At 67.2% G+C, this 111,990-nt stretch carries 110 protein-coding genes and 2 tRNA genes (2 of these 112 only partly in view); 74 read left to right on the forward strand and 38 right to left on the reverse strand.

All coding sequences use genetic code 11. From position 1 onward, the window contains the following. The 3 genes from XAN126_RS0110630 to XAN126_RS0110640 all read left to right on the forward strand — a co-directional run. Positions 1-899: the 3' portion of a ribonuclease J gene (locus XAN126_RS0110630; protein ID WP_024278580.1), read on the forward strand. Its footprint begins 772 nt before the window's first position; only the last 899 of its 1,671 coding nucleotides appear in the window; its start codon lies off the left edge, out of view; the stop codon is at positions 897-899. Positions 900-984: 85 nt separating this feature from the next. After that, a complete protein-coding gene (gene mce, locus XAN126_RS0110635; protein WP_024278581.1) occupies positions 985-1,389 on the forward strand; it encodes a methylmalonyl-CoA epimerase in 405 nt (134 codons plus the stop codon). 151 nt (positions 1,390-1,540) lie between these two features. Further along, positions 1,541-1,810, forward strand: a complete 270-nt coding sequence (locus XAN126_RS0110640) for a DUF1467 family protein (protein WP_024278582.1) — start codon at positions 1,541-1,543, stop codon at positions 1,808-1,810. Positions 1,811-1,825: 15 nt separating this feature from the next. On the opposite strand, the gene XAN126_RS27090 is transcribed toward XAN126_RS0110640, so the two are convergent. Further along, positions 1,826-5,608, reverse strand: a complete 3,783-nt coding sequence (locus tag XAN126_RS27090; protein WP_024278583.1) for a bifunctional diguanylate cyclase/phosphodiesterase — start codon at positions 5,606-5,608, stop codon at positions 1,826-1,828. A gap of 280 nt (positions 5,609-5,888) precedes the next feature. On the opposite strand from XAN126_RS27090, the gene XAN126_RS0110650 reads away from it, so the two are divergent. The 7 genes from XAN126_RS0110650 (at position 5,889) to XAN126_RS26225 (ending at position 10,134) form a co-directional block, all read left to right on the forward strand. Then, positions 5,889-6,287 carry an iron-sulfur cluster assembly accessory protein gene (locus tag XAN126_RS0110650; protein WP_024278584.1) on the forward strand — a complete coding sequence of 133 codons (399 nt, stop codon included), beginning with the start codon at positions 5,889-5,891 and terminating at the stop codon, positions 6,285-6,287. A 134-nt stretch (positions 6,288-6,421) separates the two neighbouring features. Further along, positions 6,422-6,847, forward strand: coding sequence for a DoxX family protein (locus XAN126_RS0110655; protein ID WP_024278585.1), 426 nt, complete (start codon positions 6,422-6,424; stop codon positions 6,845-6,847). A 173-nt stretch (positions 6,848-7,020) separates the two neighbouring features. Next, positions 7,021-7,105: transfer RNA gene (locus XAN126_RS0110660), tRNA-Leu, on the forward strand. A gap of 161 nt (positions 7,106-7,266) precedes the next feature. Then, positions 7,267-8,004: an AzlC family ABC transporter permease gene (locus XAN126_RS0110665; protein ID WP_245272239.1), complete on the forward strand. Its 738-nt coding sequence runs from the start codon at positions 7,267-7,269 to the stop codon at positions 8,002-8,004. Then, the gene (locus tag XAN126_RS0110670; protein ID WP_024278587.1) at positions 8,001-8,348 is read left to right on the forward strand and encodes an AzlD domain-containing protein; all 348 of its coding nucleotides are present in this window, start codon (positions 8,001-8,003) and stop codon (positions 8,346-8,348) included. Before XAN126_RS0110665 ends, XAN126_RS0110670 begins: the two co-directional genes overlap by 4 nt. Positions 8,349-8,541: 193 nt before the next feature. After that, a tRNA-Met gene (locus tag XAN126_RS0110675) sits at positions 8,542-8,618 on the forward strand. A 1,204-nt stretch (positions 8,619-9,822) separates the two neighbouring features. Continuing rightward, a complete protein-coding gene (locus XAN126_RS26225; RefSeq protein WP_024278589.1) occupies positions 9,823-10,134 on the forward strand; it encodes a hypothetical protein in 312 nt (103 codons plus the stop codon). Between the two features lie 35 nt (positions 10,135-10,169). Here XAN126_RS26225 and XAN126_RS28275 read toward each other — a convergent pair whose 3' ends face one another. From XAN126_RS28275 to XAN126_RS27100, 18 genes are all read right to left on the reverse strand, one after another. Then, positions 10,170-10,316 (reverse strand): hypothetical protein, encoded by a 147-nt coding sequence (locus tag XAN126_RS28275; protein WP_155982277.1) that lies wholly within the window; start codon positions 10,314-10,316, stop codon positions 10,170-10,172. After that, positions 10,316-10,525: a hypothetical protein gene (locus XAN126_RS0110690; RefSeq protein WP_024278590.1), complete on the reverse strand. Its 210-nt coding sequence runs from the start codon at positions 10,523-10,525 to the stop codon at positions 10,316-10,318. The genes XAN126_RS28275 and XAN126_RS0110690 overlap by 1 nt, the downstream gene beginning before the upstream one ends. Then, the gene (locus tag XAN126_RS0110695) at positions 10,522-11,103 is read right to left on the reverse strand and encodes a J domain-containing protein (RefSeq protein WP_024278591.1); all 582 of its coding nucleotides are present in this window, start codon (positions 11,101-11,103) and stop codon (positions 10,522-10,524) included. The genes XAN126_RS0110690 and XAN126_RS0110695 overlap by 4 nt, the downstream gene beginning before the upstream one ends. Beyond that, complete coding sequence (locus XAN126_RS0110700; RefSeq protein ID WP_197024023.1) at positions 11,100-11,519, reverse strand: DUF968 domain-containing protein; 420 nt, start codon at positions 11,517-11,519, stop codon at positions 11,100-11,102. Before XAN126_RS0110700 ends, XAN126_RS0110695 begins: the two co-directional genes overlap by 4 nt. Next, positions 11,516-12,115 carry a hypothetical protein gene (locus XAN126_RS0110705; RefSeq protein ID WP_024278593.1) on the reverse strand — a complete coding sequence of 200 codons (600 nt, stop codon included), beginning with the start codon at positions 12,113-12,115 and terminating at the stop codon, positions 11,516-11,518. Before XAN126_RS0110705 ends, XAN126_RS0110700 begins: the two co-directional genes overlap by 4 nt. Beyond that, a complete protein-coding gene (locus tag XAN126_RS27095) occupies positions 12,112-13,290 on the reverse strand; it encodes a recombinase RecT (RefSeq protein ID WP_024278594.1) in 1,179 nt (392 codons plus the stop codon). Before XAN126_RS27095 ends, XAN126_RS0110705 begins: the two co-directional genes overlap by 4 nt. Continuing rightward, positions 13,287-14,213 (reverse strand): PD-(D/E)XK nuclease-like domain-containing protein, encoded by a 927-nt coding sequence (locus XAN126_RS0110715; RefSeq protein WP_024278595.1) that lies wholly within the window; start codon positions 14,211-14,213, stop codon positions 13,287-13,289. Before XAN126_RS0110715 ends, XAN126_RS27095 begins: the two co-directional genes overlap by 4 nt. Position 14,214: 1 nt before the next feature. Continuing rightward, positions 14,215-14,418 (reverse strand): hypothetical protein, encoded by a 204-nt coding sequence (locus XAN126_RS0110720; protein WP_024278596.1) that lies wholly within the window; start codon positions 14,416-14,418, stop codon positions 14,215-14,217. 8 nt (positions 14,419-14,426) lie between these two features. Continuing rightward, positions 14,427-15,521, reverse strand: a complete 1,095-nt coding sequence (locus tag XAN126_RS0110725; protein ID WP_051460579.1) for a hypothetical protein — start codon at positions 15,519-15,521, stop codon at positions 14,427-14,429. 12 nt (positions 15,522-15,533) lie between these two features. After that, positions 15,534-15,953, reverse strand: a complete 420-nt coding sequence (locus XAN126_RS0110730) for a hypothetical protein (RefSeq protein WP_024278598.1) — start codon at positions 15,951-15,953, stop codon at positions 15,534-15,536. Positions 15,954-16,125: 172 nt separating this feature from the next. Continuing rightward, positions 16,126-16,377, reverse strand: coding sequence for a hypothetical protein (locus tag XAN126_RS0110740; RefSeq protein WP_029877026.1), 252 nt, complete (start codon positions 16,375-16,377; stop codon positions 16,126-16,128). 2 nt (positions 16,378-16,379) lie between these two features. Beyond that, positions 16,380-16,691 carry a hypothetical protein gene (locus tag XAN126_RS0110745; protein ID WP_024278600.1) on the reverse strand — a complete coding sequence of 104 codons (312 nt, stop codon included), beginning with the start codon at positions 16,689-16,691 and terminating at the stop codon, positions 16,380-16,382. Between the two features lie 10 nt (positions 16,692-16,701). Beyond that, positions 16,702-16,941 carry a hypothetical protein gene (locus tag XAN126_RS0110750; protein WP_024278601.1) on the reverse strand — a complete coding sequence of 80 codons (240 nt, stop codon included), beginning with the start codon at positions 16,939-16,941 and terminating at the stop codon, positions 16,702-16,704. Between the two features lie 671 nt (positions 16,942-17,612). After that, entirely contained in the window at positions 17,613-17,801 is a 189-nt protein-coding gene (locus XAN126_RS0110755; protein ID WP_024278602.1) for a hypothetical protein, read from the reverse strand. Positions 17,802-17,861: 60 nt separating this feature from the next. Then, positions 17,862-18,338: a hypothetical protein gene (locus XAN126_RS0110760; protein WP_155982278.1), complete on the reverse strand. Its 477-nt coding sequence runs from the start codon at positions 18,336-18,338 to the stop codon at positions 17,862-17,864. Beyond that, positions 18,305-18,745, reverse strand: a complete 441-nt coding sequence (locus XAN126_RS0110765) for a hypothetical protein (RefSeq protein WP_024278604.1) — start codon at positions 18,743-18,745, stop codon at positions 18,305-18,307. Before XAN126_RS0110765 ends, XAN126_RS0110760 begins: the two co-directional genes overlap by 34 nt. Positions 18,746-18,768: 23 nt before the next feature. Beyond that, positions 18,769-19,998: a serine protease gene (locus tag XAN126_RS27725; RefSeq protein WP_081762600.1), complete on the reverse strand. Its 1,230-nt coding sequence runs from the start codon at positions 19,996-19,998 to the stop codon at positions 18,769-18,771. A 3-nt stretch (positions 19,999-20,001) separates the two neighbouring features. After that, complete coding sequence (locus tag XAN126_RS27100) at positions 20,002-20,778, reverse strand: S24 family peptidase (RefSeq protein WP_024278606.1); 777 nt, start codon at positions 20,776-20,778, stop codon at positions 20,002-20,004. An 83-nt stretch (positions 20,779-20,861) separates the two neighbouring features. Here XAN126_RS27100 and XAN126_RS28705 point away from each other — a divergent pair, with 83 nt between their 5' ends. Both XAN126_RS28705 and XAN126_RS0110785 read left to right on the forward strand, forming a co-directional pair. Further along, positions 20,862-21,107 carry a hypothetical protein gene (locus XAN126_RS28705; RefSeq protein WP_024278607.1) on the forward strand — a complete coding sequence of 82 codons (246 nt, stop codon included), beginning with the start codon at positions 20,862-20,864 and terminating at the stop codon, positions 21,105-21,107. Beyond that, positions 21,107-21,478, forward strand: a complete 372-nt coding sequence (locus XAN126_RS0110785; RefSeq protein WP_024278608.1) for a hypothetical protein — start codon at positions 21,107-21,109, stop codon at positions 21,476-21,478. The genes XAN126_RS28705 and XAN126_RS0110785 overlap by 1 nt, the downstream gene beginning before the upstream one ends. 7 nt (positions 21,479-21,485) lie before the next feature. On the opposite strand, the gene XAN126_RS0110790 is transcribed toward XAN126_RS0110785, so the two are convergent. Further along, positions 21,486-21,782, reverse strand: coding sequence for a hypothetical protein (locus tag XAN126_RS0110790; protein WP_024278609.1), 297 nt, complete (start codon positions 21,780-21,782; stop codon positions 21,486-21,488). 144 nt (positions 21,783-21,926) lie between these two features. Between XAN126_RS0110790 and XAN126_RS26235 the strand changes: the two genes are divergently transcribed. The 9 genes from XAN126_RS26235 to XAN126_RS27110 are packed head-to-tail and all read left to right on the forward strand — an operon-like array spanning position 21,927 to position 26,512. Beyond that, positions 21,927-22,313, forward strand: coding sequence for a hypothetical protein (locus XAN126_RS26235; protein WP_155982280.1), 387 nt, complete (start codon positions 21,927-21,929; stop codon positions 22,311-22,313). Continuing rightward, a complete protein-coding gene (locus tag XAN126_RS0110800) occupies positions 22,313-22,504 on the forward strand; it encodes a hypothetical protein (RefSeq protein WP_024278611.1) in 192 nt (63 codons plus the stop codon). The genes XAN126_RS26235 and XAN126_RS0110800 overlap by 1 nt, the downstream gene beginning before the upstream one ends. Beyond that, the gene (locus XAN126_RS27105; protein ID WP_024278612.1) at positions 22,485-23,036 is read left to right on the forward strand and encodes a GcrA family cell cycle regulator; all 552 of its coding nucleotides are present in this window, start codon (positions 22,485-22,487) and stop codon (positions 23,034-23,036) included. The genes XAN126_RS0110800 and XAN126_RS27105 overlap by 20 nt, the downstream gene beginning before the upstream one ends. Continuing rightward, complete coding sequence (locus XAN126_RS0110810; RefSeq protein WP_024278613.1) at positions 23,033-23,236, forward strand: hypothetical protein; 204 nt, start codon at positions 23,033-23,035, stop codon at positions 23,234-23,236. The genes XAN126_RS27105 and XAN126_RS0110810 overlap by 4 nt, the downstream gene beginning before the upstream one ends. After that, positions 23,233-23,799, forward strand: a complete 567-nt coding sequence (locus XAN126_RS0110815; protein WP_024278614.1) for an MT-A70 family methyltransferase — start codon at positions 23,233-23,235, stop codon at positions 23,797-23,799. The genes XAN126_RS0110810 and XAN126_RS0110815 overlap by 4 nt, the downstream gene beginning before the upstream one ends. Before the next feature lie 9 nt (positions 23,800-23,808). Further along, positions 23,809-24,435, forward strand: a complete 627-nt coding sequence (locus XAN126_RS26240) for a hypothetical protein (RefSeq protein ID WP_024278615.1) — start codon at positions 23,809-23,811, stop codon at positions 24,433-24,435. A gap of 1 nt (position 24,436) precedes the next feature. Beyond that, a complete protein-coding gene (locus XAN126_RS0110825) occupies positions 24,437-25,060 on the forward strand; it encodes a hypothetical protein (protein WP_024278616.1) in 624 nt (207 codons plus the stop codon). Positions 25,061-25,067: 7 nt separating this feature from the next. Continuing rightward, the gene (locus XAN126_RS0110830; protein ID WP_024278617.1) at positions 25,068-25,421 is read left to right on the forward strand and encodes a helix-turn-helix domain-containing protein; all 354 of its coding nucleotides are present in this window, start codon (positions 25,068-25,070) and stop codon (positions 25,419-25,421) included. After that, positions 25,418-26,512 carry a toprim domain-containing protein gene (locus XAN126_RS27110; protein WP_024278618.1) on the forward strand — a complete coding sequence of 365 codons (1,095 nt, stop codon included), beginning with the start codon at positions 25,418-25,420 and terminating at the stop codon, positions 26,510-26,512. The genes XAN126_RS0110830 and XAN126_RS27110 overlap by 4 nt, the downstream gene beginning before the upstream one ends. 5 nt (positions 26,513-26,517) lie before the next feature. Here XAN126_RS27110 and XAN126_RS28285 read toward each other — a convergent pair whose 3' ends face one another. Further along, positions 26,518-27,033 (reverse strand): hypothetical protein, encoded by a 516-nt coding sequence (locus tag XAN126_RS28285; RefSeq protein ID WP_155982281.1) that lies wholly within the window; start codon positions 27,031-27,033, stop codon positions 26,518-26,520. A gap of 134 nt (positions 27,034-27,167) precedes the next feature. Here XAN126_RS28285 and XAN126_RS0110840 point away from each other — a divergent pair, with 134 nt between their 5' ends. Both XAN126_RS0110840 and XAN126_RS0110845 read left to right on the forward strand, forming a co-directional pair. Next, positions 27,168-28,520, forward strand: coding sequence for a DnaB-like helicase C-terminal domain-containing protein (locus XAN126_RS0110840; RefSeq protein WP_155982282.1), 1,353 nt, complete (start codon positions 27,168-27,170; stop codon positions 28,518-28,520). Beyond that, the gene (locus tag XAN126_RS0110845; RefSeq protein ID WP_024278620.1) at positions 28,517-29,284 is read left to right on the forward strand and encodes a hypothetical protein; all 768 of its coding nucleotides are present in this window, start codon (positions 28,517-28,519) and stop codon (positions 29,282-29,284) included. Before XAN126_RS0110840 ends, XAN126_RS0110845 begins: the two co-directional genes overlap by 4 nt. Positions 29,285-29,736: 452 nt before the next feature. Here the strand turns inward: XAN126_RS0110845 and XAN126_RS0110850 are convergent, their stop codons facing one another. Then, a complete protein-coding gene (locus XAN126_RS0110850) occupies positions 29,737-29,961 on the reverse strand; it encodes a hypothetical protein (protein ID WP_024278621.1) in 225 nt (74 codons plus the stop codon). 59 nt (positions 29,962-30,020) lie between these two features. Between XAN126_RS0110850 and XAN126_RS0110855 the strand changes: the two genes are divergently transcribed. The 34 genes from XAN126_RS0110855 (at position 30,021) to XAN126_RS0111025 (ending at position 67,344) form a co-directional block, all read left to right on the forward strand. Further along, positions 30,021-30,347: a hypothetical protein gene (locus tag XAN126_RS0110855; RefSeq protein WP_024278622.1), complete on the forward strand. Its 327-nt coding sequence runs from the start codon at positions 30,021-30,023 to the stop codon at positions 30,345-30,347. 82 nt (positions 30,348-30,429) lie between these two features. Then, entirely contained in the window at positions 30,430-30,708 is a 279-nt protein-coding gene (locus XAN126_RS0110860) for a hypothetical protein (protein ID WP_024278623.1), read from the forward strand. Between the two features lie 2 nt (positions 30,709-30,710). After that, positions 30,711-31,160 carry a hypothetical protein gene (locus XAN126_RS0110865; RefSeq protein WP_024278624.1) on the forward strand — a complete coding sequence of 150 codons (450 nt, stop codon included), beginning with the start codon at positions 30,711-30,713 and terminating at the stop codon, positions 31,158-31,160. Next, the gene (locus XAN126_RS0110870) at positions 31,153-32,772 is read left to right on the forward strand and encodes a hypothetical protein (RefSeq protein WP_024278625.1); all 1,620 of its coding nucleotides are present in this window, start codon (positions 31,153-31,155) and stop codon (positions 32,770-32,772) included. Before XAN126_RS0110865 ends, XAN126_RS0110870 begins: the two co-directional genes overlap by 8 nt. Continuing rightward, positions 32,772-32,990, forward strand: a complete 219-nt coding sequence (locus tag XAN126_RS0110875) for a hypothetical protein (RefSeq protein WP_024278626.1) — start codon at positions 32,772-32,774, stop codon at positions 32,988-32,990. Before XAN126_RS0110870 ends, XAN126_RS0110875 begins: the two co-directional genes overlap by 1 nt. Continuing rightward, a complete protein-coding gene (locus XAN126_RS27115) occupies positions 32,990-36,202 on the forward strand; it encodes a sialate O-acetylesterase (RefSeq protein ID WP_024278627.1) in 3,213 nt (1,070 codons plus the stop codon). The genes XAN126_RS0110875 and XAN126_RS27115 overlap by 1 nt, the downstream gene beginning before the upstream one ends. Further along, positions 36,199-37,935, forward strand: a complete 1,737-nt coding sequence (locus tag XAN126_RS0110885; RefSeq protein ID WP_024278628.1) for a portal protein — start codon at positions 36,199-36,201, stop codon at positions 37,933-37,935. The genes XAN126_RS27115 and XAN126_RS0110885 overlap by 4 nt, the downstream gene beginning before the upstream one ends. Next, positions 37,932-38,288: a hypothetical protein gene (locus tag XAN126_RS0110890; protein WP_024278629.1), complete on the forward strand. Its 357-nt coding sequence runs from the start codon at positions 37,932-37,934 to the stop codon at positions 38,286-38,288. The genes XAN126_RS0110885 and XAN126_RS0110890 overlap by 4 nt, the downstream gene beginning before the upstream one ends. Beyond that, positions 38,285-39,247 (forward strand): hypothetical protein, encoded by a 963-nt coding sequence (locus tag XAN126_RS0110895; RefSeq protein WP_024278630.1) that lies wholly within the window; start codon positions 38,285-38,287, stop codon positions 39,245-39,247. Before XAN126_RS0110890 ends, XAN126_RS0110895 begins: the two co-directional genes overlap by 4 nt. Before the next feature lie 181 nt (positions 39,248-39,428). Beyond that, positions 39,429-40,277: a phage capsid protein gene (locus tag XAN126_RS0110900; RefSeq protein ID WP_024278631.1), complete on the forward strand. Its 849-nt coding sequence runs from the start codon at positions 39,429-39,431 to the stop codon at positions 40,275-40,277. 4 nt (positions 40,278-40,281) lie between these two features. Next, on the forward strand, positions 40,282-40,542 hold the full coding sequence (locus XAN126_RS0110905) for a hypothetical protein (RefSeq protein ID WP_024278632.1): 261 nt from the start codon (positions 40,282-40,284) through the stop codon (positions 40,540-40,542). A 69-nt stretch (positions 40,543-40,611) separates the two neighbouring features. Continuing rightward, positions 40,612-41,085: a hypothetical protein gene (locus tag XAN126_RS0110910; protein WP_024278633.1), complete on the forward strand. Its 474-nt coding sequence runs from the start codon at positions 40,612-40,614 to the stop codon at positions 41,083-41,085. A gap of 1 nt (position 41,086) precedes the next feature. Next, the gene (locus XAN126_RS0110915) at positions 41,087-41,719 is read left to right on the forward strand and encodes a hypothetical protein (protein WP_024278634.1); all 633 of its coding nucleotides are present in this window, start codon (positions 41,087-41,089) and stop codon (positions 41,717-41,719) included. Further along, positions 41,719-44,706 carry a hypothetical protein gene (locus XAN126_RS0110920; RefSeq protein WP_024278635.1) on the forward strand — a complete coding sequence of 996 codons (2,988 nt, stop codon included), beginning with the start codon at positions 41,719-41,721 and terminating at the stop codon, positions 44,704-44,706. The genes XAN126_RS0110915 and XAN126_RS0110920 overlap by 1 nt, the downstream gene beginning before the upstream one ends. After that, positions 44,696-45,064: a hypothetical protein gene (locus XAN126_RS0110925; protein ID WP_024278636.1), complete on the forward strand. Its 369-nt coding sequence runs from the start codon at positions 44,696-44,698 to the stop codon at positions 45,062-45,064. Before XAN126_RS0110920 ends, XAN126_RS0110925 begins: the two co-directional genes overlap by 11 nt. Positions 45,065-45,066: 2 nt before the next feature. Beyond that, positions 45,067-45,525 (forward strand): hypothetical protein, encoded by a 459-nt coding sequence (locus XAN126_RS0110930; RefSeq protein WP_024278637.1) that lies wholly within the window; start codon positions 45,067-45,069, stop codon positions 45,523-45,525. 4 nt (positions 45,526-45,529) lie between these two features. Continuing rightward, positions 45,530-48,370, forward strand: a complete 2,841-nt coding sequence (locus XAN126_RS0110935) for a transglycosylase SLT domain-containing protein (protein WP_024278638.1) — start codon at positions 45,530-45,532, stop codon at positions 48,368-48,370. Between the two features lie 6 nt (positions 48,371-48,376). Then, positions 48,377-55,009, forward strand: coding sequence for an LPD23 domain-containing protein (locus XAN126_RS0110940; RefSeq protein WP_024278639.1), 6,633 nt, complete (start codon positions 48,377-48,379; stop codon positions 55,007-55,009). A 246-nt stretch (positions 55,010-55,255) separates the two neighbouring features. Continuing rightward, entirely contained in the window at positions 55,256-56,437 is a 1,182-nt protein-coding gene (locus tag XAN126_RS27120; RefSeq protein WP_155982283.1) for a hypothetical protein, read from the forward strand. A gap of 9 nt (positions 56,438-56,446) precedes the next feature. Further along, complete coding sequence (locus XAN126_RS0110955; RefSeq protein WP_024278640.1) at positions 56,447-56,890, forward strand: hypothetical protein; 444 nt, start codon at positions 56,447-56,449, stop codon at positions 56,888-56,890. A gap of 10 nt (positions 56,891-56,900) precedes the next feature. After that, complete coding sequence (locus tag XAN126_RS0110960; RefSeq protein ID WP_024278641.1) at positions 56,901-57,269, forward strand: hypothetical protein; 369 nt, start codon at positions 56,901-56,903, stop codon at positions 57,267-57,269. A gap of 3 nt (positions 57,270-57,272) precedes the next feature. Then, entirely contained in the window at positions 57,273-59,669 is a 2,397-nt protein-coding gene (locus tag XAN126_RS0110965; protein WP_024278642.1) for a glycoside hydrolase family 18 protein, read from the forward strand. A gap of 18 nt (positions 59,670-59,687) precedes the next feature. Beyond that, entirely contained in the window at positions 59,688-59,951 is a 264-nt protein-coding gene (locus tag XAN126_RS26255; RefSeq protein ID WP_024278643.1) for a hypothetical protein, read from the forward strand. Between the two features lie 31 nt (positions 59,952-59,982). Next, positions 59,983-60,402 carry a hypothetical protein gene (locus tag XAN126_RS0110975; protein WP_155982284.1) on the forward strand — a complete coding sequence of 140 codons (420 nt, stop codon included), beginning with the start codon at positions 59,983-59,985 and terminating at the stop codon, positions 60,400-60,402. Positions 60,403-60,546: 144 nt separating this feature from the next. Further along, on the forward strand, positions 60,547-61,335 hold the full coding sequence (locus XAN126_RS0110980; RefSeq protein ID WP_024278645.1) for a hypothetical protein: 789 nt from the start codon (positions 60,547-60,549) through the stop codon (positions 61,333-61,335). Continuing rightward, on the forward strand, positions 61,335-61,607 hold the full coding sequence (locus tag XAN126_RS0110985; protein WP_024278646.1) for a hypothetical protein: 273 nt from the start codon (positions 61,335-61,337) through the stop codon (positions 61,605-61,607). The genes XAN126_RS0110980 and XAN126_RS0110985 overlap by 1 nt, the downstream gene beginning before the upstream one ends. Positions 61,608-61,610: 3 nt before the next feature. Next, positions 61,611-62,021: a 3TM-type holin gene (locus tag XAN126_RS0110990; protein WP_024278647.1), complete on the forward strand. Its 411-nt coding sequence runs from the start codon at positions 61,611-61,613 to the stop codon at positions 62,019-62,021. A 3-nt stretch (positions 62,022-62,024) separates the two neighbouring features. Further along, positions 62,025-62,378 (forward strand): hypothetical protein, encoded by a 354-nt coding sequence (locus XAN126_RS0110995; RefSeq protein ID WP_024278648.1) that lies wholly within the window; start codon positions 62,025-62,027, stop codon positions 62,376-62,378. A gap of 228 nt (positions 62,379-62,606) precedes the next feature. Beyond that, a complete protein-coding gene (locus XAN126_RS28290) occupies positions 62,607-63,842 on the forward strand; it encodes a hypothetical protein (protein WP_155982285.1) in 1,236 nt (411 codons plus the stop codon). Further along, complete coding sequence (locus tag XAN126_RS0111005; RefSeq protein WP_024278650.1) at positions 63,842-64,948, forward strand: hypothetical protein; 1,107 nt, start codon at positions 63,842-63,844, stop codon at positions 64,946-64,948. The genes XAN126_RS28290 and XAN126_RS0111005 overlap by 1 nt, the downstream gene beginning before the upstream one ends. A 231-nt stretch (positions 64,949-65,179) precedes the next feature. After that, complete coding sequence (locus XAN126_RS28295) at positions 65,180-65,968, forward strand: hypothetical protein (RefSeq protein WP_155982286.1); 789 nt, start codon at positions 65,180-65,182, stop codon at positions 65,966-65,968. A 361-nt stretch (positions 65,969-66,329) separates the two neighbouring features. Further along, positions 66,330-66,554, forward strand: a complete 225-nt coding sequence (locus XAN126_RS0111015) for a hypothetical protein (RefSeq protein WP_024278652.1) — start codon at positions 66,330-66,332, stop codon at positions 66,552-66,554. Further along, entirely contained in the window at positions 66,551-67,027 is a 477-nt protein-coding gene (locus XAN126_RS0111020) for a thermonuclease family protein (RefSeq protein ID WP_024278653.1), read from the forward strand. Before XAN126_RS0111015 ends, XAN126_RS0111020 begins: the two co-directional genes overlap by 4 nt. Before the next feature lie 74 nt (positions 67,028-67,101). Further along, the gene (locus tag XAN126_RS0111025) at positions 67,102-67,344 is read left to right on the forward strand and encodes a hypothetical protein (RefSeq protein ID WP_024278654.1); all 243 of its coding nucleotides are present in this window, start codon (positions 67,102-67,104) and stop codon (positions 67,342-67,344) included. 14 nt (positions 67,345-67,358) lie between these two features. Here the strand turns inward: XAN126_RS0111025 and XAN126_RS0111030 are convergent, their stop codons facing one another. The 8 genes from XAN126_RS0111030 to XAN126_RS0111065 form a co-directional block, all read right to left on the reverse strand. After that, positions 67,359-67,844, reverse strand: a complete 486-nt coding sequence (locus XAN126_RS0111030) for a PEGA domain-containing protein (protein ID WP_024278655.1) — start codon at positions 67,842-67,844, stop codon at positions 67,359-67,361. A 736-nt stretch (positions 67,845-68,580) separates the two neighbouring features. Next, complete coding sequence (locus tag XAN126_RS0111035; RefSeq protein WP_024278656.1) at positions 68,581-69,369, reverse strand: ATP-binding cassette domain-containing protein; 789 nt, start codon at positions 69,367-69,369, stop codon at positions 68,581-68,583. Then, the gene (locus XAN126_RS0111040) at positions 69,366-71,048 is read right to left on the reverse strand and encodes a cyclic peptide export ABC transporter (protein ID WP_024278657.1); all 1,683 of its coding nucleotides are present in this window, start codon (positions 71,046-71,048) and stop codon (positions 69,366-69,368) included. The genes XAN126_RS0111035 and XAN126_RS0111040 overlap by 4 nt, the downstream gene beginning before the upstream one ends. Then, the gene (fhuB, locus tag XAN126_RS0111045; protein WP_024278658.1) at positions 71,045-73,072 is read right to left on the reverse strand and encodes a Fe(3+)-hydroxamate ABC transporter permease FhuB; all 2,028 of its coding nucleotides are present in this window, start codon (positions 73,070-73,072) and stop codon (positions 71,045-71,047) included. Before fhuB ends, XAN126_RS0111040 begins: the two co-directional genes overlap by 4 nt. Further along, positions 73,069-73,944 (reverse strand): ABC transporter substrate-binding protein, encoded by an 876-nt coding sequence (locus XAN126_RS0111050; RefSeq protein WP_024278659.1) that lies wholly within the window; start codon positions 73,942-73,944, stop codon positions 73,069-73,071. Before XAN126_RS0111050 ends, fhuB begins: the two co-directional genes overlap by 4 nt. A 48-nt stretch (positions 73,945-73,992) precedes the next feature. Beyond that, positions 73,993-76,419: a TonB-dependent siderophore receptor gene (locus XAN126_RS0111055; RefSeq protein ID WP_081762605.1), complete on the reverse strand. Its 2,427-nt coding sequence runs from the start codon at positions 76,417-76,419 to the stop codon at positions 73,993-73,995. Between the two features lie 107 nt (positions 76,420-76,526). After that, positions 76,527-77,426 (reverse strand): FecR domain-containing protein, encoded by a 900-nt coding sequence (locus XAN126_RS0111060; protein ID WP_155982287.1) that lies wholly within the window; start codon positions 77,424-77,426, stop codon positions 76,527-76,529. 153 nt (positions 77,427-77,579) lie between these two features. Continuing rightward, positions 77,580-78,134, reverse strand: coding sequence for a sigma-70 family RNA polymerase sigma factor (locus XAN126_RS0111065; protein ID WP_081762606.1), 555 nt, complete (start codon positions 78,132-78,134; stop codon positions 77,580-77,582). Positions 78,135-78,563: 429 nt separating this feature from the next. On the opposite strand from XAN126_RS0111065, the gene entS reads away from it, so the two are divergent. From entS to XAN126_RS0111115, 10 genes are all read left to right on the forward strand, one after another. Continuing rightward, positions 78,564-79,811, forward strand: a complete 1,248-nt coding sequence (gene entS, locus XAN126_RS0111070) for an enterobactin transporter EntS (protein ID WP_024278663.1) — start codon at positions 78,564-78,566, stop codon at positions 79,809-79,811. A 3-nt stretch (positions 79,812-79,814) separates the two neighbouring features. After that, entirely contained in the window at positions 79,815-81,014 is a 1,200-nt protein-coding gene (locus XAN126_RS0111075) for an efflux RND transporter periplasmic adaptor subunit (protein ID WP_024278664.1), read from the forward strand. Next, positions 81,011-82,948, forward strand: a complete 1,938-nt coding sequence (locus tag XAN126_RS0111080) for a MacB family efflux pump subunit (protein ID WP_024278665.1) — start codon at positions 81,011-81,013, stop codon at positions 82,946-82,948. Before XAN126_RS0111075 ends, XAN126_RS0111080 begins: the two co-directional genes overlap by 4 nt. A gap of 153 nt (positions 82,949-83,101) precedes the next feature. Beyond that, positions 83,102-83,371 (forward strand): phosphopantetheine-binding protein, encoded by a 270-nt coding sequence (locus tag XAN126_RS0111085; RefSeq protein WP_024278666.1) that lies wholly within the window; start codon positions 83,102-83,104, stop codon positions 83,369-83,371. 10 nt (positions 83,372-83,381) lie between these two features. Beyond that, on the forward strand, positions 83,382-83,585 hold the full coding sequence (locus tag XAN126_RS0111090) for an MbtH family protein (protein ID WP_024278667.1): 204 nt from the start codon (positions 83,382-83,384) through the stop codon (positions 83,583-83,585). A gap of 16 nt (positions 83,586-83,601) precedes the next feature. Next, positions 83,602-90,810, forward strand: a complete 7,209-nt coding sequence (locus XAN126_RS0111095; protein WP_024278668.1) for a non-ribosomal peptide synthetase — start codon at positions 83,602-83,604, stop codon at positions 90,808-90,810. A gap of 33 nt (positions 90,811-90,843) precedes the next feature. Continuing rightward, positions 90,844-92,082, forward strand: a complete 1,239-nt coding sequence (locus XAN126_RS0111100) for an isochorismate synthase (RefSeq protein ID WP_024278669.1) — start codon at positions 90,844-90,846, stop codon at positions 92,080-92,082. Continuing rightward, the gene (locus XAN126_RS0111105; protein WP_024278670.1) at positions 92,079-93,719 is read left to right on the forward strand and encodes an AMP-binding protein; all 1,641 of its coding nucleotides are present in this window, start codon (positions 92,079-92,081) and stop codon (positions 93,717-93,719) included. The genes XAN126_RS0111100 and XAN126_RS0111105 overlap by 4 nt, the downstream gene beginning before the upstream one ends. Beyond that, a complete protein-coding gene (locus tag XAN126_RS0111110) occupies positions 93,719-94,396 on the forward strand; it encodes an isochorismatase family protein (protein ID WP_051460585.1) in 678 nt (225 codons plus the stop codon). The genes XAN126_RS0111105 and XAN126_RS0111110 overlap by 1 nt, the downstream gene beginning before the upstream one ends. Next, positions 94,386-95,177 carry a 2,3-dihydro-2,3-dihydroxybenzoate dehydrogenase gene (locus XAN126_RS0111115; protein ID WP_245272240.1) on the forward strand — a complete coding sequence of 264 codons (792 nt, stop codon included), beginning with the start codon at positions 94,386-94,388 and terminating at the stop codon, positions 95,175-95,177. Before XAN126_RS0111110 ends, XAN126_RS0111115 begins: the two co-directional genes overlap by 11 nt. Positions 95,178-95,200: 23 nt before the next feature. Here the strand turns inward: XAN126_RS0111115 and XAN126_RS0111120 are convergent, their stop codons facing one another. Next, complete coding sequence (locus XAN126_RS0111120) at positions 95,201-95,959, reverse strand: AraC family transcriptional regulator (protein WP_245272241.1); 759 nt, start codon at positions 95,957-95,959, stop codon at positions 95,201-95,203. 429 nt (positions 95,960-96,388) lie between these two features. Here XAN126_RS0111120 and XAN126_RS0111125 point away from each other — a divergent pair, with 429 nt between their 5' ends. After that, the gene (locus tag XAN126_RS0111125; RefSeq protein WP_024278673.1) at positions 96,389-98,467 is read left to right on the forward strand and encodes a TonB-dependent siderophore receptor; all 2,079 of its coding nucleotides are present in this window, start codon (positions 96,389-96,391) and stop codon (positions 98,465-98,467) included. Between the two features lie 224 nt (positions 98,468-98,691). Further along, positions 98,692-100,155 carry an enterochelin esterase gene (gene fes, locus XAN126_RS0111130; RefSeq protein WP_024278674.1) on the forward strand — a complete coding sequence of 488 codons (1,464 nt, stop codon included), beginning with the start codon at positions 98,692-98,694 and terminating at the stop codon, positions 100,153-100,155. Between the two features lie 21 nt (positions 100,156-100,176). Here the strand turns inward: fes and XAN126_RS0111135 are convergent, their stop codons facing one another. From XAN126_RS0111135 to XAN126_RS0111150, 4 genes are all read right to left on the reverse strand, one after another. Next, positions 100,177-100,935: an ATP-binding cassette domain-containing protein gene (locus XAN126_RS0111135; RefSeq protein WP_024278675.1), complete on the reverse strand. Its 759-nt coding sequence runs from the start codon at positions 100,933-100,935 to the stop codon at positions 100,177-100,179. Continuing rightward, positions 100,932-101,825, reverse strand: a complete 894-nt coding sequence (locus XAN126_RS0111140; RefSeq protein WP_245272369.1) for an iron chelate uptake ABC transporter family permease subunit — start codon at positions 101,823-101,825, stop codon at positions 100,932-100,934. The genes XAN126_RS0111135 and XAN126_RS0111140 overlap by 4 nt, the downstream gene beginning before the upstream one ends. A gap of 61 nt (positions 101,826-101,886) precedes the next feature. Further along, positions 101,887-102,885, reverse strand: coding sequence for an iron chelate uptake ABC transporter family permease subunit (locus XAN126_RS0111145; protein WP_024278677.1), 999 nt, complete (start codon positions 102,883-102,885; stop codon positions 101,887-101,889). A 2-nt stretch (positions 102,886-102,887) separates the two neighbouring features. Continuing rightward, positions 102,888-103,787, reverse strand: a complete 900-nt coding sequence (locus XAN126_RS0111150; RefSeq protein ID WP_024278678.1) for a siderophore ABC transporter substrate-binding protein — start codon at positions 103,785-103,787, stop codon at positions 102,888-102,890. 55 nt (positions 103,788-103,842) lie between these two features. Between XAN126_RS0111150 and XAN126_RS28710 the strand changes: the two genes are divergently transcribed. Next, positions 103,843-103,986, forward strand: coding sequence for a hypothetical protein (locus XAN126_RS28710; RefSeq protein ID WP_197024137.1), 144 nt, complete (start codon positions 103,843-103,845; stop codon positions 103,984-103,986). 16 nt (positions 103,987-104,002) lie between these two features. On the opposite strand, the gene XAN126_RS0111155 is transcribed toward XAN126_RS28710, so the two are convergent. Continuing rightward, positions 104,003-104,923, reverse strand: coding sequence for an AraC family transcriptional regulator (locus tag XAN126_RS0111155; protein WP_197024024.1), 921 nt, complete (start codon positions 104,921-104,923; stop codon positions 104,003-104,005). A gap of 325 nt (positions 104,924-105,248) precedes the next feature. Here XAN126_RS0111155 and XAN126_RS0111160 point away from each other — a divergent pair, with 325 nt between their 5' ends. The 3 genes from XAN126_RS0111160 to XAN126_RS0111170 are packed head-to-tail and all read left to right on the forward strand — an operon-like array spanning position 105,249 to position 109,260. After that, a complete protein-coding gene (locus XAN126_RS0111160; protein WP_081762611.1) occupies positions 105,249-107,486 on the forward strand; it encodes a TonB-dependent siderophore receptor in 2,238 nt (745 codons plus the stop codon). 2 nt (positions 107,487-107,488) lie between these two features. Then, the gene (locus XAN126_RS0111165; protein WP_051460587.1) at positions 107,489-108,430 is read left to right on the forward strand and encodes an alpha/beta hydrolase-fold protein; all 942 of its coding nucleotides are present in this window, start codon (positions 107,489-107,491) and stop codon (positions 108,428-108,430) included. Then, positions 108,427-109,260, forward strand: coding sequence for a siderophore-interacting protein (locus tag XAN126_RS0111170; RefSeq protein ID WP_024278681.1), 834 nt, complete (start codon positions 108,427-108,429; stop codon positions 109,258-109,260). Before XAN126_RS0111165 ends, XAN126_RS0111170 begins: the two co-directional genes overlap by 4 nt. Before the next feature lie 456 nt (positions 109,261-109,716). Here the strand turns inward: XAN126_RS0111170 and XAN126_RS28715 are convergent, their stop codons facing one another. Next, positions 109,717-110,439 (reverse strand): hypothetical protein, encoded by a 723-nt coding sequence (locus XAN126_RS28715; protein ID WP_197024138.1) that lies wholly within the window; start codon positions 110,437-110,439, stop codon positions 109,717-109,719. Between XAN126_RS28715 and XAN126_RS28305 the strand changes: the two genes are divergently transcribed. Continuing rightward, positions 110,411-111,634, forward strand: coding sequence for a bifunctional diguanylate cyclase/phosphodiesterase (locus XAN126_RS28305; protein WP_051460589.1), 1,224 nt, complete (start codon positions 110,411-110,413; stop codon positions 111,632-111,634). The genes XAN126_RS28715 and XAN126_RS28305 overlap by 29 nt on opposite strands. 7 nt (positions 111,635-111,641) lie before the next feature. On the opposite strand, the gene XAN126_RS28720 is transcribed toward XAN126_RS28305, so the two are convergent. Continuing rightward, a protein-coding gene (locus tag XAN126_RS28720; protein ID WP_024278683.1) for an ABATE domain-containing protein crosses the window boundary here: on the reverse strand, positions 111,642-111,990 show its 3' portion. 227 nt of this gene lie beyond the right edge of the window; 349 of the gene's 576 nt are visible here — the last part of the coding sequence; the start codon falls outside the window, past its right edge; it ends in the stop codon at positions 111,642-111,644.

The raw sequence follows: 111,990 nt of genomic DNA on the forward strand, positions 1-111,990 counted from the left end.
TGGTCGGCCGGGCGCTCGAGCGCGTCATCGGCGTCGCCCGCGAGCAGGGGCTTCTGGACGGCATTCCCGCCTTCCGCGGTGCGGACGCCTATGGATATCTGCCCCGCGAGCGGGTGGTGGCCATCCTCACCGGCAGCCAGGGCGAGCCGCGCGCCGCGCTGCGCCGCATCGCCGATGACGACCATCCCGAGATCGCCCTCTCGCCGGGCGATCAGGTGGTGTTCTCCTCGCGCACCATTCCCGGAAACGAGAAGGTGGTGAACCACATCGTCAACGCGCTCATCAAGCGCGGGGTGGAGGTCATCACCGATCGCACCGCCCTCGTCCACGTCTCCGGCCATCCCCGGCGCGGCGAGCTGGAGGAGATGTACCGCATGATCCGCCCGCAGGTGGCGATCCCGGTGCATGGCGAGGCGCTGCACCTGCACGAGCACGCTCTGCTCGCCCGCCGCCTCGGCGTGCCGGAGGTGCTGAACTGCTATGACGGCAACGTCATCCGCCTCGCGCCCGGCCCGGCCGAGCGGGTGGACGACGTGCCCTTCGGCCGCCTCTACAAGGACGGCCGCCTGCTGCTGGCCGAAGGCGCGCGCGCCATTCCTGAGCGGCGCAAGCTGAGCTTCGTGGGCGCCATCTCCATCGCCGTCGCGGTGAACAAGCAGGGCGGCCTTGCCGGCGATCCCTCCGTCGAGATCACCGGCGTGCCGGAGCGCGGGGAAGGGGGCGTGGACATGCTCGACCACGTGCTCGACACGGTGGTTGCCACACTCGACAATCTGCCCAAGGCCCGCCGCCGCGACCCGGAAGCGCTGGCGGAGAGCCTGGAGCGGGCCGTGCGCTCGGCGGTCAATGCGGTGTGGGGCAAGAAGCCGGTCTGCCACGTCCACGTGCTGGAGGTGTGAGTTCTCTCCACCTTCTCTCCTGCGGAGGTCGTGTTTCTCGGCCCGCCCCGTTGCGCTATGGATCGGTGACGAACCGGAGGGAAACATGATCGGACGGCTCAACCACGTGGCCATTGCGGTGCGCGACATCGCGGCCGCCTCGGCGCTCTATCGCGACACGCTCGGCGCGGAGGTCTCCGCCGCCGTGCCTCAGGTGGAGCACGGCGTGACCACGGTGTTCGTGAACCTGCCCAACACCAAGATCGAGTTCCTGGAGCCGCTCGGGGTGGATTCGCCCATCGCCAAGTTCCTGGAGCGCAATCCGGACGGCGGCATCCACCATCTGTGCTACGAGGTGGACGACATCATCGTCGCCCGCGACCAGCTCAAGGCCAAGGGCGCGCGCGTGCTCGGCTCCGGTGAGCCGAAGATCGGCGCCCACGGCAAGCCGGTGCTGTTCCTTCACCCGAAGGACTTCAACGGCACGCTGGTGGAGCTGGAGCAGGCCTGAGGCAAAGGCCCGCGAGCTTGTCTCACGGGCCGTGCCCAGCCCGCGCGGCGCCTGAGCGAGCCCATTTGGCGCCGGTCGAAGACCGGTGCTGATGGCAGGAAATTCCATTCGCGGCGCCGGGACCCCGGCGCCGCCAGTCAAGGAAGACGCCGTGTCGATCGGTGCCGTCGTCGCCATCTATTTCATCGTGTGGTGGACCAGCCTGTTCGCCGTGCTGCCATGGGGCGTGCGCTCCCAGGCCGAGAGCGCGGACGTCACGCCGGGCACCGATCCCGGCGCGCCGGTGCGGCCGTTGATGCTCTACAAGGTGATCGCCACCAGCCTCATCGCGCTCGTGGTCACCGCCGGCATCGTCTACGTCATGACCAGCGGCATCATCGCACTGGAAGACATTCCGTTGCCCTTCAAGACCGCGGAATAGGCCCACCTTCCGGCATCAGTGCAGGGACGTGCTGCTGATCGGGCCCGCGCCGCGCGGCGCGCCCGGGGCCGGCCCCGGCGCCAGAGGGCCGCTGAGCGCAAGGCGCAGCAGGCGGTCGCCCGTGACCGCGCGGCTGAACAGGTGGCCCTGGCCGAAGTCGCAGCCCCGCGCCTTCAGGAAGTCGTGCTGCCGCGGGTCCTCGATCCCCTCCGCCACCACCGAGAAGCCCAGCGCGCGGGCGATGGAGATGATCGCGGTGGCGATCTCCGCGTCGGCGGCGCGGGGCAGGTCGCGCACGAAGCTGCGGTCGATCTTCAGCTTGGAGATGGGGAAGCGCTTGAGATAGGCGAGCGAGGAATAGCCGGTGCCGAAATCGTCCAGGGCGATGCGCACGCCGGTGTCCTTCAGCTGGCGCAGCTTGCGCTCGGCTGCCGCGCGGGCGTCGAACAGCAGGCTCTCGGTGATCTCCACCTCCAGCTTGTGCGCCGGCAGGCCGGTGCGGCGCAGAACGTCGTCCACGAACTCGCACAGGGCGCCGCGCTGGAACTGGCGCGGGGACAGGTTCACCGCGATGAAGTCGAGGTCGGCGCCCTTGTCGAGCCATTCGGCCATCTGCCGGCAGGCGGCCTCCATCACCCAATTGCCCAAAGGCTCGATGAGACCGGTCTCCTCGGCCAGCGGGATGAAGCGGTTGGGGGTCACGAGGCCGTGGGTCGGGCTCTGCCAGCGCACCAGCGCCTCGGTGCCGGTGATGCGGCCGGTGGCGAGGTTCACCACCGGCTGGAAGTTCAGGATGAACTCGTCGCGGGCGAGGGCGCGCCGCAGGTCCGCTTCCATCTCCATCCGCACGCGGGCGCCGCGGGTGAGCGCCTGGGTATAGAAGGCGTAGCCGCCGCGGCCGTGGGACTTCGCCTCCGCCAGCGCTGAATCCGCGTGCTGGAGCAGGCTCGCCGGCGTCTCGGCATCCTCCGGGAACAGGCTGATGCCGACGCTCGCGCCGAGATAGATTTCGCCGCCTCCGGGCATGGAGAAGGGGCGCCCCATCTCCTGGATGACGTGGTTGGCGAGGGTGGCGGCATCCTCCGGCCCGGAGATGCCCTCGAGGATGATGACGAACTCGTCGCCGCCATGGCGCCCGAGCGTGGCGCCGGCTTCCAGTTCGTCCTGAATGCGGCGGGCGGCCATCTGGAGCACGGCGTCGCCGGCCATGTGGCCGAGGCTGTCATTGACGGTCTTGAAGCGGTCGAGGTCCACGAACAGCACCGCGCAGCGCGATCCGGGCCGGCTCAGCGCGAGGTCGAGCAGCGAGGCGAGGAGCGTGCGGTTCGGCAGATCGGTGAGCGGGTCGTAGTGGGCGATACGGTCCAGCTCGAACTCGGAATGCTTGGCCTGGGTGATGTCCTGGAAGGCGCCGACGAAATTCTGGGCCGCGCCGCTGTCGTCATACACCGTGGTGATGTTGAGCTGCTGGAGGAAGATCTCGCCGTTCTTGCGGCGGTTCCAGATCTCGCCCTGCCAGGAGCCGGCGGTGGTCAGCTCGCTCCACAGGCTGCGGTAGAAGTCGCGGTCGTGCCGGCCGGAATGAAGGAGGCGCATGTTCTGGCCGAGGATTTCCTCCTCGCTGTAGCCGGTGATGCGCGAGAAGGCTGGATTGACGGCGGACACCTCGGACTTGAGATTCGTCACCACCAGCCCGTCATAGGAATTGGCGAACACGGCCGCGGCGAGCTTGAGGTGGCGCTCGGTGTGCTTCGATCTGGTGATGTCGGCGAGGAGGCCGACGGCGCGGCTGAGGGCACCGGCGGCGTCGCGGGCGGCGAGGCCGTGCCAGCGGAAGTCGTGATAGCTGCCGTCCGGCCGGCGCAGGCGGATGTCCAGCTCCAGCGTGGGCGCCCCTCCGCTCAGGAAGGCCTTCCACGCCGCCGCCACCTTGCGGCGGTCGTCCGGGTGCAGCAATTCGTGCCACGGCCGCTTGATGTCCACGGCCTCGTCGGCGCCCACGCCGAGCATCTCCCGCGCCCGCTGCGAGAGATAGAGGCTGCCGGTGCGGATGTTGAGATCCCAGACGCCCTGGTCCGAGCCCTTCACCGCGAGGCCGAAGCGCTCCTCGCTCTCGCGCAGGGCTGCCTCGGCGGCGCGACGGGCGGAGATGTCCTGCGCCACCAGCAGGAGGTGGTCTGCCGCGCCATCCGCGTTGCGCACCAGCGAGAAGGTGAAGGCCAGCCAGACGGCCGAGCCGTCCGGGCGCACGAGGCTTTCCTCCGTCTCGATCTCGGCCGACCGGCCGTCGAGGAGCGGGCCGATCACATCGGCGCCGCCGGAGGCGGGGTCCGGCTCCCGCAAGTGCCACATGCGCTCGCCGATCAGCGCGCTCGCCGGCCGGCCGAGCATGCGGCAGGCCTTGCCGTTGGCCCGCAGGATGGTACCGTCGAGGTCGAGGTGGAGGATGCCGGTGGCGGCCTGGTCGAAGGCGGCGCGGAAGCGCGCTTCGGCCTCGCCCACCGCGCGGGCGGCCGAAAGCTCGCGCGCCGCCTCGCGCATCCGCGATTTCTGCAGCAGGCCACGCCCCACCGCCACCGCGAGCAGCAGCAGCACGCAGGCAAGCGCCGCCGAGAAGAAGGCGGAGGTGCGGGCGCCGCCCAGGATCTCGTCGCGGTCCACCTTCAGCACGAGGGAGGACTGGTCCCCGGGGATGGGTGTCCGCACCGCCAGCACGGCACGCCCGGAGGGATCGCTGCCCGCGCCGCTCTGGCCCGGGCGGTCGCTGGCGGCGGCAAAGGGGTAGGGGTCGGCCACGAAGGTGCGCGGCAGCGGCGCGGCCTGGTCGCGCGAGACGGCGGAGGTGACGCGCACGCCGCCGCGCGGGTCGGGTCCCACCAGCAGCGCCTCGGCGCTGCGGGCGGTGCGGAACACGGCCGAGAGCATGGGATGGGCTTCCGGCCGCACCGCCGACTGCAGGAACAGCACGCAGCAGGGGTCATGCTCGGCGTCGCGCACCGGCACGTTGACCAGGAAGGCGAAGCCCCCGGCCCGTGTGGAATCGCGTGGCGGCGGGGCTTCCGCCATCTGGCCGGTGGCCGCCACCTGCCGCACCATCTCCGCCATATCAGGCCGGCCGGGCTCCGCGCCGGAGGCCATGATGAAGGCGCCGTTGTTGGCCCACAGCTCGGCTCCGGTGAAGCCGAAGGCGCGCGCGCTCTCGCCGAGCAGCAGGCGCAGGCGCTCCCGCCGCTCGGAGGAGGGTTCGCCGTGCCAGCCGGCCACGTCGTCGGCGAGGAATCGGCTCGATCCTAGCGCCAGCGCGCCCGTCTCCAGGCGCTGGCGCTCCTGGGCAAGGTTGCGCACCTGCACCTCCGCCAGGGTGCCGAGCAGCTTGCGTGTTTCGGAGAGCGCCGACTGCACGCTCGCCTGATAGACGAGCACCGTCACCACGAGAAGGATGGCGCCGAGGCCCAGCAGCAGGAGCACGGCGCGCATGGCGCCGATGGAGTTCGGCACACCGGGGGCAACACCGACCGTGCCGGTCCTGCGCGGCGCGGGAGCCACGTCGGTGGTGGTCCGGGCCATCGTTGCGGCCGCCGCCCGGCGCCGGGCGACGAGGAGCGTCGCCATGAACGCTGCGGTGCCGATCACGGCTGCGGCGACGAGGGCGATGAGGGTGGTCTTGAGCGTCGGCGCGCCGCCGAAGCCGCCGGTGGCGAGGGAGGGCTGCGCTTCGGCCGCACGGCTCCACAGCGCCGCCACCGCCGTGAGCACGGTCGCCGCGCGGAACCGCCCTTTGGCCGGTTGCGCCCTCATGATGCCTCGTCCTGCTGCCCTCGATCCGGCAGTCAAGCCGCCGCCGCTTCGAGACCTATATCTTGGCCGTTGGTGGGAAAAAGCGAAATCGCGGAATTTCCCTTCGATAAGGTTGTAGAATACCTGCCAAATGCCGGCAAAGCCACTACCCGGCGGCCAGAGCCTTCCGCCGATACCTTATCGCAAGACTCGATCCTGAGACTTGCTCCTGCCGCGATCATCCACCATTTGTAGGGAGCTGGCCCGCCGACCTTGAATCGGCCGGGTCTGGAGGTCTGCCATGAGTGTCGCTGAAACACCCCCCGTGCGCCCCGCCCGGCGCAGCCCGCCGCCGGTCATCCGCATCACCGACATCGCCGCCGAGCGCCTGCGCGAGATTCTCGCCGATGCCGAGCCGGGCACCGCGGTTCGGGTGGGCATCGAGAACGGCGGTTGCGCCGGCATGTCCTACAAGCTCGATTTCACCACCGATGTGGCCCCGCTCGACTCCGTGGTCGAAGACAAGGGCGTGAAGGTCGTGGTGGATTCCAAGGCGGTGCTCTTCCTCATCGGCACCGAGATGGATTTCAAGACGGACAAGGTCTCGTCCCAGTTCGTCTTCAACAATCCCAATCAGACATCCTCCTGCGGCTGCGGCGAATCCGTCGCCATCACGCCGGCGGCTGCCGACGCGTCCTGAGGGGCGCTTCTGCGCCGAACGGGGCAGGGCGGTTCAGCCTCCGTTCAGTTTGGCCGCGGCAAGAGTGGCATATCGCGCGGATGCCGGCTTCGGCCGGCGGTTGCGCGCCGCCATAACTGCCCACAGGTGCCATCTTGACCCCTCGTCCCATCGCCGCCTTCCTGTCGAGCCCCGCATTCGGCATCGTCGCCCGTGCCCTGCTCACCTTCATCTTCTGGGGCGCGGGCCTGGACAAGCTGTTCAACTTCGGTGGGGCGCTGGCGCTGTTCGAGTTCTTCGGCGTGAAACCGGCCCTGTTCTTCGTGCCGCTCGCCATCGTCGTGCTGCTCGGCGGCTCGGCCATGGTCATCGCCAACCGCATGGCCTGGCTCGGCTTCGGGATGCTGGCGGTGTTCACCGCGCTGACCATTCCCATCGCCCATCCCTTCTGGACCATGCAGGGCGAGCAGCGCCTGTTCGAGTTCCACGTGGTGGTGGAGCACATCAGCCTGATCGGTGGCCTGATGATCGGTGCCATCCTGTGCTGGCGCCTGGAGCGCGAAGCGCGACCCCGCGCCTGAGACGGCGCGAAGCGCGACCCCGCGCCTGAGACGGCGCGAAGCGCGACCCCGCGCCTGACGGCACGAGCCCATCGGCACCTGCCGGGTCACGGTGGAAGCCGGCGCGGCAGGAGGTACACTCCCGCCGCGAAACATGCTCTAAGACACGTCAGCCGGGCCCCGCGCCTGGTATAGCGGACGTGGCGAAACCGGTAGACGCACGAGACTTAAAATCTTGCGCCGCAAGGCGTGCGGGTTCGAGTCCCGCCGTCCGCACCAGCCGTAGATTCCCGTACCAGACGTTCCGTTCCCGCATGGCCGGCGCTAGCGCCCTGCGGCGGGATCACTCCCCGGCTTCGGGCGAAGCTGCTATTTGGAGGCATTCGCCCTGCTATGGGCGACCCGTGCGCCCATCTGCCCCTCGCCCCGGATCCTCCCTCGTGAACGCCCCGCCTTCCCTTCACCATGCGCATCATGCGCCGCCGGTGTATTTCCTCCAGGGCATGCGCAAGGCCGTGTCGGTGCCTGCGCTGGTGCTGTTCGCGAGCTATCTGGGCTTCGGCGCGGTGCTGCATGGGGTGGGATTTCCCCTCGGGGCCGGTATCGCCTCGACCTTGCTCGTGTGGGCCCTGCCGGCACAATTGATCCTCATCGGCGGCCTTGCGGCGGGCACGGCGCTGCCGGCCATCGCGCTCGCCGTCGGGCTCTCCTCCATGCGCCTCCTGCCCATGGTGGTCTCGGTGGCACCCTACATGCGCGGGCCGCGCCGCAGTCTGTTCTGGGAGCTGGTCTGCGCCCATTTCGTCGCGATGACGGTCTGGCTAGAAGGGCTCCGCATGCTGCCGCACCTGCCCGGTGAGGCGCGCGTGCCCTTCACGCTGGGGCTCGGCCTCTCGCTGATCGGCGTGAGCTGCCTCGGCACGGTGACGGGCTACACCATGGCCGGCGAGGTGCCGGGCTGGATCGCTGCCGGGCTGCTGCTGCTCACGCCCCTGTCCTTCACCGTGCTGATGGTGCGCAACGCCGTTTCCGCCACCGATTGGCTGGCGCTTGCCGCCGGCCTCATCCTGATGCCGCTGACGCTGAACCTTGGGGGCGGGCTTGATCTGATGATCTCCGGCATCGGCGGCGGCACGCTCGCCTTCATCGCCGGCCGCCTGCTGGAGCGGCGTCGATGATCGCCCCGATGAGCGAGGGCACCGCCCTGCTGCTGGTGATTCTCCTCGGCTTCCTGCCGACGGAGGTGTGGCGCACCCTCGCGGTCATTGCCGGTCGCCGCGTGGAGGAGGGCAGCACCGTCTTTCACTGGGTGCGGGCGGTGGCCACCGCCCTCCTGGCTGCGGTGATCGCGCGGCTCCTGTTCGCGCCGGCCGGCGTCCTCGCCGAGGTTCCGCTGGCGCTGCGCCTCGGGGCCGTGCTCGCAGGGGTGGCGGGCTTCCTTGTGGTGCGCCGCTCGGTGTTCGCCGGGGTGGTGGTGGGCGAGATCGTGCTCATGGGCGGCGCTTATTTTCTCCACGGCTGAAACGCGGCGATCTCCGCACTGCAGCTTGCGGGGCAAGGCTTTGACGCGGGGCGAGTGGTATCGCGAGGCGTGCGTCGTCCACAGGGCAGGGGGGCGAGACCACAAATTATCGCCCGTGCCCTTTCCATCGGGGGCGGGGGTTGCTACATACGCCTCGCCGAACACCGGTTCGCCGGCAAACTCTCGGTTCTGACGCGGGGTGGAGCAGCCCGGTAGCTCGTCAGGCTCATAACCTGAAGGTCGCAGGTTCAAATCCTGCCCCCGCAACCATTCGACCCATACTATCTCGGTTTCCCTCTGTCGCGCCTAACAGCGCGGCGAGGGTGCCGTGTAGTTCCAGGTCCCTTTCCCCCACATTATCGTTCGGAAAGATCACGACGCGCTCGATGAGCCGGCGTGCCATCTCCATGACGGGCGCACGCTCCTCGGCCGGCCGGCTCTCGATCTCGGCCCGAAGCTTGCGCACGATCTCCGAATAGCGGCTGACGATGGCCGGGTGGAACTCGATCACGTCCGGCTCCGTCCCCTCCGCCTTCACCTGCAGCGTCTTCGCCTCTGCCGTGAGGGTGTTGAGGCGCGCCACCAGCGCGGTGGGGTCCGGAAGGTCGGTCTTCGCGATGGTGTCCACGATTCGCGTGGTTTCGCGCTCGATTTCCCCCAGCCGCTTCAGGCGCTGCGCTTCCGCTCTCGTTGAGTCGGCGCGGAGCCGGCGGCGCTCGGCGAGATAGGCCGCGGTCACCCGCTCCAGTACGTCAGGGTGGAGGAGGTGCTCCTCCAGGGCACCGAGGATCCGCTGCTCCAGCATCTTGAGCGAGATGAGCCGGCGGTTGTCGCAGGTGCCCTTCTCCCGCCGGGTGGAGCAGCCGAGCTTGTTCGGGGCGGCCACGATGAAGGAGCCCCCACAGGTACCGCACCGGCAGAGCCCGGAGAGCAGGTGCCGAGGCTTGCGCTGCATAGGTGCGTTGGGACCCCGCCCGGTGAGTCGGCGCTGCACCTGGTCCCACAGCTCGGGCGGGACGATACGCAGCTCCGGCACCTCGACCACATGCCGCGCGCCGGCGGCGTTCGGGCGCGACACCCGCTTGCCGGTGTCCGGATCCTTCACGAAGCGCTGGCGATTCCAGACCAGCCGGCCGGCGTAGAGCTCGTTGCGGATGATGCCGTTCGCGCGCTCCCGGGAGCCGTTGATGGTGGAGGCATTCCACTGCCCGCCTCGTGGCCCGGTCACGCCCTCCGCATTGAGGCGGGCAACGATTTCGCGCGGTGAACTGCCGTCGGCGAACTCGGTGAAGATGCGGCGGACCACCTCGGCTTCGCCCTCGTGGATTTCGCGCAGGCCCGTTCCAGCCACCCTATAGCCGAAGCAGAGGCCGCCGGCGCTCTTGCCTTCGCGGATCCGCCCCTGGAGCCCGCGGTGGGTCTTTAAGGCAAGGTTCCGCAGGAAGAGGGCCGACATGGTGCCCTTGAGCCCCACGTGCATCTCCGACACCCGGCCGTCGGCGACGGTCCAGATCTCCACGCCGGCAAAGGTCATGCGCTCGTAGAGGGCGGCGATGTCCGCCTGATTGCGGGAAAGGCGATCAAGGTCCTCGGTGAGGATGACGTCGAAGGCTCCCCGCCGCGCATCCTGCACCAGCCGCTCAAAGGCGAACCGGCCGTGGACGCTGGCGCCGGACACCGCGAAGTCCGAATAGACCTCGGCCACGGTCCAGCCCTGCCGCTCGGCATAGGCTGCGCACAGGGCGGCCTGGTCTTCGATGGAGCGCCCGTCCTGCTTGTCGGATGAGAAGCGGGCATAGACGCCCGCGCGTCGCTGCTGGTTCACTTTTCGTTCCCCGCGCCATTTTCCCGCTCATGATCCCGCTGGGCCATCATCCGGGCAATGGCCTCGGCGAGCGCGATCACGTCCGGATGGGGCGGCCGAGCTGGGGATAGCGGGGGCAGCAGCACTTGCCTGCGGCGCGCCATCAGCTCCTGGTCTCCTCGACGGCGGGGAGCATGGACCGTGCAGGAGCCCCGCGCGTCTGAGACAGCAGGATGATGAAGACGAGGAAGACGCCGACGACGATCAGCACCGCGACGATCAGCGCGTCCCGGGCCCGTTCGTAATCGGAAGGAGGCTTCATCGTCGATCCCACGTCGTGGTTCATCATAGCCTCGGCCCGGGCCCAGCTCATCGCGAAATCTCCTTGAGGGCGGCCGCTCGGGCAGCGGTGAGCTCGGCCATGGCGTCGTCCGATCCCCCGTGGTCGGGGTGGCGCTCCTTCGCGAGGCCGCGATAGGCCGTCTCGATCATCTCGGCGGTGATCGGCTCGCCGCCCACGTTGAAGCCGAGCACCTCCCGCCACGGTCGACGGCCCGGTGCCGGCAGTGCGGGAATGAACCCCTTGAAGGTCGCCCGCACCAGCGAGAGCGTCCCGTGGCGCAGCTCGGTACGCCGCGCCTCCAGCACATGGTGGATCGCCTGCAGGTTCGCGGCCGGCGTGTCGTAGCGGTCCACAGGGATGCAGCGCTGCTCGCTGTCCCAAGTGAACCACACGGCGACGCCTGGGTCCGCCGGCCGGCTTTCGCCGAGCGACACGTTGGAGGACAGGACGATTCCCGCCACCGGGCTCCCGCTGTCGCGTCCGAAGGCCATGAGGGAGCTGCGCACGTTCTCCAGCGCGCCCGCGAGAGTGGTGCGGAACTGGCCCTTCTCCCGAGTTCTCGCGCGCGGGAAGCCTTCGGGCCAGGAGAGGGGATACGCCGCGGTCATCGCGCTGCCCTCGCCCTGGTCTCGGCGATGACCGCCTCGGCCCGGTCCTCATCCCCGGTGGCGCACCACAGGGCGAGCGCCAGCAGGAAGGGGTCGATTCCGTGCAGCTCCCAGAAGGCCTCTTCGCCAATCCGGTGCTGCGCCTGCGGATCGTCCTGGTGGTGACGCCGGCAGAGGGGCACGGTCCATTCGTCGCTCGGCCGCTCGGCGCCGCCTGTCTCGCGCTTCCCATGGATCGCGGACGCCATGCGGACGTGCGCCGCCTCCACCTGCTTCCGGGAGCCGCAGACGCAGCAGGGCAGGGAGCGGATGAACTTGAGGTGCTGCTGGTGCAGCCGGCGGGGCCGGCGCTTGCCCTTCGGCGGCGCGACGGCGAAGGCGGTGGCCGGGCGCACGATGCGCATGGGGCGGCTCATGCTGCCACCTCGAACGCGCCACGGTCGGCGAGCCATGCGTGGAGGCGCCGGCAGCGCTGGAGATCGTCCCACGCTCCATGCTCGCCGGCGCGCGGCGCCTCCCCCAGCAGGATGGAGTAGGCTTCATCGAGGCTCGGCCATTTGAAGGAGCCATCTTCCCGGTCGGCCTTGATCCGGCAGAAGGGCGTGGCCGCCTTCATGGTGTCCACGAATTCCAGCCCCGGCCGCGTCCAGAGGCGCGTTTCCTTCCCGCGCCGGAGGAGGCACCCCTCGATCACCTGCCGGTCAAAGTCGATGCCGTGGCCCACCACCATCTCGGCCTGGGCCGCGAAGCCACAGAGCATTCCGAGCGCGACCACCTCCGAGACGCCGCGCTTCGCCGCGGACCGGGTGGAGATGCCGTGCACCGCCTCGGCGCCGGCGCGCACCTGCCGTCCCTCCGCCTTCACGTGGACCTGGAAGTGGTCGGAGTCGGCACCGTCGATCACGAGCTGGGCGGCGATGCTTACCGCCCAGGGCTGGGATGGATCGTCGAGAGGGCGATCCCGTTTCAGTAGGTCGGACGTTTCCGCGTCCACGAACAGCAGCGCGCTCATGCTCCTGCGATCTCCCTGACCTGGTGGGTCACGTCCTCGGCCGACAGCTCGCCGCGGGTGCGCCGCTCATGGAGCCCGTAGATTTCCTGGAGGATCTCGATGTCCTCGCGCGTGGGGACTGACGGGAGCTTCTTGCTCGCCGCCGTGTCGTAGGAGGCGAGGGACTTCTCGTTCGTTGCGCGGGCGAGCGCCTGCGAATAGGCGTGGAAGGAATCGGAGGACAGGCCGGGTTGGGGCTGGGGGGCGGATAGGCCCGGCCTGTCCTCCTGCTCGCCCGGCGACACGGGCGAGGTCTCGGTGGGGGTGTCGAGCACCTGCTCGACACCCCCCTGTTCTTCATGCGGCGGCTCGGCGGCGGTCTCGCGTTCGACATGATCGAGGGAGAAGCCGGGCTTCGGCGTGCTGGCCTTCAGCCGGGAGGCGAGCGTCGGGTACTCCGGCGTCACGTCGCGGATGTCGCGATAGTCGGCCTCGTCCTCGATGCGCAGCGCGTCGGCGAGCTCGGGGGAGGCGGGCATCCGCTTCATGAGCCGGCGGATGACGGTCTTCTTCGCCATCTCGCCTTCGTCGGTGGCCCACGGTGTGGACTTGATCTTCTTTTCCTGAAAGGCCTTCCATCCATCGGATCGGTCGCGGATGCGGTGGACATCGCGCAGCGACATCACCTCGAAGTCCATCTCGCCGCTCGTGAGCTTCACCACGGCGTAGTAGGCGTAGGCTTCGCCACGGTCCTGCGCGAGGTTCGGCTTGTGGTGCAGGCGCTTGTTGTCGCCCAGCACGCACTCGAACTCGTCGCGCTCGCAGACCTCGTGGGCATAGGAAGCAGCAATCTCGCCGGACTGGCGGCCGAGCTTGATGAGGCCGCGGTAGCCCACGCGCAGCTGCGGCGCGAGGCGGCGCTCTTGGCTGTTCCAGCCGGTGATGAGGTAGGCCTCGCCGAGCTGGGGATCCAGCAGCAGGCCCAGCGCCGCCGCCTTCGACACTTCGTTGAACACCGCCTCTGGATCGCATTTTAGGAGGTTCGGGTGCTGGCGGAGTGCAATGGACAGGTTGCGCTCGAAGCGCTCGGGCTTCACGTGGGCGGGCAGGGATGCGAACAGCCCGCCCGCCCGCTCCGGCGGCAGCACCTGCGCCTTGAAGGCGTCGAAGGGCCCGATGGTGGCGACCTGGTTCACGCCGCGTCCTCCTGAGGGAGGAGGCCCACATCGGTCTCGGCGTCGAGGCGCTTGCGCAGCCACTCGGGAATGAAGAGCTTGGCCTCGCCCTCGAAGGCCGGCCACTCGCCGCTTTCGATGCAGCGCGCGAAGGTTTCGATGGCGCGTCGCACCCGGCGGCGGGCATAGCCGATCCAGCTCGCATCCACCTCCACGATGCTCACGGCATAGGGCGGCACCTTCTCGACGCACACCAAGACGAAGGCGGTCATGTCGATGTTGCAGACGGCCTTGAGCCCCATGCCGGTGAGCGCGCCGGCCATGTCATAGCCGCGATCCAGAATCGCGCGTTCCATGGCGCGCGGCGCGGCGTCGGCGGCCGTCTTGAGGTCCACCACCACCCCGTCGCTCACCGGCAGCACGTCGGGCCGGATCTTCAACCAGATGCCGGTGACGGGGTCGCGGTAGATGATGGAGCGTTCGACTTCGCCCTGAAGGAGGCCCTGGCGCACCAGCGGGTGGCGCGCCAGCGAGGCGGCGATCCCCTTGATATGCTGAACCTGATCGGGCGTCAGAACCGTTCTCCCAGCCTCCCGCTGGAAGTCGCGCCATTCCCGCGCAGCCTTGGTGCGATAGTCCGGGTACTCGTCCGGCCGCACCACGAAGCGCTGGCGGAAGCCGGCCTCGCCCAGCAGCAGGGTGTGCGCCGCCTGCCCGAAGTCGAGCGCGTCGGATTGCTCCTGCTCGATCTTCTGCGGGTTCAGATAGCTGGTCGCCCAGTAGTGGGCGGGGCTGCGCAGCTCGATGGTGCGCAACCCAGAAGAGGACACGCCCGGGCCCTGGGTGCAGTCGCCGTGGTAGCGCTCGATGTCGAGGGCATAGACGCCCGGCTCCTTAACGCGCTCGGACGGAAGAAGGTGGAGGAGGGGGAAAGCGGCCGTCATGTCACACCAGCTCCTTCTCGATCGCAAGCCATTCGGGGATATCGAGCACCCAGCCCTCTTCGCCTTCGTCGGCGCGGGTGAGTTCGATCTGGGACAGCGGGAGCCACACGGTCTTCCCGGTGTTGTGGTCGCGGACCTGGACGGCGCGGTCGGTGCGCGCCATGAGGTCCACGTTGAGCTCGAGGAGGTGCGAGGTCCCGGCCATGGCGCGCCTCAGTAGGTGATCGCGACGTGCGGGACTTGCCCCGTCGCAATGAGGTCCACCACGCGCGCAGCCAGCTCAGAGGGAATGCCGACGCCCTCGATGGCGCGCGCCGCGTCGCGGTGGACCTTCTCCCGGTGCCGCTTGTTCGCCTCTCGCCTAGCCGCTGCAGCAGCCTCCGCGGCCTTGGCCTGCTCCGCCTCGCGCTTCACGCGCGCCTCGGTCTCACGGGCCCGCTGCTCTGCCGCCTCGGCCTGGCGCTTCAGCTCCTGCTCGCGCGCCTCGGCCGCTTCCCGCTCCCGCCGGGCGGCCTCCTCGGCGCGCCGGGCGTCGGCGGCGGCCTTCTCCTCGGCGTCGCGCTTGGCCTTCTCCGCCGCCTCGCGGGCGATCCGCTCCTCGCGGTCTCTCCTCTGCCGCTCTTCCATCTGGCGGCGCAGCTCCGCGAGCTCGGCCTGCTCGGCCTCATAGCGCTCGCGCGCCTCGATGCCGGCATCGAGCTGGAAGACGGCGATCTCCTTGGCCCGGCCATAGGCGGCCTCGTATTCCTCGCAGTCCGGGCCGATCACGATGGAGTTCAGCTCGTCCAGGGCGGCGCGCATCTCGGCCGCGGGAATCTGCAGCTGGCTCTTGGCTCCGAGCTGCTCGATCCGGGCGATGGCGGCCTTGTGCGCGGCGACGCGCTGCTCCTCCGTCTCTTCCCAGTCGGTGAGGGGCTTGCGCACCTCCTCGGCCCAGGCGTCGAGCGTGTCCCGGGCGTGCTTGCGGGCCGCGTCGATCTTCTTCGGGATCTCCTTCTGGGCGTCGTTCAGCGCCTTGCCGGTGCCGTCCAGATAGGTCTTCACCTTGGTGATCTTGAAGGCGAAGGACTTGACGTCGGCCCGGCCCTTGGCGGTGGAGATGTCCGGCTCGAAGGCGTCGATCTCCTTGCGCACCATGTTGAGGTAGGGATCGAGCGCGTTTGGGGTGGTGAAGACGGCGAGCGCGTTCTGCTGCTCGATCCTGATCAGTTCGACGTCCATGGGAGGGGCCTTCTTGATGTTGGCGATGACGCCGGCCGCGGCGTCGCCGATGGTTTTGAAGGTCGGGGGCAGCGGCCGGCGGCTCATCGGGCGATGGCCTCAGGCGGCCGCGGGCTCGGGAGCCGCAGCGGGGGGCTGTTCCGGGGCTACATAGGGCTCGAACTGCCAGCTCTCGCCCCACCAGGCGCACACCGTGCCGTCTTCCGCGATGCCTGCCGTGCGGAGGTCGAGCCGGGCGCCGAAGCTCGGGTTGCCGTAATCGGACGGCTTCGTGGATCCGGCGACCGGAGCGTCCAAGGGATCGTCGATGACCTCGAGGACGACCTGCGGCAGGCCGGCGCCCTTGATGTTGTGCTGCGCGCGGGGCGTCACGAGGTCGCCCGGCTTGAACGGGCAACCGGCGGCGTAGCGCTGCGCGACATCCTTCAGGGTCGCCGCCTGTTCTTCCGGCAAGGTTAGTCGGAACGGCCGGGTACCGCCTTCGGCGAGCACGGCAACGAGTGCTTCAGCAAGTCCCATCTTTCACTCCATGGTGGCCCGCGGGCCGTTGTGCGACCGGCACAGCGCCGGGCGCAGATTGGTCAAAGCCGGTTCCGGCGCCGGCCCCTGATCCACATCGACGCGTCCGCCAGCAGCACGCCGAACGCGACGGCGAGCGCGAGCACGACAGCGCAGGTGGCGAGGACCGCGATCATCGGGCGCTCCAGGCGGAGGCGGCCGCGACGAAGAACTGGCCGGGCATCAGGGAGAGGGTGAGCCCCGCCGCCACCGCCTGGGTGGCGATGACCGCGCCGGCCAGCACGGCTTCGGCGAAGGGGGAAAGGGTTGGAGCCGCCGCGCCCAGATCAGGGCATGGGGGGAGGCGCGGCGGCTCAGGCGCGGCCACGATGGCTGCGCTTGTCTTGGACCTGCGACGGCGCAGGAAGGGGAGGGAGAGGCGCATGGTCACTGCGCCTCCAGCTCGTCGCGGCGGTCGCGGATGCTCGCCCGCACCGTTCCGAGTGCATCCTCGAAGGCCGCTTCGACGGACTCTCGGAAGGCTCTGAGGTCCTGTCCCGGGCCGTTGCCCCCGAAGTCGGCGCCGGCATAGTGGGCATCCCAGATGAGCCGCTGACCGTCCGAGATGGCGCGATCCATCAGCTCATTCATCCGGTCGAGGACGGCCTGGAGGTGCTCGATCTGCTCCCGGACGCGCGTCCGCCCATGGGGGTCGGCGAAAGCCTCGCGGTCGTCTGCGCTGTAGCGGAGAAGGGCCATTCCCACCTCCTCAGAACTCGCGGCCGGCGACAGCGCCGACGCGGAGGGCGGAGAAGCCGGAGACCTTGCGGCGGCGGACCGGCAGGGCGGAGGCGGGGCGGATGTGGCCGAAGCGCTGCAGCATTGCGAAGCGCGTCGCGTCGAAATCGAACTCACCGAGGCCCTGGACGGCCAATCCGCGCATCCCGACGGCGGAGGGAATCTCTTGGGCGATCAGGTTCTCCCGCCCCTGGAAGTCGATGATGAACATGGTGTCCGCTCCCCTTTCGATGGGGAGAATGGGTATCAGTCGTACCCATTGCAGTCAAGTATGTTTCGTACCCAATCGCTAGAAATCGTACCCAGTCCTTGCTATGGTCGCTCGCGGCCGCCGCATTCCACACTCCGGTGGAGCTGGCTAAAGCGTGCAGCGGCAACGATTCCCTGAGAAGGGTCCCGGCTGAGTAGGCGGGGAATCGTCTGGCGGATTACCGAGGCGCCGGGTGAAAGAGGGAGCGGGTCACAGTCCACGCCGAACCAAAGCGGCGGACCCCGACGCAGGGTGCTGCGGACGAATACGGCGGCAGGCTGCGGCGAAGCGCCCGATAGGGCCGCAGCTCGCATGCGAGACGTGGGGGTGTCCAAAGCCTCCCCTCGGCCAGCATGCAGCGGAACCTGGTTCGTGCGACGACCGGCCGGCCCCCGATGGTCCGCCGGCGGAAGGCCGCAGCGCCGTGCACGCGCCGGGAGACGCTGCATGTTCTTTCGGGGTGGTATGGCTGGGAGGTTGAAATCTGCGGGATAGAAATAAAATCGGGATTATAGATAAAATATATCTCTCAGAATCCAATTTTTATAATGTTCACAGGCACCTAAGGTGAGAGATGCGCGGGCGGGCAAACGAGCGCGATCTATCGCTCGTTGCAAAAGCAAAGTTTGCGTTCAGATCCAGTGAAAGCCCTTCGCCATCATGTAGGCGAGGCCCAAGGCAACGGCGACGATGGCACCGAAGAGGATGCGGAAATCCCTTTCGGCGCCACACTTCGCTTCACGCACATCGATCCGAAGCCCGTCAACGCTGCGGACCAGATGATCTGACGATGCCTCCAGCTTGGCAACGCGTGCTTCCATGCCGTCAAATGTGCCCCCACCGCCTGTTGGCGGCAAGGGGAGGCGAGGCCGAGAGGCAGGTCATGCGGCTTTGAGCGCCTGCACCTTGCGCTCGAAGCGCCTGAATCGATGATCCAGAGATGGCTTGGCTACGCTCGGCGCGCGGAATTGGTATACCCAATCCCGGAAAATAGTATAAGGACCAAGGTGCATTGGCCCGAGTTCTATCATCTTCCCGGTGCCGCTCTCTTCTATTCTTATGGTGTAAATAGAGTAAAAGGAATCAACAAAATCCTGCTGGGGACTGTGCATCTCCACGATAAATGGAGATATGTCCTTGGGCGTGGCCGAGGCGTTGTAGGCGCGAAACAGCAATTCTGAAAGCTTCAGGGGCCCGGCGATGTCAAATAGGCTTGTAATGAGCAGCAGCACCTTCTGGCCCGACACAGTGTCAACAGCCCACATCAGTCCCTCGGGGTCGAGCTCCAGGCGGCGCAATGCCTCCAGATACTCGCTCCCGGCGGTCAGATAGTGATCTGTAATTGCTGAGCGATCCATGTCACCAATCCATTTGCGCCTACCGCCGCGTCGATCAACTGCCTTGCCTGTCTCCTGGGCATCCGACCAGGATTATAGCTCTGGAGCCGGTTCCAAGACAACGCCAGGTGAAGTGCCGGCGCGAGCGGGCTCTGCGCGTCCAGGGGAATGGCTGCCAGGCTGATCAGCGCTCGCATATCGTGGACATAGAGTTCGGGCCGCGCGTCCCTTGACGGCCAAGTATTGAGCCTCTCGTGGGCCATGATCTTTGCCTTGACGGCGCATTCCATGGCGAAGCCGGCGTGGTTCCATGCCTGCATGGCTTGCGCCTTGTGCCCGGCAAGGATCTGTGCGGCTTCGATTTCCCTCTTGGCCAGTCGTATCCACGCCTCGGGAGTCGCCGGTTGGTCGCTAAGGCTAAAGCTCACGGGGTGTCATCCTCACCCATCGCTCACTCCACGGAGCATCGAATTTGGAACGTGTATCCCCGGCCAGCAGTGGCGATGTCCGTCGGCTCCAGCTTCGCGGCGGACTCGCTTTCGCTCGGATCGATGCCGTTCGCTCGCAGGAAACTGGCCGCAATGTCCGAGCGGATCGCGTAGTTCACGTTCTGGGGCAGGGAGCCGCTCGCCTCCAGGGTTGCCACGTCGTCTAGGCGGGCGCGGGTCACGCCGACCAACTGGCCGGACGTGTTCACCACTGGCCCGCCGGAGTTGCCCGGCTGGATGGGTGCTGAAAGCTGGAAGTGCCGCGTGTCGCCGCCTAGGCCGGAGAGGGAGGACACCTGGCCGCCGGTGAAGTTCAGGCCGTTGTCGATGATGCCGGGCAGGGGGAAGCCGAGGGCATAGACGAACTCGCCCAGCTTGAGCGAGCGTCGCGCGAACTGCACGGCCTCCGTCTTCTTGGGCTCAGCGAGCTGGACCAGAGCGAGGTCGTTGGTTTTGTCCCGTGCGGTGATGCGGGCGCGGCCATAACCCTCAATTGAAGCTGTTGCGCATCCTTCGACGACGTGGGCATTCGTAACGCCGGTCCCCTCCGACCTAACGAAAAAGCCCGTTCCGAATGCGCTTCGTTTGCGTGCTGCGTTCGGAGAGGGGGCAGGCTGAGTTTGCGCTCCCGGAGGTGTGGCTGGCAATGTCTGCGGGGCGCTAGCCGTTCGGGCTATCGTGTCTGGAGCATACTTTACACATCCGCCCAGAGAAGTAAGGGCTGCAGCGGAACCAATCAGAGGAAATGATATTGTTCTGCCGTCTATTTCGAAGTGGAGATTAAGTCCATCTGCAATTAGCTTTATAAGAGATGCGTTATCTATTTCCTCGGTTACAATAACAGAGCTAGATTTATTGAAACCATTGTATTCATACTCATAACTTCTATCAACATGGATAAATACGCGAGATTGTTTTCCTGGGTGGAGGCGTAGTGAGCTGTCTATTAATTTAATGATAAAATTATAATTTCTATCAACTTGAAAAAGGACTGTCGCGCCGTTGGGGGCGGTGAGGTCGGCATTGCAATGACTGAAGCGGCCCGCTTTGTCGTCAAAAGCCGCTGATATTTTCCACAATCCATTTGATGAAAGGTCGATTACTTCGGCCTTGGCTTGGAAGATTGCGATGAGGATCGCGCCAAGAACAGCGGTCAAATTCACCGCAAGCTTTTGCCCCCCAACAAGATGCATCGCTTAAAGCCTCGATATTCGGCAGATCACTCGCCCGATAATATGGATTTCATCCAGCGAAAGCTCGGGGCTGCGGTGCAATGCGTTGTCCGAAATGACCATCACTTTAACGGGGTCCTTCGTGCCCTGGACATATTGCAGCCGCTTCACCTGGATGCCGGTGGGGCCGCTGATGGCATAGAGGCCGTCCTGTGACAGCATGTTCTGTCGGCGGTTCACCAGCACCCGGTCGCCGGCAGTGAGGGTAGGGATCATGGAATCGCCCTCAACGGGGAAAATCTCCACATCAATCTCGCGGGCGCGCAGCTCGCTGTGGAGAAAGTCCTGGGGGACGCGCCATGTGGCCCGCATATTATCGACCACCTGGCCGTCGATGACGATCTCTGGTGCGAATCCGCCGGGGCCGAGGCCGCCGATGACGTCCACTTCGACCAGTTCGCCTGGCTCCAGCTGACGTCGCGCCTTCTTGCGCGCTGCCTTCGCCTGGTCCGGGTCTGGGGGGAAGTCAGCCTCAATTTTGTATTGGCCGTTGGCCACATCGTCACTCTCGATGTGGCTCGTCTCTCCGGTCATTAGCCAAGCGAAGCTGACGTCGAAGGCAGCCGCGTAGGCGCGGCCTGCATCGTTGTCGAAGCCGTTCCGGCCCGTCTCATGAGCCTTGTAGGTTTCTTCGTTCCAGCCGAATTCGCGCGCCGCCGCGCGCGGGCTGCTGATGCCAGCCTTCTCGCGTGCCTGTTTTAGGCGGGAGGCCCGCGCCAGTTTCTCGCCATGCTTGTCCATGGTGCAATTCGTACCCGTGAATGTGGGTACGAGTAATGCCTGCCGCTTGACGTTGGGTGGGTGTTTATCGTACCCAATAGGGTATGAGTCATGCCCGCATCTTCGATCTATGGCCCAGCCTCCGTGCATTCTCGGATGATGCGGGCACGTCCTACGGCACCGCGAAGGCGATGAAGCGTCGCGGGCAGATCCCGCCTCAGTATTGGCAACGGCTGATCGACGGGGCGGCAGCGCGCGATATCGCCGATATCACCTATGAGCGCCTTGCCGCGCTCTACACCGACAATCGCGTCACCCGGACGCCCGCTCCCACCTCCGAGGTGGCGTGATGCGCGTCGATCTCAATGTGATCTTCGCCAGCGCACTGGCGGCGCGGCCGGTTCAGCGCCACACGCCGAGCTCCGGCACCCTACGTTGGCGCGACGACCTGCACTTCTGCGCGCGCCGGCATTTCACACGCACGAACCCCGGCGCTTCGTTGCTCTGGTATCAGCGCAGCCGGTTTCTGATCGGCGGGATTCCACCCTGCGATCCCCGGTGGGCGGTTTGGGCCACCGAATTCCGGGTCCACTTGGCCCAGGCACTCCGCGTCTATCGGAACGCAACACCGGTCCATCGGCGTCCGAGCCGGGCTGAAGCTTTCGCTATCGAGGGCATCTGCGGGTTCGAGCGGAACCGGATTTTCTGGGCGGAGCGCTGACCATGCATCATCGCACCGGACGGAAGATCCGCAGTCGCTCCTTCTCCTCGAATTCGAGATCTCCGGCGATATCGGCCATCGAACGCGGCCCCTTCGGCGCTTCCCCAAGGAGTTTCGCGAACCTGTTGTCCTGCAGCCAGAGGGCGAAGCGGATGGCGTCGTTATCGCCGTCCCGCTTCGTCATCTCCAGGGCCTGTCCGATGTCCTTGGCTGGAAGCATCTCAGCTTCCACCAGGGCTGCGGACAGGGTGAGGGCGAGCCGCTCCAACACGAGCAGCCGCGCCTCCATCTCCTGCTTCGTCATCCCGTTCTCCGTCCTGTGCGGTCACGACTCGCGCCTGCCAGCCCTCGATCGTGCCGCGATGAACCCCACCCGTCGATCTCCCCAGCTTGGCCCATCCAAGCACGGAGAAATTGGGAGATGTCCCAAAAGTCTTGGGAGCAGCGCATGAGTGCCCTCGCCGAGGAAATGCAGGACGGCCTTCGCGCCGTCGCTGGGCCGGGCGGCAGCGTGAAGGAGCGCATTTCCCGCGCCGCGCGTCGCACCGGCTTCGCCTACTGGCGGGTGTTCGACCTTTGGTACGGCAAGGCCCGCCGTATCGACCCCCACGAAATCGAGACCGTCCGGTCGAAGCAAGAGCAAGAGGAGGCCCTGCGTGCCGACACTGACGAGCTACTCGCCCAGGTTCTTGCGCGCGTGGCTGCTCTTGAGGCGGCTCTTGCCGATCGGCGCGCGGGAGAAGCTGCGAGACCGAGCGCTGCGGCAGTCGGACCGGGCGGCTTGGTGGATCGCTTTCTGGGGCGGCCTTCGGGACCGCTGATCGGCGGGCGCTGATGCTGACCGCCGCCGAGCTACGCCGCTACGCCGCCGCGGTCGATGTTCTCCTGCGTGAGTGCATCGGCCGACACAGGTCCCTGAAGCCGAAGGAAGCGCTCTTCCTGAAGCCGGACGTCGAAAAGCTGAAGGCGATGCTCCTGGAGGCCGCCGAGAAGAGGGAGAACGCTGGTGCAAACCCGCTGGACTGACGGCGAGCTGGAGGTGATCCGCCGCATGTGGGCGGAGGGCCACTCGGGCGCGCACATTGCGAACACCCTGGGCGATGCCGGCTTCAACCGGTCGCGCAGCGCGGTCCTCGGGATCGTGCACCGCCTGGGCTTCGTGCGGGATCGCGTTCCGGCGCCAGAGCCGAAGCCTGTTGCGCCGGTCCCCGAGCGCAAGGTGAAGGAGCCGAAGGCGGCGAAGGAGGCCCCTCGGAAGCGCGCGCCGAAGGAAGCCAGTCCGCCGAGGAAGCCGCCGCCGGCCGAGCCGGAGCCCGAGGTTGTTTCCGCGCCGGCGCCGCGCCCCCTGTCGCCGGCCGGTGGCGTCGCCCTGGTTGATCTGGAGCACTGGCACTGCCGGCGCATCGTCGCCGAGCAACCCTATCGCTTCTGTGGGCAGGAGAAGGCGTTCGGCACTTCGTGGTGCTCGGCCTGCTGCGAGCGCGTGTTCACGCCCGAGGGCATGGAGCGGATGCGCGTGGGGCGGAAGCCGCCGCAGCGCGTGAAGGCGGCAGCATGAGCCGGTTCGACCGCGAGCCCGGCCTCGCCACCCCGGAGGATTTCCGGCGCGCGGCGCATGAGGCGCAATCCGAGTTGCTGCGCGCCGATGTCTTCGACGCCGAGAAGCGCGAGCGCATCGAGCGGCGCATCGCGCGGTTCAACTCGATGGCCCGCCGCCTGGAGTGGTTGGCAGCCCAGCCGGGGAGGGCGGTGGCATGAGCTGGCCCTTCGGCGACCTGCGGCCTCTGTCCTACGGGCTCATCATGGTCGATTTCCCTTGGCGCTTCGCCAATTGGTCGGCGAAGGGCGAGGTGAAGAACCCTGTCGCCCATTACGACTGCATGTCTCTAGCCGACATGAAGGCCCTGCCGGTTGCCGCGCTCGCCGCGCCCGACTGCCTCCTGTGGATGTGGGCAACCAATCCCATGCTGCCGCAGGCCTTCGAGGTCATGGCGGCGCTGGGCTTCACCTTCAAGACCGCCGGCCACTGGGTGAAGCGCACCGCCACCGGAAAGCTCGCCTTCGGGACAGGCTACGTGCTGCGCAGCGCCGGCGAGCCCTTCCTGATCGGGACCATAGGTAAGCCGGCCACCTCGCGATCGGTGCGCTCGGTGATCGAGGCGCCGGTCCGCGAGCACTCACGCAAGCCGGACGCGGCCTATGCCGCCGCCGAGGCGCTCGCGCCCGCCGCTGTCCGGCGCGCGGACCTGTTTTCGAGAGAAGTGCGGGAAGGCTGGGACGCCTGGGGGCGGGAAGCCGGGAAGTTCAACACCGCCGCATAGGAGCACACCATGGCACGAGGTCGCCCCAAGGGATCGAGGAACAAGCCGAAGGTCATTCCTGCGAACACCAATGCGTCGCCGCCGGCGCCTGCGAACCACAACCAGCTCACGGACGAGCAGCAGCAGGCGCTCTTCGAGCAGCACAAGAAGAAATACGAGCACTTCCTCGCGCTGAAGAAGAAGGCCGACGCGGACCTCAGGAACGCCTGCAAGCTCGCGAAATCCGAGCTGGGCGACGGCGCGGTGGATTCCATCAAGGACGCCATCGAGCTGGAGACGGAGGAGGGCGAGGCCCGCTTCAAGGCGCGGGTTGAACGCCAGATCCGTGTCGCCCGCTGGCTGGGGCTCGATGTGGGGACCCAGGGCGAGCTTTTCGGCGCGGACCGCACGCCGGGCGATGACCGCGCCTTCGGCGAGGGGAAGCGCGCCGGCATGGCCGGCAAGGAGCGCCGGGCGCCCTATGACGCCGCGACCTCTCAGTTCCGCAAGTGGCTGGAGGGCTACGACGCTGGGCAAGAGGTGAACCGCTCCCTGCTGCAGGACAGCCTCAAGCCGCTGAGCCCGAAGACGGCGCCGGACGACGCCGATCCGTTCGACGACGCCCTGGAGGGCGCTGAAGTCGCCGGGAGCGTCTGACATGCGCATCGCCGGCCTTGATATCGCGACCAACACCGGCGTGGGTCTCATCCTCGGAGAGGAGGTCCGCGCCCTGAGCTTTCGCCCGAGGGAGAAGCGGCCGTTCGGCCTCGGCCCCGGAGAGGTGGACTTCGCCTATGAGGGCCGGCTGGCGCGCGAGTTCCGGGACTGGCTGCGGCCGCTGCTGGTTGCCGAGGCCATTGAGGCGGTGGGGATCGAGAAACCGCTCCCCCCGAACGTCACCTATCGCAAGCCCATCGTGGATCGGAACACCGAGTGGGCCGGCACCGCGATCCGCTACGAGGAGAAGGGCGGCACCACCATGGCCACCATCTTCCGCATCTACAGCTTCGTGGCAGAGGCGTGCGAGCTGTGCGCCCGCCTCAACATCCCCGTGCACGTCTTCTCGCAGGACGCCTGGCGCAAGAGCTTCCTCGGCTTCTCCAAGGCGCCGAAGGGCACCACGGACGGCTCCGCGTGGCTCAAGGCCCAGGCGAAGGCCCAGTGCGGCCGGATCGGGGTGGCGGTGAAGAACGCCGATGCCGCCGACGCGGTGGGTGTCGTTTGGCACCTGCGTGGCATCGTGGAGCCGATGAAGCACGGGCTCTTCGCGGCGGCTGAATGATCGGGCCATGGCCACAGAGCTGGAGCGGCTGCGGGAGGAGAACGATCTCCTCCGGCTGAGGGTCGAGGAGCTGGAAGGCATCCTGCTGCGGCCTGTGCTGCCCCGATCCCTGAAGCTGACCAAACGAGAGGGCGAAATTCTAGCTGTGCTGCTTGCGCGACCGCTTTCCAGCCGGAGCGACCTGATGACGGCGCTGTACAGCCTTGAGGCGGGCGATCCGCCGGATGACCAGATCATCGCGATTTTCATCGTGAAGCTTCGGAAGAAGCTCGGCCGGTTCGGCATCACGATCCAGACGCAGTGGGGACAGGGCTGGTTCCTGACCAACGAGGACAAGGCAAAGGTGAGGGCGTTGTCATGAGGGAAGACGACTCCGACCACATCGCCGGCGAGCTGACGAAGCGCATCGAGCAGGTGCTCGACACCTATGCGCCCGGCTGGGTCGAGCACCGCGGCAAGGCCTACCTGACCTCGAAGGGGCCGAAGAACCTGGGCAGCTTCCAGGTGAACCTCCAGGGCCAGCACCGGGGGCAGTTCTACCGCTTCTCCCAGCAGATCGGCGGCGGGCCGATCAAGCTGCTCGCCTACCTAATGAACGGGACCGTCGGCGAGCCCGGCCGGGAGGACTTCCGCCGCGCCTTCGAGGAGGCGCGCGCTTTCCTCGGCATCCGGGGGCAGGTGAACCACGAGGCGGTGGCCCGTGCTCGCCAGCAGAGCGAGGAGCGCCGGGCGGAGGCGGTTCGCAAGGAAGAGCAGCGCCGCGCCCGCCGCGCCGACACCGCCGGCGAGATGTGGACCCAGTGCGTGCCCATCGCCGGCACGCTGGCGGAGCGCTACCTGCACGGCCGCGGCATCCCCACGCCGCCAGTGGGCTGGCCGGACGTGCTCGGCTTCCATGCCGGGCTCCAGTACGAGCTCGAGGCGCAGTGGCAGGACGGGCGTAAGGTCCGGGACGGTCGCGTGTTCCCGTGTCTCGTGGCCCGGGTGCAGGACATGGCGGGCGACACCATCGCGGTGTGGCGCATCTTCCTCAACCCTGAGACCGCAGGGAAGGCGCCCGTCGAGAATCCGAAGGTGGGCTTCGGCCCGGCGCGGGGCGGCGCGGTGCGCATCGGCGGGCTCGCCGAGATGATCGGGGGCGGGGAGGGGCTGGAAACCGCCCTGGCCGCCTGGAGCCTGGAAGGCTACCGGCACCCCGTGTGGGCGATGCTCTCCACCTCCGGGATGATGACGTTCGAGCCGCCGATCGAGGTGCAGCGCCTGCGGCTCTATCCCGATGGCGACCTTCCGCGCCGGCTGGATGATGGCTCCATCGGCGCGGCGCCCGGCATCGCCGCGGCGTGGAAGCTACGGGACCGGCTCGCGCCGGCGGGGATCCCGACGGTGATCAACACGCCGCCGTTCAATAGCGACTTCCTGGACGTGTGGAACGCGGTGCGGGGGGTGATGTGAAAAGCTTAGATGTCACCTCGAATTATTGTGTCAATTCGCTTCTCAATTTCAGTGAGGAGGCGTTGATCTTCAATATTTCTTTTTCTCATAAACTGGAAAAATTCCTCCATGGCAGCCTCTGGGTCGGTCTCGACTATTCTATATGTGAGATCATACATGCAGTTGATCAGCTTTTTACACACTTCTCCATCGCAGTCTGGGACCACCTGTTCGATGATGCGTTCGATGAGCGGGGCTCCAGGCTCCACTTTGAAACGCTTTGCAATTTCCGCTGGAATGTCTCCTGGGCTTTCAAAGTCCTGCAGCAGCCCGTGTGTCATTCCCGCGAGCGTAAGCGCTCTGTCGTCTGCTGGTATTCTTGCCCGTATGTGATCTCGTTCCTTAATAAGGTGGGGAAGCGCGGTTACATTGAGCTGCTTAAGCGCCATTCGCCAAGCAAGAAGTGCGGCGAGCGCAGCGATTGCTGCGCCGATAACGGTTGCTGCCGGCCCGGCGAAGTCTTTCAAGGTGGAATAATCCATAGCAAATATTATCCTACGCGGGCCGTAGCGATTGTCGAGGGCGGTTGCAGCGTTGCGCCGCGAGCCTGGGGAAATGTCCCAGAAAATGGCAGCCCAGAACCGTCAATCAGTGGCCATGGCGAGTGGACAGCGGCGTGAAACGTGAGCTTCCACACAACCTCGCAGCCGAACGCGCGGTCCTGGGCGCCTGCCTCAAGAGCGACACGGCCTTCTGGGGCGTCGCGGATCGGCTGCGCGCCGACCAGTTCTTCCACCCTCTGCACCAGCAGGTGTTCTCCGTGATCCGGGACATCTGCACCGAGGGCCGGCTGTCCCTGTCTCTCGTCGCCTCCCGCCTGCCTGCGGAGGACGAGGAGGGCCGGTCCATGATGAGCTACCTCGCGGTGCTCCTGAAGGACGCGGAGGACGTGGGCTCGGTCGAAGACTTCGTGCCCGACATCGCCGAGGCGGCGGCGCGCCGGCAGCTCATCCACCTCGCCGAGAGCGTGCTCAAGGGGGTGAAGGCCGGCGAGAAGGGGGCGATGGACCTCGCGTCCGAGGCGAGCGCGGCCATCCTCGATGTGATGCAGGTGGCGAGCCCGAAGCGCCCCCAGCGGATCGGCGACCTCGCCCAGAGCGTCGCCGGCGCCTCCCGCATGGCCAACGAGCGCGACGTGATGCCCGGCTTCGGCACGGGCATTCCGAGCCTGGACGAAATCGTAGGCCGCCTGCTCGCCGGCGACCTGATCTTCCTCGTGGGCTCGCAGGGCGACGGCAAGTCGGCTCTCGCCATGCAGGTGGGGATGCACGTCGCCATGTCCCGCCCGGTCCTCCTCTGCCAGATGGAGATGACCGCGGAGCAGGTGGCCGCCCGGGAGCTTGCCGCCGCGTCCGGTATCACGGTGGGCGATATTCAGGAGGGGGCGTTCGATTTCGCCCAGCGCGACGCCATGCTCCAGGCGCAGCAGTGGCTCGCCGGCCCGGACATGATGGTGCTGGACGATTCCCGCATGACCATCCGCCAGATCCGGGCCCACTGCATCGCCCTCAGGCGGACCCGCGGGCTTGGCATGCTCATTATTGACCAGCTCGACAAGATCAAGTCGGAGGGCCGGCACAAGGACCGCTTCGAGCGCCTGGCGGAGATCACCGGCGACCTGAAGGTCCTGGCGAAGGATCTCATGGTGCCCGTCCTGGTGCTCGCCCAGCGCACCCGAGGCGCCCAGCGGCGGGACGATCCCACGCCGCAGATCAACGATGCCGACGCCCCTTCCATCGAGCGGGACGGAGACATCGTGCTCGCCGTCTGGCGCAAGGAGAGCTGGCTGCGCCAGAACCGCCCGCACAAGGACGCTGGCGCCGAGAAGCACGGCAACTGGGAGACCCAGCTCGCCCTCTGCGCCGGCAAGGCCCAGGTGATCTCGCTCAAGCACAGACGCCGCAAGCCGTTTGAGGAGCGAACGCTGAAATGGATCGGCAAGCTCACCCGCTTCGAGGAGCTGACATGACCCGCGCAGAGAAGCTCATTGCTGCCGCCCGCCTCGCCCGCGCCCGCAAGGGCTATGAACGCTCGCTCGCCCATGACCGGGAGCGGGAGCACGCGCGCGCCATGATGTACGGCGCCCAGGACTGGGACGCTGGCCGGGATACCGAGTGGGCGCGGGCCTTCGTCGCCCAGCGCGCCAAAGTGGAGGGCGCCGAGACCGCCAAGCGGAAGGCCGGCGACCCCCTCAACCTCACGGGACACACCAAGACGGCCAAGCCGAGCAAGGTGGAGCGGAAGGCCCGGGCGAAGGCCGCACCGAAGCAGGAGATGGTGGTGGATGGTGACGGCATCCTGCGGAAGGTTGAAGTGCGCGGTATGCCTTTGCGCTCCGGCCTAGAGGAGCAGCAGCGCCGAGCAGTGGAGGACTTCTCGCGCGATTGGGAGATGGCCCTTCGGTCTATGCGCTGCCGCGGCTTCGAGCCGGTCGTTGCGGGTAAACCCGTCTTCGAGCACCTGCATCGCGTGCAGGCCCAGGACCGGCTCCGAAACCTTGAGGAGCAGCTCGGGTCCCGTGACTGGACGGTCCTGGTGGCGATGGTGGTCTACGGCGTCGGGACGGCGGAAGCCCACCGGAGAGGTGCTCCCCAGCACGTCATCGTCTCCGCCGAGATCAAGCGCATACTCAACCGCGTGGCGGCCTTCTACAGCCCTGGTGTGCGCCACCGGGATGCGCTCCTCGAAGCCTGCTCGGCTGTGATCTCGGAAATGGAACGCCAGTTGAATTGACGCCAGATTACTTCGCCGGACTATTTTTCGGAGCTTCTTCCCTCTTCCGTTCCGTCGCTTCGGCAACGCCTTCATCGTAGCCGTGCTGGTATTCCGTCTTACCAGCCGGAATTGCGTGTGAAGGGATGCCAGGATTTATTCCCGGAGAAATTGTGTGAAAGCCATCAAGAAAGCCATCGGTGAAACTCTTCTTCGGGTTTGCAGGAACTCGTTTTTTTGCCATGGGGGAATCACGAGCCTCTCGGTTGTGCCTGGGGCTTGCCTCATATGGGACTTCGATGCTGCTAAGGCAAAGTGGTGGAGCTGCCCGCCCGCAAATAATTGACTGAGGACTCGGTTCGTGATTCGTTCTCTTTATCGACCACGAATCGCTCTTGCGTCGACCTCCGGGACGGACCAGACGCATAGCCCCGCCGCCGAGTTTGCTCCCTCTTTCGCGGCGGCGGGGCTCCTCAGAACACGAGGGAGATGATCGCTCCAGCTCCCGCGAAGAGCGCAGCTAGCGCGGCAAAGCGCGACTGCATCCTGATCGCTTTGATGACGGCCGGCACACCGGCATTGCCCACCCCCATGAACATCTTCGTCGGAACGTCGGGGATGTGCCAAAACGCGCCAAGCAGGCCGCAAACTGCGGCGGTAACGGAGCATAGGCCAGAAGCGATTTGCGCGATGGTCACGGTTCCCTCCAGCACGGCGTGAGCTACGCGAAGAAATCAAACGGATTTCAAATAATCAAATGGCTGCTCCCCGCGGAGGTAAGCGCCCCGGTGCGGGTCGGCCGAAAGGCTGCAAAACCAAGCGCCGGCGGGAAGTCGCGCAGCGCGCGGTCGCAGAGGGCATCACGCCCATCGAGGTCATGCTGCTGGCCATGCGGGAGGCGGCAGAGCGGAATGAAATGGCCGAAGCCGCGAAGTTCGCGCAGATGGCCGCGCCCTACATCCATCCCCGGCTCCAGGCGATCCAGCACACCGGCCGCGAGGGCGGCCCCATCGAGGTGGCGGACATGAGCCGCAACGACCTCGCCCGGCGCATCCTGCACATGCTGAGGCCTGAGAAGACCTGAGCTTCCGAGCATCCAACGCGTTCCCGCCCGCCTTGTGCGGGCTTTTTTGTGCCCACAGCAACCAGCACCAAGCGAGGGTCAAATGGCCTACGACGATTATCTCTCCCAGCACGGGCGCAAGTTCGGCATCACCCGCTCCAACCCCACGCGGGTGGTGCTCGATGGTGCCGTCCAGCCGCTCGCCGGCACCGATCCGGTGGCCTTGCCCACCTTCACCGTCGCCACGGCGCCGGCGGCCGCCAGCTTCGCGGCCTCCCTGATCTACGTCAGCGACGGCGCCGCCGGCTCTCCCATCGTCGCCTACTCGGACGGGGCGAACTGGAAGCGGGTGGACACCGGCGCCACCATCGCGGCGGCCTGACCATGACGGTGATCGCCTATCGAGCTGGCGTGATGGCGGCCGACCGCGCCATCACCTCCACCCAAGGCATGCTGGCCGGCGGGGTCGCCAAGATCACGCGCACCTCCGCCGGCTGGCTCGTCGGGGCGTGCGGGCACCTCTCGGCCATGGCGGGCGTCCGCGAGTGGGCGGAGGCCATGCTGCACATGGGCGACGCGTTCGTGCCGCCGCAGGGCAACCTCACCGACATGGACGCGATCTTCGTCTCGCCAACGGGCCGGGTGCACTATTTCGACGGCCACGGCTTCCCGGTTGAGGTGACCGGAGAATATTTCGCCATCGGCGGGGGCGAGCCCTACGCCATGGGCGCCATGGCCGTCGGCGCCGATGCCATCCAGGCGGTGCAGGCAGCGTGCATGCTTGGTGCGGGGCTCGGCGGCGGCATCGACGTGGTGAGGCTCACGGGTGGCTGACCTCGCCGAGGTGAGGCAGATGCTCGACGGGCTCCCGCCCCAGGAGCTCGCCCGCCTCCAGGCACAGGTGCGCGCCGCGGTGCCGGACCTGTGGGTGCCGAACTTCGGGCCGCAGCTCGCCGCCCAGAACAGCCCGGCGGACGAGCTGTTCTATGGCGGCGCCGCAGGCGGGGGGAAGAGCGACCTCCTGCTGGGCCTCGCCCTGACCCAGCACGAGCGATCCATCATCTATCGCCGCCAGTACACGGACCTGGGCGCACTCGTGGACCGCTCCGGCCAGATAGTCGGCCACACCAACGGGCTCAACCGCTCACCGCCGCCCATCTTCCGCCTGCCCGAGCGCATCGTGCAGTTCGCGGCCATGGCGCGCGAAGAGGACAAGCAGGCGTTCAAAGGCCGGCCCTTCGACCTGATCGGCTTCGACGAACTGCCCGACTTCACGGAGAGCCAGTACACCTTTGTGACCGGCTGGAACCGCACCTCCAAGGTGGGCCAGCGCTGCCGCGTCGTCTCCGCGGGCAATCCGCCCACCACGGTGGAGGGCTACTGGATCATCCGCCGGTGGGGGCCGTGGCTCGATCCGCGCCACCCGCGCCCCGCCAGGCCCGGCGAGCTGCGCTGGTACGCCATCATCGACGGCGAGGACACGGAGGTCTGGGGGCCGGGCCCGGTCTACCACCCGAAGACGGGACAGCCTGTCATCAACCCTGCGACGGGCGAGCCGGTGCTGGCGCGGTCCCGCACCTTCATCCGCTCCGGGGTGGCCGACAACCCGGACATGATCGACGCGGGCTATCAGAACACGCTCGCCGCCATGCCGGAGCCCTACCGCTCCGCCTATCTCGAAGGCCGTTTCGACGTCTCCCTGAAGGACGACGAGAACCAGGTGATCCCCACGCGCTGGGTCATGGAGGCGCAGCAGCGGTGGACGCCGGACACCCCGTTCGGGCTGATCCCCATGACGGTGATCGCCTGCGATCCCAACGGCGGCGGGCGGGACCGCTGCATCCTCGCGCCCCGGTATGGCGGCTACTACCAGCCGCTGGTGGAGGTGAAGGGCATCCGGGTGGATGACGCATCGGCGGTGGTGCGCGAGGTGGCGGCCGTGATGCGCGACCGCTGCCCCGTCGTGATGGACATGGGCGGCGGCTACGGCGGCCTGCCCACCAACATGCTCAAGAGCAACGGCTTCACCGTCGTGGGTTTCAACGGCTCGGCCCCGAGCACTGCTCGCACCAAGGACGCCGCGAACCTCGCCTTCTTCAACAAGCGCGCCGAAGCCATCTGGCGGCTGCGCGAGGCGCTCGATCCAGCCCAGCCCGGCGGCTCCCATGTGGTGCTCCCGCCGGACGATGAGCTTCGGGCCGACCTCTGCGCCGCGCGGTTCGAGCTGACGCGCTCCGGCATCAAGGTGGAGCCGAAGGAGGACATCAAGGAGCGCATCGGCCGCTCGCCGGACAAGGGCGACGCCGTCGTCATGGCCTGGTCCGAGGGCGAGCGTGCCAGCGCCGAGGCCGTCGCCGCCCGCAACCGGGAATGGGGCATCACGCCCCGCGGGCAGGAGACCACCGCCAACCGGGGCTATGCCCACATCAAGAGGAAACACGGCTGATGGCCCGCTATTGCTTCGACACCAAGGTGCCTGATCCGCCGCCGCCCCAGCGCATGCCGGACAGCGAGGATCCCTCCATCGTCGAGGCGCGCCGGCGCCGGGTGCAGGACACCCTCGCCACCTCGTCCAGCAAGCGCTCGAAGACGCTGTCGGAGGGCACCATCGCCACGCCCGGCACCGGCCCCTACACCGCCACCAAGGCGTCGGGCACCTCCTGATGAGCCTGCTCGCCAAAGCACCGGGACCGCAGGACGGCAGCATCCTGCGCTTTGACCCGGCCTATTGGCAGATCGACTTCAACATCCAGTGCGCCGCCTCGCTGGTGACCGCCGGCGACCGGGCGCTGGAGCTCTCCTGCACCTTCAGGACTGATAAGGACCTGGTCGGCCTGATCTGGCACAGCGTGGACGCGGAGAGCCATCAGCTCTATCGCTACGCTACGGACACCGACTATCGCGGCTGCGTCCTCAGGTTCGATTTCCGGCTCACCAACCTCCTGCCGCTCGATCACGACCGTGGGCTGGTGCTCACCGCCATCGAGAACAACGAGGCGGAGACGCCCTATTACGTCCGCCTGGAGAACTATCGGATCGCCGGCACGCCCATGAATGGGCGCGTGCTTCTCGACTTCTCGGCCGTGCAGGGTGGCTTCAACCTTCCCGCGGAGGCGGTGACGATCCCCTGGCACAACATCAAGCGGTTCTTCATCGGCGTGATTCCATCGGCCTATGTGCCGTTGGAGGACAGCGCGGCGCGGCTCCCCATCGAGGAGGTGGAGGCGACGCTGGAGCTCTACAACATCTTCTGCACCGGCTCCCGGACCAGCCTCAGCGTGTGCACCGCGCCCCAGCCGGCCCATGGCCTGCGCATCGCCGACGGTCTCGACGACGCCTATCACCTGACCCCGCAGCGGATCGTGGATGGCGTCCGGCGGCTCGGCTACCGCGGCTGGTATGTCCTCTACCTCGGCATCACCCACATGCATCAGGTGAGCTGGGACGCGGGAGAGGGGCGGTTCATCGTCGATCCGCGCAAGCCCGTGCTCAACGCGCCCACCCGGGCGTGGCTCACCGACCTGTTCATGCGGCTCGCTGGCACCGGCTTCCGCATCGTGGTCTCGCTCTCCTACGAGGTTCTGAAGAGCGTGTGCCCCTCGGCCTGGATGCAGCGGGCGTGGAACGATGCGCCGGCCCAGACCGGCTGGGAGCCGCCCTCGACGCTGATCGCGCCCACGAACACCGCGGGCCTCGACTATCTCACCGCCATCTTCGGCTGGTGCATGGACACGCTGAAGGCCATGGGCGCGCCCCTGTTCTTCCAGGTGGGCGAGCCCTGGTGGTGGGACGGGACCTATACCGACGGCTCGCCCTGCATTTACGACGCCGGCACGCGGGCGCTCTTCACCACCGAGACCGGGTTCGCGGTGCCGACGCCCTTCCTCCAGTCCTCCTTCGATCCCGTCGGGCCGCACGGTCCCTATCTTTCGTGGCTCCGGGACAAGCTCGGCGCCTCGACGCTTTACCTAAGGGACCACGTGAAGGCGGCGCACCCCGACGCCACGAGCCTGATCCTGATCTTCACCCCGCAGGTGCTGAACCCGGCCGCGCCCATCCTCGAGGTGCTGAACTTCCCCTATCGCGCGTGGCGCTCGCCGGCCTGGGACATCGTCCAGCTCGAGGATTACGACTGGGTCATCCCCGGCGAGTGGACGCTCCATTCCGGCACGCTCGCCGCGGGAATGGGCAAGCTCGGCTATGACCTCGACCGGCTCCACTTCTTCGGCGGCTTCAACCTCCTGGCCGACACCGCCGACACCATCTGGCCTCGCATTGACCAGGCGCTGAACGACGGATTCCAGTGGGGCGTGGCCGAGACCTATGTGTGGGCTCGGCCGCAGGTGTGGCGGGATGGCTTCCTGTGGCAGGCGTCCGCCGAGACCGAGGCCTGCACCTGCGGCTGCGCGGACTATGAGGGCGGACCCATCCGCTCCGGCGGCTTCTCCTTCATTCCGGCGCCGGGCACCGGCGGCAATCCCGTCCCGCCCTATGAGGACCCCGGCGACTTCGACGATATCCGCAAGCCGCCGTCCGACCTCCAGATGGTGGGCAACAGCTTCGGCGACGTGCGCTTCTCCTGGAGCCCGAACGGCGAGGATCCCGGCGAGGTGAGCTACACGCTCACGATCTATGATCCCTCCACCGGCGCGGCCGTGCGCACAGTGGAGATCGCCACGCCGACCGTGGTCGAGGGGCGGGTGCGGTTCGATTACCCCGTTGAGCTGTCCGCCGACGACTTCGGCTTCGCCCCCACATTCCTTGTCTGGCGGGTCGCCACCAACGGCGAGGCGGCCGCCGGCCTTTCGGGGGCGGTGCCCATCGACAACGCGGCCATCGTGAAGCGCGCGGTGATGTTCTGCGGGCAATCGAACGCCCTCGGCCACTTCACCACGCTCTCGGGCGCCACGCTGGCGCAGGGCTCGGCAGCGGCGTTCCGGCGGGCGCTGGCCGAAGCGTTGGGCCTGAGCCATGTGGAGGTGATCCCGGTGCAGGCGGCGTGGGGCTCCTCCGCGGCGGATCGCTGGGCGGACGACAATCCCTCCTCCGGGACGAACTATTGGTGGGACCTCGACGCCGGCATCAGCGGCCCGCGCCTGTCGCAGGCCATCGCCATCGGCGCGGGGCTCGGCGTGCCCGTCTCCGCGATCATCTGGGCGCAGGGCGAGAACGACGCCTCCGCCACCTCAGAGTTCGAGACCACGCGCCATTCGGACGCAACGCGCTTCCGCACCGCCATGGAGCGGATTTTCTCGGACCTCAGGGCGGGCCTCGGCAACGCAGCGCTGCCGATCTGGATCCAGACGCTGGGCCGCGCCTTCTATGGGGCCGGCGAGCCGCCGCCGGAGCCCATCGGCGCCACCTATAAGGCCTATCGCGACGTCCAGCTTGCCGTCGCCGCCGCGGACGCGAACATCCGGATCGGCTCCTGGGTGCCCGGAGCCGAGGACTGGGAGAACTATGTGGTGGAGATGCCCGGCCCCGGCCGCATCCACTATCTCGCGCCGGTCTACCAGACGACGGCAGCCGAACTGGCGGAGGCAGTGGCGGAAATGCTGGATCGCGCCGGCGCGCCGCCCGCCTGGACGCTGATGGAGCCGCCGACGGGCATCGGCGCCGCGCGCGAGGCGAACGACGACATCACGGTGAGCTGGGACGGAGACCCGGGGGAGGGCTTCGCCGTCATCAACATCTCCGTCACCACCGGGGCGCGCCTTTCCTACACCGAGGTCACCGGGCCCGCCCTCACCTTCTCGCAGGCCGACCAGCAGGCGGCCTATGGCCAGCTGGCCGGCTATGTCGCGGTCTACGTGATGCGCCGCTCCGGCGGCGTGGTGGGCCCCTCCACATATTCCGTGATCGAGGTGCCGGCATGAGGCAGCGCTGGAAAGACGAACGCACCCCTTCAGACAAGGCGAAGGTGGTGATCGAGCTTGGCGACCGCCTGTTCTCCAACCGCGCCACCATGGAAAGCCTGTGGCAGCAGATCGCGGACCAGTTCTATCCGGAGCGGGCGGAGTTCACGCTCCAGCGCACGCCGGGCGCCGAGTTCGCCGACCACCTCATGACCTCCTATCCGGTGAAGCTGCGGGAGGAGCTGGCGTCCTCGATCCAGGCGATGCTCCGCCCGCCGGGCCAGAAGTGGTTCGGCATGTCCTCCGGCCGGGAAGAGATCGATCAGGACGATTCCGCCGCCCCCTGGCTGGAGCGCAACAGCCTGCGGCTGTGGCGGGCGCTGGAAGACCCCAAGGCGCTGTTCATGCGCGCCACCACGGCGGCGGACCACGACTTCGTGGCGTTCGGGAACGCGGTTCTCACCGTGGAGCGCCATCCCACGGGCGTCGGGTTCCTGCTCCAGAACTGGCACCTGAGGGATGTGGCCTGGGCGGAGAACGCCCTGCGCGAGGTGGACACGGTGGCGCGCCGCTTCAAGGGCACGGCGCGCGGCCTCTTGCAGGAGTTCGGCCGGCAGAACGTCTGCGACAAGGTCGCGGAGATGATGGAGAAGAACCCCTACGGCGACGTGCCGTGCTTCTCCGTCGTGGTGCCGGTGGAGGTGTGGGACTACGCCTATACCGGGGAGAGCGAGAACGCGAAGGCGCGTCGCCGCGAGGCGTTCCCCTTCATGCAGATCGTGGTGGACAAGGCCCACGAGCACGTCATGCGGGAGACCCCGCTGCGCATCAATCCCTATGTGATCGTGCGGTGGCGGCTTTCGACCCTGTCCCCGTATGCCTTCGCGCCGCCGACCATCATCGGCCTGCCGGACGCTCGGCTTCTCCAGCGCATGACGCTTTCCATGCTGGAATCGGCGGAGAAGGGCGTGGACCCGCCGCTGATCGCCCGCGGGGAGAAGCTGAGGGGCGGGGTCAACGTCTATGCCGGCGGCGTCACCTATGTGGACCCGGACTACGACGACCGGACCGGCAAGGTGGTGGAGGCGCTGTTCGAGACCCAGGCGTTCGAGCCGGCCAAGGAATTCTACGACCGCCACATGGCGATGATGAAGGACCTCTTCTACCTCAACAAGCTGACGCTGCCCGAGTTCAAGGACATGACGGCGTTCGAGGTGCAGAAGCGGATGGAGGAGTTCGCTCGCGCCGCGACGCCGCTCTTCGGCCCGCTGGAGGCCGAGTACAACGGGCGGGTGCTGGAGAAGTCCATCGCCATCGGCTTCCAGACCGATCTCTTCGGGCCGCGCGAGGAAATCCCGGCGGTCCTGCGCGGGCGGGAGCTGGCCTTCACCTACAAGTCCCCCCTGCGGCAGGCGGCGGAAGAGGTGAAGGCGCAGCAGCTCGGCACTGGCCTCCAGCTCATGCAGGGCGCGGCGGCGTTCGACCCGACCGTTCCGCAGAACGTGGATCTCAACAAAGCCACCCGCGAATCACTGCGCGGCCTCGGCTGGCCGTCCGGCTGGATCAAGCCGGAGGATCAGGTGCAGCAGGAGCGCGAGGCGCAGGCCAAGCAGCAGCAGGCCGAAGCGGCCATGCAGCAGGTGCAGCAGGGCGGCGAGGCCGCCGGCGCGGTGGCCGGCGCCGCGAAGGACGCCGCCGCCGCCGGCATCAACATCCCGAGCCTGCTTCAGGGCCTCGGCGGAGCCGCAGCATGAAGAAGCCGACCCCTGATCCCGCCGGCGAGCGCGTCGTTGCGCCGAAGGCCAAGCGCTTCACCCTGCGCGCCGATGCCCCGCACCTGCCTGCGGCGTTCTCCGTCGCCGAGCACGCCGCCGTCCAGGCGCTGGCCGCCGGCATGGCGAGCGCGGATCAGCAGCAGCTCGCCCTCGACTGGATCATCCACAAGGCCTGCCGGACCTATGACCTGTCCTTCCGCTGGCCTGACGATCCAACGGGCCTCGGCATGGCCTTCGCCCAGGGGCGGACCTTCGCCGGCCAGCAAATCGTCCGAATGCTCAACACCCGCCTCGTGCTGAAGACGAGGCCCGCCACAGAGGAACCGAAATGAGCGATCAGCAGCAGGCCCCGGCACAGCAGCAGGGCAACGACGCGCCGGCCGCCGCCGCGCAGCAGCAGGCCGCGGCCCAGCAGCAGGACGGCGCCAAGCCCGCCGGGAAGACCATCGGCGAGGGCGGCGCGCCCCCGGCGCAGCAGGATGCCGGCAAGGGCGCCCCCGCCGCCGACTGGGCCACCCTGCGCTCGAACTGGGCCAGCGGCGACGAGGCCACCTCCAAGGTCCTGGACCGCTATTCCGACGGCAAGGCCTTCGTGAAGGCGCACAAGGAGCTGGTGGACAAGCTCGCCTCCGGGGAGCTGAAGGCCTCCAGGAAGCTGCCGGAGAACCCCACGCCGGAGCAGGTCGCCGAATATCGCAAGGCCAACGGGGTGCCCGATAAGGCCGACGGCTACGATATCCAGTTCCCGGTCGGCTTCACGCCGGACGAATCCACCAAGGCGACGCTGGAGGCCTACCGGGCCTTTGCCCACGAGCACAACATCCCGGCCAACCTCGTGAAGGGCCAGGTGAACTGGTATCTCGCCGCCCAGCAGGAGGCCGTGGAGAAGCGGGCAGAACAGGACGGCAAGGACCAGAGCGACGGCGCCGAGCTGCTGCGCAAGGACTGGGGCCACGAGTTCAACCGCAACATCCAGACGGTGCAGGCCCTGTTCGAGGGCAACGAGGAGCTGTTCGGCGCCATCATGGGCGCGCGCGGCGCGGACGGGAAGAAGCTCGGCAACAACCCGGATGTCCTGCGCTTCCTGGTGAACATCGGCGTCAATGCGAACCCCTCGATCCGCGAATATGCCGGTGACGGCTCCGTCACGCCGGCGAGCGCCGCGGAGCGCATCCGGGAAATCGAAAATCTGCGGACCTCGGACTGGTCGAAGTACCGGTCTCCCGCCATTCAGGACGAGTATTCGCGCCTGTTGTCCTACATGGAGGCGCGGGGCGAGAAGGTTGCGTGATGATTCTTGAGTGAATCATCAATATCCGTTAGACAGAGTTCGCACTTCGTTCCCGATCGGGGCCACCCCGGCACTGCCGGCCGCCTGAGACGGAACACCCGCACAAGAGCGGCAGCGGCGCCAGCCGGCCACCCCGCGTCGAGCGGCTGAACCCCGACATCGTCAGATCTGGAGAACAGTCATGGCCGATACGGCTCCCATGACCGTTTACCGCCGCGAGTGGACGAAGGTGTTCGAGCAGCGCAATGCGCTGCTGCGCGACACCTGCATCACCGAAGGCATGATCGCCGGCAACCAGGTGGTGTTCCCCCTGGGCGGCTCCGGCGGCGCCTCGGCGACCACGCGCGGCATGAACGGTCGCATTCCGGCCCGCAAGAATAACGTCCAGCAGATCACCGCTCCGCTGGTCGAGGCCCACGACAAGGTGGAGCAGACCCGCTTCAACTTCTTCATCGCCCAGGCCGACATGCGCCAGCTCCAGCAGGTGGAGTCGGTGGGCGTCATCAACCGCGAGATCGACGACATCATCATCGCCGAGCTCCAGCAGGGCACCCAGGACACCGGGGCTGCCAAGAAGGCGAACCTCAGCAACACGCTGCGGGCGCGCACCATCCTGCTGAACAACAAGATCGATCTGGATGGCAACATCCACTTCGTCATCTCGCCGGCCTATGAGGCCTACATGCTCCAGGTGCCGGAGTTCGCGTCGTCGCTCTACCGCGGCGCCACCCCGCTCACCGCCGGCGGGGCCTCACCGCAGGAGGGCAACCGCTACATGTACGCGGGCCTGAAGTGGATCGTGCACAACCGCCTTCCGGGCGTCGGCACGGCCAACGAGACCTGCTTCATGTACCACAAGAACGCCCTCGGCCATGCCATCGACACGGCCGGGATGAGCACGGCCGCCGGCTACAACGAGGAAGACGACTTCTACTTCTTCCGAGCCTCCGTGTTCCACGGTGCGAAGCTGCTGCAGAACAGCGCTCTCGTGCTGGTGGCCCACGACGGCTCCGAATACGTGGCGGAGTGAGCTCATGGCCTACAACCGGGACAATCTCGTCACCGTCTCCTTCGAGCCCCTCGGCGGCGACTTCAAGATGTGGCGCTACGCCAGCACGGACGCGACCGCGACCGTCGCCGGCGCCGGCTACATCTCGGATGCGCTGAAGATGGGCATGAAGGTGGGCGACATCGTCATCGTGTCGAAGACCGACACCAACGCCATCACCTTCCATCGCGTGACCGCGGTGGCGGGCTCGGGCGCCACCCTCTCGGCCGGCCTGTCGATCACCTGACGGCCTGACCATCGCTGAAACACACGCCCCGCCGGGCCCTCTCGGCGGGGCTTTTCTTTGGAGCCCAGCATGTACAAGCCGTTCGTGAACGACCTGAAGGAGACGCCCTTCGCCTGCGTCTCCTACACCATCAAGGTGCCGGCGGGCGTCCATATCGACGATCTGTCGAACCCCTCCTGGTGGAGCCACATCCGCGCGCTGCTGAAGCCCGGCGACCTGGTGAACGTGTTCGCGCTGGACCAGTCGCTGGACGTGGAGCTGCGGGTGCTCGCCGTGGAGGTCGCCGGCCCCAAGCTGCGGGTGCTGCGCGCCTATGCCGATGCTGTCGCCATGGAGCGGCTGGTGGAGCAGCGTGAGGCCTCCGCCGAGGCGCTCGCCCAGCGGCCGGCCTTCTTCGCCAAGTGGCAGGGTCCGACCGCCAAGTGGTGCGTGATCCGCACCGAGACGCTGGAGGTGGTCATGCGCGAGCTGGCCGGCCGCGAGGATGCCGAGGCCGAGGTGGCGCGCCTCAGCGCCGCCCAGACCATGGCGGTGGTGGCCTGACATGGGCTCCGTGCTGTCGATCTACAACAGCGCGCTGACCGAGCTGGGCCAGCGCACGCTCGCCGACATGCAGGACACCGGCGGCGGGGAGGCAAAGCGCCTCCTCGACCGGAACTGGTGCGACGTGCGGGACCGGTGCCTTGAGGCCGGCTCCTGGTCCTTCGCCCTGCGCGCCGTGATGATCGACCCGGAAGAGGGGTTCACCCCCGCTTTCGGCTATGACCATGCCTTCTCCAAGCCCTGCGACTGGAAGCGCACGCACGTGATCGCCGCCAGTGAGCAAATGCGCGCCGGCCTCGTGCCCTTCCTCGACCAGGGCGGGCACTGGTACGCGAACATCAGCCCGCTCTATGTGCGCTATGTCTCCTGCCACGATCAGTTCGGCGGGGACGTGGGGCAGTGGTCCGCCCACTTCGCGCACGCCATGAGCCTGATGCTCGCCGCCAAGATCGCCCCCAAGGCCATCGGCAGCAAGGAAGCGGCGGTCACGCTGGAGAAGGCGGCCGACAAGGCCCTGGTGGAGGCGCTGGCGCTCGATGCCGGCAACCTCGGCTCCCAGCCGCTCCCCACGTCCTCCTGGGTGAACAGCCGGCGTGGACGCTGGCCCAATGCGTACGGCTCCGCGAGGTCCTGATGGCGACGCTGCGTCCCGAAGTGGTCACCTTCAACAGGGGCGAGGTGGCGAAGACGGCGCTCGCCCGCGTCGATCTCGCCCAGATGCGCCTCGCCGCCGAACTCCAGCGCAACTTCGTGCCCAAGACCTATGGGCCGATGCTCATGCGTCCGGCGCTGGAATATCTGGAGCCCATCGCCGAGCATGGTGCGCGCTCCAAAATGGTCCCCTTCGTGTTCAGCATGGAGGACATGGCGCTGGTGGAGTTCTGCCGGCTGGGCATGCGCTTCTGGCGGCAGCGTGACGGCGTGACGGTGGGCGAGCACCCAGGCAACCTCATCGAGCGCCTGGAACCGATCCAGCGGGGTGACGCCGGCGCCGCCTTCGTCAACGGCAACTGGCTCAACGGCCTCACCGGCTGGTCCACGTGGGTGTCGGGAAACCCTGCGGACGCGCCGGCACCGGAGGAGGATAACGGCGCCTCCTTCGATATCGGCGACCTCTCCGACTGGCTGAACAACCTGCTGAATGGGCTGGGCGCGGCGCAGACGGGCGGCGGTTCCTCGGGCAGCACCATCACGCCTATCTATCCCACGGCGGTGGCCGACGGCCGCGGCCTCGTCCTGAATGTGATCCCCCGGGGCGGATCGGTGCGGGTGTGGCAGACCATCCCCATCGGCGCCGGCCGCGCCGCGGTGGGCGTGCGCATCGACGTGACCCGGGGGCCGGTCATCTTCCGGGTGAACACGCCGTCCGGGCCTGCCGTCTTCGATACCGAACTCGACACCGGCTACCACTCCATCGTGCTCCCGCCGGACCTCGGGGACTACACGTTCGAGTTCGAGAGCCGGCTCCAGCGGGAGATCATCGTCAAGTCCATCGCCTTCGAGCCGGCCGGGCCGCTGCTTCTGCCCTACTATGCCGATGGCGGGTACAACGCGGACTATTACGCGGGCGACTTCGCCAACCTGAAGCGGCTGCGCTGGTACCAGTCGGGCGACCAGATGTTCATGGCGCGGGAGAAGCGCGCGCCGAGCATCCTGGAGCGCCGCTCACCGGTCTCCTTCTCCCATGTGATCTACCGGCCGGAGGACGGGCCGTTCTCGGCCGACGTGACAGTGAAGCAGGTGAAGCTCCGGGTCGATGTGACCGAGGGCAACGGCCACATCTTCGCGGACCGCCCCTTCTTCCGGGCCGGGCACCTCAACGCCCTCTTCGAGGTGTTCAACCAGAACTACAACCAGACCTTCACCCTCGGGGCCTCGAACGCCTACACGGACCCCATGCGCGTGACGGGGACGTGCTTCATCCAGAACGATCAGCTCTTCTCCGAGCGCTGGATCGTGACGAACTACCAAGGGTTCTACGACGGTTCCGCCTACCACATGGTGTCCCGGGACGATCCGGACGGGGGCTACAAGATCAAGGGCGACCCCTACGCTGCGAATATGGGGCGCAACACCTTCACGAAGAACAACGCCTCGATCAACAAGAGCGAGAAGACCACCGACTTCATCACCGACAACAACGCTATCAATTTCCACAAGTTCGGCTTCCGGGACGGCACCTATCGGTCGGGTTCCCTCACCGTGAACCAGCAATACCCCTGGGGCGGCGGCAAGGGCCGGTGCCGGATCACGCGGGTGATCTCCTCCACGGAGTGCGAGATCGAGGTGCTCAAGCCCTTCTACAACTCCACCTTCTCGGACTACTGGAAGGAGGGGGAATGGTCGGATTACCGCGGCTGGCCGACGGCGGTGGGCATCACGGAAAGCCGGCTGTTCTGGGCCAAGAGTGACCAGATGTACGGCTCGGTGTCGGACAATTATGTCTCCCACGACATCGAGGCGAACGACAGCGGCGACGCGGCGGCCATCTCGCGCTCGGTCTCCACCACCGGCACCGTCGATAATATCCGCTTCATCCTGCCCATGTCCCGCCTGGTGGTGGGCACCGAGGGGAGCGTCTCGTCCATCCGCTCGTCCTCCTTCGATGAGCCCCTCACCGGCGCCGCCTTCACGCCGCGGCCGGCGACCACGCACGGCACGTCGCCGGATGTGCAGCCCTGCCGCCTCGACGCGCGGGCGATCTACGTGCACCGCTCCGAGACCAGGCTGATGGAGTTCAGCTACAGCCCGCAGGTGCAGGATTATCAGGCCCGCGACCTGAACCTGCTCAACGACGAAATCCTGGAGGGCGTGGACGCCATCGCCATCCAGCGCCAGCCCGACACGCGGGTGCACGCCATCCGTCCGGACGGGACGGTGGCCATGTTCATGACCGACTTCCTCGAGGAGGTGGACTGCTGGTCCACCGTGGAGACGGATGGGGTCATCGAGGACGTGGCGGTGCTCCCCGCCAAGGGCGAGGACGCGGTCTATTACATCGTCCGGCGCACCACGGCCGACGGCACGCGCCGCTATCTGGAGAAGTGGGCGCGGGAGAAGGAGGGCAGGGGCGGCCTTGTCGGCGGCGACTGCTTTGTCCGCAGCCCGTCCACGCCCGACGCCTTCGGCCACCTTGAAGGCCGGCAGGTGGTGGCGCTGCGCGGGGACGAGGTGCTCGCCGACGGCAGCGAGTACAAGCCCTATGGGACCATCAGCAACGGCCGCCTCGTGCTGGACGGCGCGGCGGTGGTGGTTTCGGCGGACCTGAAGGTCGGGCTTCCCTACCGCGCCCGGTACAAGTCGCCGAAGCTCGCCTATGGCGGGAGGATCGGAACGGCGCTGCTCCAGAAGAAGGCGGTGAAGTCGTTCGGCTTCGCGCTCGCCCATGCGCATCGCAAGGCTTTGCGTTACGGGCCGGACTTCGGCCTCATGGACCCCATGCCCACCATCGAGGGCGATGAGGTCCAGGCGGAGGATGCCGTCTACACCGTCTACGACGCGCCCATGGGCATGTGGGGAGGTGGCTTCGACACGGATTCCCGCATCTGCCTCGAATGCGCCGCGCCCTATTCGGCCGCGGTGCTGGGCACCATCTTCGGGATCACCACCAATGAATCCTGAAATCCGCTCCCTGCTGCCGGAGGACCTTCCCCGGCACTGCGGCCGCGCCGCCGGCGATCGCACCGTGGGCCTGATCGGTTTCGTGGACGGGCGCTTTGTCGCCGCCGGCGGCCTCGATTACTGCGAAAGCGGCGAGGTCATTGCATGGTGCAAGGTCACGCGCGAGGCGCGCCACCATCGCGTCGCCTTCTGGCGGGAGTGCCGCCGGGTGCTTGAGGTGGCGCGGGCCGCCGGGCACGAGCGCGTCCTCGCCGTCGCCTCGCCGATCATCCCGACCGCGCCTGCCTTCCTCGCCCGCCTGGGGTTCCGGGAGGTGGGGACCCGCTTCGGCATGCGCCTCTTCGCCTGGGAGCCCTGACGATGTTCGCGCCCTTGATCGGCCTCCTCGGATCGGCGGTCTCTGCCGTCGGCACCATCGCCGCCGGCAATGCCCAGGCGGGGGCGGCCGAGTACCAGAAGAAGCAGGACCTCATCAACGCGAGCCAGGAGCAGGCTGCGGCCCAGCGCAAGGCCGAGGGCGAGCGGATCAAGACGAACCGCTTCATCTCCTCGCAGAAGGCGGCGGCCGGGCTCTCCGGCGGGACCACGGCCGATCCCTCTACGCTGAACCAGATCGGCGCCGCGCAGCAGGAGGGCTCGCTGCGGGACCAGTTCACCCTTTACGAAGGCCAGGAGAAGAAGCGCCAATGGCTGACGCAGGCGCAGGCGGAAGACATCCAGGCCAAGAACGCGAAGCAGGCCGGGATGCTCGGCGCCGCAGGAACGATCATCGGCGGGCTCGGGGGCGCCGCCAAGTCCTGGTCCACGGCCTACGGGTGACGCCATGGTGAAGATTCCCGATATCGAGGATTTCAGCTCCCGCCGGGATTTCGGCGTGGACCGGGATGTGCGTCCGGCGATGACGCAGGCCAACATCTCCAACGCGGGCGCGCCCGGCGCGGCGCTTGCCGGGGTGGGGCGGGCCGTCTCCGGGCTGGGCGGCGACCTTCAGGCTGTGGCGGAGAAGCAGAAGGCGGAGCAGGATCAGCTCGCCGGCTTCAAGGCCCAGACCGGCTATTACGAGATGCTGGGGAACATCGACCGCGAGTCGGCAGAGGCCAGGAAGAGCGCGGCCCCCGACGGCACCGGCTGGGACCAGACCTCGGCCGGCATCCGCCAGCGCAACACCACCTCGTTCCTGAACGGTCTGACGGACCCGAAGCTGCGCGCCCGCTTCGAGCCGCATATCGCCGCGGTGAACCGGACCTATGAGACGAATGACCGCTCCTTCGTGGAGCAGCGGCGCAACGGCTTCTACAAGGCGGAGATCGACAAGTACGGCGGCGCCACGGCCGTCGCATTGGAGAAGAACCCGGATAGCTGGAACGATGTGGTGGGCGGCTTCGCCCAGCTCCTCGCGAAATCGGCTCTCCCGGACAAGGACCGCGAGGCGGTGCTGGACAAGGGCACGCGTCAGTTTGCTCAGGCCCGCATCCGTGGCTTGGTCGCCCAGGGCAGGGGCGAGGAGGCGAAGGCCTTCGCCGATCAGGAGGACGCGCGGGAGGCGGCGCGGGTTGGAGTGACGTCGGCTTCTCCCGTCGATCCAGTTCCGTCTCGTCCCGGTGCTGGCGGCGTTCCCGAGCGATATGCCAAAAACCCCATTGCGCAGAAGGTCGCAGCCGCGGCGCAGGCGGCCGGCCTCCCGCTCGACATCGTCATGCCGGTGGTGGCTCAGGAGAGCGGCTTTAATCCGTCGCTCCGCCCGGTCAAGGATGGCAGACAGCTCTCCTCGGCGCTCGGTGTCTTCCAGCTTCTCAAGGCTGAGCGGGAGGCCGCAGGAATCGGAGACAGCACCGACCCGGACGCGCAAATCCCGGTTGGCGTCCGCAAGATGCAATCGGTCTATGGCACCGCCAAGAACGCGCTGGGGCGCGATCCGACGCCCGGCGAGTTCTACGTGGTCTATTACCAGGGCGAGGGCGCCGGGCCGAAGATCCTGCGCAACCCGGAGGGCGATTTCCGCGCCACGGTCGGCCAAAAGGTGATCGACGCCAACCCCTGGCTCGCCAATATCAAGACGAATGCCGATTTCGTGCAGTGGACGACGCGGCGGATGGAGGAGCGCGGCGCGGGGAATGCGGCGGGCGTCCCGGTCCAGGGCTCCCTTACCCTCGGGGCCTACGCCACCTCCCTGCAGAACCAGCAACAGCATGCGCAGCTCCAGCAGCAGAATGCCGAGCGCGCGGCGCAGAAGCAGCAGCACGAGGCTTGGGTCAACCAGTTCGAGTTCGGCGTGATCGACGGAAAGGTGGGGATGGCGGACCTCCAGCTCGCGCGGGACAACGGCTTGGTCACCGACGCGGGCGAGTACCAGAAGCTCGAGAAGCTGATCGAGGATCGGCAGGGCGAGACGAATATCCTCGCCGACGCCATCGACAAGATCGACGGCCAGAACAAGGCCTATGCGTTCGACCCCCTCGATAAGGACGACAAGAAGGCGGTGGAGGCCTACTCGCAGGCCTACAAGCTGGGGGTGGGGATCGGGAAGCAGGATTCCTCCGTCATCAACCGGGCGGTGAATGTGGTGGATCGCACCGGCATGATCCCACGGGACGTGGTGGGCCCGTTGCAGGCCAAGTTTCGGTCCACGGACGTCGGCGCTTTCACCTTCGGCATGCAGGCCATGCAGGCGCTGTATCAGCGCAGCCCCGACGTGTTCGCCAAGACCTTTGGGGAGAAGGTGGCCCAGACCGTCTCCAACTGGGGCGAGCTGGCCTCTTATAATTCGGCCCAAAAATCGTTCGACATGATCAAGAGGAATAGCGATCCGGCATTTGCGGCAGAGCGAGAGCGCCTGCTGAAGGCTGCGGACAAAGCGATGAAGGATGCGCCGATCACGGCTGCCGACCTGCCCGCCATCTTCTACGGCAGCATTGACTACGAAGGGCCGGAATCGAAGGACCTCGGCCCGTGGGATCGGGACCGCTGGGCCGGCGGACCGCCGCTGGCTCCGGCCCAGTCCGCCCAGCTGCAGTTCGACTATGCCAAGCTCTATCGGGAGAACTATGCAGAACTCGGCGGCGATGCCGATGCCGCGAAGAGGACCACCATCCAGCAGATGCAGCGCATGTGGGGCGAGACCCGGGTGCATGGCGCCGGCGGCTCCTCGGCCTGGGGCGTGTTCGGCCTGCGCGACCGGGTGGTGAAGTACCCGCCGGAGCGGTTCTATCCGCCGGTGGACGGCTCCTACGACTGGATCAAGGGCGCCGTGGAGGACGCGGTGAAGGGCAACGCGGGGACGGTGGCCGACTGGGAGCTGCTGCCGGTGCCCGAGACCGCTGCCGACGTGAAGGCCGGCTCCGCGCCGCGCTACGGCATCATGGTGAAGAACGAAGCCGGCGTCTGGTCGGAGCTGCGGGACCAGACCAACCAGCCGCTGCACATCGACTTCGACGCCAAGCCCGGTCGCCGCGCCAGCCAGGACAAGGCCCAGCAGGATGCCGCGGCAGCGGCGGGGCGGCAGGCGGCGGCGGGGGATGCGAACCACGACCTCTTCCAGCCCGGCGGCAACCCCTTTGCGCTGATGCCGCAGGAACAGGTGGCGCCCGGTCCCGAGGTGAACCCCGCCATGCAGCGCCGGTTCGGCCCCAAGGGCGGCGTCGGAAGCGCCAAGATCCCGGAGTGATCCTTCATGGTCGATGAAACCACCTTGCCGGTGTCTCCTGGCGAGGCGAGCCCGGCTGCGCCCGCTCCTGAGGAGCAGGGGCCGATTGCTCCAACGAAGAGCTATCGCCTCACCCCGCGCGCGCCGGGCGGCACCTTTCTCATCCAGCCGGCCGAGCCGCTGCGGGAGGAGGAGGGGCCGCCCATCCCGCCGCGCGGCATCGGCGGCGGCATTGCGGACTGGATCGAGAACCAGAGGCAGGTGGCGAGCACCGTCGGCTACGAGAATCCGGTGGTGACCACGGCGCGCTCGGTGGCGGACCACTGGGGCCTCAAGCGGGACGACAGCTATGACCCGTGGCCGGACATCGAGGGCACGGAGTTTGCCGGCAACCGGAACTTCATGCGCGAGGCGATGTTCGTCGGCTCACGCGCCGAGCTGGACCTGCTGAAGCGGCGTCACCTTGAAGAGCAGCAGAACGACGAAATCCGCTCGCAGAACCCGGTTTCCACCTTCGTGTGGGGTCTTCTCGGCGCTCCTTACGATCCGACCAACCTCCTGCCCGGAGGCGCGGTCTACCGGTCGGGGCGCCTCGGCCTGGGCATTGCCCGCAGCGCGGCAGAGGGCGCGGTGGCCGGCGCGGCCGGTGGCCTAGTCTCGGAGATGATCGCCCAGAACAACCTCCACACCCGCACCCCGCAGGATCTTCTCACCAGCACCGCTATGGGCGCGGGCTTCGGCGGCCTGATCGGCATCGGAGGTTCTGTGCTCGGCGAGGTGCTCGGCCGCTCGGCGTCCCAGCTCTCCAAGACGGAGTTCGACCGCCTGGCCCAGAACATCGAGGTTGGCCCGCGCCCGGTCTTCGACGATGTGCGCCGCCAGCTTGTGGACGCAGGACTGCCGGAGGAGGAAGCCGCAGCGAATGCAGCCATCTGGCAGGCGCGCTATGCGGCCCGTGCCGAGCGGCGCGGCCTCGGCGAGAGCGCCTTTGACCTCTATCGGACGGAGCGGGTCGATGTGCAGGCGGGCGAGGCCCCGGAGGCGATGGGCGGGGAACAACTCGGCCAGTTCGCAGGTCCCAGCGCCCGAACCGCAGATGCCGGCAAGTTGGCGACGGCCGAGGACATGGAGAAGCTCGGCTGGGACAAGGATGCCGTGTGGATGGCCACCGGCTGGGGCAGGGGGGCGGACGGCAAGTGGCGGTTTGAGATTCCCGACGATCTGAAGGGCATCGGGGCCGACGTGCCGGACAAGCTGCGCGCGGTCCCTGCCGGCCATGGCATTCGCCTCAGGGAGCTCTACCGCAACCCGAATCTGGAGAAGGCCTATCCTCAGGTCTTCGATCTGCCGGTGGCGACGACTTCGCGCGGGGATGGGGCCTTCGATGAGAAGGCCGGGGTCATCTGGCTGAATCCTGAGGCGCCGGTTGAGCAGGTGCGCCTCGCGCTGATCCACGAAATTCAGCACGCCATCCAGGCGGAAGAAGGCTTCGCGCGCGGCTCGAACTCGCGGATTGCAGGAGCCTCCGCCGAGGCAGCATCTGGCCGGATGGCCGGTGCCGCGGAGAAAGTGCAGGCCCGGGTGGCTCTGCTGGGGGAAAGCCCGGAGAGCGCTGCCGCGTTCGTTGCGAAGCACGAGCGGCTCGACGCCGATGAACTGGCCCGGTGGGCAGGGAAAACGCCCGAGGAACTGCGCGCGATCCACGACGAAAACAGGCCGGCGGAGGTGTATCGCCGCAACGCCGGCGAGGTGGAGGCGCGGAACACTGAGGCCCGATCTGCGATGAGCGGCGAGGAGCGACTTTCCTCCCCGCCTTGGGACACCGAGGATGTCCCGCGCGAGCGCCAGATCGGGCGTGAGGGCGATGACCGGTTCTACCAGTCCGTGCCGGAACAGGGGTTCCTCGGCGAGGCTCAAGGCAAGGTCATCGACGACACTCTATCGGGGGTGTCCAAGGACAAGCCCGCGCTGTTCCCTTCGACGCCGAAGGTGTTCACGGCGCTGGGGGTCAAGGACACCCCCGTCGTCCTGCCGCCGAGCGTCATCTGGAAGGCAGTGGACAAGCACCACATGACCCCTGCGGAGATCAAGGGCGCCGTCGATGCGCTGTCCAATCCGGTCATGGTGTTCGATAGCGCCACCTCGGCGCACAGTCTCGTAGCACTGGTGGATGTGCCGGGATCGACGAAGTCAATCGTGGTCGCTCTGCACCACAACGAGAAGGTCGGGCGCACGGAGATCGCGCGCATCGCCTCGATCCACGAGCGAGCGTCTCCTGGCCACATCCTGAACTGGATGGCTCAAGGGCTGACGCGCTACTTCAATAAATGGAAAGCCGGCGCCTGGGTACGATCCAGAGGGCTACAATTGCCCAAGGATGGTTCACCCAGGAACCGGCAAGGGCTACGTGTACTCCAACATCGCGATATTTTCAATTCGGAGCTGAAGCAGTCCGGCGAGGGCGCGCCGCGCGGCGCGATCACGATGGAGAGCAACCGCGCGCTCATTGAGCTGTTCCGCGGGCGCGATCAGTCCACCTTCATGCACGAGTCCTCGCACCTCTGGCTCACAGAGCTGATCCGGGACGCCGAGGTGAGCCCCGCCGTGAAGGAGGACCTGGATCAGGTGCTCGCCTGGTTCGGGGTGGACGATGCGTCCAAGATCGGCCGGGCCGAGCACGAGAAGTGGGCGCAGGGCTTCGAGCAATACCTGCGAGACGGCAAGGCTCCGTCCTCCGCGCTCCAGCGGGCCTTCGACCAGTTCAAGGCGTGGCTCACCGCCATCTACAAGAGCCTGACCGACCTCGGCGAGCCGATCCCGGATGAAATCCGCGGCGTCATGGACCGGATGCTGGCCGCCGAAGAGCGTCCGGACAGCGCCGGCGGGCTCGGTGCCTCCGGCGGCGCCGCTTACCGATGGGAGGAGGGCAACCGGCTGAAGTCCTCCCTTGGCGCCGCGGAGGTGGCGGGGAAGACGCCCATCTACGGCTCGCCCATCGCCTTCGTGCAGACGTCGCCCATCGCCGCCACTCGGCGGGCCGCGGAATGGATCGGCGACGGGCGCCTCTCCTACGCGAAGAACGCCGAGGGCGTGCCGACGGCGGCGGACGAGGCCATCGGGCTGCGCGGGAACCTTGATGACGTGAGGCGCCTCGCCCGGGCGAAATACGCCGCCTACACCCGCACGCTGGAGGACCTCTACAGCCAGTACCGCTTCGGGCGGCACAAGAGGTTCGGGGACAACGTGCTCAAGATGTTCCCGGACCAGCAGCACCTCGACTTCGCCGACTTCAAATCGGAGGTGTTCCACGCCGCCAACATGGGCGACAAGCACGCGATCCCCGAGGTGGCGAAGGCGGCCGGCGAGTTCCGGAAGATCGCCGATGCCCTGGCCGACAAGGCGGTGGAGATCGGCATTTGGAACGAGAAGCCCAGTCCGGCGGGCACGCTCTCCTATGCCACGCATATGTTCAACACCCGCCTGGTGGGGAAGCGGAAGCAGGCGTTCGTCGCCGACACCCAGGCCTTCTATGCGGCGGACCAGCAGGCGAAGGCCCGTCTCCAGTCCCGCATGCAGGAGCTTGCCCAGCAGCGCGACGAAATGGACGTGCGCCAGCGCAAGCTCCAGGGCCGCATGGACACGGTGGACCGGCAGGAGCAGGAGCTTGCCGCCCGGACCAAAGAGCGCGGCATGGAGACCGCGCGTGCCGGCAAGCGCGCGGATCAGCTTGAGGGGCAGGCGACCGGCGCCGCGGAGAAGGCCACCTCGCTCGATGAGTTCGTGGGGGCGGTAAAGGCGGACCTCACCAGCCCGCAGGCGCTGGCGGAGATCGATGACCTCAGGGCGCAGGCCCGGGAGATGAGCCGCCTCGCCAAGCCCCGGACGCAGGCGGACATCACCCGCGCGGCGCGCTTCGAGCGGGATGCGGTGCTCTCCGGCGTCCGGCTCGCGGCGGAAATCGTGATCGGCCGCAAGCGGTCCTACGAGCCGCCCTTCTTCCTGCGCTGGATCGCCCGGCAAGGCGGGGTGAGCGATCCCAACGGCACGCTGAAGGGGAGCGACATAGGCCTGCGGGGCGTCGTCTCGGAGAAGGGGCGCAGCTTCGATCAGCTCGGCGAGCGCATCGCCGAGGAGGCCGGCGGGCTCCTGCCGGGTCGGCCGGGTGCGAACGAGGTCGAGGACTGGATCGTGAACGCGGCTCGGGGTGAAGAGCCTAGCTGGTGGACAGCGCGCCACCTCGATGCCGAGCACGCGGGCCAGTCGCGGGTCGCCCAGGAGATCCAGCAGATGGCGGCCGAGCGCGGCGTCACGCTGCGCACCCTCGACGACGTGGCCACCTTCCTGCGCGGCGAGGAAGGCAGGCCGCAGACCCTTGAGGACCTGGAGCGCCGCGTCGCCGGCGAGGAGCACATGCGCTCGGAGGGCATGACCGGCGGCGCGATGGCGGAAGAGGCGCGGCAGGCGCTGGAAGGGGCTCTGGGGGAACGCGCATCGGCGCGGGCCGCTGTGCGCGACGCCATGGTGGCGCTGGCCGGCGTGCGGCGCCGCATGGGCCGCGCCGAGACGAAGGCAGAGGAGGCGCTGCGCGCGCTCACCGCGAACACCGACCGGATGGACACGCTTTCGGACCGGGCCATCGATCTTTCCGTGCGCCGGCAGATGCTCGAAGCCGCCATGGCGAACCACGAGGCGGAGGCGGCCGCCCTGCGCGGCAAGATGGAAGAGGTGGTGGGCGCCTGGAACGGCAACAGCTCGAAGGGCGCCAAGCGCGCGCTGGAGAAGAGGCAGGCGGCCGGCGAGGGTATGCCGGGCGACGCGCCGCGGCTCCGGACCGCCGACGGCTCGGTGGACGATGCGGTGGAGGCCATCCTGAAGGCGCGCACCGACCTAACGCCGGATGAACTGCGGGGCCGCGCCAACGAGACGTGGCAACGCGTAGTGGGCACGCCGGCCGGCCGCTTTCCCTATGACGATCAGGCCGCCACCGGCGCGGCGATCCGCACCGGACGGGAAGAGCTGGGCCGGACCTTCCAGGGGCGCACCTTCGCCATGCCGTTCGAGACCAAGGCGAAGTGGCTGGAGACGGACATCGAACACGTCGCCCGCGTGATGATCGAGCAGATGGAGATGGACATGGCCATCGTCCAGCGCTTCGGCTCCGTCACGGACATGGGCGGCGCGAAGCAGATCAGCTCCGATGGAACCATGGTGTTCAGGGAGATCGCGGACGAGGCCCAGCGGCAGATGGATCAGTTCGCCGCCGATTACCGGGCCAAGAATGGGAAGGAGCCGACGGCCAAGGAGATCGAGGCGTCGAACGAGCGCACCCGCAAGCGGGCCGACGACGACATCAGGACCCTCATGAAGCTGCTGGAGCGTCAGCGCGGGTTCTTCGGCATGCCCAACAATCCGCAGGGCATCGAACACCAAGCGGCCCGTGTCGCCCGCGGCTTCAACATCCTGACGTCGCTGGGCTCGGTCCTCATCTCCTCCATGTCCGACCTCGCCACCCCACTGGTGCGTCACGGAATGATCGAGCTGCTGGGCAACGGCTGGGCGCCCTTCGTCTCCTCCATCGGCCGGGAGGTGGGCGGCCGGGCCAAGGAGGAACTGCGGCTGATGGGTGTGGGCCTCGACCTCGAGCTCAACGCCCGGATGGCCGCCTTCTCGGACGTCCTGGACGACTACGGCCGGGGCTCGCCGCTGGAGCGCGCGGTGGGCGCGAGCGTGAACAAATTCATGGCCATGACCATGCTGCCGCAGTGGACCGACATGGGGGAGCGCGTCGTCGGCTACACGGTGATGAGCAAGACGCTGAAGGCGGCGCAGGCGGCAACCGAGGGCCGGCTGAAGCCGCGGCAGCGGGAGATGCTCGCCGACCTCGGCATTTCCGAGCCCATGGCGGCGCGCATCTGGGCGGCCTTCAGCGCGGACAACGGCGGCGAGCGTTTCAACGGGCTGTGGCTCACGAACACCAGCGCCTGGCAGGACTTGAGCGCGGCTGAGGCCATGAGCATCGCAGTGGGCCGTGGGGTCGAACGCTCCATCGTTCGGCCCGGCATGGAACGGCCCTTCTGGTCGCAGGGCAACGAGGCGGGCCGGCTGGTCTTTCAGTTCCAATCGTTCATGACCGCCACCGCCCAGACGGTGACGCTGGCCGGGATCCAGCAGCGCGACGCCCGCGCCATCATGGGATTCGCTGCCATGATCGGGCTCGGGGCGATGAGCTTTGCGGCGCGTCAGGCCATCCAGGGGCGCGAGGTCCCCACCGATCCGGTGAAACTGGTGGTGGAGGGCCTGAGCACGTCGGGCCTGCTCGGCTGGCTCGATCAGGTGAACACGGTGGCGGAGAAGGCGAGCGGCGGTCACGTCGGCCTTTCACGCCTGACCGGCGAGATGACCTCGAAACACCGCAACTATGGCTTCTGGGGCACGGTTGGGGGACCAATCGCCGGCAAAACGGAAGACGTCTATGACGTGAGCCAGAACCTTTGGAAGGGCACGGCCAGCGGCTATGACGTCAACAAGCTCCGCCGCTCCTTCCTGCCCGGCCAGAACTTCTGGCTCCTGCGTGGCGCCATCGACAACCTCGAAGACGGCCTCACCAAGTCGCTCGGCCTGAAGCCTCGCAAACGGTCGCTCAAGGTCGGGGCGCAATAAGCGCCCCGGTCCCTGCGGTCACTTGCCACCCGGTCGCTCGCTGGAGGCACGGCCGCCGCAGCGAGAGCCGTCGGAAGCTCGATCGCTGGGGTTATCGCAAGGCCCGGCCGTCGCCACGGACGGGACAATGGTTGCAGCGAGAAGAGTTGCGAGAACGAGTTTCTTGAGCATTCAGCCCTCCCAATTTTGGCGCACAACCCAAGCATGTGCCGATGGTGGAGTCGAGTCAGCACAAGGATCACCACCATGGGAATGACTGACCTTGCCGCCGGCTTCATCACGGCCGCGGCGATCAAGGGGCCGTGCCGCGTGGCCACCCCTGGCGTGAACATCACGCTGAACGGGCTCGCCGTGCTCGATGCCATCACGCTGATCGATGGCGACCGGGTGCTGGTGAAGGACCAGACCGCGAAGCACGAGAACGGCATCTGGATCGCCCGGGCGGGCAACTGGGAGCGGGCGGCGGACTTCGATAGCAACAAGGAGGTGACGCGGGGCACGCGGGTCTTCGTCACTGATGGATTCGCCGGCGCGAACACCGAGTGGTGGTGCACCACCTTGAACCCGGTTCCGGTGGGCACCGGCGCCGTCACGTTCGCTCAAGCCTCCACGACGGGCGCGGCCGTGCCGCCGGTGCGGAAGGTGGAGGCGGGGGAGGGGCTCTCCGGTGGCGGCGACCTGACGCAGAACCGGTCCCTTAAGCTCAACATCGCTGGTCTCGACACGGTCGGAGAGGTGGATCCGGCGGCCGACTATGTGGCGGTGGTGGACGCCAGCGACTCCGGCAAGCAGAAAAAGGTGCTCGCCGGCCTGATCGCCGCGGCCGGCAGCGTTCCCTCGTCTCGGGAGATCATCGCCGGCACAGGCCTCTCCGGCGGCGGAGCGCTGGCCGATGATGTTGATCTCGCCCTCGACCTGTCCGGGGTGACGGCGAAGGCGAACATCAACTTCGCCACGGACCAGATCGCGCTCCATGATCCCGCCGCGCCCGGTCCCGCTCGATCCCTCGTTTCCACCTTCGTCTCCGACATGGCGAAGCGGCGCGCCGCGGGCACCGATCCCGCATTCCTGTCGGCGAGCGGCGCGAAGGTGGACCTGATCGTCGCGGAGGAGGTGGTCGCGCTCGCCGGGGCCACTACTGACACCGCCATGCAGATCCCGGCCAGCGCCATCCTGCTGGCCGTCTCCACTCGGGTCACCACCGCCGTGACGGGGGCCGCCTCCTTCAATGTGGGGACGGCAGGCGCTCCGGATGCCTTCGCGGCTGCGCTCGCCACCGGGGCGGGCTCGGCCAACCAGGGGGCGGTCGGCGCCGGCGTGATCGCTGCAGCAACCGCGATCCGCCTGTCTGCGGTCGGGAGCAACTTCACCGGCGGCGTGGTGCGCGTCGCCGCGATCTACCTGCGCATCACCGCGCCCACCTCCTGAGGCAGCACCATGGCCATCCCGAACTATGTCCCCCTGTTCGGCAACAGGGTGGGGATTTCCTCCGGCAAGCCTACCCGGCTGGTGCTGGACGGCGTGGAGCAGCCCGGCCTCGATCTCGCCGGCGGCTGGGAGGTGGACGCGAGGGCAGGGGTCTCCGGGGCGGTGGCCCTGAACATCGACCTCACGCGCGCCTTCTCGCTCACGCTCACCGGCGACGCGGCGCTCTCCTTCACATCCTCGCTGGCCGGCCAGCCGGTGTGCCTGTCGGTGGTGCTCCAGATCGTCCAGGGCGTCGGTGGCAACCATCTCGTGACCTGGCCCGAGGCGGTGAAGTGGTCGGGCAACTATGCGCCCTCGCTTCTCACGGTCGCCGGTGGGAAGGATGCCTTCCAGCTTCTCTCCTTCGACGGCGGCCTGACGTTCGGCGCCGGCCGCATCTTCCAGATCGGATAGGGAGGCCCCCTTGGCCCTTTCTCTCGACAACGCCTCGGCGGATTCGCTGTCGGCGCTCCTCGCCGCGCGCCTGACGGATGGCTTCCTCGAGCTGTACAGCGCCGCCGACGCGCTCTTGCTGCGCACACGTCTGCCGCTCGCCGCCTTCGAGGCCGACGAGGTGAACGGCGGCCAGAAGCTTGCCGGCGAGTGGTTCGGGACCTGCACCACCGGCGGCACCGCGACGAAGTTCAAGCTGAAATCGTCCGACGCCAGCATCTCGGTGAACGGCACCGTGTCGGGGCCGGGCGGAGGGGGCGACGTGGTCGTCTCCAACCCGGTCATGACCTTCGGCCAGCTCATCGAGGTTCTCTCCTGCCTCCTGACGTACAGGGTCTGAGCCATGGCGGTCGCGACCACCTATTCCGGCGTCTGGGATGCCGGGGACGTCACGCACGCCGGCCCGTTTTCGCAGGCCGTGGACCTTTCAGGCGCAGGCCTCCTCGTGGTGGTGGTGACCTGGAATAACGTCAGCGAGGACTTCCCGCTCGTGACCTATGGCGGGGCAACCGTCCTGCCGGTGGGCGCGCCGCGCGTGGTGGACACGGATCTCGGATCCACGACGGCGGTCTTCGCCCTTAAGGCGCCGGCGGCCGGCAGCAACACGCTCCACGTGGGCGTCAGCTTCTCTTTGGGCAACACGGTGGTGGCGGCGGTGGGCATCTCCGGCGACGCGGGGCTGCTCGGCGCGCGCTGGTCGGAGGACGCGAGCGCCGAAGCCTTTCCCCCGGTAGGGGCCGATCCCGACAAGGCAACCTCGCTGCTGCTGGTGGCGGTGGCGGAATGGTTCTGGAACGCCACCATCACACCCTCGGCGGGCTGGACGGGCCTCGCCACCGGCGGCGTCGCGGGGCGACACCTCCACCTTTACACGGCGCCGGGCAGCGCCGATCCGCTCGAGCTGACCGCGGACAGCTCCACCAACCTCATGATCCTCGGTGTGGAGATCTACGAGGCGGGCGAGACCCTGCCCGCTGGCCCGGTGACCGTGGAAGCCTATGGGGTGCTGGACTACGGCATTCTGGGCGACACCAGCGTCACCCACACCATCGCCGTCGCCGCCTGCGACCTGCTCGTCCTGGTGCTGGGGAGCACGGGCAAGACGCTGCCCAAGGTGACGGTGAACGATGTGCCCCGCAGCTTCGTGGACCAGCTTGTCTTCGACGCCGGGGACGGCATGGTCGCAATCCTCCCGGTGCCGCACCCCGGGGCCGGGACGATCAGCATCAACCTCTCGGGTTATTCAGGCTACAGGGGCGCGAACATCCTTGGGGCTCTGGCGCTCTCGGGGGTGACGGGACAGGTGCCGGCGCGGGCCTTCCACTATGAATCGGCCCCCTTCGTGCGCACCGATCTCACCGGCACCGAGCCGAACAGCGGTCTCTTCGGCTTCGTGACCACGCTCTGGCAGGGTGCAGGCACACCGGGGATGACCTGGGGATGGAGCCCGCTGGCCAACACCCAGGGCGAGAGCATCTCCATGGCGGTCTTCTCCGGCCCGCCGCCGGCGGATGGGACCGTAGAGGTGATCTCCGTCTCGGAAGCCGCATATCCCGCCCAATGCGTCCTGCTGATGGACTTCGCGGCGCGCCCCGAGGCAGCGGCGGATCTCACGGCCTCGGCGACCCTGCGAATGCTCGCCCCCAGCGTGGACATGACCGCGACCAACGTCGGCAAGCTGGAGCCCGACGGCCAAGTGTTCGACGTCTATTGTGAATCCTGGCTGGAGAAGAACCTGCCGGCGAGCCCCGACCTCCTCTACCTCACCCACGTCCCGAAATATGTGCGGTACTTCATCCTGTCGTTTGCCGAGCCGCTCATCACCTATACGGGGCTTGAGGACAACGTTGCCGCCACCACCTCCGTGCGCTTCAACGGGACGGGGCACCAGTTCAAGGCGGCGCTCGATCTGCTGCGGGCGCGCAACCCGGGCATCAAGATCATGCTCTCGGTCCAGCAGAGCACGGTCGATGCGTGGAAGCCGGAGCCTTATGACCCGACCGGCTGGGGCGGGCTCACCGAGGCGCACATGCTCGCGACCCGTAAGTTCTGCGAGGACATGGGCATCCAAGCTATCGATATCGATTACGAGACCTTCAGCCAGAACCTCGACCCGACCTATCACTGCTGGACCGCCGAGGATGGCGAGCGCCACTGCTACCACGATGCGGAGCTGGTGAGCGTCATCAAGCTGTACCGGGAGTATTTCCCCCGGCCGGACTACTATATCACCGCCGCCCCGCCGCACGTCGGAGCCTATTTCGGCGAGTTCGCCAACGAGACGCCCGTGGGTTGGAACAGCGGCTACATGGCGTGCGTGAAGCGGGACGCCGAGGCGCTCGCGGCGCTGGATGGTCTCCACATCCAGACCTATGACGCCGGAGCGACCTTCAATCCCCTGCGGGCCTTCGCCGCCTACCAGTTCCACTTCCCGTCACTCGACCTCTACATGGGCCTGCGCACGGGATCCCCGGAATGGGAGGGGGTGCACCGCTCCTATGGCGAAATGGCCGAGATGCTGAACTTCGTCATCAAGAAGGGCGGCAAGGGGGCCTTCATGTACTCGCTTCTGGGCGGGGTCCTCGAACACCCGGGCAACGTCACGCGCGCCTGGCCCGACGGGAACATGGCCGCCCAGCTCACCGCGTGGCTCTACGACCTGCCGGAGGCGACCAAGCCGCTCGCCTCGGACGGCGGCCTGGGCGCGGGCGGCGCCATCCTCATCCCGCGGCTCACCTGATCCATCCGGAGGTTCCCCATGGCCGAATCCTACCAGATCCAGCGCACCATCGGCACGGCCACGGACGCCGTCGCCGTCGTGAAGTCCGACGCCACCGTCTATGACCCGCCGCTCGCGGCGCTCTGGGTCGGCGGCGGCGGCGACGTGGCGGTGCGCACCCGCAAGGGGTCCACCGTAACCTTCGTCGGCGTGCCGGCCGGGACGATGTTGCCGCAGCAGGTGGACAAGGTGCTCGCCGCCACCACGGCAACCGATATCGTCGGGCTGCGGATCGATGCTTGAGCTCGGTCCTTCCCTGTGGTCGGCGGCGCCGATGGGGGTGAGGTCCGGCCTCGGCCCGGAGCTGGTGACCAACGGCACCTTCGACGCCGGCTTGACGGGCTGGTCCCACATCAATGCGGATGCCAGCGTCGCCGACGGCGTCGTCACCGTGCTGGCCACCGGCGCGAACGGGCGCATGGAACAGGCCGTCACCCTAGAGGCGGGTGCCACCTATCGCGTCTTCGCCGACGTTAGCCTGCTCGTCGGCGCCGGCTTCGATGTCCAGATGATCCGCGGCGCGGCGGGCGATTATGCCTGGATCGGCACCGCATGGACCGGCGACGCGGGCCCGGGCGTCGTCGAATACACCTTCGTGGCACCTGGCGCAGACGCCATCATCCAGATGGTGGCCGGCGCTTCCGGCGTGTCCTTCACCGCGGACAACGTCTCGATCCGCAAGGTGGTCGGCTGAGGTCTCACCTGGTGAGCCGGGCGACCTATGGGGGCAGACCGCCCGGCTTCCATCCGCCCCGGTCAGGGCCAGGGGCAGACAACCCAATCTGACACGGCCGCCTCCGGGCGGCCTTTTCATTTTCCAGCACCCAGAGGATCAAACATGTCCATGACCTTCAGCGAGCTGAGGGGCGATTACGCGCGCCTGCTCGCCACCATGACCATCCGCCCTGAAAAGCTCGCTGCCGCTGACGCAGTCGCGCGCAAGATCGTGGCGAACCGGCCCCGATATGAAGCGGTCTCCAAGGCGACCGGCGTTCCATGGGCCATCATCGGCGTCATCCACGCGATGGAGTGCGGCCTCAGCTTCAAGCAGCACCTGCACAATGGCGACCCTCTGACGGCGCGCACGCGGCAGGTGCCGGCGGGGCGTCCGAAGGCGGGGTCTCCTCCCTTCACCTGGGACGAGAGCGCCATCGATGCGCTGCGCTACGACGGCCTCGACAAGGTGACGGACTGGTCCGAGGAGCGCGAGTGCTTCGTGCTGGAGGACTACAACGGTTGGGGCTACCGGAAGTACCACCCCGAGGTGCTCTCGCCTTACCTGTGGAGCTATTCGAACCACTACCTCCATGGGAAGTATGTGGCCGATGGCGAATGGGACCCCAGCGCGGTCTCCGGCCAGTGCGGCGCCATCGTGCTGCTGAAGCGCGTCCGTGCCCTGGCCGCGGCGGCCGACACTCCGCCTTTGCCCGATCACGTGCCCATTGAGGTGGCGCCTGCGCCGCCCTCCACCACCGCACAGAAGGCCGGGTCCGCTGCGGCCGGCGCTGTGACCGGTGCCGTGGTGGCGACCTCCGCCGGCATGCAGTGGTGGGAAATCGGCCTTATCGGCGCCGGCTGCGGCCTGATCGGCCTCGCCATCGTCCTCATCCTGAAGGGGAGGAAGTGATGACCGTCGCACACTTCATCTTCGGCCTGGGCCTTGTCGCCTTGGCCATGGCGCTTGCCTACCTGTTCGCTCCCAAGGGTTGGCGTACCTTCGTGTTCAACGGGCTCACCATCGGCCTGGAGGGCGTGCCCTACGTCCTCGATCAGTTCGGAGCGGTGGACTGGGTGAGCCTGCTGGGCGAGCGCAACGGCGCCTTCGTCGCGGCGGCCATCGGCCTCGGCAACGTGGTCCTGCGCATGACCACCAGCACGCCTCCCATGCGGAAGGAATAGCCCATGCTGACCGCCATTCTCGGGTTCGTGCTGAAGCTCCTCTCCGGTGGGGTGGTGGACAAGGTCCTGGGCCACATGGAGGCCCAGGCGAACACCGAGACGGAGCGCGAGCGCATCCGGACGCAGGCCACCATCGAGGCCATCCGGGCAGAGACAGCGGCGCAGACGGAGGCCCGCGCCATCATCGTGGCGGAGCAGGGCCGCTGGTACACCGCCGCGGTGCGCCCTGCCTTCGCGCTCATCTTCATCATCTTCCTGGCGAAGGTGGTGATCTGGGACAAGGTGCTGGGCTGGGGCACTACCGACGATCTGTCCCCGCAGCTCTGGAACGTCTGCATGACCGTCGTCGGAGCCTACTTCTTCGGGCGCAGCGCCGAGAAGATTTCCTCCATCGTCACCTCACGCCGAAAGTGACCCATGGCTGACCTGCCCCCTGAGCCGACGATCCTCGGCATCAAGCTGGCCCATCTCATCGCCGGCGCCGCCGGCGGCCTCGCCCGATCGCTCACGAATCCAGGAGGATCGATCATGCGCCACATCACGACGGCCGTTGTCGGCACCATCGTGGCGGGCTACGGGACGCCTGCCGCTGCGGCTGTGACCGCCCGATATCTGGGGGTGCCGGATATCCCTGTCGCCTCCATGGAGGGCATGGTCGGGTTCGTCCTCGGCCTCATCGGAATGTCGCTGTGCGAGGCGCTGATGCGTTGGGCGCGGATTTGGCGGGACGGGCCTCCGCCAAGCCTCCCACCCGCTCCGCCGCGCGCCTGACTGATCTCATTGGAGCGTCGGCGGGAAATTAGCCTCTCGAAGCTACCTGATAGACCCTATTGCCGACCACTAATCCTACTGGGGAGTTACGTCATTGACGGTGCGGCTTATGCGGCGAATGCCGGAGCTTTCTGGCTCGCCGAATCCGGCAAACTCTCTTAGGTTGATCTGCGGCCCCATAGGGAGTCTGGATTGTAGGGTGGCGAAATGTCAGTCGGGAAAGGAAAGTTGGCAAAGGGTGTCGTGGGCGGGTGGCTTTTGCACCACGACCAGAAGCTCTTAAACAGCAAGACTGTCGCATTCGATAACATTGCAATCGCGGGCCGATCGGCCCGCTTGCTATCGGCCATCGCAAGGGAAGATGAATGGACCGTGACTCACGAGAGAGTCGTGGAGCTCGGGCGCCAGCTTGGTATTCGGAAGCACGAGCTCCCTGGTCTGCTCGACGTGCTGGGATCAGAGGGACTGGTTCACAGCGAGGATAATGGCGTTTCGGTATTGGGCGTAACACAAGCTAGGCTTTTAGAGCACGCGGCGAACATTTTCGATGCTCACGATCCAGCAGGGATCGAGTATGCAGCGATCGAGCTTGCGGAGCTTGGAAGCACAAGTCCCGTAAGGAAGGCTGACTGCGCAGAAGAAATAGCAGATACATATAATCTTTCGCGCGTCGAGATTCAGGATTTATTTTCACAATCCGAGCACATTGGGTTCGTAGACTATGAAGGTAGGGGTGAAGATCGCCTATATTTCAATGGATCATTGTTTAAGCGGGAGCACGCCGAGAAAGCCAGAAAGATTCTGGAGAGTCTCACAGCAGTAGAGCAGAATAACCTTATGGAAGCTGACGAGCGGCTGCGGTTGAGCGGTTGTTTGCCTGCTGCAAGTGTTCGTAAAATCATAGGTGACGTGCTTTGGAGTAAGCTTCACCAAATTGGCTATTTCGAGGTCAGCATTGTTTCGAACGAATTCGGGAGTACGGAATTTGTCACGAAGCCGGAAGCTCTAACAAAATTCGTGCCTTCGGGGCTCGCCGATATGCTTGATGACGCGAAGGCTCTGTCCAGCAGCCTAACTTTCGGCATTTTGGCGAGCCCTCCCGAGCGGGGTAGGATACGGTCACCGCAGGTACTGATGGACGCTTTCATCGGTCGAGGGTACGTCGAAGGGTGGGCAAACGCGATCACGCGAGACTATATCCCACTTGAGCGAAAAGGGGTTGTCCATGTGAGTTCGTCGTCAAGCGGGCATAGGCTGACGCTTCTCAAGCCTGAGGTCGGCAAAATGGCCCGCGAACTGGTTCTCAAGGGCAACGCTGCCAACATCGCGGCCGAGCTTGTGATTGGCAATCGCGCGGCAGACTTTGTGGGGCCGGAAGCCGTGAGAACCGAAGAGCGTCGGAAGGAGATACCGGAGGCAAAGGCTGCGGCTGCCCGGTCGCTGAACATATTGAGGAAGCGGTGATGGCGAAAAATCCCGATGGCATCGATAAAGGCGGCGCGGCCGAGGAGGCCCTTCGCGAGTATTTCAGGGGGCTTGGGTCGTTTGTCCTTCGAGGCATTCCGGTTAAGGAGGGCTCCGAGACGGTGACCGACATCGATCTGTGGGTCTACACGCGCTCTAGCCCGCTCTCCCGTCATGTCAGCATCGTTGATATCAAGAACAAGAAGCGGGGAAAAGCCTTCGAACGAGCCATTTGGCTGAAAGGTCTCCAGGCTGCCGTAGGTGCGGATGATGCGGTTATTGCTACACATGGCGCGCGAGACAGCGCGTTTAAGTTTGCTAATCGGCTCAAAATAAAGGTCCTTTCGGTCGGCGTCTTCGATGCGATCGTCAAACGGTACTCGAAGGACAGCGAGCGTCTATTTTTGGAAGATCTGGAAGGGCAGTGGAGGCAGGTCGCTCTCGGGACGTCAAACGTAGCAACGTTGATGGAGAGTGCTAAGCTTGAGGTTTCGAAGGGTATAGACTTCGCAGCTCTAAATCACTGGGTGGATGACGCGGTCCGACTTTTAATGGAAGCGCGAGATCGGGAACGTCCTATGACTGGTCCGATTGCTAGGGCATTTTACTATTGTTGCGCCCTTGTGGCGATTGGCGCAGACTATCTTGGTCGCGATCATGTTTTTTCGGACCACGATACCAGGAAGGATCATTTCCGCTCAGGTATGATTTTCGGCCAGAATGACGACGCCGTAGCGAAGAAGTACCTCGATTTTGCCGAGAGTGTAGCTACTGAATTTCTTGACCAGAGCGGCGCAGCCGCAGCGCAAATTAGGAGCGGCTTTGAACGTGCGACCTCAGAGCTGCCGGTCGAGGGGCTTGTAGAATTCTTTTCAAAGGCGAACTCAGGCCATGAGCTATTTAAGGCCGCCCAAGACTTGGAAGAGGCCGCTTTCGCTAAAGTCTGCATACGTCCTTCGGAGCTGAAGAGCATAGAGGCCAAGGTCGTCATAGGCCTGCTCTGCGATTATGGTGGTGTTCGCCGCTCGGAGGTCCTCGGGAATTTTGAGCTCCCTAGAAAGCAGAAGGCCGGCGATAGCGCCCCTCAAGGGTCATTACCAATTTAGCGTACTTCATGTGCGCTGCGATCTCATGGTGGCTAAACCCCGGGGCGGTGTCGTCATGGGTCCAGCTTCTGCGGTTGCCTCGATGTCTGTCAAGCGTGCATATGAGTGGCGGTGTAAGCCACCACGCTAACTAAAAAAGAGTTTACGAGACTGGTCTGCTACGTCTCCGGTATTGTGTTGGCGGGCTAATACCTTAACCTAGTAAGGGCATATGCTTCCCGGGTTTGCGACATGGACGTATCTTCCTCTGAAAGCGCCAAACGCCCCTCTCGGCCATTGTCCAATTGGGCGCAGATCTTCTCAGCAGGAACCTCGCTAGTGACTGTCGCGCTGGCGGTCTACGCGTTGTTCTTTTCCTCGACGTCGCAGGCACTTGTTCAGTATCTTCAATCAGAATTGGCTTATCGTAATCGCGTAATCCTCAATCTTCAGGATACGAAAGAAAATCTTGAGAAAAATATCTCTTCCAAGGAGGGGGAGCTCCGCAAGCTAGATGAGGAATCGACTAAATTGAAATCGGAAATTGCTTCCCTTGGCGAACTCCGATCGAGTGCGGAAGCGCAGATTGCAGCTCTAAAGCAGGAGCAATCGGATCTATCAAAGGCTGTTGTTGAAGCTGCGTCCCAGTCCAAACAGAATGAGTTTTCTTATATTAAGGAGCGGTTGGCTGGTCGGTCGGAGGCAGTGATTGTTGCTCCATGGGTTCTTACAATCCTTTGGGATGAAAATAGGACCCGCATTAGGAGAGAGGTGATCTGGCCGCATTATCTCAAGTTCTATCAGGAGTCTGCCGATAAAATACCCGAACCCCAGCGGCAAACAGCTCAGAAAATTGTTCGACTATTTCAAAATCAATGCAGTCGGTTTAGTAAAATCACGTTTGAAATTCCGGTTCCGGTAAGGCGTATAAGCCCGGATTTTGAGCGGTTATCTGATCCACGCATTGAGAAGATTCAGAAGAAGGCGCTCGATACTGAGGAGCAGATCGTAAGGTGCATGCGATCCGTTCAAGACGAGTAACGTCGCTTGGACCGCTTGAGGTTGGACCTTGGGAATGGAACCTAGCGTTTAGCGACCGCACAGCGCCCGCCGCACGACAGCCCCTATATCTCGTGGCTTGTTCCCTGTTCGTTCTCATGGAATCCATAGGCGCAGATCAGCGCCGGAGATGACCCATGTCGAGCGAGCCACAGCCCGCCGAGCGAGCCCCTTTTGACGTCAGCGATGCAGAGATAGACGAGGCTTTGGCGGCCTGCGATGGGGATCCGCGGGCGACAATCCGCGCGCTCTTGGTCGGGCAAGCCTATCTTGAGCACGAGATGTCCCGCCTTAGGGTGGAGGTATCGTCGGGCTTCCGCCGCGGTCGTGCGGTGCCGGGGTCATGACCCGGCGTACCAAGCGGCATTGGTCTCCGACCCAGACGGAGGAGTTCATCCGCACCGTCGCAGCCGCTCGCTCCTCGGTATTCCAGTTGATGGCCATCGCACCCATCGGCTCACCGGAATACCGAGCGCTCTCTGCGTTCCTCGACGCGATCTTGCAGGCTGCTATCTTCCTGGATCGGGACTGGACGAAGCCGGAGCCGAGCAGGGCGGGGCGAGAATGAGGCGTGCGGCGACACTGGCGGCCATTCTGTGCCTCGCCGCGACGGCGGCCAATGCGGAGCCGCTCGCCGGCCGAGCCTCGGTGATTGACGGCGACACCATCGAGATCCATGGCATCCGAATCCGCCTGGAGGGGATCGACGCGCCAGAGAGCCGGCAGACTTGCACGTCCAAGCAGTCGGGCGAGGTGGTCCGCTGCGGCCAGAGGGCCGCCTTCTTCCTCGCGGACCTGCTGGCCGAGCACGCCGTCACCTGCACGGAGGCTGGGAAGGACCGCTACGGGCGGATGCTCGCCCATTGCGCGGTGGAGGGGCAGGATGTGGGTGCCTCGATGGTGCTCGCCGGCTGGGCGCTCGCCTTCGTCCGGTACAGCCGGGAATACCTGCTTCAGCAGGAAGAGGCGCGCACGGCCAGCGCGGGCATGTGGGCTATGGAATTCGTGGCCCCGTGGGACTGGCGGAAGGGGGCTCAGTGACGTTCCGGCACCGTCGAACGGCGCCTCTGCCGATGATAGCCTCCCTCCATCGGCTTCGTCCGTGGGAGGGAATCATGAAGACGCTCGCCATCGCGTTCGCCCTGCTGTCGCTTTCGGCTGCCGCCGCCTCGGCGGACACCTGCGTCGCCAATGCCGACGCGAAGAAGCTTGCCGGCGCGGCCCGCACCAGCTTCCTCACCAAGTGCCAGAAGGACGCGACCGCGGCCTGCGGTACCCAGGCGACGGAGAAGAAGCTCCACGGCGCTGCGCAGACCAGCTTCACCACCAAGTGCGTGAAGGATGCCGTGGGGCAGTGATCGCCCGTCGAAGCTCAGCTTGCCGACTGTGCTGACGGCTCGCCTGGCTTAGCCATCGGCGCGTGCCCCTGCGGCCATACGATGTTCGGTGCGGCGTCTGCGGGCTTCTTCCCCTTGGGATAGAGAATGACCCGCAGCGGGTTCGGAGTGTGCTCGAGGGTGGCGCCCGACGCCGCGTCGGCAGCGAGGCCGATCACCCCGCCCACGATCGCATTGCCCACGATCCCGGCGGCCGCGCCTTCGCCCGCGATGCGGGTCTTCACCTCGACCTCTTCCGGCTCAAAGCCCGCCTTCGAGAAGGTAACGGAGAACTCGTCTTTCCTGTTCACCGTCATTGTGCAGGGGGTCGTGCAGGTGAAACCGGTGGAGGTGCGGACATCCGCCCCGGTGGGCTCGGACTGGATCTGGACCTGGCTCGTGGTGCCGCGCGTGATCGTCGCGCAGCCGGCAAGCGCCGCCGCGGCGCCCAGGACGAGCGCCAGCCTCATTTTCGTATTCATGAAAGTCCCCTGACCTAAGGGGAACAATGCCAAGGCAGAGGTTGAGAGTCTACCGCCTTTCTACCCTCGGGTAGCGCTGGCATCCGGCGGGCGCGGCAGTTCATGCCGAATCGCCTCACCTTCTCCTGCCGCGCGCGCTGGCCTGCGCCCTGGAACGAAGCGGGATCACGAGGGGCGCGAGATAGGTATGGGTGCGCTCAAATCGCGCCCCCGCAACCAAAAAATCCTTGATTTATCAAGGCTTTCGCAAGGGTCGCCGCAAGGCGGCCCTTTTGCGTTTGGGCTCTGGTCCGCACCCGGTCCGCACCAAGCCAGATTTCGCCCGACTTCGCGCTATGCCGTCCTACGGGCGCTCCGATGCGCTCGAAAAGCGCCGGAAGCTCATGGAAGCGTGGGCGGCGTTCGTGAGGTGAGCCGCTCGCACTTCGGACGGGTGCGGGCGGCGAGCGTCGTCGCCACCGGCACTCCGGCGGGACGTGCTGCGCTTCGCAGCTGTCCAACTTGGAGACGCCCGCGCCACTTCCGTGCAATGGTCGATCGCCTAGAAGCGGATGTCGGCTCTAGTCACGGCACTGCTGGGGCTTGGATGATCCTTAGCGTGAGGCGAAAAGCCTCCAGCAGAACCGGAATTGCTCGCGTAGGGACGGGGGCAGACAATCTGCTTCATCGAGATTCGCCATTCGAAGGCGGCGACCGCAGTCACGGGGTCTACGTGTTGGTCGGACGTGTTGGCATGTCAGTGCGCAAAGGCAAGCGGCGCTGCTCCTGACGGGCGAGTTAGCACGTCCATGGCTATGCCGTAGATCATCTCCAGGGTATCGGCGGTCATGACATGGTTCGGCGTGCCGCGAGCAATAAGCTCGCCGGCGCGCAGCGCGACGATCTCATCACAGAAGCGCGCAGCCATGTTCACGTCGTGCAGCACCACCACCACGGCGAGTCCGCGCTCCGCGGCCAAACGATGCACCAGCGAGAGCACCTCCATCTGGTGAGCTATATCGAGGGCCGAGATGGGCTCGTCGAGCAGCAGGCATTCGGCGTCCTGCGCCACCAGCATAGCGATGAAGGCTCGCTGGCGTTCGCCGCCCGACAGCGTGTCGACGAGCCGGTCCGCGAAAGCCTCCATTCCGGTGAGCGCAATAGCCTCGACGACCTTCTCCCGGTCGGCGGCCCTGAACCTGCCGAGCGCCCCGTGCCACGGATAACGACCGAGCGCCACCAGCTCACGCACCAGAAGTCCCTGTGCCGGTGGCGTCTGCTGCGGCAGATAGGCAACCTTGCGAGCAAAGGGACGATGCCCCCATTCGGTGAGCGCCTTCCCCGCAAACCTCAGGGCGCCGCCCGATGGCGGATGCTGGCGGGCGAGCAGCTTCAGCAGGGTAGATTTGCCCGAACCGTTGTGCCCGATCAGGCCGACCACGCGCCGGGCGGGGATATTCAGGGTCAGGGGCTTGAGCAGCACGCGTCCGGCGACAGCGTAGGTCACGTCTTCAAGGGTGAACAAGTCCGTCGTGTCGGTCGTCATGGCGCGTTTTCCATTCCAATCCTCGGCCGGACGGCTTGCGCGTCCTCGACGATGCGGCCTTCGGCCATGCGGACGATGCGGTCGGCTAGATGGAAATAGCGGTCGTCATGGCTGACCACGATCAGCGTACGGCCTTCGCGCTTCAGCTCCGGCAGAAGTTCTTCGTAAAACAGGCGGCGGAAATCCGGGTCCTGGTCGGCCGCCCATTCATCGGTGATCAGGATCGGCCGGCGCTCAAGAAGCGCCTCCACGAGAGCAAGGCGCTTCCTCTGGCCCGTCGAAAGGTCCGTCGTCGAAAAGCGGCCGCCCTCGAGCGAGACCTTGCCGGCGAGGTCGAACCGTTCCAGGAGGGCGCTCGCGGCGCCCTCCCGCAGGTCGCACGCGATCTCATCGAAGAGGAAGTAGTCCGAGAAGATGGGGCTGAACAACTGGCGATAATCATCCCTGCGTTCGGCCGTTACCGCCACGCCGTCCTGCCACACCGTTCCGGAGGACGGCGCGTAGAGACCCAGCAGCAGCTTGACCAGCGTCGTCTTGCCCGAGCCGTTGGCGCCGACGATGAAGACCAGCTCGCCGCGCTCAAGCCGCAGATCGAGCGGCCCAAGGACGAAGGGAGCGCCCTCCATGGCGGGGAAACGGTAGATGATCGCAGTGAGGGTGATACTCGTGAAGGTCGGCGGCGCTTTGGCCGCCCGCTTTGCGAGCATGAGCCCCGGCTCGCTGTCGGCCAGGGCCTGGGAGAGCCGGGCGATGCGCTCCAGTGCGATGCGCGCCTGGTCGAGCATGGGCAGGGCAGAGCCGAGAAGCTCGATGGGGCCACGCACGTAAAGCAGGACGATCACCGCTCCGCTCAGGGCGACGCTGTCCATGCCCAGCGCGCCATGCGCCGCGATCAGCAGGCCGATGAGGATAAAGATGCCCCCGGTGCCGGCAACGTCCGCAACCCAATAGAGGGTCATGGCGCGGCTCTTGTGCCTGCAGATGAGGTCCGCGGCGCCGCCCAGCCGCGTGCCGAATACCAGGGCACGGCGTGGCTGGTGGAGCTTCAGCTCCTTGGCCCCCTCGATGATGGAGCGGTATTGCCGGTGCAGGTCGTCCTGGGCGTGGCGCACGGCCTCGTAGTCCCTGATCCAGCGGTGCTGGGCAAAGCGCTTGGCCGCGGCGCTCAGGCCGAGGAAGAGCATCGCCATCACGCATGCGGCGGGTGACAGGGCTGCGAGATAGCCGATGCTGCCCAATGTCACCGCCAGCGCGATGGCATAGCCCGACATGTTGAAGGTGAAGGCTGAGACGGTATCCACGTCTGTGGTCAGGACGGCCATGAGCCGGTGGCTGCGATAGTCTTCCAGCCTTGCGATCGGCGCCCTCAGGATCCGGGCGGAAATGTCCTTGCGCAACGCCGCGATGAGCTTCTGCCCCAGGATGCTGTTGAGCGCCCCGGCAAGGGCGGTCCCACCGAGGCTCAGCCCGCACAAGGCGACGAACGATATGATCGGGGTGGCTTCCTCGCCCGAAGGTGCGTGCAGGGCGAGATTGACAGTGGACAGCAGCCAAGGCGTGGCGAGGCCGCCGCAGAGGCCGGCCGCAGTGGCAATGGCAAGCAGTCGCCAGAGCGGCGCCAGAAGCTGGCCCGCATGCAGGAGAACGGCGGAGGCCGAGAGCGGCGCGTTGGCGCTCATGCACGCGTCTCTCTTGGCTTTCGTGCCAGCACGATGAGGAGATAAGGGCAGCCGATGCCGGCGGCGACGAGGCCGGCCGGGATTTCGTAGGGAAAGGCCAAGGTACGGCCGAGCCAGTCCGCCGCGAGCATCACCAGCGCGCCGCACAGTGCAGCACCGGCGATCTGTGGAAGCGGCGACCTGAGCCCGAGCATCCGTGCCATGTGCGGGGCCATCAGGCCGACAAAGCTGAAAGGTCCGATGGCGAGCGTCGCCGCCGCTGTCGCTGCCGCGGCGAAGACGAGCAGGACCAGCCGGCTTGCCCTTAGCGGCAGCCCAAGGCTTCGTGCCGTCGCTTCCCCGAGTGGCAGGATCAGGAGCCACCGGGCCAGCAGCGGGCTCGCGGCCATGACCGCGGCCGCCATTGCAAGAACGCCGAGGGCGTCCCGCGGCGTTGCGTCGGTGGTGGATCCGGCCATCCAGGACAGAAGGCCCGTAAGGCGCGGGTCGCCGCTTGCCGTGAGGGCCGTGGCGAGGGCGCCGAACGCGGTGGCGATCGCCACGCCGAGGAGCAGCACGCGCTCCGGCTCCGCGTGGGCCCGTCGCGCAAAGGCGAGAAGCAGAGCGAGCGCCAGCGCCGCGCCCGATGCCGCGGCGAAAAAGCGGTCGCCTGCGTCGGGGGCTGGAACCAGCAGCGTCGCGGCGATCATGCCGAGGCCGGCGGCCGGCGCGACACCCAGTACCTCGGGGCTCGCCAATGGGTTGCCCGTGAGCCGCTGCAGCACCACTCCCGCCACGGCCAGCAGCAGGCCGGCGCCGCTGGCCGCCATCAGCCGCGGCCATCGCCAGGGCAGCAGGGCATCGAACGTCGGACCTGTATCCACCGTCCAACCCGCCGGGCCGCGTCCGAAATGCACGGCAACGAGTGCGGCCACCGCCACGGCTATAGCAAGCCCGGCGAGGCGAGCGGCAGGGCGCGCTGCCCGCGGGCTGCCCGCGTCCATGCTGGGGTTGTTGCCGCTCGGCGTGGGCCGCCGCCGCATCATCCACAGCAGGAGTGGCGCTCCGATCAGGGCGGTGAGGGTGCCTGTGGGGAGAGATGGCACCCATGGGGCGAGTGCCAGCACGCTCTGGTCCGCTGCGAGCAGGAGACCGGCGCCGAGCAGGGGAGCGAGCCAGATTCGGACGGAAAGGCGGCGCCCGCCCGCATGGCGCGCCAGGGCAGGGGCGGCAAGACCGACGAAACCGATGACCCCCACCGCGCTCACGACGCACGCGGCAAGGGCAGCCGCGACGGCGAGGACGAGAAGGCGGCTCGCGGCGACGGGGATCCCGAGTCCACGCGCTGTCGTCTCGTCGAGGGCCAGCAACGCCATGGGCCGGACCAGCGCCCAGGCGGCGACGGCCAGGAGCGGCAGCCGCTCGGCGAGGAAGAGCGTCGGGGCCCAGCCGTTCTGCGTCAGCACGCCCGTGCTCCAGATCGCCACCGACACGAGGCGCTCGTGGTTGAGAATATTGAGGATCGCCTCGGCCGCTCCTGCGAACAGGGACACGATGAGGCCCGCCAAAATGACCGTGACGGACGAAAAGCCCCGGCCCATTCCGAGGAGCAGAACCACGCACAGGGAAGCGGTGCTGCCGGCGAGGCACACCCATTCCCGGCCAAAGGAAACCAGCGCAGGCGTGTACAGCGTGGCCAGGGCCAGGGCGAGTTGCGCCCCGGCGGAAACACCGAGGGTGGTGGGTTCCGCCAGGGGGTTGAGCAGGACCTCCTGGAACAGGACCCCGGACAATGCGAGCATCGCTCCAGCCAGCAGGGCCACGGCGATGCGCGGCAGATCTGCATAGAGAAAAATGGCAGCCGTCATGTCCCCCCGGCGCGCCGCCGTCGCGAGGTGGCCGAACGCGCTCGGAGAGGCGTCCTGTCCGAGCCGCGCCGCCGAAAGCGCCAGCACCACGGCGACGAGGAGAAACACGGCTCCGGCCGACACCGCGGCGCCGGCCCACCTTGGCGGGGCCTTCTGGAGGACCGGGAGGTCAGTCATTCGCCCCCCTTTTCCAGCGCGGTGGCGAGGGCCTCGGCGAAGCGTGTGGCGCTCGGCAGGGCGCCAAAGCCCCAGGCTCCCCTGATCCGGACCACCCGTCCTGCGCGGACCGCCGGCAGCAGCCCCCAGAGGTCGCCGGCAAGCAGGCCGCGAGCTGCGGGCGCACCGGCGGGATCGACCAGCACCAGACGCGCCTCCGGATCATCGGCAAGACGTTCGATACCGACCCGCGTGCCACCCCACAGAAGGTTGGGAGCGCCCCGCCACGCATTCTTAAGCCCGAGACGCAAAAGCGCTGCATGGAACAGGCTGCCAGTCGAGAAGAGGCTGATGATGTTGCCGTCGAGCATTTGGGCGAGATAAAGCGGCCTTCCGTCGTAGCCGGCGAGCCGCGTCCGGGCGCCTTCGATCCTCCGGTCGCAGGTGGCGATAAGGTCTTCGGCTCGATCGGAACACGAGAGGAGGCCGCCGATGTGCCGCGTGGCGACGCCGGCATTGGCATAGGCGTCGTCTTTGCCGGTAAAAATGGTGACACTGTCGACCCGGGCGGCGCGTCCAAGGCCCCGGTGCAGATGCTGTTGCCAGGACTGGATCAGGATCAGGTCGGGCGCCAGCGCCACCAGCGCCTCCATGCTCGGCGCGCCCTGGAGCCCGACGTCGGCAACGCCCCGCGGCGTCGCAGGCTGCCTGACCAAGGCATCGTAGCCCGGGATCTCGGCTGCTCCGGCCGGGCGCACGCCCATGGCGTAAAGCGTCTCGGCGACGCCCCAGTTGAGCGCCACCACCGGTCGGTCGAGCCAGGCCTCGGCGCGGGCTGCGCGTGGCATCAGCAGCCCGGCGCCAATCGCCCCCAGCGCCTGCCGGCGGTTCATGGCGCCCGAGCGGGGCGGGGGAACGGGCCATCTCGCCATGGGACAGGCTCACCACTTGTAGGTGATGGAGCCGACAACTGTCCGCCTGAGGCCATAGTAGCAGAAATAGACGCTGTCACAGGTGGCGACGTAGGTCGTGTCGAACACGTTCTTGGCGTTCAGAGCGAACCGCCAATTGTCCCGATCGTAATGGATGGCTGCGTCCCACAGCAGGTTCGCGGGCAAGGCGATCGTGTTGGCATTGTCGCCGAAGCGATCGCCCACATAGCGGAATCCTCCGCCGGCACCGAGGCCTTTGAAGTCGCCGTCCTCCAGCGTTTTGTCGAGCCACAGGCTGGCCATGTTGGTGGGCACGTCCTTCGGCGTGTTGCCCACATTCCCCTGGCCGTCAGCGGTGATCTCAGCGTCGTTGTAAGTATAAGCGGCGACCAATTTCAGCCCGGCACCCAGATTGCCCACCGCCGACGCCTCGATGCCCCGAATGCGCACCGAGCCGATCTGCGCGATGTTGTAGGGGTTGCTTGGGGTCGGCTGCAGGGTCGGCATGTTGTTCTGTTCGAGGTTGAACGCGGCAAGGGTGAAAAAGACCTGCGAGCCCGGCGGCTGATACTTCACGCCGACCTCGTATTGGGTGCCGGTGGTTGGCAACAAGGGATTCCCGTTGGAATCCACACCGATGACCGGCTGGAACGAGGTCGAATAGCTGACGTATGGAGCAAACCCGTTGTCGAATTCATAGACGACGCCGGCGCGCCAAGTGAAGGCGGAGTCATCCTGGGGAATCGTGGTCGCGGTCAAAAGCTTGGTCGTGTCGGTCTGCGCCCAGTCCTGTCGTCCGCCTACCGTCAAGGTCCAGCGGTTCCACTTGATTTGATCCTGGGCGTAGAGCCCGGTCTGGTTGAGCGTGTCTCTGGTCGCGAAGTCAACGGGCGGCAGGGTGTAGGGCTGGCCATAGACCGGGAATAATACATTCAGCGGCGAAGCGGACCCGTCTCGCTCGATCCAGGTGTCGTGAGAATGAAAATAATCCAGACCCACGAGGACCTTATGCGCGAGGTCAAAGGTCTTGAACTCGGCCTGAACCTGGTTATCGACGGCGAAATTCTGCTGTGCGGCGTCGGCTCCGAGGGTCCAGCGACTGAGCTCCAGGGGATTGCCGGGAACGTAGCCTGCCGTTCCGACCTGCTGCACCTCCACCGTGGTGTCCGAATAGCGCAGGTTCTGGCGCACGGTCCAGATATCGTTGAAGCGGTGCTCGAAATTGTAGCCAATCGAATAGCTGCTGCGCTCGACCTTGTTGAAATCGGGCTCGCCGATGAAAAGGTTGGTCGGAATCTTGCCGAACACGGCCGGATAAAGGGTTCCCAGCGCCGGCAGGTTCTGCGCGAGGACGCCGTCGTTGGAGTGTCCCGCGTTGGCGAGAATGGTGAGCGTCGTATTGTCGTCCGGGGCGAAGGTCACAGCCGGCGCGAGGAAGTAGCGCTCGGTGTTGACCTGATCCACCTGAGTCTCGCTGTTGCGATAGAGGCCGGTGAAGCGGTAGAGCACCGTCCCGTCCTTGTTGGCCGGCCCGCCGAAATCGAACGAGGCCTGTCCGCCCTGCGGCCAGAGCCCTTCCACCTCGAACTCGCCGAAGGCGGTCTCGGTCGGGCGCTTCGACACCGCGTTCACGATGCCGCCAGGAATGTTCTGTCCATAGAGCACCGACGAGGGGCCGCGCAGCACCTCGATACGCTCAAGCGAAAAGGGATCGATATAGGGTGAGAGCAGGGTGTAGCGGCTGATGGTCGGCAGACCGTCGAGGAAGGGCATGCTGCCCTGGAAGCCGCGGATCATGAAGCGGTCGAGCCTGAGGTCGGTGCCGCCATATTCCTCGGCAAGGACGCCCGGCGTATACCGCAGGGCTTCTCCGACCGTCTGTGTCGCCTGGCTCTTCATCTGGTCCTGCGTAACCACCGAGATCGACTGCGGGATCTCGATCAGCGGCGTGTCGGTCTTGGAGCCCGTGAGGGTCTGCGTTGCCAGGAAGCCGACACCTGGTCCGATCGGCGATTGCGTGTCCGCCTGGACCTCAACTGGGTCGAGCGTGATGGCGCCGCCGGCAAATGCGGCACCGCCGTCCCCGGAGGCTCCCGGGCGGGCGACGACGAGGGTTCGGCCGGAAAGGTGCGCAACCAGCCCGGTACCCACGAGCATCCGCTCGGCGCCAGCTTCAGCTGTCATGGTGCCGGACACACCTTGGGTGGTCAGGTTCGCGGCAACCGAGGGAATGTAGCTGACCTGGACACCCGCCTGCCGCCCAAACGCCACGAGGGCGGTCGTGACGCTGCCCGCCGGAATGGAGAAGGCAATCACGCGGCCCGCCGTCGACGTCGCCGGCGGCGATTGCGCCCATGCGCTTCCGCATGTCGCCCCCGATAGCGCCAGGGATGCAGCAATGGCGCGCCGCCAGGCCTTGCTGTGCATTGAACTCATTCCCCCGTCTCCGTCGCATCGTGGTCGGCACGCGCGCCGTGGCGCGTGTTCCCGTGAATGCTCGACGGATCAGGGCGCGGAATTTCTCCTGCCGCGCGGAAAAAATTTCAGATGCCCGACAGCACGGTGAGCCACGGGGAGATGTGCCGGACCTTGCCGCCGTAAGGCTTGACCACCGCCGCCAGGGCGGCGTCGGGATCGTTTAGGTCAAACAGGCCGCTCACGGGCGCCGCGGCAAGGCCGGGGTCCGCTATAAGCACCCGCCCGCGGTGCCAGCGGGCAATTTGAGCCACCACATTTTCGATCGTATCCTGGTCGGCGGTGACAAGGTTTTGCCGCCATGCGCCCACCTGCGCCGGATCACCGCGCCCGCGTCGCACGGAGCGGCTACCGGTTTCCACCGAAAGCCAGTCGCCGGGCTCCAGCGTTGCCCAAGGGGCGGCACCGTCGAGTGCTATTCCTACGCGGCCTTCCTCGACGGCCGCACGGCTGAAATCCGCATTGCGCGCCACCTCGAAACGTGTGCCGATGGCCGTTGCGGTGAGCCCGACGGTGGCGACGACGAAGGGCCGAGCAGAATCCTTCGCCACGTCGCACATGATCATGCCCTCCAAGAGAGTGATCCGGCGCTCCGAAGGGCCGAGTGTCACGGCGATCGCGCTGTCCGGCCCGAGGGACAGGAGGCTGCCATCGGCAAGCCGGACCGCGCGGACTTCGGCAACGCCCGTGACGATGTCCGCGCGCCATCCTCGCCACAGCCGCGGACCCGCCAGCGCCCCGCCGGCCAGCAATGCCAGAGCCCCCAGCCCCAGCGTGACCTGGCGGCGGCTGACACGCCCGCGCCGCTGGCGACGGTCGGCGCCTACGGCGGCGCCGGTGACCCGGAACACACGCTTTGCTTCTTCCCACGCCGCGCGGTGCTCACCGCTGAGGGAACAGAACCGCCGGATCTCCGCTCGCGCCGCCTCGTCGTCCGGCCGTTCGTGCCAGGCCAGCAGCAGCGCCATCGCTTCGTTCCAGAGGTCGTCACTTTCCCCAGACATCAAGGCACCCACTGCACATCTTCGGGCGAACGCCCCGGCGGAAACCGTCAAGGCACCCGGCTCTGCTTATCAAGGACGATCGGCGCGGGGAAATTTCTCGTGCAGTGTCGAACCGCGTCACTCCACCCCGGCGGCGCGCAGCCCGTCGCGGATGCGGCGATAGCCGTCCATCACCAGCCGGCCGGCATGAGCGGTCGAGATCGAGAGTTCCACCGCGATCTGGGCAAGCGTCATTTCCCCGAGGCGGTGCATCTGGAAGGCACGCTGTGTCCGCTCCGGCATCGCAGCGAGGATTTTCAGGGTCTGAACCAGCGCGTCCCTATCGGCCACGACGGTTTCGGGGGAGGGGCTGGCATCGGCCAGATCGAAGATGGCTGCCTCCTCCAAGCTCGACATCCGCGCCTCGCGCCGGCGATGATCGAGAGCGAGATTCTGCGCGATGCGTGTGAGGTAGGCGACCTGGTCCCGGATGGACGCGTCCGGCTCCTTGCCGATCAGGGTGACGAAGCTGTCGTGCACGAGGTCTTCGGCCGTCGAGCTGTTTCGGACGATCCGCTGGATGACGCGCGCAAGCTGCCCTTTCTCAGAGAGATAAAGTCCGGCCATGTTGCTTGCGCGGGTCATCGCGATGCTGCTCGTGAACGTTGTTTCCACAGGACGTCCAAGCAGCATGGGCACGGATCCACACCAAAGCAACGCCTATAGTTTTTAATTCCTACAGTTCGAAACAGTTGATGGTTCGATCAGGCATTCCGAGATTGATCCAAGACCATTGTTGGACCGCCGGCAGTTAGAGTTTCGGGCCCTACTCACGGCGGTGGCAGGTCATAGATCGGCCCCCCTTGCCCCGGCGTTTCCTTCCGCTCAGACGAAATAACTCTGTTGAGGTAAATCATTCAGATATTTTAACTTTATAAATTCCAAAATCGGTTGCGCAAATATACGCTTGCGCAAGGATATTTGACGCTCCAATCATCCTTGCGTCCGTGGACCGCGAATGACGGCCGTGTTTATCTTCTTGCATCCTAGATTTGAACCGGCCGCCTAAGCGGCGTCGCGCGCACCTGTGCGCCGGACCGGGCTCTTGATGCGAGGCACGTCGTGAGGTTCCTGGTTGATCCGTCGTTGCTCCGGCGCAATCCTACTTTCCGCAACCTGCTCATCGCCCGTGGCATCTCGCTGATGAGCCTCGGCCTCCTCACGGTGAGCGTGCCGGTGCAGGTTTTCACGCTCACGGGCTCGACCGTGCAGGTGGGGCTGGTGGCGGCGCTCGATGGCATCGGCATGTTCGCCGGCCTGCTCATTGGCGGCGTGCTCTCGGATACTTGCGACCGGCGCGACCTGATCCTGTTCGCGCGGACCACCTGCGGCATCGGCTTTCTCGGCCTCGCGCTGAACAGCGTCATGGAGTCTCCGTCGCTGACCCTGCTCTACGCGCTGGCCTTGTGGGACGGGTTCTTCGGCGCGCTGGGCGTGTCGGCCCTGATGGCGGCTATGCCGTTCATCGTCGGGCGCGAGAACATCATGCAGGCGGGGGCGCTTGGCATGCTGGTGACGCGATTTGCCACCATCGTCTCGCCCGCCGTGGGCGGCGCCATCATCGCCCTGGACGGTCTCTTCTGGAATTATGTGGGCGCGGCCGCCGGCACCCTCGTCACCGTGCTCACGCTCCTCTCCCTGCCGTCCATGGTGCCCGAACGGCAGGAGGGGCAGCACCCGTTGCGGATGATGGCCTCGGCCTTCGCTTTCCTGTTCCGGCATCAGCGCCTGCTCCTCGTTTTCGCCATGGGCACGCTCCTGACCTTCACCACCTCCATCCGCATCCTGTTTCCGGCCATCGTCTCCGAGACGCTGGGAGGCGGCGCGTTCGAGATCGGGCTCATGTATTCGGCGGTGCCGCTGGGCGCGACGCTGGGCGCAATGCTGAGCGGCTGGGCACACGGGCTGCGCCGGCCGGAGCTTGCCATGTCCGCCTTGTGCGCGCTCGGCTTCTCCAGCGTGATCGCGCTTGGCGCCGCCGGCCACATCGGCCTCATCCTCGCGGCGCTGGTGGTCTATGGCTATGCCAATTCCATCGCCTCTCTCCTGCAATACACCATCATCCAGAACCACACGCCGGACCACTTCCTTGGCCGCATCAACAGCCTGTGGGGCGCGCAGGATGTGGCCGGCGACAGCATCGGCGCGGTCGGCATCGGCGCGCTGGCGCAAGCCCTGCCGAAGACCGGCCTGATGGTCATGGGCTTCGGCGCGCTGGTCGTCGGCGGGCTGATAACCCTCGGCTTCAACCCGCACCGACGGCCGGACCCCGCGCTTGCCGGCAAGGGCCAGCCGGCGGCGGAAGGCTAGGCCATGGGTGTGTTCTCCACCCGTATCGCCCGGCGCGGCGGCCTGCTGCTGGCGTTGGGCGTGGCGCTGGGGGCTGCGGCCTTCATCCTCGACGCCCGGCCCGGTGCCAATTCGGAGGAACCGCGCTTCGACACGGCGGTGGTCCGCCGCGGCAGCATCGAGGAGAGCGTGAGCGCCCTGGGCCGTCTTCAGCCCCGCGACTATGTGGATGTGGGTGCGCAGGCTTCCGGACAATTGCTGCGCCTCCATGTGCACGAGGGCGACAGGGTGGCGGAGGGCCAACTACTTGCCGAGATCGACCCCACCCTGCAGGAAGCGCAGGTGGAGGCCGGCGAGGCCGAGATCGCCCGCCTCAAGGCCCAGTTGATCGATCTGGAGGCCCGCGCGCGCTTCGCCAATGACCGCGCCCAGCGGCAGGCGCGCCTCGCCCGCAACCAGTTCACCAGCACCGAGGAGAACGACCGCGCTGCCATGGAGTCCGCCGCCGCCGCCGCGCAGCTGGAGATGACCCGCGCGCAGATCCGGCAGCTGACAGCCACCCTGCGCTCCAACGAGGCCCAGCTGCGCTACACCAAGATCTACGCCCCCATGGCCGGGACCGTGGTGTCGGTCGAGGCGCGGCAGGGCCAGACCCTGGTCGCAACCTACCAGACGCCGCAAGTGCTGCGCATCGCCGACCTCTCGGTGATGACGGTGTGGACGCAGGTAGCCGAAGCAGACGTGCCGCGGCTGAAGGCCGGCATGCCGGTGTGGTTCTCCACCCTCGGCCATCCCGACCAGCGCTGGGAGAGCACGGTGCGGCAGATCCTGCCTGGTCCGGCGCAGGCGGCAGGCTCCGGCGCCCCGCCGCCCGCCGCCGGCAGCGCCATCGGAAACGGCGTGGTGCTCTACACCGCCTTGTTCGACGTGCCCAACCCGGACGGAGAGCTGCGCCCGCAGATGAGCGCGCAGACCTTCTTCGTCACCGCGCGGGCGGAGAACGCGCTCATCGTGCCCGTTGCGGCGCTGGAGCCGGTGGAGGGCGCGCGGGACCGCTCCACCGTGCGGGTCATCGGGCCGGGAGGCATCGCCGTCCGCACCGTCCGGATCGGCGTGCGCACCCGCTTCGAGGCGGAGGTGCTGGAAGGGCTCGCCGAGGGCGAGCGCGTCATCACCGGCGAGCGCGCGCAGGAGGAGCGGAGCGCCATCCGCTTCACCCAGTGACGGCGCCGGGCGAGCCGCTCATCGCCTTGTCCGGCATCCGCCGCGCCTTCACCGAAGGCGCGGTGACGACCGAGGTGCTGCGCGGCATCGACCTCACCATCCATGCCGGCGAATTCGTCGCCATCGTCGGGCAGTCCGGCTCGGGCAAGTCCACGCTCATGCATATCCTCGGCCTGCTCGACCGGCCGAGCGGCGGCAGCTACCGCTTCGCCGGGGAGGATGTGAGCACCCTGTCGCGCGATGCCCAGGCGCGGCTGCGGCGCGCCGTGTTCGGCTTCGTGTTCCAGCGCTACCACCTCCTGCCGGGCGTGAGCGCGCGGAGCAACGCGGCGCTGCCGGCGGTCTACGCCGGCCTCGACGGCGCCGCACGGGACAAACGCGCGGCCGACCTGCTCGTGCGGCTGGGCCTCGGCGACCGGCTGGACCACCGGCCGGACCAGCTCTCGGGCGGCCAGCAGCAGCGCGTTTCCATCGCCCGCGCTTTGATGAACGGCGGGCGCGTGATCCTCGCCGACGAGCCCACCGGCGCCCTCGACAGCGCCAGCGGCGCCGCTGTGATGGACCTCTTGAAATCCCTCGCGGCGGAGGGCCACACGGTCATCCTCATCACCCACGACCCCGAAGTGGCGCGGCGCGCCCGGCGGATCGTGGAGATCCGCGACGGGCAGATCGTCAGCGACACCCGCGGGGCGGAAGTCATCGAGCCGCCCGCCGCGGCGATGGCGCCGGCGCGGGCCGCGCCCGCCTGGTTCGCCTTGTCCGAGGCGTTGCGCTCCGCCCTCGCCGGGCTCTCGGGCAATCCGTTCCGCACCGCGCTCACCCTGCTCGGCATCGTCATCGGCACGGCCTCGGTGATTGCCATGATGGCCATCGGCGAGGGCACCCGCCGCGAGGTGCTCACCCGCGCCGCCGCCACCGGCACCGACTGGATCGTGGTGATGCCGGACAATGACAACCCGGCGCTGCCCGGCGGACGCATGACCCTCGCCGATGCGCAGGCGCTGGAGGACCTGCCCAACGTCAAGACGGTCAATCCCGGCCGCTGGACCACCGTCACCCTCACCGCGGGCGCGGTCTCCATCCGCTCGGAGGCGTTCGGCACCTCCGTCGCCTATCCCGAGACGTTCCGCTGGGCGACCCGCCCGGGCGCCTTCTTCACCGCTGCGGACGAGCGGGCAGGGGCGCCGGTGATGGTGCTCGGCGCCGCGGTGGCCGCGCGGCTCTTTCCCGGCGTTGCCGACCCGAGCGGGCGGCACATCCTCGCCAACGGCATCCCTTTCCTCGTCATCGGCGTTCTCGAACCCAAGGGGCCGGACGAGCGCGGCATGGACCGCGACGACCGGGTGGTGCTGCCGTTGTCTACCGCCGCCAGCCGGCTCAACGGCTCCACCGACCTCGGCGGCATCCAGGTCACGGTGAAGGACACTGCGCGCCTCGCCGAGACCAAGCGCCTCATCACCGAGACGCTGGCGGCGCGCCATCGCATGGAGGATTTCTTCGTCAACGACATGGCGAGCCGCATCGCCGCGTTGGCGCAGACCCAGTCGGCCATGGCCGGGCTGCTGGCAGTGGTCGCCTCGGTGTCGCTGCTGGTGGGCGGCATCGGCGTCATGAACATCATGCTCATGAGCGTCACCGAGCGCACGCGCGAGATCGGCATCCGCATGGCGGTGGGCGCCTCCGCCGCCGACATCCGCAGCCAGTTCCTGGCCGAGGCGATGATCCTGGCCGCCGTGGGCGGCCTCGCGGGGCTGGTGCTGGGGCTCGGCACCGGCATCGGCGCGGCGCTGCTGCTGGGCTTTTCCGTGGTGTTTCAATTGAAGGCCATCGCGCTGGCGCTCGCCGCCGCTATCGGCACCGGCCTCGTGTTCGGCACCATGCCTGCCGGCCGTGCGGCGCGGCTCGATCCTGTGGTGGCGCTGGCGCACGAATAGCGATCTGCGAATACAGGGAAGTATATTTGAATAGATCTACAGTATTTGACGATTTTTCATGGCTTTTTTCCTTCCTGGCGCATCACGGTTTGGTGCGATACGAGTGCAAGATAGCGGTTATCTGCACTTCACCTTCACCGGAAGGATGACGCCTTGATCTCCGATACATGCCTTTCCGCGCCCGATCCTGCCGCTCCTTTGTCCAAGGACGCGCTGCGCGCCCAGCTGCGGCGCTTCCTCGACGAGGAGCCCGCGGACGACGACAACCTCATGGATTTCGGCCTGAACTCCATCGCCGCCATGCAGATCGTCAGCGAGTGGAAGGCGGCGCGCGTGGAGGTGAGCTTCGTCGAACTCGCCCGCTGCGCCACCCTCGACGCCCTCTGGGATTTGCTGAAGAGCAAGTCCACCGGCGCAGCGTGAGGAGGCGGCGGTGGACGACCAGCACGTCAACCCCTTCGACGACGAGCGCCACGCCTTCCTGGCGCTGGTGAACGCCGCCGGCCAGTACAGCCTGTGGCCCAATTTCCGCGCGCCGCCCCCGGGCTGGCGCATCGTGCACGGACCCGACGCGCGCGCGGCCTGCCTCGCCTTCATCGAGAGCGAATGGCGCGACCTGATGCCCATCGCCGGCTGACCGGAAGACGTTTCCCATGCGCATGCTCCCCCTCGTCAGCACCCAGCTCGGCATCTGGCTCGCCGACCAGATCGACCGGCGGGGCAACACCTATGTCATCGCCCACGCGGTGGAACTCGACGGTCCCGTCGCGATCGACGTCCTCGCGGATGCGGTGGTGTCCGGCCTCGCCGAGGCGGACACCGTCGGCGCGCGCTTCTTCTCGGACGCGGCGGGCACTTGGCAGGTGCTGCCGGAGGCCGGCGTGCCGGCCGGCGCGAGGCTGGAGCATCTGGACCTTTCCGGCACCGCCGATCCCGCGGCCGCGGCTCAGGCGCTGATGGCGGAGGACATCGCCGAGGGCCTGCCCGCGAATGGCGCGCGCCCGCTCTGCCGGCAGGTCCTCATGCGGCTTGCGCCCGACGGGGCGCCGCCGCGCTGGCTGTGGTACCAGCGCTATCACCATTTGATGCTGGACGGCTTCAGCTTCACCGCCCTCACGCGCCGCATCGCCGAGATCTATACAGCGCGGGCGGAGGGGCGGCCGGCGGGTTCCTCGCCCTTCACCGGCGCGGCAGCGGTGGTGGAGGAGCATTGCGCCTATGTGGCGTCCCCGGCGTGTGGTCGGGATCGCGCCTTCTGGGGTGCCTATTGCCGGGATCTTCCCCCCCCCTGCGACCTCTCGGCCCGCTTCGGGGCTGGCCCGGCGGAGGGCGCGCCCGCCCGCATCATCGCGTCCAGCCGGACCTTTCCGCAGGAGATGCTGCCGGCGCTGGAGGGCATCGCCGCAGACGCCGGTGTCGCCGTGTTCGACATCCTGATGGCCGCGGTGGCGGCTTATCTCCACCGCATGGGCGGCGGGACGCAGCAGGTGCTGGGCGTGCCCTTCATGCGGCGCATGGGTTCGGCCGCCGCCGCTGCCGTGGCGCCGATGGTCAATGTTCTGCCGGTGCGCATCGAGATCGATCCGGCCGCGGGGCTGCTGCACACGTCGGAACGGGTGAAGGCCGCCCTGCGCGAGGTGCGACGCCACCAGCGCTACGATGCCGAGCAGATCCAGCGCGACCTCGGCTATGTGGGCAGCGGCCGGGCGCTCTACGGCCCGGTGGTGAACTATCGCCTGTTCGACTACGACCTCACCTTCGGCGGGGTGCGCGGCACCACCCGTCACATCGCCACCGGCCCGGTGGACGACATCGAGTTCGGCCTCCAGATCCATGATGGGCGGATCACATTGGAGCTGCGCGCGGATTCGGGCCGCTACGCTCCGGCCGATCTCACGCGCCACGGTGCCCGGCTGGAATGCCTGCTGGAAGCGTTCCGGCAGGCGCCCCGAACCCCGGTCTGCGCGCTGCCCGTCATGGGGCCGCAGGAGGCCGGCGCTCTCGCCCGCTGGGCCGAAGGCGTGCCGACGCTGCCACTCGACGGCGCAACGACGATCCTCGACCTCTTCGTGTCGCAAGCGGGCCGCACGCCCGACGCGGTCGCCCTCGTCTGCGGGGCGCGGCGGCTCACCTTCGCGGCGATGTCTACGCAGGCGTTTCGGCTGGCGCGCCGGCTGATGGCGGAGGGCGTAGGACCGGGCGAGCCGGTGGCGGTCGCCCTGCCGCGCTCGGCCGATGCGGTTATTGTCCTCATGGCGGTGCTGGCCAGCGGCGGCGCCTACATGCCGCTCGACCTTGACCATCCGTCGGATCGCCTCGCCGCCATGTGCGCCGATGCCGGCCCCCGGCTGGCGCTGACCACGCAGGCGGCGGCACGCCATGTACCGGCCGGCGTCCGGGCGCTGTGCCTCGATGACCCGGCGTTTTCCGCCGCCGTCGCCGGCCTGTCCGGCATGGCCATCCGCGCCGACGAGCGCGCCCGGCCGATCCGCGCGGAAGACGTGGCGGCCCTCATCTTCACCTCGGGCTCCACCGGACGCCCCAAGGGGGTGATGAACACCCACGGCGCGCTCCTCAACCTTGTCTCCTCCCATTGGCGCGATATCTACGGCCCCGGCCTCGAAGCGTTCCGCGCCCGGCATCCGGGCCGCGCGCTGAGGGCTGCGCACACCCATTCCTTCGCCTTCGATTCCTCCTGGCTCCAGCTGTTCTGGATGATCCTGGGGCAGGAACTGCACGTCATCGACGAAGACCTGCGGCGCGATGCGCACGCCCTCGTTGCGCACATGCGCGATCGATCGATCGATGCGTTCGACCTGCCGCCCTCCTTCAGTGCGCAGATGCTGGGCTCAGGGCTGATGGAGGGGGGCGAGCATCATCCGACCGTGCTGCTGATCGGCGGCGAGGCGGCGTCGCCCAGCCTGTGGAGCGCCCTGCGGCGCCATCCCGCCCTTCACGCCCACAATCTCTATGGACCGACCGAATACACCGTGGACACGCTGCGCGCGGACGTCCACGAGACGCTGGCCCCCGTCGTGGGCCGGCCCATCGGCAACACGCGCGTCCGGGTCCTCGACCGGCGGCTCGACGCCGTTCCCACCGGTGCCGTGGGCGAACTCTACATCTCAGGCCCCGGCCTTGCCCGCGGCTATTGCGGCCGGCCCGGCATGACCGCCGAACGGTTCGTGGCCGATCCGGCCGCCGACGGCGGGGTCCTGTATCGCACGGGCGATCTGGTGCGATGGACGGCGGATGGCCAGATCGAGTTCCTCGGCCGCGCCGATCATCAGGTCAAGATCCGCGGCTACCGCGTCGAGCTGACGGAGGTCGAGAGCGCGCTCGCCGCGCTGCCGGGCGTCGAGACCGCGCTGGTGGTGGCCGAGCCCATCAACGAGAGCCACCGTCTCGTCGCCTATTGCACGCTGGAAGGCGTGGATGATCCCCGCGCGCGGGCCTGGCGCGCGCAGGACCTCCGCAGCTCGCTCAGGGATCGCCTGCCGGACTACATGGTGCCGGCCATCATCATGATCCTGGAGGCCTTCCCGCTCAATGTGAACGGGAAGGTGGACCGTGCCCGCCTCCCGTCGCCGTCCGCGGCCGTGGCCGTTGCGCCATCGACGCCCGAGGAAATGCGCGTGGCCCGGGCCATGGCGGCGGCCCTCAAATTGCCGGCGGTGGACGCCGAAAGCGACTTCTTCGCGCTGGGGGGCGACAGCATCAGCGCCATCGTGCTGTGCAATCTGCTGCGCGGCGAAGGGTTTTCCCTGCGCCCGCGCGATGTCTTCCTGTGCCGCGATCCCCGCCGCATGGCCCATGCCATGGCGGCCATCGCCCCCGCTGCCGCCTCGGCCACGCCTGCGCCGCAGCACCGGGTGGCCCCGATGGAGATGATGGCCCTCAAGGCCCGCTATGGCGCCATCTCCGAGGTGCTGCCGGTGCTGCCGACGCAGAAGGGCATGCTGTTCCACGCCCAGCTCGGCGGTCAGGCGGACAATTACAACGCCTTCACCCGCATCGAGCTGGAGGGTCCCCTCGACGTGGCGCGCCTCAGGCGGGCGTTCGATACCGTGATGCGCCGGCATCCCCAGCTTGGCGGGCTGTTCGACACGGCTGGCGAGGAGCCGCTGCTGGTGGTGCCGGAGCCTGGGCAGGGGGCGGGTGAGGGGCCCCTGTGGCCCTTCGCCGTTCATGACCTCGTGGCGCTGGAGCCCGGCGCGCGCGCCGCAGCCCTCGAACGGATCGAGGCCGGGGCAGGGGAGCGCAACCTCGTCGCGCCCGCCTTCCGGCGGCTCGTCCATGCCGACCTCGTGCGCCTTGCGCCCGAGCGCCATGTGCTCATCGTCCTTGTCCATCACCTGATGATCGATGGCTGGTCCACGCCGCTGCTGCTCCGTGACGTCGTCCGTGCCTATCGCGAGGACGCCCCGCTTGCAGCGCTGCCGGTCTCCTACGGGGAGGTGGTGCGAACCCTCGCGGCGCGGGACCTCTCGGAGAGCCGGTCGGTCTGGGCCGAGGCGCTCGCCGGCGTGGCGCCGTGCCGGTTGTTCGAGCAGGTGCCGCCCACCGGCACGGTGGAGGAAGCCGTCTTCACGCTGAGCCCCGAGCGGACAGAGGCGCTGCTCGGCGAGGCCCGGCGGCGCGGGGTCACGCTCAACATTCTGATGCAGGCGGTGTGGGGGGCGGTCGTCGGCGCCATGGCCGGGCGCGACGACGTGGTGTTCGGCACCCCCGTCTCCGGCCGCGCGGCGCAGGTGCCCGGGATCGAGGCGCAGGTGGGCCTGTTCCTCAACACGGTCCCCGTCCGCGTCCGTCTCGATGCCGGCGCGAGCCTGTGGGACCAGATGGAGGCCATGCAGTCCCGCCACGCCCGGCTGATGGAGCACGACGGGCTGGGGCTCGGCGAGATCCAGGAAGCCGCCGGCAGCGGCGCCCTGTTCGACACCCTTCTGGTGGTGGAGAACTATCCCGACAGCGACTATCTCGACCAGGACATGGCCGGCGTCAGGCTCGCCGACATCCGCAACCGCGGCTACAGCCATTATCCGCTCGCCTTGCTGGTGCTGCCCGGCGCCGCGCTGACCCTGCTGGTGGAGAACCGGGGGGCGCTGGCCGACGCCGGGGCTTTCGCCCGCCGCGTCGCCGGCCTCCTCGATGCCCTCGCCACCGCGCCCGGCCTGCCGCTCGCCGCGCTCCCCATGGCCTCCGCCGAGGACCTCTCCTTCATGGCGTCCATCAACGCCACGGAGCGGCCTTTGCCGGCGCTCACCCTGCGTGACCTCCTGGTGGCGCAGGCGGCGCGCACGCCGGAGGCGGTGGTGCTGGTGGACGAGGCCCATGCGCTCACCTTCAGCGAGGTGCGCCACCAGGTGCTGCACCTTGCGGGGGAACTGCGCGCGGCCGGGGTTCTCCCCGGCGACGTGGTGGCTGTGGCGCTGCCGCGCTCGGCGCGGCTCAGCCTCGCCCTGCTGGCGGTGATCGAGGCCGGCGCCGCCTTCCTGCCCCTCGACCTCGGCTATCCCGCCGAGCGGCTCGCCTACATGCTGGACGACGCCGCGCCCCGGCTCGTCGTCACCGACAGCGCCACGCGTCCGCTCTTGCCGGAGCATGTGCCGGCGCTCCTCTTCGATACCCTCGCCGACCCCGATGCCGAGGCCGGGGAATATGTGCCGATGGACGGCCTCACGCCCGATCATCCCGCCTATGTGCTCTACACCTCCGGCACCACCGGCCGGCCCAAGGCGGCGGTGATCTCCCATAGGGCCATCGTCAACCGCATCCTGTGGATGCAGCACGCCTATCCGCTCGATGGCAGCGACGTGGTGCTGCAGAAGACGCCGTGCGGCTTCGATGTCTCGGTGTGGGAATTCTTCTGGTCCTACATCGTCGGCGCCCGGCTGGTGATGGCGCCGCCGGAGGCGCACCGCGATCCCGATGCCCTCATCGGCCTCATCGCCGCGCACGGCGTAACGACCCTGCATTTCGTGCCGTCCATGCTCGTCCTCTTCCTCGATGCGGTGGGAGAGGCCGGACGGGGGGCCGAGTGCGGCAGCCTGCGCACGGTGTTCGCCAGCGGCGAGGCGCTGGGGAAGGGTCTCGCCCGCAGCTTCGCCGCCGCGCTTCCCGCCGCGCGGCTGCACAATCTCTACGGCCCCACCGAGGCCGCGGTGGATGTGACCTATGCGCCTGCCAGCGGGCCGCTCGCCGAGGGCGAGGGGGGCGTGCCCATCGGCCGGCCGGTGTGGAACACCGCGCTGCGCATCCTCGACCATCATCTGCGGCCGGTGCCGGTGGGGGGTGCGGGCGAGCTTTATCTCTGCGGCGTGCAGCTCGGCCACGGCTATCTCAGTCGCCCCGGACTTACCGCCGAGCGGTTCGTCGCCGATCCCTTCGCCGAGGGCGCGCGCATGTACCGCACCGGCGACGTGGCCCGCTGGCTGGCCAGTGGCGAGGTGGAGTATCTCGGCCGCACCGACCACCAGATCAAGATCCGAGGCCAGCGCGTGGAGCTGGGCGAGATCGAGGCGCAGATGGAGCGCATGCCGGGGGTGGCCCGCGCCGTCGCCCATGCGGCGAGCCTCGGCGGGGCGACGGCCACCACAGGCGCCGATACGCGCCAGATCGTCGGCTATCTGGTGCCCGCCCCCGGCGCCACCCTCGACCTTGATGCGGCGCGCGCGGCGCTCAAGGCTGTACTGCCGGCCCATATGGTGCCCGCCGCGCTGATGGTGCTCGATGCCGTGCCGCTCTCCCCCAACGGGAAGCTCGACCGCAAGGCCCTGCCCCTGCCCGACAGGCCCTGCGCGGGCGACGGCGGACGGCCGCCGGCGGCGGGGCTGGAAAGCCGGCTTGCCGCCATCTTCGCCGACCTTCTGGAACGCGAGACGATCGGCGCGGACGACGACTTCTTCGCCTTCGGCGGCCATTCCCTGCTGGCCATGCGGCTTGCGGCGCGCATCCGGCGCGAATTGAAGCGGCAGGTCTCGGTGGGGCAGATCGTGCTGATGCCCACCGTCGCCCGGCTCGCCGAGCATCTGGTTGCCGGCGAAATCGTGGACGGCATGGCGAAAAGCGGCTTCGACCTGGTGGTGCGGCTGCGCGAGGGGCGCGGCACGCCGCTGGTGTGCATCTATCCGGCCTCGGGCGTGTCCTGGCAGTACAGCGTGCTGTCGCGCTACCTGCGCCGCGACATGCCCATCGTCGGCCTCCAGTCGCCCCGGCCGCACGGCCCCATCGCCACCAGTGCCGACATGGACGAGGTGTGCGAGCGCCAGCTCGCCATTCTGCGGGAGGTGCAACCCAACGGCCCCTATTATCTCCTCGGCTACTCGCTGGGCGGAACCATCGCCTACGGCATGGCGGTGCGGCTGCGCCGGCAAGGCGAGGACGTGCGCTTCCTCGGCCTGCTCGACACCTATCCCGCCGAGGCCCACGACTGGAGCGATCCCGAGGGCGCGCAGGCCAATATCGGCGCCGAGCGCGAGCAGGAGAAGTTCATCAACGACGCCATGGCCGATGTGATGGACGACGACTTTCGCCGCGAGAAGGAGGAGATGTTCGGCCACATCTTCGAGAATTATCGCGATGCCGTGACCCTGCTCTCGCAGGCAAGGACCGACGACTACGACGGCCACGTCACCCTCTTCGTCGCGTGCAAGTCCATGCTGCCGGAGATCGACCCCGAAAGCGTGTGGACGCACCGCGTCGGCCGCCTCTCCATCCACCGCCTCGCCCACTGCTCGCACGAGGACATCGTTTCCCCGGCCTCGCTGGAAATCCTCGGTCCCCTGCTCAACGCACTGATCGAGGAGAGCGATGCGGGGGAACGCAGAGGCCTGCGCCTCGTCAGCCAGATGGCGGGTTAGCCCGCTTCTCCTTCAACCCCACGGAGGTCGGCCATGAATGCGCTGGCACGTCCAAAAACCGTCTCGTCCTTTGGTCCCGCGCCCCGGCCCTTCAGTCGTGCGGCCCCGCAGGGGGCGGAGCCCGCCTTTCCGCTGCCGGGCGCTGCGGGCAGCCTGTTCGCCTTCCAGTCGCGCGGACGGCTTCTGCACGGCATCGGCGCGGCCAAACCGGTGCCGCGCGGGGCGGTGGACACGCTGGCGGGGCGGCTCGACGCCTTTTTCCGCGAAGCCGGCCGCGAAGCCCTGCTGGCGGGGGCCCTCCCGTTCGACCGCGCCGCCGGGGACTGCCTTTGGCAGGCCGCCGAGGTGGTGCGATCCGGTGCGCCCGACGCGGCGGCACCTGCCGCGCAGCGGGCCGGATGGACCCTCGCGCCCGAGCCTTCGGTCGACGCCTACGCGGCCTCGGTGCAACACGCCCTCGACCTGATGGCCGCCGAAGCCGGACAGCCCGGCGGTCTGGAAAAGATCGTGCTCTCCCGCAGCCTCGTCGCCACCGCCGGCACGGAGATCGACCTGCCGGCCCTTTTCCGCCGGCTTGCCGCCGACCCGGCCGCCACCGCCTTCCTTGTCCCGCTCCCCGCGCAGGGGGGCGCGCCGCGCATGATGGCGGGCGCCACGCCGGAGCTGCTGGTGTCGAAGACCGGCGCGCGCATCTCCTCCCACCCGCTCGCCGGGTCCGCCCGCCGCAAGGCCGATCTCGCCGAGGATGCCGCTGCCGCTGCCGCCCTTGCCGCATCGGGCAAGGACCGGCGCGAGCATGGGCTCGTCGTGGAGTTCATCCTCGACACGCTGGCCCCGTTCTGCCGCCGCCTGTTCCGTCCGGAGGGAATGGCGCTCGCCAGCACGGCCAGCATGTGGCACCTCGGCACCCGTATCGAGGGCGAGCTGAGGGACCCAGACCATTCCGCCGCTTTGCTCGCCGCCACGCTGCACCCGACCCCCGCCGTGTGCGGCGTGCCGCGCGCGGCGGCCGCCCGTCGCATCCGCCCGCTCGAAGGCTATGACCGCGGTTTCTACGCCGGCGCCGTGGGCTGGTGCGACGGGCGCGGCGACGGCGCCTGGCATGTCACCATCCGCTGCGCCGAAATCTCGGGGGCGACGGCCCGGCTCTATGCCGGTGCCGGGATCGTGGCGGGGTCCGACCCCAAGGCCGAGACGGAGGAGACCGCCGCCAAGTTCGGCGCCCTGTTGAACGCCCTCGGCATTTCCCTCGCTGCCGGGGGCCGCTCGTGAGCGCCCCCCGGCAGACCTGGCCCGAGACCTTTGCCGCGCGCTACCGCGCCGCCGGATACTGGCGCGGCGAGACCTTTCCCGCCCTGCTGCGCCGACAGGCGGCGACACGGCCGGATGCGATCGCCATCGTCGACGGGGCGCGGCGCTGGACCTATGGCGAGCTCCACCGCCGCGCCGAGGCCCATGCGGCCGGCTTCCTCGCCCTCGGGCTCGCGCCCGGGGAGCGGGTGCTGGTGCAGCTCGGCAATGTGGCGGAGTTCTTTTCCGTTGTGTTCGGCCTGTTCCGCGCCGGACTGCTGCCGGTCTATGCGCTGGCAGCCCACCGGCTCGCAGAGGTGGCGCACCTCGCCCGCTGCTCGCAGGCGGCCGCCTATGTGGCGTGCGAGCACTATGCCGGCTTCGACTATCGCCCGCTCGCCCGCGCCCTCAGAGCCGAGGCCCCGGCGCTGCGCCATGTGGTGATGGTTGGGGGTGAATTGATCGCGGACGCTGATGGCTTCCTGCCGCTGGACGCCGTGACCGGCACCGGACCCTTGCCGGACGATCCCGATCCGGCATCGGTCGCCTTCCTGCAGATTTCCGGCGGCAGCACCGGCCTGCCGAAGCTCATTCCCCGCACCCATGACGACTACATCTACAGTTTTCGCGCCAGCAACGAGATCTGCGGCGTCACCGCCCGCACGGTCTATCTCGCCGCGCTGCCGGTGGCGCACAATTTCCCCATGAGCTCGCCGGGCCACATGGGCACGCTCCATGCGGGCGGCCGGGTGGTGCTTGCGCCGGCGCCGAGCCCGGAGGTGGCCTTTCCCCTCATCGCCCGCGAGAAGGTCACGCTCACCGGCCTCGTGCCGCCCCTCGCGCTCCTGTGGATGCAGGCGGCGACGACGACGGCGCACGATCTCTCCAGCCTCGAAGTGCTGCAGGTGGGCGGCGCCAAGTTCGCGCCCGAGGCCGCGCGGCGGGTGCGGTCCACCCTCGGTTGCGCACTTCAGCAGGTGTTCGGCATGGCCGAGGGGCTGGTGAACTACACCCGGCTCGACGACCCCGACGCGGTGGTGATCGAGACCCAGGGCCGCCCCATCAGCCCCGACGACGAGGTGCTGGTGGTGGACGACCTTGGCCATCCAGTGCCGGACGGCACGCCCGGGCATCTTTTGACGCGCGGCCCCTACACCATCCGCGCCTATCACGACGATCGCGCCGCCAATGCGCGGAGCTTCACGCCGGACGGCTTCTACCGCACCGGCGACATCGTGCGGCGCCTGCCGGGAGGCAATTTGGAAGTGCAGGGCCGGGCGGGCGATCACATCAACCGCGCGGGCGAGAAGATTTCGGCCGAGGAGGTGGAGGACCATCTCCTCGCCTATCCCGCCATCTTCGACGCCGCTGTGGTGGCCATGCCCGACCCGCTCCTAGGCGAGCGCAGCTGTGCCTTCGTCATCGCCAGGACGCCGGGGCTGAAGGCGTCGGAGGTGAAGGCCTTCATGCGCGGGCGGGACATCGCCCCGTTCAAGGTGCCGGACCAGGTGGTGCTGGTGGACGCCTTCGCCACCACCGCCGCCGGCAAGGTCAGCCGCAAGGAGCTGCGCGCCCGCCTGAGGGACATGCTCATCGCCCGCGAGAAGGAGACCGCCTGATGTCCGCCGCAACCGCCCGTGCCGCTGCCCCCGCCGCCCCGCGGCCCGGCCTTCCCGCCATCGCGCCCTATGCGCTGCCCACCCAGTCCGACCTGCCGAAGGCGCGCGCGCCCTGGGTCGCCGAGCGCCAACGGGCGGCGCTCCTGGTGCACGACATGCAGCGCTATTTCCTGCGTCCCTACGCCGCGGAGGCGAGCCCCCTCGCGCCGGTTGTGGCCAACATCGCCCGTCTGGTCGCGCACTGCCGCCATGTAGGTATCCCGATATTCTACACCGCGCAGGACGTGAAACAGGACCGGCGCGACCGGGGGCTCCAGGCCGATCTCTGGGGACCCGGCATGACTGACACTGCCGAACACCGCCCGATCGTGCCTGAACTGGCACCGAACGATACCGACATCGTGCTTGTCAAACACCGGTACAGTGCCTTCCAGCGGAGTAATCTTGAGCCGCTGATGCGCGCCCGCGGCCGGGACCAGCTCGTCATCTGCGGCGTCTACGCCCACATCGGCTGCCTGCTCACCGCCGCCGACGCCTTCATGCGCGACATCGAGCCCTTCTTCATCGCCGATGCGGTGGCCGACTTCTCTCGGGAAAAGCACGATTCCGCAATTGCTTACGTCGCGGACGTGTGTGGTGTGCCACTGCTCGCGCAGCAGGCCGTGGATGATCTGTGAGCTACCGCAGGAGGTGCTGATGCGTCCGTCCGGCCTTGAAGGCAGGCTCATCTTCGTCACCGGTGCCTCTGGCGGCATCGGCCGCGCCGTCGCCGAGGCCTTCCTTGCAGAAGGCGCGCGGGTTGTGGCTACAGACATTGATATTGCTCGACTTTCGCCCTCCGATCACCTGCACCCCATGGTGCTCGACGTCGCGGATCCGACTGCCACCGAAGCCCTGGTGGCAGAGGTGGAATCGCGGTTCGGGCCGATCCATGCCGGGATCAGCGTCGCCGGCATTCTGGCCACAGGACTGGTGACGGAGACCTCCGACTTCGACTGGCGCCGCGTCTTCGCCGTAAACGTGGACGGGGTGTTCCACCTCGGCCGGGCGCTGGGCCGGCGCATGGTCCCGCGCGGGGAAGGGGCGATCGTGGTGGTCAGTTCGAATGCCGCGGGTGTGCCGCGCCATGCCATGGCGGCCTACGCCGCCTCCAAGGCCGCCGCCACGATGTTCACCCGCTGCCTCGGGCTGGAACTGGCGCCGCATGGCATCCGCTGCAACATCGTCGCCCCCGGATCGACCCTGACGCCCATGCAGACGGGCATGTGGCCCGGTTCGGAGGGCGCCGCAGCCGTCATCGCCGGCTCGCCGGAAACCTTCAAGGCCGGGATTCCGCTCGGCAAGCTCGCGACGCCACAGGACGTGGCGGATGCTGTGGTGTTTCTCGCCTCCGATCGGGCCGGCCACATCACCATGGCCGACCTCTATGTGGATGGCGGGGCGACCCTGCGCGGCTGATGGCGCACGATCTCGGCTGACGCCTACCGACGCTTGAACTTGGGCGGCACGCCATAGACCTTCTTGAAGGCCACAGTGAAGTTGGAAGGGTCGGCATAGCCGGCCGAATAGGCGGCCTGGGCGATGGTGACGCCCTCGCGCTCCAGAGAGGCGCAGGCCTGCGCCAGCCGCTCGCGGCGAATGAACTCGAACACGGTCATCTGGAAGTGTTCCTTGAAGTGCCGTTGTACTGAGGAGACGCTGGCCCCCACTTCCGCCGCGATTTCCTCGATGGTCAGGCTCTTGTCGAGATTTTCCAGCACGTAGTCGCGCACCCGCTCGCTACGACGCCGGCTCACCAGCTGTGGCCGGGGCCGTTCCTCCTCGCAGCGTTCGGACATGGCCACGCAGGCGAGGCACATTATGTCGAGAGCCCGCGAGTTGCGGTAGAGCGCCCGCACTTCCCCTTCCATGGACGGCGGCGGCTGGAGGATCTGCTCTGCGAGCTGCCGGACGTGGACGCTGACGGGAAAACTCATATGGGCCAGATGCGTGGACAGGAAATCGTGCAGGGCGGAACTGCCGTTTCCGCGGGTCCGCATGAGCCAATCCATCCAGGGATGGGGGGCCGAGATCATGATCTTCCGTAAGGGAATATTGCTGTCGTTCTCGAATCGCAGGCGGGCAAATCGGGCCACATTGAGCAGGAAGACAACCGGACGCGCATCGTCGCCGCAGCCCGCGTCGATCCGGAATGGCGCGTCGTCGATGACGAAATGCTGGGCTCCCTGCAGGAGCACCATGACGACGAACTTGGGCCAAATCTCATAAACCGTTGTGTCGGGCGCGCAATTCGGCTCCCCGTCGACGGTTCCGACGAACAAATGCTGTGGGATATCCATTCTCAAAACCGCACTTTAGAATTCCTAAGATTCAAGACCTGCATTTCGGGCTGTCCGCATGCCGTTTCTGCGAAAATCTTTGCTGCTCGCGCAACGACCACTGACATCGACGCATGAAATACTAAATCTTATACATGGGGTGCTGCGTCAAGGTTTCTCACGCGAAGGGGCGCGCGTGACGTGTTTTCAGGGGCTTGGACCATGGTCTTTCATTGCCGATCCGCTTTCGGTTTTCGCTCGGCATTTCGCGCCGGACTCCTTGGGGCTGTCAGTCTGCTGGCGGTCAGTGCCGCTCAGGCGCAGGAGAGCGCCAACGTCGCGCTGGGAACGGTGAATGTCGACGCCCTTGATGAGCGCGGAGACGGCCCGGTGCAGGGCTATGTCGCCCGCCAGAGCCTGAGTGGCACCAAGACGGACACGCCCATCGCCGAGACGCCGCAATCCATCTCCGTGGTGCCGCGGCAGCAGATGGAGGACCAGCAGGTCGAATCCGTCGCCGAAGCGCTGCGCTACACGCCAGGCGTGTTCTCCGAATATCGCGGCGCCTCGAACGTGCGGGACGAGGTTATCGTCCGCGGCTTCGCCTATGTGCCTCGCTATCTCGACGGCATGCTGCTGGGCGGTGATGTCGACTATGCCAAGATCTACCCATATCTGCTCGAACGAGTGGAACTGCTCGCCGGTCCCTCGTCGGTGCTTTACGGGCAGGTCAATCCCGGCGGCATCATCAACATGGTCAGCAAGAAGCCGATCTTCGACCGCCCGCTGCGCGAGATCGAGCTGACCGTCGGCAACAACATGATGTTCCAGGGCTCGTTCGACTTCTCCGACCGCATCGTCGGTAGCGATACGCTCGCCTTCCGGATCGTCGGAACCGGCCTTTCCACCAACCTGCAGGAGAATTTTGCGAAGCAGCAGGGCATCGCCGTCGCCCCCTCGCTGACCTGGGCGCCGAGCCCCGACACGACCCTCACCATTCTTTCCGGCTTCGAGTACGAGCCCGACTTCGGATACCGTAACTTCCTCGATGCGGCCGGCACCGTGTGGCCCATCAAGGGCTATGGCTATGTGCCGCGCGACTTCTTCGTCTCCGATCCGAACTACGAGACCGCCGAGCGCACGCAGGCGTGGATCGGCTACGAGTTCGAGCACAAGGTGAGCGACGCGCTGACCCTGCGACAGAAGCTGCGCTATTATTGGGTGGATTATGACCAGTACACGCTGGTATGGGGGTGGACCAGCGCAGACCCGAAGACGGGGGCGAACACCGTGGTTCACCGCACGGCTTCCGGCGGCGGCGACACCTGGGGCACCTTCACTAACGACAACCAGGCCGAGTTCAAGCTTTCCACCGGCCCGGCGGAGCACACGATCCTTGCCGGTCTCGACTATCGCTTCCGCTCGCGCGAGTATAATTGGGGCTACAACTGGTCGGACGTTCCCACCATCAGCCTCACCAACCCGATCTACGGCTATAATTTCTCCAATCTGGTGCTAAGCCCCTATTCGGACCAGGATCTGTCCGCGAGCCAGCTCGGCGTATATCTCCAGGATCAGGTGAAAATCGGCGACCTGCACCTGATCGCCGGTATCCGCGAGGACTGGGCCGACACCTCCATCACCGAATATGTGAGCCCGAGCGCCCTCGGCTACAATGACAGCGCCTTCACCTATCGGGTTGGCGCGCTCTACACCTTCTCCAACGGCATCGCGCCCTATGCGAGCTATTCGACCTCGTTCGAGCCGGCAATCTATGCGCCGCCCTCCGGCGAGGCTCCGTTCAAGCCGACCACGGCGCAGCAGTTCGAGGTGGGTGTGAAGTATGCGCCGGAAGGCACCCGCACCCTGCTCACTGCGGCCTATTACGACATCTGGCAGCAGAACGTGGTGCAGAACATCTATGTCCCGACCTATGGCGCCTATGTCTATCAGCAGATCGGCGAGGTTCATAACCGCGGCTTCGAATTCTCCGCCCGGACCGAGGTGAACAAGAACCTCTCACTCATTGCCGCTTATTCCTATATCGACAGCACCATCACCGAGACCGGCGTGGCGAGCGAACTGGGCAAGACCCCCTCGCGCATCCCGCAGAACACGGCGTCCCTTTGGGCCACCTACGCCTTCGACAGCGGCACAATGCGCGGGCTGGAGGTGGGCGGAGGCGTGCGCTACATCGGCACCAGCTGGGGCAACAATGCCAATACCTTCGAGGTGCCCGCCTATACCCTGTTCGATGCCATGCTGAAGTATGACCTCGGCGTGCTCGACGCCCGGATGAAGGGGGCCCAGGTGCAGCTCAATGCCAAGAATATCGGCAACCTCACCTATGTGGCCTCCTGCGCCAATGCCTATTCGTGCTTCTACGGGGAGGGTCTCTCGGTGACCGGGAGCGTGAAATACAATTGGTGAGGCGCGCCGCATCATTCGGGGGCGGGTCGAAAGAACGGGGTGGGCCTCGCGCACGCCCCGTTCTTCCCTCCGCCCGCATCCTGTTCGCGCTGGCCATACTGGCGTTTGCGCCTGGGCCGCTGCGCGCGGCGGACACGGGGGCTGCGATGGATCGGCCTTTGGCACCCGGCGGTCTCGCTGATGGTGGGCGTGTCGACCTGGCGGAGTTGCCTGCCGGCGGCAGCATGATCCATGCGCTCGATGCCCGTCCGGGCGACTATGTTCGCGGCCTGTTGAAGGTCAAGGCGGGCCGCTTCGATCTCGACCTCGTCCTCGCCGACGGACGTCACCTCAGGCGGCTCGCCAGCGATGCCGAGGGGGTAGCAACCTTCCAGTTCATGGTGCCGCAGGCCGGTCTGCGGCTGGTGACGACGGCGCGCGCGGCGGGGACGGCATCGCTCGAGATCACGTTGCGTCTCGCACCCGGTGACCAGAAGGCGCCGGCCTCTTCGCTGATGAGCCCGAGGATGGCCGCACTCTCCGCAGAGATCACACAAGGTGGGACGACGGAGACCTTCTGGCGGGAGGCGTTTCAGCGCGGCACGCCGCTGGTGGAGCCCGCCGGGGACGGCGACGTCATCCTCACCTTCCTCGCGCGCGCCGCCCGCAATAACGTCCGTCTGGTCGGCGCTCCCTCCGGCGACCATGAATGGCTGCAGCGGCTTGGCGACAGCGATGTCTGGTTCAAGAGCTTTCGGGTTCCTCCCGACTCCCGCCTGTCCTACAAGCTGGCGCCGGACGTGCCGGACCTTCCGACCAACCGGAGGGAACGCCGCATGGCTCTCTTGGCCACGGCCGCAGCCGATCCGCTGAACCACGCGCCCTGGCCCGCCGACGCGCCGGACGCCTACAATCAGGATTCGACGCTGGAACTGCCCGGGGCTCCGCTCCAGCCCGGCCTGACGCAGAGGGATGTTCCATCCGGGACCCTTTCGGAGGTTCGGCTTGCCAGCCGGCGCCTCGGCAACACCCGCACGATCACGATCTACACCCCGCCGGGCTTTGATCCGAAGGACCCGCGCAACGTCTTGCTCATTGTCTTCGACGCCCGCGCCTATCTCACCAAGGTGCCGACCCCGACCATCCTCGACAATCTCATGGCCGAGGGTCGGCTTCCGCCCGTGGTTGCCATCTTCATCTCTGAAATCGATCCGCCGACACGCAGCCAGGAGCTACCGGGCAATGACGCCTTCGCCGATTTCGTGGCCGATGAGATGCTGCCGCTCGTCCAGGCCCGGACCGGGGGGGAGATCCCGGCCTCGCGCACCATCCTCGCGGGATCGAGCTATGGAGGACTTGCGGCCGCGACGGTCGCGCTCCGCCATCCGGACCGCTTCGGCAATGCCATCGCCTTGTCCGGGTCCTTCTGGTGGCATCCGGAGAGCGCGCCTAAGACCGCTCCGGAGCATGTGGCTATGCTGGTGGCGACAACGCCGGTTCGCGCCGTGCGTTTTCACCTGACCGCCGGCCTGTTCGAGGCAGCGCACGAGGATACGCCGGGCATTCTGGAGACATCGCGCCACCTGCGCGATGTGCTGCAGGCGAAGGGATATGACGTGAGTTACCGCGAATATGCCGGCGGGCACGACTATCTGGTCTGGCGCGGCGCCCTCGCCGATGCCCTGCTCGCGCTCGTGCCGCGCCTCTAACTCGAAGAAAAGGGAACGCGTCTATCGATAATAGGCCGCGAGGCGCATGCCTGCGATCTCGTGCACGGCGATGTCCATGTCGTAAACGGCGCGCAGCACCTCCGGCCGCATGACGGCCGCGGGTGCGTCCTGGAGGATCAGCCGCCCCTCCTTCATGGCGACGATCCGGTCCGCGTGGCACGACGCGAAATTGATGTCGTGGATCACCACCACCACCGTCTTGCCGAGATCGTCAGCCGCGCGTCGCAGCAGGCGCATGATCGCCGCGGCATGCTTCATGTCGAGATTGTTCAGCGGCTCGTCCAGCAGCAGGCAGGCGGGATCCTGCGCGAGCACCATGGCGATGAAGGCGCGTTGCCTCTGCCCGCCGGACAGTTCGTCGATGAGCCGGTCCTGCACTGAAGACAGGTCCACATAGGCGATGGCGTCGGAAACCCGCTCGGCGTCCTCGCGGGTGAGGCGGCCCCGGGAATAGGGGAAGCGGCCGAAGGCGACCAGCTCGGCCACAGTGAGGCGCGGGGTGATCTGGTTGTTCTGCTTCAGGATGGCGAGCCGGCGGGCCAGAACCGCGCCGGGCGTCGAGAAGACGTTCAGCCCGTCTACATGCACGGTCCCAGCATCGGGCGAGAGCAGGCGGGCCATGATGGAGAGGAGGGTGGATTTTCCGGCGCCGTTCGGCCCAATGAGGGCGGTGAGGCCGCCCTTCGGCAGGCTCAGGCTGACATCGTCGAGCACCCGCGTGGTGCCAAAGGATTTGGAGACGTTGGCGACCTTGATCATGCACGCGCCCCGCGCAGCAGAAGCAGGATGAAGACGATGCCGCCGCCGAACTCGATGACCACGCTCAGGGCTGCGTCATAGCCCAGCATGCGCTCCAAGACGGTCTGGCCACCGGCAAGGCAGGCGATGGCGATGAGGGCGGCTGCCGGCAGGGTGTAGCGGTGGCGGTCGGTGCCGAGGGCGATGTAAGCAAGGTTCGAGACCAGCAGCCCGAAGAACATCACTGGCCCGACCAGCGCTGTGGACACGGACACCAGCAGCGCCACCAGCACGATGAGAAGCATCACCGTGCGGCCGTGATCAACGCCCAGGCTGAGCGCCGCGTCGCGGCCCAGCGCGAGCACGTCGAGCACCGGCACGAGCCGCGCCACCACGACACAGGCGGCGAGAATGATCAGGGCGGCCACCGGCAGCAGGGTCGTGTCCACCATGTTGAAGCGGGTGAACATCATGGACTGGAGCACCGAGAACTCGTTCGGGTCCAGTATGCGCTGGAGGAGATTGGCGAGCCCGCGGCACAGTACCCCGAAGACGAGGCCGGACAATACCACCAGATGAAGTCCGCGCCGCCCGTCGAACAGCCAGCGGAACAGGGCGAGCGCCGTCGCGGTCAGCAGCGCGGCCTCCGCGAAAAAGCGAAGTCGGGGATCGAGCGCCGTCGCGGCGCCTCCACCGAGCGAGAACACCGCAAGCGTCTGCAGCGTCACGTACAGGGCGTCGAAGCCCATGACGGCAGGCGTGAGAATGCGGTTCTCCGTGAGGGTCTGGAACAGCACCGTGGACACCGCGACCGCGATACCCACCAGCACCAGCCCCGCCAGCTTTCCGCCGCGCAGGGTGAGAACGAAGCCCCAGTTTCCGCGTGCGCCCACGATCATGAAGCTCGCCATCGCCAGCAGCGCAACGAAGCCGAGGAGAAGGAGCACGTTGCGTGCCCGGGCGTGTCCTGCCTCAACCAAGGCGCAGCCGCCGCCTGAGGAGGAGATAGAGAAACAGCGCGCTGCCCGCGACGCCGGCCACCGTGCCCACCGGGATTTCATAGGGATAGCGCACCAGCCGCCCGACGATGTCGCAGGCGAGCAGGAAGACCGCTCCGGCCAGCGCGATCCAGGGCAGCGTCCGGCGAAGATTGTCGCCGAGCGCCAGGGCCACCAGATTGGCGACGATCAGGCCGAGGAAGGGGACGGCTCCGGCCGTGGCGATGCAGGCGGCGGTGGCGAGGGCGACGATGGAGAGGCCCATGGCGACGATGCGCCGGTAATCGAGGCCGAGATTGGTGGCGAAGGCATCGCCCAACCCGGCGGCGGTGAAGCGATCGGCTGTGGCATAGGCGATGCCCGCCAGCACAACCGTGAGCCAGAGCAGTTCGTAGCGCCCCCGCAGCACGCCGGAGAAATCGCCTGTCGTCCACGCCCCCAGTGCCTGCAGGAGATCATAGCGATAGGCGATGAAGACCGAGAGGGCGTCGATGACCCCGCCGAGCATCAGCCCCACCAGCGGCACCAGCACCGCGCCGCGGAAAGCCACGCGGGCGATGATCTTGAGAAAGAGCAATGTGGCGGCGAGGGCGAAGGCGGTCGCCACCCCCATCTTCGCGAGCGGCGGCCAGTCCGGCGCTGCGATGGTGGCGACGAGAAGGCCAAGCGTCGCCGCTTGCGCTGTTCCTGCCGTGGTCGGCTCCACGAAGCGGTTGCGGAACATCATCTGCATGAGCGCCGCGCAGACGCCCATGGCGAGGCCGGCGAACACCAGTGCCAGCGTGCGGGGGATACGGCTCGCTGCCAGCACCAGCAGACCGTGTCCCGCCTCTCCCGTGAGCAACACCATCGGTGTCGCGCCGACCCCTACGAGCACGCTTACCCCCGCCAGCGCCATGAGGCCGGCGAGCGCGCCGACGAATGGCGGCCAGAACACGCGCGCGGTGCCGGGAGATCCCTCGCGGGGCAGCATGTCTATTGGCCCTGCTTCGCCTCGAAGGCGGAAGCGAGTGTCTCGACAATAATCGGCAAAGCAGCGCCGCCATTGCCGACGATGTACCAACGGACCGGGTCCAAATAGAGGATGCGGCCGCTCCGCGCGGCGCGGGTGGCGGCGATGATCTCGTTGTCCATCACGGCGCGCGCTGCCGTGCCTGCATGGCCAGTCGCAGCATCGCGGTCGAGCACCAGAAGCCAGTCCGGATCCGTCTTGAGGATGTATTCGAAGGACACGACCTCGCCATGGGCGGATGCCGCGGCGCTCTTGGCGATGGGCCTCAGCCCCAGTTCGTCGTAGAGCCAGCCGAAGCGCGAGCCGGCGCCGAAGGCCGTGAGCTTGCCGCCGTTGACCATCACCAGCAGGACGGTACCGGCCTTGGAAGCCGTCGCCTTGACCCGTCGGATGGCCGCATCGAGCCGTGCCGTCAATGCGGCCGCCTCCGTCTGCTTGCCGTAGAGGCGGCCCAGGAGTTCAACCTGCGCCCGCGTGCCCGACACGAAGCGGTCCGCGGGCACGGTGAGGTCGATGGTCGGCGCGAGACGCGACAGGTCAGCATATTTCGCGGCGGAGCGCGGCCCTACGATGATGAGATCCGGCTCTGCCGCGTTCACGGCCTCGTAGTCGGGTTCGAACAGAGTGCCGACCTTCGCGTAGCGGCGGTCACGATACGTCGCAAGGTAGTCGGGAAGATTGGAGCCGGGCACGCCGACGACCGCAGCACCCAGCGCATCGAGCGTATCGAGGGCACCGATGTCGAAAACGACGGTCCTTTGCGGAGGTGCCTGGACTGTCGTCTTGCCGCGCGCGTGTTCCACGACGACTTCGGCCGCGCCGGCCGCGGGCGCCAGCAGCGGCGCGCCGAGGATCGTCAGCAAGAGCCACGCCCGCCGGGCGAGGCCGAGTGAAGTTAACGTGCGAACAAGAGCTGACATGGATACGCGCGCCGTTCCCGCAAATGTTTTTGACGATTGCTCAAAGATCATGATCTATTTGGAAGTATTAGCATTTCTTTTAGCGAAAGCACATCCGGGCGCACGCGACTTGTACCGCAGTCCTTTGCCGCGCCGGGCGTGAGGATCAGGCACCGGCGTCACCGTATGGATTTGGGCGGAACGCCGAAGGCGCGCTTGAAGGCGGTCGAAAAATTGGCGGAGGAGGTGTAGCCGGCAATGGTCGCGGCTTCGGTCACGGAGATGCCTTCCGCTACCAGCGTATCGCGCGCCCGCTCCAGCCGCCGCTTTCTGACGTATTCGAAAACGGTGCTACCGAAGACGCTGCGGAAGGCGCGTTGGAGGCTGGTCACGCTCATGCCGGCCTCCTGCGCCACCTGCTCCAGGCTGAGACCCTCCCCGAGCCGTGCTTCGAGATAATCCTGCACGAGCCACATGCGCTGCTTGAGCCTGGGCCGTGGGCGTTCTGGCTCGACCGCTCCGTCCCCGATCATGGAAAACGCCTCGAACAGCAATTCCATCGCCCGGCTCTCCAAATAGAGATCGCGCAGGAATGGAGCATAGGGCGGCGCCAGCAGAATCTGCTCGGCGATGCCCGCGAGCCGGGCGGAGGCGGTCCAACGCACGTTGGCGAGGTGGTCGCCGGTGATGCGGCGCATCTGGCCCTGCCGATCCATCCTGTCCGCCTCCGCGGCGGCAAGCCATTCGGCTGGAACGGTGATGTTCACCTTGCGCACGTGCAGTCCGCGGCGGCCCTTGCGGACGAAGAGGTCCGGCTGGGTGCGCACCAGCAGCGCCGCATCGCCGCCAGCCGCCCGGCCAAAGCGGAACGGCCGTCCGCCGAGCGACACGTCCGCATGACCTTCCAGGAACAGACTGAGCGTAATGCCCTCGGAATGCACAACCTGGCTTGTCAGGTCGTGCAGATCCCAGGTGTCGGTGGCGTGAACGACGACGCCGCTGCGCAGAGCGGTCATCACATAGCTGCCGCGCAGAACTGGCACGTTGGCTACGGACTGCGGCGCCGTTACGGAAAAGGCGGTGCCCGCGAGGCGCGACAAGGCGGCGATCTGGGCGCAGCTCACCAGTTGGTCCTCGCCCATCGGCGGGGCCACCGGCCGCCCCTGCAGGCGTCGATGCGGTGAAGGATCGCTCATGGTCCAAATGGGCGCGCCTCACCCGCGCCTGTCAACCGGTGCCAGAAAGGATTGACTTATTATCATTCCAATCAATGAGAATTCGTGCGCCTGAAGCTCTATCAGTTCCATTCTTTAGGTGAGCGCACAAAGGATTTACATCATCCCGCAAAGGACCCTACGGGCAATTTAGGCAAGACTCCCATCCCGCACGGTTTGTCTTGCTTATGGGTATCAGGCGGGGATTGTGATGCGTCGTTTTCGACTTTCGGACAAAGGTGCGGTTGCGCCCGAACTGCCTGCACGCCGCGCGGGAGCGGCGCTGATTTCCGGTGTGGTGGTCTCGGCGCTGGCGGCGGTTCCGGCACTTGCGCAGACGGTGGAGCCGGAAACCTTCATCGGCACGGTGTCGGTGGATGCTGAGAGCGGACAGGCGAGGGTCTATACCGAGGGCAAGGACACGTACACGGCCTCCGAGACTACCGTGGGCGTCGGCGCGCCGACGCCGGTGCGGGAAATCCCCCAGTCCATCTCCACAGTGACGCGCCAGCGCATCGACGACCAGAACTTCACCCAGCTGGAAGACGCCATGCGCCGCACCACCGGCATGGTGATCCTTGCCAACGACCAGGGCCGCTCCTCCATCTTCTCCCGCGGCTTTGAGATCGACACGCTGCTGGTGAACAACCTGCCGGCGCCGCTCTCGTCCATCCTCGGCACCCAGCCGGACCTGTTCATCTTCGATCGGCTCGACGTGCTGAAGGGGCCGGCCGGACTGTTCTACGGCAGCGCCGGCGGCGGCAACGGAGGGCCGGGCGGCGTTATCAACGGCACGCTGAAGCCAGCCCTCGACAAGTATTTCCTCAATTCCAACGTCAGCTACGGCTCTTGGGATTTCATGCGCGCCGAGGTAGACGCGGGCGGCAAGCTCAACGAGAAGGGCACGGTGCGCGCGCGCATCGGCGGAGCGTTCCAGGACCGCGACAGCTTCGTCGACTACAACCAGAACCAGGTCTGGGTCGGCTACGGCACGCTGGCGTTCGACATCACCGACGACACCACCCTCTCGCTCTATGCCTGGCACCAGGAGCGCGAGATGCTGCCCTTCAACGGCCTGCCGGCCATCAATCTCGGCAATGGCGAGGGCAAGCTCTTGAACGTGCCGCGCTCGACCTTCGTCGGTGGCCTGTGGAACCGCTTCGACAACGAGACCACGGACTATCTCGCCGAGCTGAAGCACGACCTTTCCAACGGCGGCGAAGCCAAGGCCTCGCTGCGCTATTCGGACCGCTACATCGACTACAAATACGCCTATGGCCGGTCCGCCGTGAGCACCAACCCGGCCACGCTCGGCAATTTCACCATGCAGTACACGGCGGCGAAGGTGTGGGAGACCTCCCTCTCCGGCGACGCCCATGTGGCAACCCCGGTCCAGGCCTTCGGCCAGGAGCACAACATCACCTTCGGCGCCGACTTCCGCAGCGTGGACCAGACCCAGCTCTCGCCCACCTCGACCACGCTGCCCGGCACCTACAACATCTATAGTTTCAATCCCTATGCGGTGCCCGAACCCGTCACCGTCTACAACCGGGAGAGCGTGACCGACCCGACCCAGTACGGCGTCTATGGCCAGGCCAAGATCAACCCCATCGAACAGGTCCATATCATCCTCGGCGGGCGGTTATCCTGGTACGACGCGACCTCAAACGTCACCACCGCAACCGGCGGCAGCCTCACGCGCACCACGAGTTCCGTGGATATCGACAACGAATTCCTGCCCTATGCGGGCTTCGTGGTGGATCTGACCACGGAGGTTTCCGCCTATGGCAGCTACACCACCACCTTCGTGCCCCAGACCGAGTTGAACGCCGCCGGCGACGTGCTGCCGCCACGCCAGGGCTACCAGTATGAGGCGGGGCTGAAAGGTTCCTTCTTCGATGGGGCGCTCAATGCTTCGGCGGCCATGTTCATCATCCGCGACAACAACCGGGCGCTCGCGACCGACGTGGCAAATGTCTACGTGGCCTCGGGCGAGGTGCAGGTCTCGGGCTGGGAGGCAGAAGTCAGCGGCAAGCTGGCGCCGGGCTGGGAGATCTATGCCGGCTATACCTACACCGAGACGGAATATCTCACCGCCACGCCGGCCCAGTTGAAGGCGGGCTTCAGCACCTATACGCCGAAGCACAACTACAATCTGTGGACCAAGTACGAGTTCCAGGACCCCACCCTGAAGGGCTGGCATGTGGCGGGGGGCGTCAAGATCCTGTCCAGCTTCTACACCAAGTCCGGCGGTGTGACCCTCACCGAGGACGGTTACACGGTGGTGGACGCGCAGATTGGCTATAAGTTCAACGACAATTGGAAAGCCACGCTCACCGCCACCAACATCTTCGATGAAGTCTACTACACCCGCGTCGGATCGACGGCCCTTTTCAATTTCTACGGCGAGCCGCGCGGCTACTGGCTGAAAGTGAGCGCGACCTACTGACCATGATGAAGACCCTCGCTCCCCTCGCGCTCGCCGCAGGCCTCGCATTGATGCCGGGTTTTTCCGTCGCGGCTGATCCAGTGGCGATCCCGGGCCTCGAGGAACGCACCCTCGTTTCCAAGGCCGGCCTGCCGTATCGCATCTTCATCGCGGTGCCGAAGGAGCCGCCGCCCGCTGCGGGCTATCCCGTGGCCTATGTGCTGGACGGCAATTCAGTCGCCGGCACCATCGCCGATATCGCCCGCACCCAGACCCGCGCCCAGGGCGGATTGATGGAGCCGGCCCTAATGGTTGCCATCGGCTATCCCGGCGAAGCGCCCATCAACATGACGCGGCGCGCGCTCGACCTCACCTCGGTGAAGGCGACGCCGCAGAAGGGTTCATGGACCTATCTCACGCCCGAAGGCACGGGGGGCGCGGACGCCTTCCTTGCTTTTATCCAGAACGAACTCAAGCCGGCCATCGCCGCGTCCTTTAGTGTCGATCCGGCGCGGCAAGCCCTGATCGGCCATTCCTTCGGTGGCCTATTCACGCTGCATGTGCTGTTCACGCGTCCGGCTGCCTTCTCCACCTATGTCGCCGCGAGCCCCTCCCTGTGGTGGGCGGACGGCGCGGTGCTCAAGGAGGCAGAAGGGCTCACGGGGCGGCTACCGAAGCCGCCCCGCCGTGTCCTCATCACCGTCGGCGCCTACGAGCAAGACCTGCACCCCGCCCTTCGCGGCCGGGAGGATTCCGAAACGGTGGCGCGCAAGCTCGCTGAGCGGCGGATGGTGGACAGCGCGCGCGATCTTGCCGCCGAACTTGCCGCCCTGCCTGGCGCACCGCTGGACGTGACCTTGAACGTTATTCCCGGCCAGACGCATGCGTCCGCTGCGCCTTACGCCCTCCTCATGGGCCTTGCCGCCTTTCTCGGCCCAGTGCCGGCAGGGGAGGGACGCCGTTGACGGCGGAAGGTCGCGCTGCGCGCTATCGCGGCATCCGGGTGCTGGAGGTGCTGCGCACGGAACAGGTCGCGCGGCGCATGCGTCGCATCGTGCTCGGCGGCGCGGAGATCGAGGGGTTCGGCGATGGCCCCAACATCAAGCTGCTCATCCCCCCGGCTGGCCTTTCCCCACCCAAATGGCCGCTGGCGGATCGCGAGGGTCGCCCCATCTGGCCGGCGGATGGGCAGCGCCCAGCCGTCCGGACCTTCTCGGCCCGCCGGTTCAATTCCGATGGGGGGGAGCTGACGGTCGATTTCGCCTGCCACGGGGGCGATGGACCGGCCGCGCAGTTTGCGCGCCGCGCCCGTCCCGGCGATCTGGTGGGCGTCGGCGGCCCCGGCGGACGGACCCTGCCCGATGCGGATTTTCATCTGCTCGTTGGCGATGAATGCGGATTGCCATCGATCGCGAGCATTCTCGAACGCCTGCCGGGCCGCGCACGAGGCACCTGCTTCATCGAGGTGGACGACGAGGAGGATTGCCTGCCGCTTGAGAAGCCCGTGGGGATGGAGGTTGCCTGGCTCATGCGGCGCGGCGCGGCGCCGGGAACCACGCGCCTGCTCGCCGATGCGGTCGTTGCGCTGGACGGGCCTTGCGGCGCCGGCTGTTCAGCCTGGATCGCAGCCGAATCCGCGTCGGTGCGGACCATTCGATCGCATCTCGTCCGGGACCGCGGAATGCCGCACGCCGCTCTGGTGGCGATCGGCTACTGGAAGCGAGGGCTCTGCGAAACGGCCTATGATGCCGCGCACCGCCACGATCGTGATTGTGATGAGGTCGCCCGCCCCTGAAACCATGCCCAAGCACTGATTGGCTCAGGACACGTTATATATGCCAGGATATATGCCAGGAGATGACGTCTGCGACGATGTGCGGGTGGAAAAATGGTATGCCCGCTTCGGGCGTTGCGGTTGGCGATGCTGCGCCAGTTCTTGAGTTTGGCGAACAGGCTCCACCTCATGCCGATGGCGGTAGAAGGCGCGGACATGAAGTTCCGCGCGACGTTACGATGCCGCGGATCGAAACAGCAAGTTGAGATGGTTGCAGGCCCCCGCAACCAAAACCTTGGTTTCAAGGTCTCAAAAGGGTCGCCGCAAGGCGGCCCTTTTGCGTTTTGGCTCTGAGGGTGGGAGCCGGGTAGGCACACGGCTACGCATCAATCCGGAGACGGCTCAGGACACCCCTTGCTCGCGTTCAAGGTCGCATCGTGCTACTTTGAGGCGAATAAATGCCCGATTTCGCTTGGCCTAAGCTGCTGACGAAAGGGGGGAAAAGGGATGAAGTGCCCGCCAATACCTCCGCACGAGAAAGATCGTCTCGCGGCGCTCGATAGCTATGTCCTTGCCGGCCAGGGGGCCGTCGCCGGCCTCACGCCATTGGTCGAGATGGCCCTGCGCATCTTCAACGTGCCGATGGCGGCCGTGAACATGATCGGCACCGACAGCGTGTTCTTCGTGGCGAGCGCCGGGTTCGGCGATGACGTGGACAAGCGCAGGGAAGTCTCCTTCTGCGCCCACACCATCCTTCAGGGCGCCACCATGGTCGTGCCGGACGCCACGCATGACGAGCGCTTCCACGACAATCCGCTGGTTTCCGGCGCCACCAACATCCGCTTCTATGCCGGCGCACCGCTGCTCTCGGCGGACGGCCACGCCATCGGCGTGCTCTGCATCCTCGATACGGTGCCCTATGACGGCTTTGGCGCCGAGGATCGTGTCCGCCTGAGCGATCTGGCCCACATGGTGATGGATCGGCTGGATATTCGCCGCATCGCCATGGCCGCGTCGGCGGGCCGAACGGCGGTGCCCAAGCGGGTGGTGGGGCCGGAGCATCTCGCGCACCTCGCCCAGATCGACGCCTTGACCGGTCTGCCCAATCGCCGCCAGTTCTACCGGGCTGTCGAGGCGGCGCTTCTCACCGGGCCGGGCCTGCGGACTGCTGATGGTGGACGTGGACGGCTTCAAGGACATCAACAACATCCTCGGCCCTGCCGCGGGCGACGATGTGTTGAGAGCGATCGGCCAGCTTCTGGTCGCCGAGGCATGGAGCGGTACCGCCGTCGCGCGCATAGGCGGAGACGAGTTCGCCATGTGGGTCTGCGGGCTGACGGCCGAGGCGGTCAAGCCCTTCGCCCGCCAGCTCCTCGCCAAGATATCCGAACTCGCCCCCATGGGGCATGAAGACATGCGGATCAGTGCAAGCTGCGGCATCGCACTGTTCCCTCATGACGCGCAGGAACCGGTGGAGCTGATCGGCGATGCCGACCTCGCGCTCCACGCGGCCAAGGCCGAGGCGACCGCGAACGTCGCGCTCTATTCTCCGGCGCTGCGCACCGATGCGCTGGACCGTCGCCTCTCCAGCATCGATCTCCATCGGGCAGTGGCGAACGGGGAGTTCGTGCTTTTCTATCAGCCGCAGGTGCGCCTGTCGGACGGGGTGCTGGTCGGCGCGGAAGCGCTCATCCGATGGCTGCATCCCAGCCGCGGCCTGCTGTCTCCGGCCGCCTTTCTGCCGGCGCTGGAGGGGAGCGCGCTGGCGCCCCAGGTCGGGCGTTGGGTCATCGAGGAGGGGTGCGCCCAGGCGGCCCGCTGGCGACGGCAGGGCGCCGCCGATTTCCGCATGGCCGTCAATCTCTTCGCCTCGCAGTTTCACACCGGCGATCTGCCCCGCGAGGTGGAGGAGTCGCTGGCGCGGCACGGGTTGCCGCCGGAGGCGCTGGAGCTCGAGATCACCGAGAATATCGTGCTCTCGGACCATTCCACTTCCATCGACGCGTTGACGCGGCTGCGGCAGATGGGTGTCCACATCGCCTTCGACGATTTCGGCACCGGCTATGCATCGCTCAGCCTGCTGACCCGGTTTCCGGTGAGCTGCATCAAGCTCGATCGCAACTTCGTTCAGGCCATGCTGCAGGCGCCGCGCGAGGCGGCGGTCATCGCCGCCATCCTGGAGATGGGGCGGGCTCTCGACATGGACGTGATCGCCGAGGGCATCGAGACCGAGGCCGAGCGTGCCTATCTCGCCGCGCGCCATTGTCCGGAAGGGCAGGGCTATCTGTTCGGCCGGCCGATGCCTGCGGAGGAGTTCGAGGCGCGCCTTGGCCAGGCGGCAGCCTTCGTGCCGCAGGGGGCGGCAGAACGGGACGCTGGCTCGCGGGCCTGCTGAGCGGGGCCTATCCCTCAGTGACCGCCGAAGCGCGCAGGCGGTGGCTGCGCACCTTGCTGCGGTTGCCGCAGGCGGCCATGGAGCACCAGCGACGGGTACCGTTGCGGGCGGTGTCGTAGAAAACAAGACTGCACTCGGGATTGGCGCAATGCCGGAGCCGCGCCGGCTCGTGGCGGGCGGCAAAATCGGCAAAATCTGCGGCGATGGCGGGGAGGGGCCCAGCGCTTTCGGGCGGGTGTTCCTCCACCACAAGCGCGCCGCCCCGCCACGCAAGGTGCGGCTGGGGTGCGCCCGCCGCCAGCAGGGCGTTGACCAAATCAAGGTCGGCCGGCTTGGGCTTGCTGCCGGTCCTGAGG

Origin of the sequence: Xanthobacter sp. 126, from assembly GCF_000526175.1 — a bacterium.
Taxonomy (GTDB): domain Bacteria; phylum Pseudomonadota; class Alphaproteobacteria; order Rhizobiales; family Xanthobacteraceae; genus Xanthobacter; species Xanthobacter aminoxidans.

What these genes read in the sequence shown, in the direction of transcription:
- mce (WP_024278581.1), top strand. Translation starts at nt 985, where the DNA reads ATGATCGGACGGCTCAACCACGTGGCCATTGCGGTGCGCGACATCGCG.
- XAN126_RS27090 (WP_024278583.1), bottom strand. Translation starts at nt 5,608, where the DNA reads ATGAGGGCGCAACCGGCCAAAGGGCGGTTCCGCGCGGCGACCGTGCTC.
- XAN126_RS0110650 (WP_024278584.1), top strand. Translation starts at nt 5,889, where the DNA reads ATGAGTGTCGCTGAAACACCCCCCGTGCGCCCCGCCCGGCGCAGCCCG.
- XAN126_RS0110670 (WP_024278587.1), top strand. Translation starts at nt 8,001, where the DNA reads ATGATCGCCCCGATGAGCGAGGGCACCGCCCTGCTGCTGGTGATTCTC.
- XAN126_RS28275 (WP_155982277.1), bottom strand. Translation starts at nt 10,316, where the DNA reads ATGGCGCGCCGCAGGCAAGTGCTGCTGCCCCCGCTATCCCCAGCTCGG.
- XAN126_RS0110690 (WP_024278590.1), bottom strand. Translation starts at nt 10,525, where the DNA reads ATGAGCTGGGCCCGGGCCGAGGCTATGATGAACCACGACGTGGGATCG.
- XAN126_RS0110695 (WP_024278591.1), bottom strand. Translation starts at nt 11,103, where the DNA reads ATGACCGCGGCGTATCCCCTCTCCTGGCCCGAAGGCTTCCCGCGCGCG.
- XAN126_RS0110700 (WP_197024023.1), bottom strand. Translation starts at nt 11,519, where the DNA reads ATGAGCCGCCCCATGCGCATCGTGCGCCCGGCCACCGCCTTCGCCGTC.
- XAN126_RS0110705 (WP_024278593.1), bottom strand. Translation starts at nt 12,115, where the DNA reads ATGAGCGCGCTGCTGTTCGTGGACGCGGAAACGTCCGACCTACTGAAA.
- XAN126_RS0110715 (WP_024278595.1), bottom strand. Translation starts at nt 14,213, where the DNA reads ATGACGGCCGCTTTCCCCCTCCTCCACCTTCTTCCGTCCGAGCGCGTT.
- XAN126_RS0110720 (WP_024278596.1), bottom strand. Translation starts at nt 14,418, where the DNA reads ATGGCCGGGACCTCGCACCTCCTCGAGCTCAACGTGGACCTCATGGCG.
- XAN126_RS0110725 (WP_051460579.1), bottom strand. Translation starts at nt 15,521, where the DNA reads ATGAGCCGCCGGCCGCTGCCCCCGACCTTCAAAACCATCGGCGACGCC.
- XAN126_RS0110730 (WP_024278598.1), bottom strand. Translation starts at nt 15,953, where the DNA reads ATGGGACTTGCTGAAGCACTCGTTGCCGTGCTCGCCGAAGGCGGTACC.
- XAN126_RS0110740 (WP_029877026.1), bottom strand. Translation starts at nt 16,377, where the DNA reads ATGCGCCTCTCCCTCCCCTTCCTGCGCCGTCGCAGGTCCAAGACAAGC.
- XAN126_RS0110745 (WP_024278600.1), bottom strand. Translation starts at nt 16,691, where the DNA reads ATGGCCCTTCTCCGCTACAGCGCAGACGACCGCGAGGCTTTCGCCGAC.
- XAN126_RS0110750 (WP_024278601.1), bottom strand. Translation starts at nt 16,941, where the DNA reads ATGTTCATCATCGACTTCCAGGGGCGGGAGAACCTGATCGCCCAAGAG.
- XAN126_RS0110755 (WP_024278602.1), bottom strand. Translation starts at nt 17,801, where the DNA reads ATGGAAGCACGCGTTGCCAAGCTGGAGGCATCGTCAGATCATCTGGTC.
- XAN126_RS0110760 (WP_155982278.1), bottom strand. Translation starts at nt 18,338, where the DNA reads ATGGATCGCTCAGCAATTACAGATCACTATCTGACCGCCGGGAGCGAG.
- XAN126_RS27725 (WP_081762600.1), bottom strand. Translation starts at nt 19,998, where the DNA reads ATGCATCTTGTTGGGGGGCAAAAGCTTGCGGTGAATTTGACCGCTGTT.
- XAN126_RS27100 (WP_024278606.1), bottom strand. Translation starts at nt 20,778, where the DNA reads ATGGACAAGCATGGCGAGAAACTGGCGCGGGCCTCCCGCCTAAAACAG.
- XAN126_RS28705 (WP_024278607.1), top strand. Translation starts at nt 20,862, where the DNA reads ATGAGTCATGCCCGCATCTTCGATCTATGGCCCAGCCTCCGTGCATTC.
- XAN126_RS0110785 (WP_024278608.1), top strand. Translation starts at nt 21,107, where the DNA reads ATGCGCGTCGATCTCAATGTGATCTTCGCCAGCGCACTGGCGGCGCGG.
- XAN126_RS0110790 (WP_024278609.1), bottom strand. Translation starts at nt 21,782, where the DNA reads ATGACGAAGCAGGAGATGGAGGCGCGGCTGCTCGTGTTGGAGCGGCTC.
- XAN126_RS26235 (WP_155982280.1), top strand. Translation starts at nt 21,927, where the DNA reads ATGAGTGCCCTCGCCGAGGAAATGCAGGACGGCCTTCGCGCCGTCGCT.
- XAN126_RS0110800 (WP_024278611.1), top strand. Translation starts at nt 22,313, where the DNA reads ATGCTGACCGCCGCCGAGCTACGCCGCTACGCCGCCGCGGTCGATGTT.
- XAN126_RS0110810 (WP_024278613.1), top strand. Translation starts at nt 23,033, where the DNA reads ATGAGCCGGTTCGACCGCGAGCCCGGCCTCGCCACCCCGGAGGATTTC.
- XAN126_RS0110815 (WP_024278614.1), top strand. Translation starts at nt 23,233, where the DNA reads ATGAGCTGGCCCTTCGGCGACCTGCGGCCTCTGTCCTACGGGCTCATC.
- XAN126_RS26240 (WP_024278615.1), top strand. Translation starts at nt 23,809, where the DNA reads ATGGCACGAGGTCGCCCCAAGGGATCGAGGAACAAGCCGAAGGTCATT.
- XAN126_RS0110825 (WP_024278616.1), top strand. Translation starts at nt 24,437, where the DNA reads ATGCGCATCGCCGGCCTTGATATCGCGACCAACACCGGCGTGGGTCTC.
- XAN126_RS0110830 (WP_024278617.1), top strand. Translation starts at nt 25,068, where the DNA reads ATGGCCACAGAGCTGGAGCGGCTGCGGGAGGAGAACGATCTCCTCCGG.
- XAN126_RS27110 (WP_024278618.1), top strand. Translation starts at nt 25,418, where the DNA reads ATGAGGGAAGACGACTCCGACCACATCGCCGGCGAGCTGACGAAGCGC.
- XAN126_RS28285 (WP_155982281.1), bottom strand. Translation starts at nt 27,033, where the DNA reads ATGGATTATTCCACCTTGAAAGACTTCGCCGGGCCGGCAGCAACCGTT.
- XAN126_RS0110845 (WP_024278620.1), top strand. Translation starts at nt 28,517, where the DNA reads ATGACCCGCGCAGAGAAGCTCATTGCTGCCGCCCGCCTCGCCCGCGCC.
- XAN126_RS0110855 (WP_024278622.1), top strand. Translation starts at nt 30,021, where the DNA reads ATGGCTGCTCCCCGCGGAGGTAAGCGCCCCGGTGCGGGTCGGCCGAAA.
- XAN126_RS0110860 (WP_024278623.1), top strand. Translation starts at nt 30,430, where the DNA reads ATGGCCTACGACGATTATCTCTCCCAGCACGGGCGCAAGTTCGGCATC.
- XAN126_RS0110865 (WP_024278624.1), top strand. Translation starts at nt 30,711, where the DNA reads ATGACGGTGATCGCCTATCGAGCTGGCGTGATGGCGGCCGACCGCGCC.
- XAN126_RS0110875 (WP_024278626.1), top strand. Translation starts at nt 32,772, where the DNA reads ATGGCCCGCTATTGCTTCGACACCAAGGTGCCTGATCCGCCGCCGCCC.
- XAN126_RS27115 (WP_024278627.1), top strand. Translation starts at nt 32,990, where the DNA reads ATGAGCCTGCTCGCCAAAGCACCGGGACCGCAGGACGGCAGCATCCTG.
- XAN126_RS0110885 (WP_024278628.1), top strand. Translation starts at nt 36,199, where the DNA reads ATGAGGCAGCGCTGGAAAGACGAACGCACCCCTTCAGACAAGGCGAAG.
- XAN126_RS0110890 (WP_024278629.1), top strand. Translation starts at nt 37,932, where the DNA reads ATGAAGAAGCCGACCCCTGATCCCGCCGGCGAGCGCGTCGTTGCGCCG.
- XAN126_RS0110895 (WP_024278630.1), top strand. Translation starts at nt 38,285, where the DNA reads ATGAGCGATCAGCAGCAGGCCCCGGCACAGCAGCAGGGCAACGACGCG.
- XAN126_RS0110900 (WP_024278631.1), top strand. Translation starts at nt 39,429, where the DNA reads ATGGCCGATACGGCTCCCATGACCGTTTACCGCCGCGAGTGGACGAAG.
- XAN126_RS0110905 (WP_024278632.1), top strand. Translation starts at nt 40,282, where the DNA reads ATGGCCTACAACCGGGACAATCTCGTCACCGTCTCCTTCGAGCCCCTC.
- XAN126_RS0110910 (WP_024278633.1), top strand. Translation starts at nt 40,612, where the DNA reads ATGTACAAGCCGTTCGTGAACGACCTGAAGGAGACGCCCTTCGCCTGC.
- XAN126_RS0110915 (WP_024278634.1), top strand. Translation starts at nt 41,087, where the DNA reads ATGGGCTCCGTGCTGTCGATCTACAACAGCGCGCTGACCGAGCTGGGC.
- XAN126_RS0110920 (WP_024278635.1), top strand. Translation starts at nt 41,719, where the DNA reads ATGGCGACGCTGCGTCCCGAAGTGGTCACCTTCAACAGGGGCGAGGTG.
- XAN126_RS0110925 (WP_024278636.1), top strand. Translation starts at nt 44,696, where the DNA reads ATGAATCCTGAAATCCGCTCCCTGCTGCCGGAGGACCTTCCCCGGCAC.
- XAN126_RS0110930 (WP_024278637.1), top strand. Translation starts at nt 45,067, where the DNA reads ATGTTCGCGCCCTTGATCGGCCTCCTCGGATCGGCGGTCTCTGCCGTC.
- XAN126_RS0110935 (WP_024278638.1), top strand. Translation starts at nt 45,530, where the DNA reads ATGGTGAAGATTCCCGATATCGAGGATTTCAGCTCCCGCCGGGATTTC.
- XAN126_RS0110940 (WP_024278639.1), top strand. Translation starts at nt 48,377, where the DNA reads ATGGTCGATGAAACCACCTTGCCGGTGTCTCCTGGCGAGGCGAGCCCG.
- XAN126_RS27120 (WP_155982283.1), top strand. Translation starts at nt 55,256, where the DNA reads ATGGGAATGACTGACCTTGCCGCCGGCTTCATCACGGCCGCGGCGATC.
- XAN126_RS0110955 (WP_024278640.1), top strand. Translation starts at nt 56,447, where the DNA reads ATGGCCATCCCGAACTATGTCCCCCTGTTCGGCAACAGGGTGGGGATT.
- XAN126_RS0110965 (WP_024278642.1), top strand. Translation starts at nt 57,273, where the DNA reads ATGGCGGTCGCGACCACCTATTCCGGCGTCTGGGATGCCGGGGACGTC.
- XAN126_RS26255 (WP_024278643.1), top strand. Translation starts at nt 59,688, where the DNA reads ATGGCCGAATCCTACCAGATCCAGCGCACCATCGGCACGGCCACGGAC.
- XAN126_RS0110975 (WP_155982284.1), top strand. Translation starts at nt 59,983, where the DNA reads ATGGGGGTGAGGTCCGGCCTCGGCCCGGAGCTGGTGACCAACGGCACC.
- XAN126_RS0110980 (WP_024278645.1), top strand. Translation starts at nt 60,547, where the DNA reads ATGTCCATGACCTTCAGCGAGCTGAGGGGCGATTACGCGCGCCTGCTC.
- XAN126_RS0110985 (WP_024278646.1), top strand. Translation starts at nt 61,335, where the DNA reads ATGACCGTCGCACACTTCATCTTCGGCCTGGGCCTTGTCGCCTTGGCC.
- XAN126_RS0110990 (WP_024278647.1), top strand. Translation starts at nt 61,611, where the DNA reads ATGCTGACCGCCATTCTCGGGTTCGTGCTGAAGCTCCTCTCCGGTGGG.
- XAN126_RS0110995 (WP_024278648.1), top strand. Translation starts at nt 62,025, where the DNA reads ATGGCTGACCTGCCCCCTGAGCCGACGATCCTCGGCATCAAGCTGGCC.
- XAN126_RS0111005 (WP_024278650.1), top strand. Translation starts at nt 63,842, where the DNA reads ATGGCGAAAAATCCCGATGGCATCGATAAAGGCGGCGCGGCCGAGGAG.
- XAN126_RS28295 (WP_155982286.1), top strand. Translation starts at nt 65,180, where the DNA reads ATGGACGTATCTTCCTCTGAAAGCGCCAAACGCCCCTCTCGGCCATTG.
- XAN126_RS0111015 (WP_024278652.1), top strand. Translation starts at nt 66,330, where the DNA reads ATGACCCGGCGTACCAAGCGGCATTGGTCTCCGACCCAGACGGAGGAG.
- XAN126_RS0111020 (WP_024278653.1), top strand. Translation starts at nt 66,551, where the DNA reads ATGAGGCGTGCGGCGACACTGGCGGCCATTCTGTGCCTCGCCGCGACG.
- XAN126_RS0111025 (WP_024278654.1), top strand. Translation starts at nt 67,102, where the DNA reads ATGAAGACGCTCGCCATCGCGTTCGCCCTGCTGTCGCTTTCGGCTGCC.
- XAN126_RS0111030 (WP_024278655.1), bottom strand. Translation starts at nt 67,844, where the DNA reads ATGAATACGAAAATGAGGCTGGCGCTCGTCCTGGGCGCCGCGGCGGCG.
- XAN126_RS0111035 (WP_024278656.1), bottom strand. Translation starts at nt 69,369, where the DNA reads ATGACGACCGACACGACGGACTTGTTCACCCTTGAAGACGTGACCTAC.
- XAN126_RS0111040 (WP_024278657.1), bottom strand. Translation starts at nt 71,048, where the DNA reads ATGAGCGCCAACGCGCCGCTCTCGGCCTCCGCCGTTCTCCTGCATGCG.
- fhuB (WP_024278658.1), bottom strand. Translation starts at nt 73,072, where the DNA reads ATGACTGACCTCCCGGTCCTCCAGAAGGCCCCGCCAAGGTGGGCCGGC.
- XAN126_RS0111050 (WP_024278659.1), bottom strand. Translation starts at nt 73,944, where the DNA reads ATGAACCGCCGGCAGGCGCTGGGGGCGATTGGCGCCGGGCTGCTGATG.
- XAN126_RS0111055 (WP_081762605.1), bottom strand. Translation starts at nt 76,419, where the DNA reads ATGAGTTCAATGCACAGCAAGGCCTGGCGGCGCGCCATTGCTGCATCC.
- XAN126_RS0111060 (WP_155982287.1), bottom strand. Translation starts at nt 77,426, where the DNA reads ATGGCGCTGCTGCTGGCCTGGCACGAACGGCCGGACGACGAGGCGGCG.
- XAN126_RS0111065 (WP_081762606.1), bottom strand. Translation starts at nt 78,134, where the DNA reads ATGCTGCTTGGACGTCCTGTGGAAACAACGTTCACGAGCAGCATCGCG.
- XAN126_RS0111075 (WP_024278664.1), top strand. Translation starts at nt 79,815, where the DNA reads ATGGGTGTGTTCTCCACCCGTATCGCCCGGCGCGGCGGCCTGCTGCTG.
- XAN126_RS0111095 (WP_024278668.1), top strand. Translation starts at nt 83,602, where the DNA reads ATGCGCATGCTCCCCCTCGTCAGCACCCAGCTCGGCATCTGGCTCGCC.
- XAN126_RS0111100 (WP_024278669.1), top strand. Translation starts at nt 90,844, where the DNA reads ATGAATGCGCTGGCACGTCCAAAAACCGTCTCGTCCTTTGGTCCCGCG.
- XAN126_RS0111110 (WP_051460585.1), top strand. Translation starts at nt 93,719, where the DNA reads ATGTCCGCCGCAACCGCCCGTGCCGCTGCCCCCGCCGCCCCGCGGCCC.
- XAN126_RS0111115 (WP_245272240.1), top strand. Translation starts at nt 94,386, where the DNA reads ATGATCTGTGAGCTACCGCAGGAGGTGCTGATGCGTCCGTCCGGCCTT.
- XAN126_RS0111120 (WP_245272241.1), bottom strand. Translation starts at nt 95,959, where the DNA reads ATGGTGCTCCTGCAGGGAGCCCAGCATTTCGTCATCGACGACGCGCCA.
- fes (WP_024278674.1), top strand. Translation starts at nt 98,692, where the DNA reads ATGATCCATGCGCTCGATGCCCGTCCGGGCGACTATGTTCGCGGCCTG.
- XAN126_RS0111135 (WP_024278675.1), bottom strand. Translation starts at nt 100,935, where the DNA reads ATGATCAAGGTCGCCAACGTCTCCAAATCCTTTGGCACCACGCGGGTG.
- XAN126_RS0111140 (WP_245272369.1), bottom strand. Translation starts at nt 101,825, where the DNA reads ATGGCGAGCTTCATGATCGTGGGCGCACGCGGAAACTGGGGCTTCGTT.
- XAN126_RS0111145 (WP_024278677.1), bottom strand. Translation starts at nt 102,885, where the DNA reads ATGCTGCCCCGCGAGGGATCTCCCGGCACCGCGCGCGTGTTCTGGCCG.
- XAN126_RS28710 (WP_197024137.1), top strand. Translation starts at nt 103,843, where the DNA reads ATGGATACGCGCGCCGTTCCCGCAAATGTTTTTGACGATTGCTCAAAG.
- XAN126_RS0111160 (WP_081762611.1), top strand. Translation starts at nt 105,249, where the DNA reads ATGCGTCGTTTTCGACTTTCGGACAAAGGTGCGGTTGCGCCCGAACTG.
- XAN126_RS0111165 (WP_051460587.1), top strand. Translation starts at nt 107,489, where the DNA reads ATGATGAAGACCCTCGCTCCCCTCGCGCTCGCCGCAGGCCTCGCATTG.
- XAN126_RS28305 (WP_051460589.1), top strand. Translation starts at nt 110,411, where the DNA reads ATGGTGGACGTGGACGGCTTCAAGGACATCAACAACATCCTCGGCCCT.
- XAN126_RS28715 (WP_197024138.1), bottom strand. Translation starts at nt 110,439, where the DNA reads ATGTCCTTGAAGCCGTCCACGTCCACCATCAGCAGTCCGCAGGCCCGG.